113 protein-coding genes (1 of these 113 running past the window's edge) are annotated in these 113477 nt (G+C 45.9%); 70 read left to right on the plus strand and 43 right to left on the minus strand.

What is annotated here, in order from left to right; genetic code table 11:
• Positions 1 to 499, plus strand: the 3' portion of a protein-coding gene (locus Q3W13_RS07965; protein ID WP_302862718.1) for a CopD family protein. The gene continues 38 nt to the left of window position 1, outside the view; the window shows 499 of its 537 coding nt (coding positions 39–537); its start codon lies beyond the left edge, outside the window; the stop codon is at positions 497 to 499.
• 130 nt (positions 500 to 629) lie between these two features.
• On the opposite strand, the gene Q3W13_RS07970 is transcribed toward Q3W13_RS07965, so the two are convergent.
• From Q3W13_RS07970 to Q3W13_RS07985, 4 genes are all read right to left on the minus strand, one after another.
• Positions 630 to 1415 carry a DUF1835 domain-containing protein gene (locus tag Q3W13_RS07970; RefSeq protein WP_302862719.1) on the minus strand — a complete coding sequence of 262 codons (786 nt, stop codon included), beginning with the start codon at positions 1413 to 1415 and terminating at the stop codon, positions 630 to 632.
• Between the two features lie 399 nt (positions 1416 to 1814).
• Positions 1815 to 3431 carry an ATP-dependent DNA ligase gene (locus tag Q3W13_RS07975; protein ID WP_302862721.1) on the minus strand — a complete coding sequence of 539 codons (1617 nt, stop codon included), beginning with the start codon at positions 3429 to 3431 and terminating at the stop codon, positions 1815 to 1817.
• Positions 3428 to 4486 carry a ligase-associated DNA damage response exonuclease gene (locus tag Q3W13_RS07980; RefSeq protein WP_302862722.1) on the minus strand — a complete coding sequence of 353 codons (1059 nt, stop codon included), beginning with the start codon at positions 4484 to 4486 and terminating at the stop codon, positions 3428 to 3430. The genes Q3W13_RS07975 and Q3W13_RS07980 overlap by 4 nt, the downstream gene beginning before the upstream one ends.
• A 110-nt stretch (positions 4487 to 4596) precedes the next feature.
• A complete protein-coding gene (locus tag Q3W13_RS07985; RefSeq protein WP_302862723.1) occupies positions 4597 to 5694 on the minus strand; it encodes a mechanosensitive ion channel family protein in 1098 nt (365 codons plus the stop codon).
• Positions 5695 to 5835: 141 nt separating this feature from the next.
• Here Q3W13_RS07985 and Q3W13_RS07990 point away from each other — a divergent pair, with 141 nt between their 5' ends.
• Entirely contained in the window at positions 5836 to 6573 is a 738-nt protein-coding gene (locus Q3W13_RS07990) for a head GIN domain-containing protein (RefSeq protein ID WP_302862724.1), read from the plus strand.
• 134 nt (positions 6574 to 6707) lie between these two features.
• Here Q3W13_RS07990 and Q3W13_RS07995 read toward each other — a convergent pair whose 3' ends face one another.
• On the minus strand, positions 6708 to 8672 hold the full coding sequence (locus tag Q3W13_RS07995; protein ID WP_302862726.1) for a glycoside hydrolase family 97 protein: 1965 nt from the start codon (positions 8670 to 8672) through the stop codon (positions 6708 to 6710).
• Positions 8673 to 8861: 189 nt separating this feature from the next.
• The gene (locus Q3W13_RS08000; protein WP_302862727.1) at positions 8862 to 9842 is read right to left on the minus strand and encodes a S24 family peptidase; all 981 of its coding nucleotides are present in this window, start codon (positions 9840 to 9842) and stop codon (positions 8862 to 8864) included.
• A gap of 95 nt (positions 9843 to 9937) precedes the next feature.
• On the opposite strand from Q3W13_RS08000, the gene Q3W13_RS08005 reads away from it, so the two are divergent.
• From Q3W13_RS08005 to Q3W13_RS08105, 21 genes are all read left to right on the plus strand, one after another.
• The gene (locus tag Q3W13_RS08005; protein ID WP_302862728.1) at positions 9938 to 10180 is read left to right on the plus strand and encodes a hypothetical protein; all 243 of its coding nucleotides are present in this window, start codon (positions 9938 to 9940) and stop codon (positions 10178 to 10180) included.
• Positions 10181 to 10357: 177 nt separating this feature from the next.
• Positions 10358 to 10510: a hypothetical protein gene (locus Q3W13_RS08010; RefSeq protein WP_302862729.1), complete on the plus strand. Its 153-nt coding sequence runs from the start codon at positions 10358 to 10360 to the stop codon at positions 10508 to 10510.
• A 60-nt stretch (positions 10511 to 10570) separates the two neighbouring features.
• Positions 10571 to 12544: a hypothetical protein gene (locus Q3W13_RS08015; protein WP_302862731.1), complete on the plus strand. Its 1974-nt coding sequence runs from the start codon at positions 10571 to 10573 to the stop codon at positions 12542 to 12544.
• Positions 12545 to 12660: 116 nt separating this feature from the next.
• Positions 12661 to 13530: an ATP-binding protein gene (locus Q3W13_RS08020; RefSeq protein WP_302862733.1), complete on the plus strand. Its 870-nt coding sequence runs from the start codon at positions 12661 to 12663 to the stop codon at positions 13528 to 13530.
• Between the two features lie 4 nt (positions 13531 to 13534).
• Positions 13535 to 13945 carry a hypothetical protein gene (locus tag Q3W13_RS08025; protein WP_302862735.1) on the plus strand — a complete coding sequence of 137 codons (411 nt, stop codon included), beginning with the start codon at positions 13535 to 13537 and terminating at the stop codon, positions 13943 to 13945.
• Positions 13942 to 14232: a hypothetical protein gene (locus Q3W13_RS08030; RefSeq protein ID WP_302862737.1), complete on the plus strand. Its 291-nt coding sequence runs from the start codon at positions 13942 to 13944 to the stop codon at positions 14230 to 14232. The genes Q3W13_RS08025 and Q3W13_RS08030 overlap by 4 nt, the downstream gene beginning before the upstream one ends.
• On the plus strand, positions 14229 to 14615 hold the full coding sequence (locus Q3W13_RS08035; protein WP_302862739.1) for a helix-turn-helix domain-containing protein: 387 nt from the start codon (positions 14229 to 14231) through the stop codon (positions 14613 to 14615). The genes Q3W13_RS08030 and Q3W13_RS08035 overlap by 4 nt, the downstream gene beginning before the upstream one ends.
• A complete protein-coding gene (locus tag Q3W13_RS08040) occupies positions 14612 to 14959 on the plus strand; it encodes a hypothetical protein (RefSeq protein ID WP_302862741.1) in 348 nt (115 codons plus the stop codon). Before Q3W13_RS08035 ends, Q3W13_RS08040 begins: the two co-directional genes overlap by 4 nt.
• A gap of 1 nt (position 14960) precedes the next feature.
• Positions 14961 to 15599: a DUF3164 family protein gene (locus tag Q3W13_RS08045; RefSeq protein ID WP_302862742.1), complete on the plus strand. Its 639-nt coding sequence runs from the start codon at positions 14961 to 14963 to the stop codon at positions 15597 to 15599.
• A 7-nt stretch (positions 15600 to 15606) separates the two neighbouring features.
• Entirely contained in the window at positions 15607 to 15846 is a 240-nt protein-coding gene (locus Q3W13_RS08050) for a hypothetical protein (protein ID WP_302862744.1), read from the plus strand.
• A gap of 58 nt (positions 15847 to 15904) precedes the next feature.
• Entirely contained in the window at positions 15905 to 16294 is a 390-nt protein-coding gene (locus Q3W13_RS08055; RefSeq protein WP_302862746.1) for a hypothetical protein, read from the plus strand.
• 15 nt (positions 16295 to 16309) lie between these two features.
• Positions 16310 to 16924: a hypothetical protein gene (locus tag Q3W13_RS08060; protein WP_302862747.1), complete on the plus strand. Its 615-nt coding sequence runs from the start codon at positions 16310 to 16312 to the stop codon at positions 16922 to 16924.
• A 28-nt stretch (positions 16925 to 16952) separates the two neighbouring features.
• Complete coding sequence (locus tag Q3W13_RS08065) at positions 16953 to 17357, plus strand: DUF4406 domain-containing protein (protein ID WP_302862750.1); 405 nt, start codon at positions 16953 to 16955, stop codon at positions 17355 to 17357.
• 15 nt (positions 17358 to 17372) lie between these two features.
• Positions 17373 to 17903 (plus strand): hypothetical protein, encoded by a 531-nt coding sequence (locus Q3W13_RS08070; protein WP_302862752.1) that lies wholly within the window; start codon positions 17373 to 17375, stop codon positions 17901 to 17903.
• The gene (locus tag Q3W13_RS08075) at positions 17904 to 18656 is read left to right on the plus strand and encodes a hypothetical protein (RefSeq protein WP_302862754.1); all 753 of its coding nucleotides are present in this window, start codon (positions 17904 to 17906) and stop codon (positions 18654 to 18656) included. It begins immediately after the preceding gene.
• A gap of 117 nt (positions 18657 to 18773) precedes the next feature.
• The gene (locus Q3W13_RS08080) at positions 18774 to 19199 is read left to right on the plus strand and encodes a hypothetical protein (protein ID WP_302862756.1); all 426 of its coding nucleotides are present in this window, start codon (positions 18774 to 18776) and stop codon (positions 19197 to 19199) included.
• A gap of 199 nt (positions 19200 to 19398) precedes the next feature.
• On the plus strand, positions 19399 to 19797 hold the full coding sequence (locus tag Q3W13_RS08085; RefSeq protein WP_302862757.1) for a hypothetical protein: 399 nt from the start codon (positions 19399 to 19401) through the stop codon (positions 19795 to 19797).
• A 26-nt stretch (positions 19798 to 19823) separates the two neighbouring features.
• Positions 19824 to 20183, plus strand: a complete 360-nt coding sequence (locus Q3W13_RS08090; protein ID WP_302862759.1) for a hypothetical protein — start codon at positions 19824 to 19826, stop codon at positions 20181 to 20183.
• Between the two features lie 26 nt (positions 20184 to 20209).
• On the plus strand, positions 20210 to 20734 hold the full coding sequence (locus tag Q3W13_RS08095) for a hypothetical protein (RefSeq protein ID WP_302862763.1): 525 nt from the start codon (positions 20210 to 20212) through the stop codon (positions 20732 to 20734).
• A 1-nt stretch (position 20735) separates the two neighbouring features.
• The gene (locus Q3W13_RS08100) at positions 20736 to 20993 is read left to right on the plus strand and encodes a hypothetical protein (RefSeq protein ID WP_302862765.1); all 258 of its coding nucleotides are present in this window, start codon (positions 20736 to 20738) and stop codon (positions 20991 to 20993) included.
• A gap of 154 nt (positions 20994 to 21147) precedes the next feature.
• Positions 21148 to 21408, plus strand: a complete 261-nt coding sequence (locus tag Q3W13_RS08105) for a hypothetical protein (protein ID WP_302862767.1) — start codon at positions 21148 to 21150, stop codon at positions 21406 to 21408.
• 168 nt (positions 21409 to 21576) lie between these two features.
• Here the strand turns inward: Q3W13_RS08105 and Q3W13_RS08110 are convergent, their stop codons facing one another.
• From Q3W13_RS08110 to Q3W13_RS08135, 6 genes are all read right to left on the minus strand, one after another.
• Positions 21577 to 22008 carry a hypothetical protein gene (locus Q3W13_RS08110; RefSeq protein ID WP_302862769.1) on the minus strand — a complete coding sequence of 144 codons (432 nt, stop codon included), beginning with the start codon at positions 22006 to 22008 and terminating at the stop codon, positions 21577 to 21579.
• On the minus strand, positions 22005 to 22538 hold the full coding sequence (locus tag Q3W13_RS08115; RefSeq protein ID WP_302862771.1) for a phage virion morphogenesis protein: 534 nt from the start codon (positions 22536 to 22538) through the stop codon (positions 22005 to 22007). The genes Q3W13_RS08110 and Q3W13_RS08115 overlap by 4 nt, the downstream gene beginning before the upstream one ends.
• Positions 22539 to 22709: 171 nt before the next feature.
• Entirely contained in the window at positions 22710 to 25487 is a 2778-nt protein-coding gene (locus Q3W13_RS08120; protein ID WP_302862773.1) for a DUF935 family protein, read from the minus strand.
• Positions 25488 to 25507: 20 nt separating this feature from the next.
• Complete coding sequence (locus Q3W13_RS08125; RefSeq protein WP_302862775.1) at positions 25508 to 25930, minus strand: hypothetical protein; 423 nt, start codon at positions 25928 to 25930, stop codon at positions 25508 to 25510.
• Positions 25930 to 27471, minus strand: coding sequence for a hypothetical protein (locus tag Q3W13_RS08130; RefSeq protein ID WP_302862777.1), 1542 nt, complete (start codon positions 27469 to 27471; stop codon positions 25930 to 25932). The genes Q3W13_RS08125 and Q3W13_RS08130 overlap by 1 nt, the downstream gene beginning before the upstream one ends.
• Positions 27468 to 27926, minus strand: a complete 459-nt coding sequence (locus Q3W13_RS08135) for a helix-turn-helix domain-containing protein (protein WP_302862780.1) — start codon at positions 27924 to 27926, stop codon at positions 27468 to 27470. Before Q3W13_RS08135 ends, Q3W13_RS08130 begins: the two co-directional genes overlap by 4 nt.
• Before the next feature lie 193 nt (positions 27927 to 28119).
• On the opposite strand from Q3W13_RS08135, the gene Q3W13_RS08140 reads away from it, so the two are divergent.
• From Q3W13_RS08140 to Q3W13_RS08225, 18 genes are all read left to right on the plus strand, one after another.
• Positions 28120 to 29172 carry a hypothetical protein gene (locus tag Q3W13_RS08140; RefSeq protein WP_302862781.1) on the plus strand — a complete coding sequence of 351 codons (1053 nt, stop codon included), beginning with the start codon at positions 28120 to 28122 and terminating at the stop codon, positions 29170 to 29172.
• Positions 29173 to 29235: 63 nt separating this feature from the next.
• Positions 29236 to 30345: a hypothetical protein gene (locus Q3W13_RS08145; protein WP_302862782.1), complete on the plus strand. Its 1110-nt coding sequence runs from the start codon at positions 29236 to 29238 to the stop codon at positions 30343 to 30345.
• Between the two features lie 77 nt (positions 30346 to 30422).
• A complete protein-coding gene (locus Q3W13_RS08150; protein WP_302862784.1) occupies positions 30423 to 30935 on the plus strand; it encodes a phage holin family protein in 513 nt (170 codons plus the stop codon).
• Positions 30932 to 31462 carry a hypothetical protein gene (locus Q3W13_RS08155; RefSeq protein ID WP_302862786.1) on the plus strand — a complete coding sequence of 177 codons (531 nt, stop codon included), beginning with the start codon at positions 30932 to 30934 and terminating at the stop codon, positions 31460 to 31462. Before Q3W13_RS08150 ends, Q3W13_RS08155 begins: the two co-directional genes overlap by 4 nt.
• A 6-nt stretch (positions 31463 to 31468) precedes the next feature.
• Positions 31469 to 31906, plus strand: coding sequence for a hypothetical protein (locus tag Q3W13_RS08160; RefSeq protein ID WP_302862788.1), 438 nt, complete (start codon positions 31469 to 31471; stop codon positions 31904 to 31906).
• Between the two features lie 71 nt (positions 31907 to 31977).
• Complete coding sequence (locus tag Q3W13_RS08165; RefSeq protein WP_302862789.1) at positions 31978 to 32436, plus strand: hypothetical protein; 459 nt, start codon at positions 31978 to 31980, stop codon at positions 32434 to 32436.
• A gap of 69 nt (positions 32437 to 32505) precedes the next feature.
• The gene (locus tag Q3W13_RS08170; protein WP_302862790.1) at positions 32506 to 33279 is read left to right on the plus strand and encodes a hypothetical protein; all 774 of its coding nucleotides are present in this window, start codon (positions 32506 to 32508) and stop codon (positions 33277 to 33279) included.
• Positions 33280 to 33283: 4 nt separating this feature from the next.
• The gene (locus Q3W13_RS08175; RefSeq protein WP_302862792.1) at positions 33284 to 33751 is read left to right on the plus strand and encodes a hypothetical protein; all 468 of its coding nucleotides are present in this window, start codon (positions 33284 to 33286) and stop codon (positions 33749 to 33751) included.
• A gap of 20 nt (positions 33752 to 33771) precedes the next feature.
• The gene (locus Q3W13_RS08180) at positions 33772 to 33969 is read left to right on the plus strand and encodes a hypothetical protein (protein ID WP_302862794.1); all 198 of its coding nucleotides are present in this window, start codon (positions 33772 to 33774) and stop codon (positions 33967 to 33969) included.
• 2 nt (positions 33970 to 33971) lie between these two features.
• Entirely contained in the window at positions 33972 to 37802 is a 3831-nt protein-coding gene (locus tag Q3W13_RS08185) for a hypothetical protein (RefSeq protein WP_302862796.1), read from the plus strand.
• Between the two features lie 2 nt (positions 37803 to 37804).
• Positions 37805 to 38272 (plus strand): hypothetical protein, encoded by a 468-nt coding sequence (locus Q3W13_RS08190; RefSeq protein ID WP_302862798.1) that lies wholly within the window; start codon positions 37805 to 37807, stop codon positions 38270 to 38272.
• Positions 38269 to 39666: a hypothetical protein gene (locus Q3W13_RS08195; RefSeq protein WP_302862800.1), complete on the plus strand. Its 1398-nt coding sequence runs from the start codon at positions 38269 to 38271 to the stop codon at positions 39664 to 39666. The genes Q3W13_RS08190 and Q3W13_RS08195 overlap by 4 nt, the downstream gene beginning before the upstream one ends.
• A gap of 1 nt (position 39667) precedes the next feature.
• On the plus strand, positions 39668 to 40588 hold the full coding sequence (locus Q3W13_RS08200) for a hypothetical protein (protein WP_302862801.1): 921 nt from the start codon (positions 39668 to 39670) through the stop codon (positions 40586 to 40588).
• Between the two features lie 20 nt (positions 40589 to 40608).
• Complete coding sequence (locus tag Q3W13_RS08205) at positions 40609 to 43107, plus strand: hypothetical protein (RefSeq protein WP_302862803.1); 2499 nt, start codon at positions 40609 to 40611, stop codon at positions 43105 to 43107.
• Between the two features lies 1 nt (position 43108).
• Entirely contained in the window at positions 43109 to 43420 is a 312-nt protein-coding gene (locus tag Q3W13_RS08210) for a hypothetical protein (protein WP_302862805.1), read from the plus strand.
• Entirely contained in the window at positions 43417 to 43713 is a 297-nt protein-coding gene (locus Q3W13_RS08215) for a hypothetical protein (RefSeq protein ID WP_302862806.1), read from the plus strand. The genes Q3W13_RS08210 and Q3W13_RS08215 overlap by 4 nt, the downstream gene beginning before the upstream one ends.
• A 144-nt stretch (positions 43714 to 43857) precedes the next feature.
• On the plus strand, positions 43858 to 44091 hold the full coding sequence (locus Q3W13_RS08220) for a hypothetical protein (protein WP_302862808.1): 234 nt from the start codon (positions 43858 to 43860) through the stop codon (positions 44089 to 44091).
• Between the two features lies 1 nt (position 44092).
• Positions 44093 to 44677 carry a glycosyl hydrolase 108 family protein gene (locus tag Q3W13_RS08225; RefSeq protein ID WP_302862810.1) on the plus strand — a complete coding sequence of 195 codons (585 nt, stop codon included), beginning with the start codon at positions 44093 to 44095 and terminating at the stop codon, positions 44675 to 44677.
• 342 nt (positions 44678 to 45019) lie between these two features.
• Here the strand turns inward: Q3W13_RS08225 and Q3W13_RS08230 are convergent, their stop codons facing one another.
• The 7 genes from Q3W13_RS08230 to Q3W13_RS08260 all read right to left on the minus strand — a co-directional run bounded on the left by Q3W13_RS08230 (position 45020) and on the right by Q3W13_RS08260 (position 50274).
• Positions 45020 to 45724, minus strand: a complete 705-nt coding sequence (locus Q3W13_RS08230) for a peptidoglycan DD-metalloendopeptidase family protein (protein WP_302862812.1) — start codon at positions 45722 to 45724, stop codon at positions 45020 to 45022.
• Positions 45725 to 45726: 2 nt separating this feature from the next.
• The gene (gene rbfA / locus Q3W13_RS08235; RefSeq protein WP_302862813.1) at positions 45727 to 46092 is read right to left on the minus strand and encodes a 30S ribosome-binding factor RbfA; all 366 of its coding nucleotides are present in this window, start codon (positions 46090 to 46092) and stop codon (positions 45727 to 45729) included.
• Between the two features lie 85 nt (positions 46093 to 46177).
• Positions 46178 to 46537, minus strand: a complete 360-nt coding sequence (locus Q3W13_RS08240; RefSeq protein WP_302862815.1) for a hypothetical protein — start codon at positions 46535 to 46537, stop codon at positions 46178 to 46180.
• Between the two features lie 16 nt (positions 46538 to 46553).
• Positions 46554 to 47780 (minus strand): FtsX-like permease family protein, encoded by a 1227-nt coding sequence (locus Q3W13_RS08245; protein WP_302862816.1) that lies wholly within the window; start codon positions 47778 to 47780, stop codon positions 46554 to 46556.
• Positions 47781 to 47937: 157 nt separating this feature from the next.
• Positions 47938 to 48576, minus strand: a complete 639-nt coding sequence (locus Q3W13_RS08250) for an MBL fold metallo-hydrolase (protein WP_302862818.1) — start codon at positions 48574 to 48576, stop codon at positions 47938 to 47940.
• A 66-nt stretch (positions 48577 to 48642) separates the two neighbouring features.
• Positions 48643 to 49167: a Uma2 family endonuclease gene (locus Q3W13_RS08255; protein ID WP_302862820.1), complete on the minus strand. Its 525-nt coding sequence runs from the start codon at positions 49165 to 49167 to the stop codon at positions 48643 to 48645.
• 171 nt (positions 49168 to 49338) lie between these two features.
• Positions 49339 to 50274 (minus strand): hydrogen peroxide-inducible genes activator, encoded by a 936-nt coding sequence (locus tag Q3W13_RS08260; RefSeq protein WP_302862822.1) that lies wholly within the window; start codon positions 50272 to 50274, stop codon positions 49339 to 49341.
• A gap of 186 nt (positions 50275 to 50460) precedes the next feature.
• Between Q3W13_RS08260 and Q3W13_RS08265 the strand changes: the two genes are divergently transcribed.
• Positions 50461 to 51960, plus strand: a complete 1500-nt coding sequence (locus Q3W13_RS08265; protein ID WP_302862823.1) for a catalase — start codon at positions 50461 to 50463, stop codon at positions 51958 to 51960.
• Positions 51961 to 52082: 122 nt separating this feature from the next.
• On the opposite strand, the gene glmS is transcribed toward Q3W13_RS08265, so the two are convergent.
• From glmS to Q3W13_RS08280, 3 genes are all read right to left on the minus strand, one after another.
• Positions 52083 to 53918 carry a glutamine--fructose-6-phosphate transaminase (isomerizing) gene (gene glmS / locus Q3W13_RS08270; protein ID WP_302862824.1) on the minus strand — a complete coding sequence of 612 codons (1836 nt, stop codon included), beginning with the start codon at positions 53916 to 53918 and terminating at the stop codon, positions 52083 to 52085.
• 254 nt (positions 53919 to 54172) lie between these two features.
• The gene (locus Q3W13_RS08275) at positions 54173 to 55567 is read right to left on the minus strand and encodes a DUF4270 family protein (RefSeq protein WP_302862826.1); all 1395 of its coding nucleotides are present in this window, start codon (positions 55565 to 55567) and stop codon (positions 54173 to 54175) included.
• Positions 55568 to 55582: 15 nt separating this feature from the next.
• A complete protein-coding gene (locus tag Q3W13_RS08280) occupies positions 55583 to 56407 on the minus strand; it encodes a glycogen/starch synthase (RefSeq protein ID WP_302862829.1) in 825 nt (274 codons plus the stop codon).
• Between the two features lie 152 nt (positions 56408 to 56559).
• Here Q3W13_RS08280 and panC point away from each other — a divergent pair, with 152 nt between their 5' ends.
• Both panC and Q3W13_RS08290 read left to right on the plus strand, forming a co-directional pair.
• On the plus strand, positions 56560 to 57402 hold the full coding sequence (gene panC, locus Q3W13_RS08285) for a pantoate--beta-alanine ligase (protein WP_302862831.1): 843 nt from the start codon (positions 56560 to 56562) through the stop codon (positions 57400 to 57402).
• 448 nt (positions 57403 to 57850) lie between these two features.
• Complete coding sequence (locus Q3W13_RS08290; protein WP_302862834.1) at positions 57851 to 59290, plus strand: P-loop NTPase fold protein; 1440 nt, start codon at positions 57851 to 57853, stop codon at positions 59288 to 59290.
• A 212-nt stretch (positions 59291 to 59502) separates the two neighbouring features.
• On the opposite strand, the gene Q3W13_RS08295 is transcribed toward Q3W13_RS08290, so the two are convergent.
• The 3 genes from Q3W13_RS08295 to Q3W13_RS08305 form a co-directional block, all read right to left on the minus strand.
• Positions 59503 to 60564 (minus strand): DUF6371 domain-containing protein, encoded by a 1062-nt coding sequence (locus Q3W13_RS08295; protein ID WP_302862836.1) that lies wholly within the window; start codon positions 60562 to 60564, stop codon positions 59503 to 59505.
• Positions 60565 to 60817: 253 nt separating this feature from the next.
• Positions 60818 to 61891: an AAA family ATPase gene (locus Q3W13_RS08300; protein WP_302862837.1), complete on the minus strand. Its 1074-nt coding sequence runs from the start codon at positions 61889 to 61891 to the stop codon at positions 60818 to 60820.
• Positions 61892 to 62154: 263 nt separating this feature from the next.
• Positions 62155 to 63081 (minus strand): 2-hydroxyacid dehydrogenase, encoded by a 927-nt coding sequence (locus tag Q3W13_RS08305; RefSeq protein ID WP_302862840.1) that lies wholly within the window; start codon positions 63079 to 63081, stop codon positions 62155 to 62157.
• A 366-nt stretch (positions 63082 to 63447) separates the two neighbouring features.
• On the opposite strand from Q3W13_RS08305, the gene Q3W13_RS08310 reads away from it, so the two are divergent.
• Positions 63448 to 64005, plus strand: a complete 558-nt coding sequence (locus Q3W13_RS08310) for a hypothetical protein (protein ID WP_302862841.1) — start codon at positions 63448 to 63450, stop codon at positions 64003 to 64005.
• Here Q3W13_RS08310 and rsmA read toward each other — a convergent pair.
• Positions 64002 to 64790, minus strand: coding sequence for a 16S rRNA (adenine(1518)-N(6)/adenine(1519)-N(6))-dimethyltransferase RsmA (gene rsmA, locus Q3W13_RS08315; RefSeq protein ID WP_302862844.1), 789 nt, complete (start codon positions 64788 to 64790; stop codon positions 64002 to 64004). The two genes, Q3W13_RS08310 and rsmA, sit on opposite strands and share 4 nt — an antisense overlap.
• A 211-nt stretch (positions 64791 to 65001) precedes the next feature.
• On the opposite strand from rsmA, the gene pdxA reads away from it, so the two are divergent.
• The 5 genes from pdxA to Q3W13_RS08340 all read left to right on the plus strand — a co-directional run bounded on the left by pdxA (position 65002) and on the right by Q3W13_RS08340 (position 70593).
• A complete protein-coding gene (gene pdxA, locus Q3W13_RS08320; protein ID WP_302862846.1) occupies positions 65002 to 66063 on the plus strand; it encodes a 4-hydroxythreonine-4-phosphate dehydrogenase PdxA in 1062 nt (353 codons plus the stop codon).
• A gap of 209 nt (positions 66064 to 66272) precedes the next feature.
• On the plus strand, positions 66273 to 66674 hold the full coding sequence (locus tag Q3W13_RS08325) for a BlaI/MecI/CopY family transcriptional regulator (RefSeq protein WP_302862848.1): 402 nt from the start codon (positions 66273 to 66275) through the stop codon (positions 66672 to 66674).
• A gap of 22 nt (positions 66675 to 66696) precedes the next feature.
• Entirely contained in the window at positions 66697 to 68631 is a 1935-nt protein-coding gene (locus Q3W13_RS08330; protein ID WP_302862850.1) for a M56 family metallopeptidase, read from the plus strand.
• 257 nt (positions 68632 to 68888) lie between these two features.
• Positions 68889 to 70106 carry a HAMP domain-containing sensor histidine kinase gene (locus tag Q3W13_RS08335; protein ID WP_302862852.1) on the plus strand — a complete coding sequence of 406 codons (1218 nt, stop codon included), beginning with the start codon at positions 68889 to 68891 and terminating at the stop codon, positions 70104 to 70106.
• Positions 70081 to 70593: a DinB family protein gene (locus tag Q3W13_RS08340; protein ID WP_302862854.1), complete on the plus strand. Its 513-nt coding sequence runs from the start codon at positions 70081 to 70083 to the stop codon at positions 70591 to 70593. Before Q3W13_RS08335 ends, Q3W13_RS08340 begins: the two co-directional genes overlap by 26 nt.
• 160 nt (positions 70594 to 70753) lie before the next feature.
• Here Q3W13_RS08340 and Q3W13_RS08345 read toward each other — a convergent pair whose 3' ends face one another.
• Positions 70754 to 71146, minus strand: coding sequence for a DUF6249 domain-containing protein (locus Q3W13_RS08345; RefSeq protein WP_302862856.1), 393 nt, complete (start codon positions 71144 to 71146; stop codon positions 70754 to 70756).
• 286 nt (positions 71147 to 71432) lie between these two features.
• On the opposite strand from Q3W13_RS08345, the gene Q3W13_RS08350 reads away from it, so the two are divergent.
• The 3 genes from Q3W13_RS08350 (at position 71433) to Q3W13_RS08360 (ending at position 73558) form a co-directional block, all read left to right on the plus strand.
• Positions 71433 to 72071, plus strand: a complete 639-nt coding sequence (locus tag Q3W13_RS08350; RefSeq protein ID WP_302862857.1) for an O-methyltransferase — start codon at positions 71433 to 71435, stop codon at positions 72069 to 72071.
• Between the two features lie 3 nt (positions 72072 to 72074).
• On the plus strand, positions 72075 to 72626 hold the full coding sequence (locus tag Q3W13_RS08355; protein ID WP_302862859.1) for a glucosaminidase domain-containing protein: 552 nt from the start codon (positions 72075 to 72077) through the stop codon (positions 72624 to 72626).
• Positions 72627 to 72727: 101 nt separating this feature from the next.
• Positions 72728 to 73558 carry a glucosaminidase domain-containing protein gene (locus Q3W13_RS08360; RefSeq protein ID WP_302862861.1) on the plus strand — a complete coding sequence of 277 codons (831 nt, stop codon included), beginning with the start codon at positions 72728 to 72730 and terminating at the stop codon, positions 73556 to 73558.
• Positions 73559 to 73583: 25 nt separating this feature from the next.
• On the opposite strand, the gene Q3W13_RS08365 is transcribed toward Q3W13_RS08360, so the two are convergent.
• Positions 73584 to 74864 (minus strand): MFS transporter, encoded by a 1281-nt coding sequence (locus tag Q3W13_RS08365; protein ID WP_302862863.1) that lies wholly within the window; start codon positions 74862 to 74864, stop codon positions 73584 to 73586.
• An 83-nt stretch (positions 74865 to 74947) separates the two neighbouring features.
• Positions 74948 to 75382, minus strand: a complete 435-nt coding sequence (locus Q3W13_RS08370) for a MarR family winged helix-turn-helix transcriptional regulator (protein ID WP_302862865.1) — start codon at positions 75380 to 75382, stop codon at positions 74948 to 74950.
• A gap of 242 nt (positions 75383 to 75624) precedes the next feature.
• On the opposite strand from Q3W13_RS08370, the gene Q3W13_RS08375 reads away from it, so the two are divergent.
• The 6 genes from Q3W13_RS08375 to Q3W13_RS08400 all read left to right on the plus strand — a co-directional run bounded on the left by Q3W13_RS08375 (position 75625) and on the right by Q3W13_RS08400 (position 82609).
• The gene (locus Q3W13_RS08375; RefSeq protein ID WP_302862867.1) at positions 75625 to 78957 is read left to right on the plus strand and encodes a DUF4175 family protein; all 3333 of its coding nucleotides are present in this window, start codon (positions 75625 to 75627) and stop codon (positions 78955 to 78957) included.
• A gap of 1 nt (position 78958) precedes the next feature.
• Positions 78959 to 79381, plus strand: coding sequence for an ATP-binding protein (locus Q3W13_RS08380; protein WP_302862869.1), 423 nt, complete (start codon positions 78959 to 78961; stop codon positions 79379 to 79381).
• The gene (gene ybeY / locus Q3W13_RS08385) at positions 79381 to 79812 is read left to right on the plus strand and encodes an rRNA maturation RNase YbeY (RefSeq protein ID WP_302862872.1); all 432 of its coding nucleotides are present in this window, start codon (positions 79381 to 79383) and stop codon (positions 79810 to 79812) included. The genes Q3W13_RS08380 and ybeY overlap by 1 nt, the downstream gene beginning before the upstream one ends.
• Positions 79813 to 79891: 79 nt before the next feature.
• Positions 79892 to 80404 (plus strand): glutathione peroxidase, encoded by a 513-nt coding sequence (locus tag Q3W13_RS08390; RefSeq protein WP_302862875.1) that lies wholly within the window; start codon positions 79892 to 79894, stop codon positions 80402 to 80404.
• A gap of 224 nt (positions 80405 to 80628) precedes the next feature.
• Complete coding sequence (locus tag Q3W13_RS08395; RefSeq protein ID WP_302862878.1) at positions 80629 to 81381, plus strand: hypothetical protein; 753 nt, start codon at positions 80629 to 80631, stop codon at positions 81379 to 81381.
• A 79-nt stretch (positions 81382 to 81460) separates the two neighbouring features.
• Complete coding sequence (locus tag Q3W13_RS08400; protein WP_302862880.1) at positions 81461 to 82609, plus strand: NAD(P)/FAD-dependent oxidoreductase; 1149 nt, start codon at positions 81461 to 81463, stop codon at positions 82607 to 82609.
• Positions 82610 to 82633: 24 nt separating this feature from the next.
• Here Q3W13_RS08400 and Q3W13_RS08405 read toward each other — a convergent pair whose 3' ends face one another.
• Together Q3W13_RS08405 and fucP are read right to left on the minus strand one after the other, a co-directional pair.
• The gene (locus Q3W13_RS08405; protein ID WP_302862882.1) at positions 82634 to 83842 is read right to left on the minus strand and encodes an outer membrane beta-barrel protein; all 1209 of its coding nucleotides are present in this window, start codon (positions 83840 to 83842) and stop codon (positions 82634 to 82636) included.
• A 159-nt stretch (positions 83843 to 84001) separates the two neighbouring features.
• Positions 84002 to 85228 (minus strand): L-fucose:H+ symporter permease, encoded by a 1227-nt coding sequence (gene fucP / locus Q3W13_RS08410; protein ID WP_302862884.1) that lies wholly within the window; start codon positions 85226 to 85228, stop codon positions 84002 to 84004.
• A gap of 231 nt (positions 85229 to 85459) precedes the next feature.
• Here fucP and ffh point away from each other — a divergent pair, with 231 nt between their 5' ends.
• Positions 85460 to 86785, plus strand: coding sequence for a signal recognition particle protein (ffh, locus tag Q3W13_RS08415; protein WP_302862887.1), 1326 nt, complete (start codon positions 85460 to 85462; stop codon positions 86783 to 86785).
• 81 nt (positions 86786 to 86866) lie between these two features.
• On the opposite strand, the gene Q3W13_RS08420 is transcribed toward ffh, so the two are convergent.
• A complete protein-coding gene (locus Q3W13_RS08420; protein WP_302862889.1) occupies positions 86867 to 88066 on the minus strand; it encodes a DUF1501 domain-containing protein in 1200 nt (399 codons plus the stop codon).
• A gap of 85 nt (positions 88067 to 88151) precedes the next feature.
• The gene (locus tag Q3W13_RS08425; RefSeq protein WP_302862892.1) at positions 88152 to 89531 is read right to left on the minus strand and encodes a DUF1800 family protein; all 1380 of its coding nucleotides are present in this window, start codon (positions 89529 to 89531) and stop codon (positions 88152 to 88154) included.
• A gap of 124 nt (positions 89532 to 89655) precedes the next feature.
• Between Q3W13_RS08425 and Q3W13_RS08430 the strand changes: the two genes are divergently transcribed.
• The 5 genes from Q3W13_RS08430 to aat are packed head-to-tail and all read left to right on the plus strand — an operon-like array spanning position 89656 to position 98167.
• Positions 89656 to 91587: a DUF3857 domain-containing protein gene (locus Q3W13_RS08430; RefSeq protein WP_302862895.1), complete on the plus strand. Its 1932-nt coding sequence runs from the start codon at positions 89656 to 89658 to the stop codon at positions 91585 to 91587.
• 51 nt (positions 91588 to 91638) lie between these two features.
• A complete protein-coding gene (locus Q3W13_RS08435) occupies positions 91639 to 93627 on the plus strand; it encodes a DUF3857 domain-containing protein (protein WP_302862897.1) in 1989 nt (662 codons plus the stop codon).
• Between the two features lie 18 nt (positions 93628 to 93645).
• A complete protein-coding gene (locus Q3W13_RS08440) occupies positions 93646 to 95580 on the plus strand; it encodes a DUF3857 domain-containing protein (RefSeq protein ID WP_302862899.1) in 1935 nt (644 codons plus the stop codon).
• 6 nt (positions 95581 to 95586) lie between these two features.
• A complete protein-coding gene (locus tag Q3W13_RS08445) occupies positions 95587 to 97518 on the plus strand; it encodes a DUF3857 domain-containing protein (RefSeq protein WP_302862901.1) in 1932 nt (643 codons plus the stop codon).
• A gap of 10 nt (positions 97519 to 97528) precedes the next feature.
• Positions 97529 to 98167, plus strand: a complete 639-nt coding sequence (gene aat, locus Q3W13_RS08450; RefSeq protein ID WP_302862903.1) for a leucyl/phenylalanyl-tRNA--protein transferase — start codon at positions 97529 to 97531, stop codon at positions 98165 to 98167.
• Here the strand turns inward: aat and Q3W13_RS08455 are convergent.
• Together Q3W13_RS08455 and Q3W13_RS08460 are read right to left on the minus strand one after the other, a co-directional pair.
• On the minus strand, positions 98162 to 98626 hold the full coding sequence (locus Q3W13_RS08455) for a GNAT family N-acetyltransferase (RefSeq protein WP_302862905.1): 465 nt from the start codon (positions 98624 to 98626) through the stop codon (positions 98162 to 98164). The two genes, aat and Q3W13_RS08455, sit on opposite strands and share 6 nt — an antisense overlap.
• 10 nt (positions 98627 to 98636) lie before the next feature.
• On the minus strand, positions 98637 to 98957 hold the full coding sequence (locus Q3W13_RS08460) for a phosphoribosylpyrophosphate synthetase (protein WP_302862909.1): 321 nt from the start codon (positions 98955 to 98957) through the stop codon (positions 98637 to 98639).
• Between the two features lie 215 nt (positions 98958 to 99172).
• Between Q3W13_RS08460 and Q3W13_RS08465 the strand changes: the two genes are divergently transcribed.
• Entirely contained in the window at positions 99173 to 100462 is a 1290-nt protein-coding gene (locus Q3W13_RS08465) for a DUF885 domain-containing protein (protein ID WP_302862911.1), read from the plus strand.
• Positions 100463 to 100544: 82 nt separating this feature from the next.
• Here Q3W13_RS08465 and Q3W13_RS08470 read toward each other — a convergent pair whose 3' ends face one another.
• Positions 100545 to 101612, minus strand: a complete 1068-nt coding sequence (locus Q3W13_RS08470; protein WP_302862914.1) for a branched-chain amino acid aminotransferase — start codon at positions 101610 to 101612, stop codon at positions 100545 to 100547.
• A gap of 310 nt (positions 101613 to 101922) precedes the next feature.
• Here Q3W13_RS08470 and Q3W13_RS08475 point away from each other — a divergent pair, with 310 nt between their 5' ends.
• Both Q3W13_RS08475 and Q3W13_RS08480 read left to right on the plus strand, forming a co-directional pair.
• Positions 101923 to 102756: an SDR family NAD(P)-dependent oxidoreductase gene (locus Q3W13_RS08475; protein WP_302862915.1), complete on the plus strand. Its 834-nt coding sequence runs from the start codon at positions 101923 to 101925 to the stop codon at positions 102754 to 102756.
• A gap of 64 nt (positions 102757 to 102820) precedes the next feature.
• Positions 102821 to 103741, plus strand: coding sequence for an AraC family transcriptional regulator (locus Q3W13_RS08480; protein WP_302862916.1), 921 nt, complete (start codon positions 102821 to 102823; stop codon positions 103739 to 103741).
• Positions 103742 to 103844: 103 nt separating this feature from the next.
• On the opposite strand, the gene Q3W13_RS08485 is transcribed toward Q3W13_RS08480, so the two are convergent.
• From Q3W13_RS08485 to Q3W13_RS08515, 7 genes are all read right to left on the minus strand, one after another.
• The gene (locus Q3W13_RS08485) at positions 103845 to 104279 is read right to left on the minus strand and encodes a GNAT family N-acetyltransferase (protein ID WP_302862918.1); all 435 of its coding nucleotides are present in this window, start codon (positions 104277 to 104279) and stop codon (positions 103845 to 103847) included.
• A 12-nt stretch (positions 104280 to 104291) separates the two neighbouring features.
• The gene (locus tag Q3W13_RS08490) at positions 104292 to 105491 is read right to left on the minus strand and encodes a glycosyltransferase family 87 protein (protein ID WP_302862919.1); all 1200 of its coding nucleotides are present in this window, start codon (positions 105489 to 105491) and stop codon (positions 104292 to 104294) included.
• Positions 105492 to 105770: 279 nt separating this feature from the next.
• The gene (hemA, locus tag Q3W13_RS08495) at positions 105771 to 106994 is read right to left on the minus strand and encodes a glutamyl-tRNA reductase (protein WP_302862922.1); all 1224 of its coding nucleotides are present in this window, start codon (positions 106992 to 106994) and stop codon (positions 105771 to 105773) included.
• A 224-nt stretch (positions 106995 to 107218) separates the two neighbouring features.
• Positions 107219 to 109720, minus strand: coding sequence for a TonB-dependent receptor (locus tag Q3W13_RS08500; RefSeq protein WP_302862923.1), 2502 nt, complete (start codon positions 109718 to 109720; stop codon positions 107219 to 107221).
• Between the two features lie 131 nt (positions 109721 to 109851).
• Positions 109852 to 110178: a hypothetical protein gene (locus Q3W13_RS08505; protein ID WP_302862924.1), complete on the minus strand. Its 327-nt coding sequence runs from the start codon at positions 110176 to 110178 to the stop codon at positions 109852 to 109854.
• A gap of 156 nt (positions 110179 to 110334) precedes the next feature.
• Positions 110335 to 110805, minus strand: a complete 471-nt coding sequence (locus Q3W13_RS08510) for a nucleoside deaminase (protein WP_302862925.1) — start codon at positions 110803 to 110805, stop codon at positions 110335 to 110337.
• 135 nt (positions 110806 to 110940) lie between these two features.
• Complete coding sequence (locus Q3W13_RS08515; protein ID WP_302862927.1) at positions 110941 to 111276, minus strand: tRNA-binding protein; 336 nt, start codon at positions 111274 to 111276, stop codon at positions 110941 to 110943.
• A gap of 180 nt (positions 111277 to 111456) precedes the next feature.
• Between Q3W13_RS08515 and Q3W13_RS08520 the strand changes: the two genes are divergently transcribed.
• Complete coding sequence (locus Q3W13_RS08520; protein ID WP_302862929.1) at positions 111457 to 111993, plus strand: hypothetical protein; 537 nt, start codon at positions 111457 to 111459, stop codon at positions 111991 to 111993.
• A 99-nt stretch (positions 111994 to 112092) separates the two neighbouring features.
• A complete protein-coding gene (locus Q3W13_RS08525; protein WP_302862931.1) occupies positions 112093 to 113349 on the plus strand; it encodes a pyridoxal phosphate-dependent aminotransferase in 1257 nt (418 codons plus the stop codon).
• The last annotated feature ends 128 nt before the right edge of the window (positions 113350 to 113477 follow it).

Here is a 113477-nt window from a genome sequence, read left to right on the forward strand (position 1 = left end):
TGTCTGCTGGATGGCGGGACTGTTTTATATTGTGCGTTTATTTGTATACCACACTGAGGCACAAGACAAACCGGAACCGGAGCGCACTATCCTTTCGCAGCAGTTTGAGGTTATGGAGCGTCGGCTTTGGAACGTAATCTCCATACCTTCAATGATCATAACCATTGCAGCAGGAATTACTATGGTGTGCCTTAAACCGGTGTGGCTGCAAATGGGATGGCTGCAAATTAAGCTTGGCTTTGTGTTGGGTTTGGTAGCTTATCATCATATCTGTCAATCCAAAATAAAGCAAATGCGCAATGGCATCTTTAAGTGGACATCCACCCAATTGCGCTTGTGGAATGAAGTTGCTACCATTTTCCTGTTTGCAATAGTATTTCTTGCTGTAATGAAAAGTGCCATCAACTGGATATACGGCGTGCTTGGCCTGCTGGCATTGGCCGTTATTTTGACGATTGCGGTAAAGATTTATAAGCGTTATCGCACCGGAAAGCAGTAACCCTGCGTTAGCTGACAACAAAAACGATCTGTATCTGTACCCAGGCGCTGGTTATAAAAAACCTGCGCAGGCGAAAGACGTTATGCACCTCTTTACTTCTCTTGTATTTCCAAACAGTGGATAAAGATGTCTATTCAATCAACCCCTTATCCTTCAACCCTCTCAAATAAATGTCAATCTCCGCATCACCCATCCCGTAAACCTTTTCGGTTTTCCAAAACTCCAGGTAAACTTCCGGTTTGGTTCGGATGCCCCGGTTATAGTTGTCAAGCAGCAATTGTTCGATATGGTTCAGGCCGGCTTTATTTACCCGGAGACGCTTTAGTTCCGCTTCAAGCGCGGGTTTTAGAAAATGTAGGCTGCCCCAAAAATCGGTTTCTTTTATTAAGTGCTGTAAACGGGTCGCATCTTTTCCTGCAAAAACCTTCCAGGCCGTAGCGGCAATTGCAAAATCCTGTTCGGTCAATTGTTCGCGGATATTATCGTACAAGTATTCAAGTTCCTCTCCAGTTAATTCGCCCATGCCTCTGAAATCCGGCTTGCCCGGAAAATCGCCGGGACAAATCAAAAATATAGCGGGCGCCGATAAATCCGTTTTTTGCTCCAAATAAGCTATCATACCCAGCAGGTTGGCCTGGCAATGCAAATCAAACTCAAACCACAGGTTAATTTCATCGTATTGCTCACCCAGTTTGCTCAGCTCATCCAGTACCTTACGCTGGTAGCTTTCCGGTTTTTCGCCAAAGGTTTTGGCAAGCCATTCTTCCCGATTACGCCAAAAATGCGCTGATGAAATATCTTCTTCCAATGGGCCTTGCGAAAATACCTCGCGCCAAACCATAATATCGCCGTCAAGGCCGGTTTGTTGGAAGCCATTGAGCGTGGAATCGCCGTTGAGTACGTGAAGGATAGCCATATTTTTGAGCTTATAACAGGGTGCCTAAAATCAAAGCTAAGCTTTTGCCGATGAAATATTTTCGCCGAAACGATAAATATTTAATGCGATTGCAACGCTTGTCCGCCGGGGTTGCGCACCTACGGCGCGGAATTTCCTGCTGATTGTTTTTCTACCAATATTACCCCCCCGATGGGGGCAGAAGCGACTTGCGTCTCCCCGTTTTAAGTAGCATCATTAGGCGCATATTGGTATCAAAGGAATTCCTTGTTGATTGTTTCTATCAACACTAGCCCGCGACGGGGCGAAAGCAAACTTGCGTCTCCCGTTTTAGCAGCGCCGCTAGGCGTGTAATATTGGTAGGATAATAAATGGGATTAGCGCTCCGTTAGGTGCGCAACCTAATAGAGCGATTAAAACTCACTTCCCCAACAGAGCCCTCAAGCTTTCAATAGTATCCGCTTCCTCTTTTGGCTTATCGTGCCGCCATCTTAAAATTCGCGGAAACCGGAGCGCAATCCCCGACTTATGCCGGGTTGATTTATTTATTCCCTCAAAACCTATCTCAAAAACCAATTCGGGCTTTACCGTACGCACCGGGCCAAATTTTTCGAGGGTATTGCGTTTGACAAAATAATCCACCTTGTTTATTTCAGCATCGGTGAGGCCGCTGTATGCTTTGGCGAACGGCACCAGCTTGTCTCCGTCCCAAACGGCGAAGGTGTAATCGGTGTACAGGTCGGCACGGCGGCCGTGGCCTTTTTGCGCGTATATCATCACCGCATCGACAGACAGCGGATCGATTTTCCATTTCCACCAGTCGCCACGCTTGCGGCCAACCTGGTAAGTGGCGCTTTTGCGTTTCAGCATAATCCCCTCAGCAATCATCGCGCGCGACTGCTCCCTTGTCCTTCCCAATTCGTCCCAACTGGCAAATGGTATCAAAGCCGAAATGTTGAAAAAGTCAGGAAAAGGTGTCGCCGCCTGCAATTCTTCCAATATCTGCCGCCGTTCGCTTTGCGGTTTGTGCCGTATGTCCTCGCCCATGTGTTCCAGGCAATCATAGGCAATCACTGCCACCGGGCTCTCCTCCAATATTTTCCGGCTCAAATTTTTGCGCCCTATCCGGGTTTGCAGCACATTAAAGGGCATTGGCAGGCCGTTTTGAAAACTCAGCAGCTCACCGTCTAAAACAGTTCCGTCTGGCAAGGCCTGTAAAAAAGGATGCAGCTCCGGGAACTTTTCCGTAGCAAGATCTTCGCCACGGCTCCAGATAAATATTTCGCCGTTGCGTTTGATGAGCTGGGAGCGTATTCCATCCCATTTCCACTCTGCCTGCCAGTCGCGGGGCTCACCGAGCGCCATGCCCAGTTCATCCGCCGATTTTTGTTTTTCAGATGTTTCCTGTATAGGGTAGGCTAAAAAGAAGGGATAGGGCCGTGATATATCATCAGCCGGACTTTGTTCCTGCACCAGCTGTTCATAAGTATAATTTTCAGGCATCCAGCTGCCCATAATACGATGTGTAAGCACCGGCGGCTCAATCCCGGTGATATCAGACAGCGCCTTGATCACCAGGCTTTGCGACACGCCCACGCGAAAGCTGCCGGTAAGCAACTTGTTAAAGACAAAGCGCTCGCTGCTATCCAGCATTGCCCACGAGTCCATTAACCATAACTTTTTTTCCTCCTCGGTTTTATCACTGAGGTTATTTATTTCGGCAATCCATTCGGTAAGGGTTTTACTGCTGCTGCCCCTGTTTTGCGGCATCAATAACGACATGGTTTCCGCCAGGTCGCCAACCACATGATAGCTTTCCTCGAAAAGCCATGCCGGGATATTCGAAGCCTCTATAGCCCAGTTGCGCACCAGCGTGGAGTTAATCTGCCGCTTCGGCCTCCGGCCAGAAAACAGGGCCAGCATGTGCATCTTGTCTGTATCGGGCACCGTATTAAAATAATCCTTTAAAACCTTAATCTTTTCGTTGGTTTTGTTGGTTTCATCGAGAGACAGGAATAGCTGCGCGAAATTTTTCATGGGGTGACCTCCTTTTTCTCCGCAACATGTTTATCAGGTTCTTCCTCAGGCACGCTGGTCATGCCTTCATCGTCACCATACAGGGTGTGGACTTCTTTAGCATTAAAACCGATTTCATTCAGGTAGCGGGTAAATTGCGCCGTATAACCATGCGTTAGATACACGCATTCGCAGCCGGTAGCATCAATGGCGCTGATAAGACCGTCCCAGTCCGCATGATCCGACAGGACGAAGCCGCGGTCGGCCGCCCTTCTTCTTTTCGCCCCCCGAATCGCCATCCAGCCTGAACAATACCCAAAGCTATATGGATTAAACTTACGCATCCATGGCGTGCCTACAGATGAGGGCGGTGCAAGGACAATGCCTTTGCGCGCTTCCTCTTTTGAAGTTTCCTGCGTGATGCGTATGGTAGGATTAAGTTTTATGCCATTACGACGCAGGGCTTCATTGGTATTCTCAATCACTCCATGCGTATAAACATTCCCGATGGAAAGGTCGAGATTTTGCAGGATGCGCTGTGCTTTACCGAGCGAATAACCCACGATGACGGTAGCCAGGTTATGCTCCACATTGTAGCGCCACCAGTTATTTACCTCATTAAATATATCCGCCTGCGGCTTCCATTGATAAACCGGCATACCGAATGTACACTCTGAAATAAAATGATGGCAGCGAACCGGTTCGAACGGAGCGGAAACGCCGTCATCCTCCACCTTATAATCACCTGAAACCACCCACATCTGGCCTTTATATTCTACCCGTATTTGCGCCGAGCCGATTACATGCCCTGCCGGAAATAATGATATTTCCACGCCATTTTTCATCACCTTCTCACCATATTCAACAGTCTGCAAATTGATTTCGCCTAAACGGTATAGCAGCACTTCGCGGGAGTGATGATGAGCCAGATAGCGCTTATGCCCCCAATAGGCATGATCGGCATGAGCGTGGGTGATTACGGCATCATCCACCGGCTTCCATGGGTCGATATAAAATTTCCCTTCCGCGCAGTAAATACCTTTATCCGTAAACTCGAGCAATGGTTTTTCAGGCATAGTATAAATAACCTGAATATACGAATTTGGTTTTTATCCGGTTGTACAGCTTATAGCAAACCGGCATAAAGATCATTTCCGGACCGTTAAACACGGCAGTGAGATCTGATTTACGATTTACCTATCGCAGCAGCCTCCATACCGGCTGGCCCATTCATCATCAGACGGTTAAGCGGCAGGCTTTCCGGGTGATTATCTTTTATAAATTTAATCAGGTTTTCGCGGATATAGCAGCGCAGGTCGAACGCATGCGAGGAATTCCGCGCGCTAACCAGTACGCGTACTTCGATACAGTCGGGTTTGGCATCGGTTACCTGTATGCCCTTAACCCGTTTATCCCAAAGGCTGCTGCCGGTTACCAGCTTGTCGAACTCTGCCCGCAAGGCATCAACAGGTGTATTATAGTCCAGATATAAAAATACGGTACCCAATATTTCAGACGTCGTGCGTGTCCAGTTCTGAAAAGGTTTTTCTATAAAATAATTGATGGGCAATATCAGGCGGCGCTGATCCCATATATTTAACACAACGTAAGTAAGGGTAATGTCTTCTACGCGGCCCCATTCACCTTCCACAACCAGTACATCATCTATTCGTATGGGCTGCGTAAATGCTATCTGGAAACCAGCCAGTAAATTCCCAAGTGATTTTTGCGCCGCGAAGCCGATAATGATACCGCCAATCCCCACCCCTGTTAAAAGTCCCGCGCCCAGCTTACGTACATTATCAAAACTTAATAATATGATGGCTATGGTTATGAACACAACCAAGGTGCCTAATACCTTGCGTATAAATGCCACCTGCGTGCGTATTTTGCGCTCCTCCAGGTTATCTTCTTTGTTTAAGTCGTAAGTATGGTAAATATAATCTTCAAAAACATTGATGGTTTTCATTAGCAAAACGGCGAATGAAATAATCAGGCCGATCTGGATTCCACGGCTAAGCAAGGAATCGTACCGGGGGGAAAGTTCCATCATGGGCTCCATTAAGTTCAGTACCAGAAGAGGTACAAAATGGTTCAGCGGCGGACTAAGATGGGTGAGGATGCTGCGAAACAGCGAATAATTTGTATGCTGCTTTTTATAGTTTAGCACCGCTTTTATAATAAATTTAACCAGTAATCCTATAATAACCGCAACGGCGACAATAATTACATCCCATGCAAAGGGGTGTATGCGGCCGGCCCAGCTTTCAATCAAGTCCTTCATAATGCTCCTTTGATTTTACAACAGGACATGCTGGAAATTGTTGACATAAATCAGCCAGCGGTTGCGCAATGAAATTATTTCTTACTTTTATGCAACCTATCATTTTAAGTTGCGTCTTATTTAACAAAAGTGAAGAATACTATGAAATCTATAGCTAAATTTTTGCTGGCTGCACTGCTGGTAACAGGCGCCGGCAATACTTTTGCAAAGCCAGTTACTTCCGGAACCACGGTTACTATTGACATTGTCGACCGTCATCTGTCCGGCTTTAATGCAGTAAACGTGGCCGGACCGTTTGATGTATTTATCTCCCAGGGCCAAAACGAATCTGTTAAAGTTGAGGCTCCTGCAGACGTAATGGACCGCATATTAACCGAAGTGAACAATGGTGTATTAAAGGTTTACAGCAAGCACGATACCTTTAACTGGGGCAACTGGTGGGGCAATCATAAAAAAATTGCTGTTTACGTGGTGGCCAAAGATTTAAATGCTATCAGTATTTCCGGCTCTGGCGATGTTGCTTTTAAAGGGGGTATTACTACCAACTCTATAAAATTAAGAATCAGCGGATCCGGCGATATGATGGGCAGGATAGATTGCAAAAACCTGGAAAGCAGCATCAGCGGCTCTGGCGACATGAATTTGACCGGACATGCCGATAATTCCACAGTTAGCCTGGTGGGCTCAGGCGATTATACTGCGCGTAACCTTACTACAGCAAGCACAGCCATCCGCTTAACCGGCTCGGGCGATGCATATGTAAATGCCAGCGAAAGGATTGATGCTGCGCTGCATGGCTCCGGCGATATTCACTGCTCTGGCAACCCTAAAAACGTTTCCAAATCAACCAGTGGCAGCGGCGATATTTATGTACACTAATCCGCCCTATTCAATCTCAATCATATACATTAAAAAGCGCCGCCTGAATTAACGGGCGGCGCTTTAGTTTTACCAGGCACATTATAACTGTCTTGGCTTTCGCCGTTTCCGTTATGTCACCTGGTAGTTGCCTCTTATTCCTTTTCAAAGCGTGCTGCCCAGCCGCCGCCTGATGCCATTTTAATATTAAGCTTATCTTTTGCAGTCACGGTAATTGTTTTTGTAGTATAATCTGTCCCATCCTTACCGGCGTTTATGCCATCTTCAAATATAGTGGCCTTGTATTGCCCCTCACCTAAAAACGACAGATCTACCGTCAATTCGCGGGGGCTCCAGCTGGTCATTGCACCGGCATACCATGTGTTGCCCTTTTTGCGGGCGATGCTTACATATTCACCAACCTTGCCGTCAAGAGCAATAGTGGCATCAAATACGGTTGGTATGGCTGCTATAAAATCAGTACTTTCTTTCTCACGCATGTAAGCGGTAGGATTATCACTCAGCATCTGCAGCGGTGCTTCAAATATAGTATACATAGCCAATTGATGGGCTCGCGTGCCCTGGCTCATCGGATTTGAGTTTACCGGCCGAAAAGCCTCCTTTGTGGCATTGCGCATAGCGCCCGGCGTATAATCCATCGGACCGGCCATCATCCTGATGAACGGTATGCTCACATCGTAATCAGGTTGGTTGTCGGTACCCCATTTCATATTTTCCATGCCTTTAACCCCTTCACAGTTAATAACGTTAGGCCAGGTGCGCTGCATGCCCGACGGCTTATACATGCCGTGATAATCAATAAGCATGTGGTGCTTGGCACCTATAGCGGCTACCTCGTACAACGAGCGCACCATCTTCTGGTCGTCGCGGTCTATAAAGTCGATTTTAAAGCCTTTTACGCCCATCTTTTCGTACTTATCCATAAAGCCCTCGCAATCACGCGTCATGCCGTACCAGGTAGACCATAGTATAACGCCCACATTTTTCTGTTTGCCGTAATCAACAACTGCCTGCACATCCAGCTTGGTTTTGTTCAGGTCCCAATCGTCCGACCAGCCTTCATCTATAATGATATACTCCAGCTTATTGGCCGCAGCAAAATCAATGTAATACTTGTATGTGGGCACGTTGATGCCCGATTTAAAGCCGACGTGACTCACATTCCAATCATTCCACCAATCCCAGGCAACCTTGCCGGGTTTTATCCAGGAGTAATCGGTAATGTGCGATGGCTCCGCAAGGCGCTGCATCATATCATTATCGGCAAGCTGCTTGTCCTCAGTACTGATCACAAGCACCCTCCACGGGAAATTGCGGGTACCGGCAGTTTTGGCGATGTAATCCGCACGTTTTTTTACCACATAATTGATACGGAGTACAGCCTCCTCGGTCGGATATTTTGCAAATACCCCATGAAGGCTGTTGCCCTGTCCGGGGGTAAGGTACATGCCGGGATAATCCTGCAAATCTGCTTCCAGTATGGCTACTTTCTTCGGGCTGCCCACATCAACCAAAACCGGCAAAAACGCAAGAGTGTCTTTCTTTATTTTTGAAATATTGGTGTTATCGTAATGCGATTCGAACGAGGTGTTGAATTTGTCCTTATTCCGGTAGTCCTGCACAAATGGCAAAAACGCTTTATCGTCATCTTTAAAATTAAAGTTAGCGCCTTCGTTAATAATGGTCAGGTCACCCTTGCGCTGTGTGGCAAAACGGTAAGCAGCACCATCGTTATATACGCGGAAGATAAGGCTGTAATCGCCTTTAAAGGCAAGACTTAGCTGGTTATAATTATCCTGAACTGAGGATCTTTTATATATCGGCGTATTAATAACCGCATTGCCGGTAGTGTTCACTGCCTTTTTCACTATAACATTCTTGCCTAATACTTCTCCATTATTCAGGGTCATGGATATTTCTGAAGGCTTGATGATATCCGTGCCTTCATGCTCGACCGACCAGCTCACGGTGTTGCCAGTGGAAATATGGATACTGATTTTGCCATCCGGCGATTTTACCTGGTAAGTTTTTGCAGTTTGCGCAAATACAATGGATAGCGGCAGCATTAAGCATACCACCAACGATACTTTAAATTTCATCGGAATCAGGGTTATGGTTTATAATCTAAGGGGGTAAAAACGATATGTCTCAATTTAATATATAAAAATGTGCGAAATTTGTGCGAAAAAGGCACTTTTTGAAACTTTCATAAAAAACGACTTGTTCAATCAGGTTCAATTTATCTTCCATTTGGGCCTTAATTTTTAAAGCCTTTTAAAGGTTATCTTCTATTCCTTCAGCAAACCTGCTGTTTTGATTACACCCAATAGCTTATCAACTGTGCCTTGCAGGGCCACCAGGTCGGCTTCGTTGTTGTTTACGCGTTTCCACAGATCGGATGGTGACTGGAAATCAAAACCGCCGTGAAATACCGCATACCACAGTTCCTGTATCTCTTCGGGGTCTATCTCAAAGGTTTTGTACATCTGCCTGTCGTCGGTGGCATCGGACTTGCAAACTATCTTATTTCGCTCTTTAATGCGGTTTAAAAGCCTTTTTATAATAACGCCGCGTGTTTTATGCACTATAATATATACCCTGTCCTCTCTTATATATTCCAGTTTTTCAACCCATTTGCCTATTACCATCTGCCCATGCTTTAACGTGGGGTGCATGCTGTCGCCGTCGACTTCAAATGAACGGTAGGTGGCATCTGATAAGCCTGGGAGCCGGAACGAAGGTTGCCTTTCAAGGTATTCCCTATCCGCAAAGCCGCGCAAATAACCGGCTGCGGCCTTAGTAGATATATGCAAAATGTTTTCTTCGCCGTCCCTGTCAACCGTAATAAACTGCGGGGTAAGGTAAACTGCATTTACGCCATATTCAGAAGTTGGGGGGGCATTTGGGGGGGCATAATCGGGGGCAGTTGGGCTTGCAGTTGGGCTTGCAATTTTTTTAGAATTATCTGTATCTAAGGATTGGGGTAATTGCTTTTTACTACTGTCCGGCTCATTAAATGTGCTGGTAACATTGTGGGGTATGTGCTCGTATTTATGGATTAATCTAACCTCATCTCTCAAATCAAATAAGGAATTCATATCTATCCCCTTATCTGAAAGAAATAAAATATACTCATTCGGTATAAATTTTTTTGCGCCGCTTTCCATCATCGAAACGTCTTTCTGTTTCAACCCTGCACCTATAGCAGCATCTCCCTGGTTAATTCCAAGTAGTTTTCTCGCGATTTTAAGACGTTCAGAGATAGCCATTTATACTGAATAAGTATATTATTTATACTTTTTATGGATATTTTATTTTGAATTATACTTTTTTAGTATAATATTTGTGTTCGCAAAGGAACACTATGCAAAGTAAAGAAAAAAATCTAAAAACCATTTGTCCCGAAAATGAAACTGCGGAAATACCGCTTCCTGCCGAAAAAGTGGCCGAGATAACCGGCAAATCAACAAGCCTGGTTAAAAAGGTTCGCACAGGCAAGCGTAACCCAGACAGCGATGCCGGTAAGGCGATACAGGTAGTAGACGACCTGTGGGCTTACGGTTCAAACAAGTTAATCACCGAAATCAAACGAATAGTAAAACTCTAACACATGAAAATAACAACAAAACGACACGCCATTTTAGAAATAGGCGAATTAAACAACGAGATGATGAAATTAAGGGCAAACGGCTATCCGATTTCATCTACCCTTTTATTGTCAATGCGAGTGGCTACTCTCAAAAAAAGGTTCAAAATATAATCTCTAACTCTAACAGACAACACAATGAAAAAGCTAATCACCAAAATCCAATCCTTTACCTATCGCCTTATTTACGGCGAAGCCACCGCCATAGAAGCGTTAATGTTCGGCATAGTTCTGTTTGTGATACTGTTTTTCATACTCATTATCCTAAAGCCAGGCATCCAAAAATACTAATATCCCTATTGGCAACCATCCCCGGTTCGAGGCCGGGAAGGGAGCGACCCCTGATTGATTATGAAATTCAACGATCGTAAAATATTGTGTCTCACGTTTGACGAACTTGTACCTGACATTATGCCTAAAGGCACCTATGACAGCTTAAAAGCAAGGAAGCAAATAACTGTGTTCGGACGTAGCGCCTACGGTCGTGAGGTTCTTATCGAATTTGAAACATTACCCTTGAAATATAGGGATGCCATCACCAAACAATACGGCGACCCGTACCAATACATCGCCAAACAGCCATTAATCGACTACGTAAAAATCAATTGGGACGACGAGGCCGAACGCTTTTACAGCAAATACGTGCTGCCGAACAAAAGCAAGCTGCCCGAAACACACGTAGAGAAATATACCAAAGCCGCAACCTGGCTAAACGCTATTCAGCACTTTACAACCGACAAACGCGCCTTAAAACAGGCGCTAAACGTGAGCATTGAAGCTTTTTGGGAACTGGTTGGCGACCTGCTGCGCAGTAAAAAAGTTGCTGTACCGTACGCCTCAAAGCGCCTTAAAGAGGCTTTAAAAGCCTATAAAAAGGACGGTTACGCCTGTTTGGTAGAAGCATGGCGCTTCGGTAACAGCAATTCGGCCAAGATAAACGACGAAGTATCGGAAGCCCTGCTGGTGCAGCTGATCGCACACCCGCACAAGCACGACGACACCATCATCGCTGCAAAATACAACGAATGGGCCGTAAACAATAACCGCGCTGCAATTACCCCCGCTGCTGTAGGCTACTGGCGAAAGAAAACGGCCCTGTTAACTACACTTACCCGCGACGGTGCCGCCGTATCTTATAATAAATTCAGCAAGCGAATTGAGCGGGAACGGCCATCGGCACCTATGCTGCTCATCAACTCTGACGATAATATCTTAGACCTGTACTTTAAGGAAACTAAAGAAAATAAAAAGGGCAAAACCGTTGTCAGCGAGTTCTACCGGCCAGCGGTGTACGTGATTATCGATGCCTTTAACGACTACATTTTAGGCTATGCCATAGGCGAAGAGGTGACCATTGAACTTATAAAAGCCGCCTACCGCAACGCCATGAACCACGTAATGGAGTTAACCGGCGACAGCTACCTGTGGCATCAGATACAAACCGATCACTGGGCCATTGACAAGCAAAAAACAGGCCCACTGGCAACGTTTTTCAGCAACCAGGCACACTTTACACCGGCAGCGGTAAAGGTGGCCCAGGGTAAGTACATCGAACGCAGCTTTGGCATAACCTGGCACCAGGAATTAAAGATGTTCCCCAATTATGCCGGTTACAACATCACCGCGCAGGAAAAACGCAACCCGGATGCTATCCAATTGCTTAAAAAAGACTACCCCGATAAGGAATCAGCCCCGCAATATGTGGCAAAATTCATCGAAAACATGCGCCAAACGGTGAACCCGGCCAGCGGTTTACCACGGAAGGAAGAGTGGTTAAAAGCCTTTAAAAACTCTTTAAAAAGCCAAAAAAGGCAAATTACAGCCGAAAAACGCCTGCAACTGTTCGGCATTACTCATACGCACACTAACCGCATCACTGCTGCCGGTATCATCGCCGAAATCGGTAAGAAGAAATACAACTTCGAGATACCAAACGAACTGTATATGGAGCATGTAAACAAGCAGGTTCAGGTTACTTACGACCCGTACAACATGGATGAGGTACTCATCAGCGATGGGCGCGGCCTGCGCTTCGTGGCTAAGCAGTTCCAAAAGATGCCATCGGCACTGGCCGACTACCAGCCGGACGACCGCGAGCGGCTTAACAACCTGCTCGACTTCAAAAAGGAGATCAATACCCACATTATGCAGCAGCTGGAAGAGCGGAAGAAAACACTATCACGCTACGGGGTTGATGCGGCCAGCATTTTACAGGCCGGGGTAACAGATAAAGCTGTAAGTCACCAGGCACAGCGGCAGATAGCAGGACAGGTATTTGAAAACGAGGAACCGGCAGAGGTTTACGATTGGAGACAAGCATTATAAGCCCCCTTTAAATCTCCCCCGGCAGGGCAGACTTTTAAAAGGCTTTTAAAAATAAAAAAAGGGCAGCAGCTCTAACCCTGCGGCCCCTTAATAATCACCTTAATTAACCAGTAATTATGTTAGACAACACCACAAAGGAACAAATCAGGGAACAATTAAACAACTTTTGTTCTATTACCGGCAGCAACAACCTTGCCTTTAAAAAAGTAGCCCTAAACGGTGCGTACGGCAGCAACATCTTAAATCGCAAATGGGAATCCATCAGCGATGGCGCCTGGCGTAAGCTGGCCGCATCGCTTAACATGAAGCTTGATGAGCAGTGGCAGCATGCCGACACGATGCCGTATCAAACGCTAAGCGGCATTTTCGGAGATGCGCAAAGGTTCGCCAACGTATTCGGCGTGATCTGCATCCCTGGCAGCGGCAAAACTTATACCATGAACGAGTATAAAAAAGCCCACAAGGATGTAATTATCATTAAATGCCAGCGCCATACCACCGAGCGCGATTTTCTTAAACAGGCGCTAACAGGCTTAGGCTTTACCCATAATATCTTCACCATCACCGGCCTGCTTAACGAGGTATTTACCCGCACGGCAAAGATGACAGCGCCGCTGTTTATCGTCGACGAGATAGAGAAGGTTAAAAATGATGTGCTGTTTATGTTCATAGACTTTTACAACGAACTGCACAATAAGGCCGGTATCGTGCTGCTCGGCACGCCAAATCTTGCCACCCGGATATACAGGGGTGTAGAGAAAGGCAAGATATGCTACAACGAAATTTTGAGCCGCCTCGGCGGTAAGCTGCTGTCTATACCGGCCCCAACGCAAAAGGACGGTGCCGCCGTAGTACGCGCCAATGGCATAGCCGAACAGTTAGCCATCAACACCATTGTTAACGACAGCCTTGAAGGGCAAAACCAGGTAGACCTCCGCCGCGTGGAACGACTGGTGCATAAAACTAAGATCACCCAAAACGACTAAAACTATGAGCCACGTTAAAGCCATCAAAACCATACAGCAGGTAACCCGTGCAAAGGTAATGCAGCTGCTCGGCTGGAATGACCTGCAATACGGCGAGTTCCAGATGCAGCAGGCCGATGCCTACATCGCCCGTCAGATCGGCGACGATGTGTGGGGCGTGCAGCAGCTAAAGGAAGCGCCTGCTTTTTGGGCATGGTGGCGCAATCACTGGCACCGGCGCGACGAGCAGTTCATCGGCGAGGTTAAGAACCTTACACAGCCCGAAATGGTGATGCTTTATGAGATAACCCACGATGCCGAGGCCATTGAATACACCCCGCATTTTGTGGTGATGCAGCATGCCTTTCAGCGCCAGGTGATAGACGAGGTATGCAACGTGGCTAAGCAGAAAAAAGAAAGGAAAGTGAGTATATGACCGATATAGAAATTTTAACCACTGTAGAGCAGGAGACGGCCATAGATCGCCTTGAAATGCTTAACCGTGCGCCGTATAACTGCCTTTTTGCCCGATACGTGGCCATAGCTATGATGAACGAGGAAGGTATTGAAAATAAGGTAATAGCCAAATGGTTTTGCATGCACCCCACCAATGTGCCGTATGCGCTAAAAACCATCAGCGGCCTGCTTGAAACCAATAAGCAATTTAAAAAAATGTACATCGCCTGCGGTGAAAGGCGGGTGCAAATGGAGGAACAAGTATGATTTTCTGTAACCATACCATATTCAATATCAAGTCGGTAAGCTGCATGTTTCCGCTGTATTTGCCGAAACGTGAGACATCCAACTACGATGAAATTATCAAACTCATTGGGGACACATTTGGCATTAGCGCTGCCAATATAAAAGGTAAATCAAGGCAGGAAGATATAGTAGACGCGCGGTATATCGCCATTTACTTCATTAAGCGTAACAACAGGAATATCAGCCTAAAACAATTGGGGGCCATATTCAGCAAAAGAGACCACAGTACGATGATTTATGCACTTGATAAGTTTAATAACCTGTACGCAACTGACAGGCACTTTAAACGCAAAGTGCAGCTGATTGAATCCAGGTTAAACCGTAAAGACTGCGAAAGAATATGACGATAAAATTAACCCCGCAGGAAGCCGCAGCGCTATATAAGTTATTTAACAAAGTAGTATTAATCAACCGGCCTCAAAGCTTTGACGAAAGATTGATAACTGCGCTGATGATAGCCATATACAAAAAGTTCCGCAACAAGTGGGAAGGTGAGCCGCGCAAAAAATACGGCGTGAAGCTGAACGATGCGGAAGCGCTTGCCTACCGCATATATTGGCGGGATAACGGCCTTTTTGATATGCCATACGAATGGAATATGGTGTTAAAACATTGCACGCAGATAGAAGCTGAATTAACCGACCAAATAACTAACCAACATAATTTTTACAAATTTTTAAATGCATAAAATGACACTAACAGTAAAACAACAAAAACCGGCTGACGGCAGTTGGAACGACGAGGCAGGGCGCACCATACCCTATGCCCGTATTAAACAATCAGAGCGTCTTAACGAACGCGAATTATCGGGTATAGCCAAACAGGCACTGAACCTTAACAAAGCGCTCACAGCCTTTAAAGAGCATGTGTTTGCCAAAGCCGAACAGATGTACGACGCCTTCATAGCCGAGAATGGCGGCAAAAAGCCGGGCAAAGGCAAAGGCGGCATTACCCTGTACAATTTCGACCGCAGCATCAAAGCCACCGTGTCGGTAAGTGAGCAGATACAGTTCGACGACAACTATATCGACCTCGCCAAAGCAAAGCTGGACGAACTGCTGCAAGATGGCCTAAGCGCCGCCGCCGACTTTGTTAAACCCCTGGTGATGGATGCCTTTACCACCAGCGGCGGCAGACTCGACACCAAACGCGTTTTAGGCCTGCGCCGCTACGCCGACCGCATTAAAGACAGCCGTTACGCCGAGGCTATGGCCTTTATCGACAAAGCCATCCGCAAACCCAACAGCAAAGAATACTTCCAGGTGTGGATTAAGGACGACCGAGGCGAGTATGTGGATGTGCAACTGAATTTTTCATCGATAAAATAATAAAGCAATGTCAGAAACGAAGAGCGACATAGCCGTTTTAGAGCAAATGGTTACTCAAAATTTAGATATAAGGTCATCAACAAACCTTATTGAGATGAAAACGCATAATGCTGGCGGATTGGTTACTATGGGTGTGGACAGACGAAGTTTTAACGACTTGATGAGATCAGCAACTATCGGACAAACACATTACTGTGTAATGTATATCATTAACAAAAAGCAGTTTGATTCAATTAAAAAATCCTAACCCGGCAGGAAGCCACGCCCGGTTCAAGGCCGGGGCGGGTTCATAAAAAAATAGAAAAATGTTTGCACAAATATACACCGGCTGCAAATGCGGCGAAACATGGCGGGTAGGTCACATACAGGATTGCGATATCTCACGCGATAAAGTTTACACGGTATTGCAATGTAATGTATGCTTTGGAACCAACCTTAAACCAAAGGTTAGCGACGATGGTGTGCCTCATTATCATGCACTAACCGAAGAAGATATTTTTTGGGATATATACGCTGCTGATTTGGATGGCGACGACGACGATTGGGATAACCACAATTGGACTTGCTCAACCTGTGGCGGCGAGTTTTGGGACGGTGGCACCAGCTGCGATTGCGAAGATTGGGACGATGGCGATGTCATTACCCTGCGGCCTGATTTGGGCTATGATGAAGAGACCGACGATTTACCTTTTTAAAAACCCTTTAAAACCATGCTAACACCCGAACTAAAAAACAAGCTATCCAAAATATACGAACTCGTAAAACGCGGCGCTACCGATGGCGAAAAGGCCGCAGCGCAAAAGGCGCTGGATAAGATGATAGCCAAATACGACCTGGATGCTACAGACTTTGACGAAGCCGCTAAAAAGACATACATCTTTAAATACGCAACTGATATGGATGTATGGCTGTTTATTTTATTGTTGCGGCGCATGGTAGACGATAATAGCGCACGCGACGCACTTTACAAAGATACATGGCGTGGTAAACGCCTGGTTATAAAACTCACCTACGCCGATTGGGTGACGATGGACTGCGCGTACGGCTATTTTAAACCCCACATGAACCGGAAGTTTAAAAAGCTGTGCCTTGCCGAAGTTAAGAAGAAACGCAAAGCCAAAACCCGCAATGCCAGGCGAAAGGAACTGCAACACTTGTTTTTTGACAAGTACATCATCGCCAGCGACCTTGTAGATAAGCAGCATCTTATTTCAATTAACATGGATGAGTTATCGGATAAGGAAGTAGCCGACCTCATGCGGCTGCGCGGCATTGAAGGCGGCAGCTTCAACCGCCAAATGACCAACGGACTTTTACTAAACTGATTTTAAAAACCCTTTAAAAACTATTGATATGAGCGAAACAACACAGCAGATCAGCAAAACGCAGTTTTTACTGCGCCTTGCCAACCATTTGGCAAAATCAAAAAAGCCGGTGATATACGTTGCCGGTAAAGTGAGCGGACTTAAACCCGAAGATTACGAGGCCAAATTCAAAAAGGCCGAACAGCAGCTGGAAAGCCAGGGCTTTCACGTACTGAACCCCTGCGCCTTTATTTCTCCGGATTGCGACTGGAAATTCGCCATGCGCCTGGCGCTGACCCTGCTCAACATGGCCGACCACATTTACCTGCTGCCCGATTGGACAGATAGTCCCGGCGCACAGTGGGAATTTGAGCAATCCCTAAAATTAGGGCTGAACGCAATTTTTGAGGCTGAAATAACTAAGCCGGTACCGGCGCATAAGTTTTTAGACTAATCAAATTTCACCAAAATGACTTTAGGATTTTCAACAAAAATAAACGGTAAGCCTAATTACTTCCCGGAAAAAATAATATCTGCTTTGCAGTTAGAAGGAGTTATATCTATTGAAAAGGCGTGCGAATTATTACGGGATTATCCGCTGCTTGTTGATGAGCGTTTACGTTTTATTGATACTTACAGAACTGCTATTGAAAATTACAAGCCAAAGGGTCACACTATAAGACGCGATGAGCATAACCGCTGGCGAGCCGGAATGGATATTCACCCGGTAATAAATAACAGGACACGAAACCGCTTTCAATTTGCGCCTGTGATAAAGTGTGTAAGGGTTCAAGATTATAGAATAGGCTATTTTCCTGAAGAAAACTATCCCTGCCCTCTCAATAACATACATGTTTATATTGATGGAAATGTATTGAGTGATGCCGCCGTTAAGCAACTGGCCATAAATGACGGCTTTGATACAGTAGCTGATTTCTTCGCCTACTTCAATACCGACTTTACCGGCAAAATTATTCACTGGACAGATTTAAAGTACTAAATGAAAACAATAGGCGCATATCAAATGCTGCAAAAAACCTACGACACCATAAACGTTGGTGGCGAATGGGGCGAGTGTATACCAGAAATACCGAAGGGCGTACACATCACCTTTTTAGGAGATACAGGCGAAGGTAAAACAGAGGGGGCAATGCAGTTTGTAAAGCAGCTTTGTTCGCAGGGGGTATCTGTCGACTGGGTAAGCTATGAGCAGAGTCACGGACTGGATTTGCAGAAGGCAGTACGGAGAAACAATATGATTGACGTTGCCGAATACTTTCAAATATCCGACCCGCACGCTGATAAGGACGACGACATTTCCTATTTCGATGACTTCAAAAATAAGGTGTTAGCCCGTAACAGTCCCGACTTCTACGTCATCGACAGTACGCAGTTCAGCGAGTTCGACAAAAAGGACTTTGCCTTTCTGCTGACTAACAGGAAATGCAAAAAGAAGGGTTTTATATGGATAAGCCACAAAGAGCCGAGCGGCAAACTGCCTATGGGCATACTGGCGCAAACCATAGCAAGGCTGGGCCACATCACGCTGCTGGTAAAAAACTACATCGCCGAGCCAAAAAAGAACAGGTTTGGCGGCAATAGAAAGTACGTGATTTACGAGGAACGCGCCCGTGTACTGGAGCCTAAATTTTTTGAGGAACGCGATAAGGAGCGGTTAAAGGCAAAAAACGCCCTTAGCGTGGTTAAAAACGAGGTTTCAGACGAAAAAAAAGCCGCGAATGATGGGGGGTAAATGCATTTACCCCCTGTGCTTCAAGGCTGATTTTGTGCCAAAACAGCTATAAAAACGCGGTTTTTGCCCCGATTGAAAGCAGAAAAATCTTTTACCCCCTACATTAAAACAAACGATATGCAAAAATACATACTCACATCCCCCAGGTTCAAAGGCCAGGTAACCTTTGGGTACGACCACAACGGCGACATCGTTTTCTATAATAACGAGATAGCCGACGAGGTGGTAGTAAAGTGGATGAAGCGCTTTATACCCATCGATAAACACGAACTGGAGACATTCAAAACAAAGGTACAGGCCACCATCACCGAAGTACCCGAAGATTTAACCTTCGAAAGATTTTGGAATGCCTACGACAAAAAGCATAACCGCAAAAGAACCGAGCCGCTATATAATAAGCTAAGCGATGCCGAAAAGATGCAGGCCCTAATGCGCATTAAACAATACCAGGAATACTGCTACTTAAAAAGCCGCGGCATAGCAGACCCGGAAAAATATATAAGAGAAAGATATTTTGAAACTGATTGGATGAAATTGAAATGAAACATAATAAAAAACCTTACGAGGCAAGGCAAAAGCTTAAAAGTATTAGATACTGGCAATCAGTTGTTAACGGCCTTAATCAGGCTAAAAGGCCAATTGCATACTATAAGAACAAGCTGAAATTCTACAACCAAGATGATATTGATTACTTAGAAGAGGTATCAAAAACAAGTCTTGTGAAATCTAAGAAGGAAAAAGTATGACCCCCAAACAGATTGGTATGGTTCGCGGCCTGTTGGCCAAGGCCGGGCTAACACAGCACAAAGAGGATATGGTGTATGATTACACCAATGGCCGTACCGAGCATTTAAGCGAAATGACGCACGACGAAACCCAGGCGCTGGTAAAGTACCTGAATAGCTTTTTAGGGCAGACCGGCAACCCTGCCGAAAAGATGCGCCGGAAAATACTAAGCATGGCCCACGAAATGCACTGGGAACTGCCCGGCACCACCCGCGTGGATATGAAAAGGGTGAATAATTGGTGCATCCGGTTTTCGGGGCAAAATAAGCCCTTAGACGCGTTTAAATATTCGGAGTTACCTGCGCTTGTCTCGCAGTTCGAAATTGTTTACAGGGATTTTTTAAAAGGAATTTAAAAGAGATTTTTTAATATTGTATCATTATGATAGCCTATTCTGACAAACCTAACCCATTTGACCCCCAAAACTGCCGGGAAATCATCTACCATATTCGAAAAATGATTTCAATGATGAATCACTACAACTACTCAAATGGCCAGTTAGTAATAATGATGCAAAAATCTTTAGAAAACATTCTTAAATATTGGATTGCTGGCTATGACGCTACTTTGCCGCCAGAAGGCGATATGAAGATTATGGGAGTGAATGTACTGCCAGGTTATGAGCCGCATGTAATTATATACTGCCCTATGAATGCAGGGTATAGAAATTCTCCGATAATAGCGCTTGAAAATATTGGTACACCTCAAATGAAAATAGTTCAACGTGTTAAACCTAATTAATTTACCTTCATTAAAAATCAAACCTTATGAAATTACTTTTACTTCTATTCCTGCTGCCGGTTGTAACCTTTGCACAGGTTGGCACACGTGGTTATCTTGATGAGAAAAACGGATTTAAGGACATTCTTTTAGGCAGCGAAATAACTTCCATTAAGCATAAGATGGAAAATACAAGGGCAGATGGTAAGCCGGACAGGGACAGCTGTTATACCTACAGTGTTGAAGACACCAGTATGTTCCATATAGGCGATATTAAACTCAAAGCTATCGGCCTGTCTGTGTTTAGGAATAAGGTTGTAAGCATTATTTTGATTTTCGATAAGTCGCAGAACCTGGACATGTTTACCACCCTGACCAAGGCCTATGGTGTGCCGATACAGGAAAATAAGTATATAAGGGTGTATCAGTGGATTGGTAATAAAGTTGATCTGCAATTGAATACCAAAATACTGCAACCAACAGGCAACGCCGTTTTTACCTGCAAACCGTTGGATATAGAATTAGCCGAGTTCAGACAAAAGCAGGTCGCTAATACCGCTAAAGACTTGTAATATGTATATCGACAGGACACTCTTAACCGATTATGGCTTTTATCATTGGAACGGATATCTGATTAAAGATATAGGACACGCACGTATGTTTTTAGGGTTCTATGCTGGTGTCGGTGATAAGATGAGCCTTTTACAATTCAAGGTTGATGACGACACAGCAACGGAGATTCAATTCGGATTAAACCATCCTAACAATTTAACCCAGCTTAAAGCACTTTGGAAAGTATTATCAGGAAAGCCGCTGTCTAAAGTGCTTTAAAACCTTTCCGCTTTCGCCTTTTACCTTTCACCTTTCCCCCGTAATAAATCTCCTTTTGCAAACCCGCTTTGCCGCTTAGTATATTTGGGAACCCGATTAATTTATGCTGCGCGGTCAAAAAGCCTTAATGGCCATCGTTTCTAATGATTTAAACATGGCATCCGAAAAGCACCTGAAAGGCTGCTTTACGGATGACCGCGATGATGCGCTTGCCTGCCGCTTCTTTTACTGGGGCCACCTGGAAGGCAAACGCTACGATATTTGCCTCACACAGCTAAGCAAAGAATTTTTTATCAGCGAAACGGTGATCGGCCAGCGCCTGATGCAGCGGCAGGATTTTTTAAAGCAGCTGCGCCTGAAAAATACCACCCGTAAGGAATTGCAAAGGAAATACCCGTTTTTTAGCTGGAACTGATATATTTGGGGATGACAGAAATTGTTTATACCTGTCCGGAATGCGGCGGCAAGCTGCTGGCAGAAGTATTGCAACCCGAAAATATCACCGTTAAAAAATGCGCAGGGTGTACGGCAATCTATGAGGTAAACGATGCTTCGCTTTTGCCTTTCGCCTTTTACCTTTCGCCTAACTGGCCACCTCGTCAAATTCCGTCTCAAACGGCATCGCAATAACGGTCAGCTTATCGTTACGCCTTTCCTGTGTTTGGCTTACCCGGCTTAGCTGCTCTACTTCGTCATCCCAGTATGATTGCAGCTTGCTGTAAACCGATTCAACCGTATCTAAGCAGCTTAACGCAATATCAGCAGCATGGTCGCTGAAGTTGGACGATGTTCTGTCCATCGTTGTATTAAAGGCAATCCTGATGGTAATTACGGCCTTTACGCGCTGATCACCGTCCTGCGTGTCGCTGCATTTAACGTAAGCTATGGTGAACAGTGCGCAGGGGTATTGCACTGGCGGCATCTCCTGTTCCAGCTGCCCTAAATCCCAGGATACGTATTTGAGGTCGGCTACCTGCATCAGCAAGCCCCTTATTTTTAAAAATAGCTTTTTCATTTTTTAAACAGTGGTTTAATGCGTTGTATAAATCGTTTGCGTAACTCATAGCTGTAGCCCATAAACTGGCGGCGCGGCATGGTGTAATCCATTTTGCGGGTGTGTTCGCGCACCTCCACCGTGCCGCTTTTGCTGCGTTTGCCGCGCTTGCTTACCTTGTATTTATTGCGGGTGTAAGCGCCCACACGCGCAATGGTGTTCACCGTTAGCCCCTCGTTATGGATGCGGGCGTACGGAACCTTACTGCTGCCTGCGCTCACGATCACTTTACCGGCTTCCGGCTCGTTGTAGCGTATGCTGGCGAACAGCAGGCCGTTTAAGTAAAGTATTTTATCCTTATTTCGCTTCTTTGCTGCCAGGTAGCTTTTGCTCAAAGGTTGCCACGGCACACCGTCATAGCTGCCGGAAAGGATGTTTTCTTTAAACAGCTCTACCGCAGTTTCGCCGATGATGGGCGGCACTTTGGTTTGTATCTCCACCGGCAGCGCTGCAAAAAAACGGTGTATCTTATCTTTGTTGCTTAATGGCATCTTAGCCCCCTCTAAATCTCCCCCAGTAGGGGAGACTTTTAAAAAAAATGTTTTATCTTTGTTATGTTTTAAAAGGTGGCGGCACTGTGAGCGCCTTCGGGATGATGGGGACAGGGCCACTTTTAAAATGCTTTTAAAATCCCAATAAAGCCGTGTCTTATGGTCGCGGCTTTATTTATTTCCCCCGTACACCAACAATCCCCGGCGCATCTGCCCGATACTGAACCTGTTCTCCGACAACGGGAACCAGGTATTTACCTGCGTTACATTATTCTTATCCACTTCGGCAATAACTACTATCGTCTCGTCGGTAAAATACTTGATGTACAGCAGCTGGTTCAGCGTGGAAGGATTGTACCTGTCGCCGCTCACCCAAACTTCATCCGGCTTTTGCAGGGCTTGCATCATGGCTTCCAGGTACGCCTCGCGGTACTGCTTTTTGCCGGTGGTGTGAAAGTCGAACACCTTTTTAGCCAGCTGCAAAGGCCGGTCGTTATAATCCTTCACGGTCGCCACGCCGTCTTTCACCTGTGCGTCGTAAAAGTCTGCTGCGGTGCCTTCGTATTTCGGCATGGCTTCGGTAGCGGCCTTTTTTGCCTGGCTGTAGCCGGGCAGGTCAAAGTCGGCGCTGCCCAGTTTGTTGAGCATCTTACTGGCTTTGCCCTCAAATTTGCGCAGGTACTGCTGGTTTGCGGTAAACACTTCGCCGGTGTCGGCGCGGTTAACGCCCCATCCCTGTGCGCTGTCGGTTTTGAACTCGGCGGTATCGAAATACGCATCGGCCTTTTCCTGCATTGCCTTCAGGTCGATGTCTTTCACCTCGTCCTTAGTGCGGGCCACCACGTAGCACCGGCAGTTCCAGCCGTTTGGCGGGTACAGCTTTTTCCAGCGCGGGTCGTTTGCCGGTAGTATCAGTCCGTTGAGCGCAGCATGTGCAGGCCGTACGCGGTCGTCGCCAACGGTTTTGTATTCCCAGTACGGGAATAGCTGCACGTTTTTCATGAGCCTGGTATAGGTGGCTGACGCTTCGCCGGTAAAGTAGGCGGTATTGTACTGCGTTTGCAGCTGCGCGCGGTTATACACCTTTGTTACCTCGCTGGCCTTTTTGTAGAACTCATCAAAGCTTTTGCTTTCGCGGTAAAGCTTATTCAATACCTGCGCCTCTTCCAGTGTTTTGGCACCGGCAAACCTGAACAGGTTCATTTCAAAGGCCGTCAGCAGCGCCGGGTCGTCCACCCCATAAGTAAAGCCCAAATCGGCCAGCTGCACCATTGGTTTACCTGTCCATCCGCCATGCAGGCCATCCAGCAGCACCTGCGCCGTAAATGCGAATACCGAAGCGTAGAAATTGCTTTTGCCGCTGGCATCCCATACCGCGCGGATAAACGCATCGTTAGCCTTGTCCAAATCGGTTTTAGCCCCCTCTAAATCTCCCCCGGTTGGGGAGACTTTTTCTGTTAGCTGTATAAATCGTGCATCCACAGCCGGGTTGCTACCACAGCATGCCGTCATCGTCGCCCCGGTCGCCTTCAGCGCCGGGGCTTTGTGAAAAAAACTTACAAAATCATCCACAAGTTTTGCCAGCTTGCCTTTGGGCTTTTTACCGTTAGCCCCCTCTAAATTTCCACCGGTTGGCGTGACTTTGTTGTTTTTGTCCGGTTTAGCACCGGGGGTAGGTGCGTTTTCTGCGGGGTTATTTGGCTGCCCCTGCGCCTGATTTTGTGCCTTTACAGCCAATAGAGCGGCTTTTTGGGCCTCGTAGTCGTCCGGTTTTTCAGCGCCATATTTTTTATAGAAGAAATCGTCGTCGATCGGGATGTCCAGATCGCTTACCATCGACTTATGCACCTGGTACGATTCTGTTTTAGATAGCTGATCTTCGTTAGCCTGTACGCTGAATAAACCGCCTTTGGTGTCGATGCCGTTCGCTTCCAGTATGCGGATAAACCGGCTATTCAAAATCTTCCGCACTTTGGTTATGAGCGATGCTTTGCGCTCGTCCTCTACCTCTTTATGCGTTTTGCTTTGGGCGTAGCCGCTCGTCGCGCTGCTGTCGGTCGATTCGGTGGCGTGCAGTATGGCTTTGCTGATCTCAGCGTTAAGGGCGTCCTTCAGCTTTTCCTGCATTGCGCCATCGGCATTGGCCCGGCTTTCCAGCAGTTCAATTTTACTGCCTGATGGATGCGTCACGCTGCTGCCAGGCCCCATGTTCTTTAGCTTGTTCTCGAATTGTGCCCGCTGCCCTTCGTCGAATCCGTCCCATTCCGCCGATACGATAGGCTGACCGAAGGTTTGCACGAACGCGGCCCAATCGCTAAAGTCGCCGTCCTTTAAAATGGCGTACTGCGCCACTGAAAGCAAACGGCCTAAGTCGGTAGGGTTTCCGGCTTCCAATACAAAGTATGGGTAAATCCCTTCGCGGATGTTGATGCCGGTATCTCCGTACAGTTCTGTGGTGATGATCCCCGTATTTGGGCGCATGTAGCGGCGGTCGCATTGAAACACGCTCATCGCCTTGTTGCCGCGAAAATCGGTAAAGAAATCGCATTCAACCATGCTGTAACCCCAATCCTCGGATTTGGCTATCTCGGTAAGCAGGTCGTCAAATCCGAGGCTGTCGATAATGTTTTTTACCGCGTCCACCTCGTTGCCGTCCTTATCCAGGAATACCCAGTTAGCATTTGTAACGGCATCGTACAGCTTGCCGGTAACAGCTATCACGTGACCGTCGAGCATCACATCTGCATAGAGGTCGTACAGCAGCACGCGGCGCGGTATCATGCTTTCGGCGGCACGATGGGCGGCACGCCATTTCTTTATGTCCTGGCTTTGCCGGTTAACAGGCCGGACGTTAATATTTTGCAGTATGATGGGCTGCTGCGTTCCGTCTGCGGTTTTAGCCGCCAACGCCTGTCCAAAGCCGCCCACAGTAATTTTTTCAGTAGTCATATCAATAGGGGTATATGTAATTAACGATAGGTATCGCGCTTGCACTGGCTGCTGATCTCGATGGTGCCTGCCGGGTAATCCGTGTCGGTGACGGCACGCAGTTTCCAGCCGAGCGGCACATCAGTAGAGCCTTTTATAGCGGTGAGCGACTTAATAGCCTGCTGGTAACGTGACAGCGAATCCTCGTAATCGATGCCCGGATTTGAGAGGCCGATAAAATGCCAAATCGCAATATCTTTCAGCCATATCAATAAAATGGGGTCGCGGTCGTCGCCGGTTTTGCCGAACAGATCATCTAAGTCGAACTTTACCAAAAGCTTTTCCACTTCTGATATTGCGCCGCTGATGGCTGTCGGGAGCAGCGTGTCGTCGCCGTTGCTGATCGCGTCTATCTTTTCCTGGTAAACGCGGGTGTTAAAATCTTCGGAGGTTAAAAATGCCATTATCTTCGTGTGCTACGGGTTTCGGGTTTACTTACTGTGGTATTGGTTGCGTCGGCCTGCGTGCCGTGCTGAATGATGTACACGCCCCCTTCAAGGCAGTCCGGGCCGTCCATTGTTTCGGCATCAGGTGCCACGCCGAGCATTTGCGCCGCCATCTTTTCCATGTGCGGGTTACTTTTCAGGCTTTCATCGAAAACCAAATTTCCCATGCGGTCGATAGGCTCTAACGTACCCTCGACGCGGAAGTACTTTTCCGGCTTTTTGCGGGTGTCGGGCATGATCGGCGGCAGCGTTTCGCGCCCACGCTCTTTGGCTGTTTGCTTGATAAGCGGGATAAACACCTGCTCGTAAAATGGGGCCTGCAAAGTGTTATTCTCGATGTAGATTTTCTTTGGCTGACCGCAGTTAGCCATCATATAATTATCAGCCTCGAACAGCCAGCCTATAAACGTGGAGTTGTTTACCTGGTCGAGCCAAACGCGGTAAACGTAATAGGTAAAATCTTTGATGCCGATAACGAGAACGCTTTTAAAGCTGGTGCCTTTTTTCTTTTTATCGCTGTTGGATGTGGCGGGGTCGGCGTATGCTAACACTATACGGCATGTTCTCGGATGCGGCGCTTTTCCGTAGGTGATCTGCGTAAACACATCGCCTGCATCGTGCGGGTTGTTAAAGTATTCTTTTTGCCCCGATTCATAGCTGATAATGGAAAGGATGTAATCGATGTCTGCTTCACTGTTCTTTTCGGGCCAGGTGCTTTTACCGTTCTCATCCCGGATATTAACAATGTCCACATGCTTAGCCAGCGGCACCATTAGCGACACCGTGCATACCTTAGCTATCTTATTACCGCAAACGATAATGCGGTAGTCGCCCGACACTGATACGGTAGGAATAAGCGATTCCTGAATCCATTTAAACTTATCGCGTACACGCTTTTCATTGCGGCACTCTTCGTCCGTATCGATGTCGTCTATCAGGATGCAGTCGACACGGTAATTTTCGTTCCTGGTACCACGCGGCGACTGACCGGCACCCAGCGCCCTGAAGCTTACGCCGTCGCGGGTTACGAACTCGCTGTCTGTCCAGCTGCCCGGTTTTTCCTGTATGCCGTAATAGTACTGTATGCGCTGGTTGTTTTGCAGGTTAAGGCGGTAAGGGGTGAGCAGGCGCACGGCGTTATCAAAGGAGTTGGACACCAGCAGGATGTTTTTTAATTCCTTTGGTACCAAAGCCAGGTACATTACCACCATCATGGTGATGGTTGATTTTGCCAGTTCACGCGCCCACATCAGCACCTCGAACCAGCGCTTGTTTTTGATGAGCCGGTTAATGGCCCGGCGATGGAAACGCGCCAGCCTGCATTTAGCATAGTTCGGGAACATTTCAGCCATCCACTTTTCGGGGTCGGCTTCCAGGTCTTTCAGGGCCTTTTGCTTGTCTTCCTCGGTATCATGGCGCACTACAACGGTATCGCGCATCAGTTCCTGTACGTATTTGTCCCAGTCGACGACCGCCTTTTTGTCTAACGCTGCGCTCATCTTAAAAGGCTTTTAATTAATGCGTCACAATATTTGGAAAGCAGCTGCGCATCTTGCAGGTTAACCTTACGGATAAAATCTAAAAGGATTTTAAGGGCTGCAATAATTTCGGGCAGCGCAGCTTTGGTTTCCAGTTCCTTAATGTCCTTTACCAGCTTCCGGCGCACATCGCCGAGTTTGGCATCAGCAAACCTGAAACCCGCAGGAAGACTTTTAATGTACGCGTTGATCTCGTTCAACTCGTCGAGCATCATACCCATTTGTTCCTCACGGGTAAGGAGGAAGTTTTTTTGCAGCTTATCCCATCCGCCATCAACCACCCATTTGCCGATTGTCTTTTCTGACACACCTGTTTTTTCGGCGATTTCCTTTTGTGTAAGGCGCTCCCTGGTGTACAATACCTGCGCATTGTAACGGTCTCTTTCCAGTTGTGCCTTTGTTTTTCTTTCAGCCATATTCAGCGGTTTTCTATCCAAAAGTGCATCCTTTAAAAGCCCTAAAAAAAAGCGATTTCCGGATGATTGCAGTAACTGTAATCTTTTAATACGGGCTGTGTAATCACGCCAAAAGCCGGTTTTTTTTGGCGGAAATAGCGCCTTTACTTTGAGGCCACAAACAACACCAACGCATTAAAAAACACGGTAGCCCATGCTCAAAACAACAAAGCGATATGTGATTAATTCCAACGCGGTAAATAACTACGGCTACCGTGTTTTAAGCGAAGGCATAGACCAAAGCCAGTACAACAATAACCGCGTTATGCTGTGGCTGCACTACCGCCCCACCGGCGCACGTAAGGACGAGGTTTTAGCCCTGGGTTACATCGATGACATACAGATCGATAAGGACGGGGTAATGTCAGGACAGCCGTACTTTGATGACGGCGATACCTTTGCCAAAAGCGTGTACGACAAATACGAGAAGGGCATTTACAATATGTTCAGCCTTTGCGCACTGCCGATGGAAGTAAGCATGGAGCCGGAAGATATGCTGCAAGGCCAAACCGGCCCTACGATCACCAAATCACTGTTAAAGGAGATCAGCGCCGTTGACATCGGTGGCAATCCTGACGCGTACGGCATAGAACTGTGCGACGAAGCTGGAAAGCTGATTAAGCTGGCCGATGGCAAATTCCCCTTTGAAATACCGACAAAACCAAAAAACGCAGATATGAAAATAACAAGCATTGCAATAGCGCCGCTATTGCCCCTTATCAAGCTTAGCGACGACCCTACCGAAAAGGAAGTGCAGCAAAAGCTTATCGAACTTATCCAGCTGGCAGACACCAATAACAAGGAACTGATTAAGCTAAAGGATGAAAAGAAAATTTCTGACGACAAGGTGATCGAGTTGACAGCCGAGTTAAGCAAGGTTAGCGAAATAAAGCTGAAAGGATTGCACGATAGCGCGGTAACAGTTGACCGTAAGCTGACCGAAGAGCAGTGGAAAGCGGTGGTTAAGCTGTCCGACGGAAACGTAGAGAAGATTGAAGCCTACCTGGCTGCTATTCCTGCAAACCCCACTATCCGCGAACTGCACGGAAAAAACACTTTGCAGTTATCAGATGAGGTAGCCGGTTTGATGAAGCTGTCCTACCAGGAACTCGACCAGCAAAATAAGCTGGTGAAACTGAAAGACCTTGACATCAACGCCTTTAAAGCCAAGTACAAGGAACGTTTCGGAAAAGACTTTAAAGACTAATCCTGACGGATTTAAAACCTCATGTAAAAGTTTATAACCCCTATTAAAATAACAAAAAACGAGATGAAAAACATCCATTTTAAACCACTTAATTTACTTTACAACATCCTGGTTGCAATAGTAATTTCATTCATTTTTAGCGTACAAATCACCTATACCGTTGGCGCTTCATTGCTATTAGGTGTAGCGCTTGGCTTTCGCAATAAAAACCAACTTTTAGGCATAGTCCGCACAGGGGTAGCTGTAGAAATTTGGGAATCTGATATAGAAGAGGCGATTTTTAAAGATAACTCTTTTATTAACCAATCTAAGGACGTAAGCGGCGATGTATTAGGCGGCGCTGTAGTTCATCACCCGCAATCAGGCGGCCCCGGTAATGTGGTTAAAAACCGTTTAAGCGTTCCGGCTGATGTTCGCAAGCGTACTGATACGATTAATACCTACGCGCTGGATGAGTACACATCTGACCCGCTTTATATCCCCAACGCTGATACTGTACAGTTAAGCTATGATAAGCGTAACAGCGCGCTGGGTGAAGATAAATTAAAGCTTCAGCAGGAAGTTGCAGAAAACATGCTTTATAACTGGAGCAATGGCATGCCAGCAGGGCGCGTATTGCGCACGCTTGGCGTTAAAGAAGATGGCACCGATGACCTTGTAGCGGCTACCGCACCAGGTGCAACCGGTCAGCGTAAAGCGACAAGGGTAACAGATTTGCAGATCGGACGGACTTTCCTTGCCAACGAAAACCGCTTTTTCTCTATGGGCATGAATGCCCTTGTCCCTTCTAACCTGCTGGCGCAGATGTTCCCGGCAAATAACCTGGTAACCACTACCGCAATGGCATCAGTGACCGAACAGGAACGCCGGAACGGATTAATGTACAAAGCGCAGGGATTTGACATCCGCGAGCGCAGTACCGTTCTTATTGTAGACGTTAACGGCAATATCAAAGCACCTGGCGCAGCTTCAGACCCTACTGATAGCGAAGGTATATTGTTATGGTGGGGCATGGCCGTAGAGCGTGCGCTTGGCGATATTAAATTCTTTGAGAAACTGGGCGACCCGCAATTTTATGGCGACATCTATTCTTTCCTTGTACGTATGGGCGGAAGCGCATGCCGTACCAACAAAGAAGGCATAATGGTTTTAGCGCCTGGTTTGACAGCATAACCCCCGATAACCCCCTCAATCAACGATAGCAGCAACCGCACCCCGGCGCGCAGCCGGGGTGCAATACCGGAAACCCAATGAAACTATTTGCAGAACGGCTTTTAAAAACATACGACTGGCACAGCGCCGAAAGCTTTTTCCATAGCCTGGCACCCTCGTTTAAATACAATGTGCATATCGGCTTACTGATCGGCAGCGCAGTGTGGGTAGATGTAGATAAGGTGTTCGGACTGGATAATGTTGGATTTGTTGGACTGGTGGCCGTGTTCATTATGGAACTGGTTACCGGCATCAGCGCCGCTATCGTGAGAAAGGAAAGCATCAGCAGCGTGAAGCTGTCGCGCTTCGGGCTTAAGCTGGCCTGTTACCTGGTGCTGATCGGGGCCAGCTATGGCCTATCAAAAAGTTTCGAGGCCCATAAAAAAACAGTAGCCGCCTGGGCGTTCGACTGGCTCAACGTGTTCCTGATCGTGCAGATAGCACTGGAGAACATTATCAGCATTCTTGAAAACCTTGCCGTTATCAGCGGCAAGGATAAGACGGCATGGATAAACAAAATTCAAAACGTATTTAAATCAACAGAGGGATGAGAAAAGCTGCATTGATTATTATCGGGTTGGCAGGTGCCGGATGCGGAAGTGTAAAGCATACCATCAATACCGATACCAGCGTAACACAGGTAACCCTGCGGAAAGCCGACAGCAGTTCTGTTACCGAAACAATTACAAAATTTTACAGCGACAGCCTGCAAGGGCAGTCGTTCATACCGGCAGACAGCCTGACCAGCGATACAGCCGGGTACATAATACACGGCCAGTCTACAGGCCTGTCGTTCTTTGAAACCCTTACGCCGTTAAAAACGGCAGGTGGCAAACTGGCCGGGTTCAAGGCCAGCTATACTGCCATCGCAAAGCCTAAAGCAATAACCAGCACCACACAGACAGAGCAGGCCGATGTCCGCGAGACGATGCAAAAGGATTCCGCCGTAAAGGTGCAATCCGCCACTACAACAAAAGCAGGGCTTAGCGTACCCTGGTGGTGCTGGTTATTAGCCGGGTTAGCCACCGTTGGTGTGGCCTGGTATCTGTTTAAAAAGTATTCACCCATAAAACTATAACACACAATGAAAAAATTACTTTTCTTTTTTGGCATAGCCTTGTTTTCGTTCACGGCTGTAAATGCGCAGTCGGTAGTTAAGCCCCTCCAAAGCGATGTAACCGTTCACAAAGCCGGGCTGGACACGGTAACTAATGCCGCCTCGGTATCGCAGGTATTGCAGATACCCGGAAACCCGGCCATCATCACCATACAGGCGGCAGTTACCAAACTGACCGGCTCGCCTGGCGGCTCCGTAAAGCTGTACGGCTCGGTAGATGGCGTCAGGTACGACTTTGCCACCACCTCGACAGATACGCTGGCGGTGGCGAACGTGGCAGGCGCACAGGTCAAGACCTGGAAGCTTACGGGTAACGCCTTTCAGTATTACAAGGCCATCTATAAGAGTAACAACAGCAGCCAAACATCCACCGTCTCCAACGCCGCGTTGATTCGCGGCAAATAACAGATAAAGCAGCAGCCTGACCTTATCACTACAATTTAACAAACTAAAAAACCTTTTAAAATACTTTTAAAATGGAATTAAAAGAAAGAGCAAAAGAGATATTCGCCAATCACTCGGCGCATGATACGGTACACTTTACCAGCGATGGCCAGCCGTTTTTTAAGCACCATGATGCGTGGAACCATTCGCATTCGCTGAAGGATAAAACCATCACCCGGATTGAAAAAGACGACATGGACAAAGCCACCAACAACCACGACGACAAAGCCGCAGCAGTCAGAAAGCTTGAGTTTGTAATTATAGGTGCTAAAACTATCTATAATAAATATCTACAAGCACTGCCAGCCAAAAAGGAAGAACTGGATAAAGCCATAGCTGCAGCCGGTGCCGAAGGTGCCGACGATAAAGCGAAAAAAGCCTCGGAAAAACTGCAAAAGGCGTATGATGAGACTGTCGCCAAATCAAACGAAGCGTTAACCAAGTTGCAAACACTCGAAGCCGAACTGGCAAAGCTGCAAGGCGCTGAATAAATACGGTAAGCCTCCACGCAATTCGTATTTGTCTTGAAATTAGTTTTTAACCCCTATTAAAAATACACAATGTCAGAAAAAAGAACTTTCGGTATAAAGTCCGTTAAGCTGGGCGATATACCTGACGACGGCACGATGTCGACCGTGTTGGCACAGCTGGCACTAACCTATAAGGATAGCGCCAGCATAAAAGAAGCCGACCCCACCACTACCGACTTTTGGGCAGAGGAAGAGGACTTCCCTATAGAATCGATAAACGAGCAGGGCGATATTATGATCGCATGGTCGATAACCGATTTGACCGATGAAACACTGGAAACGCTGAAAGCGGGTACGGTAGTAGGCGGCGGATGGGAAATGTCCCGCGTTATCGTGAATATCGAAAAAGCATTACAGATCATCAGCAAGCGCGATATACTGTTCGAAGTACCCCGCGCTAAGATAACCGCTGTAATCAATATCGATCTCGGTAAAGCAAAGATCGGCCTGGTGGACATTAAAGCCAAGGTACTGCTGCCAAAGAACCCTGTGGTAAGCCCGTTGGGCATCAAAACTTACACCGCCCCCGTAGTTGACGCAGGCGACGCGCAATCGGTAGCGGTGGCCGTTCACATTGCTACGCTTACCGGCACCGCAACGCCGTTCCGCGGCACCGCAACTTACCAATGGACAGTAAAGAGCAAGCCAAACGGTGCCGATGCGCCGGTAATGGCAACGCCTGCCGCCCTGGTAAACAATGTTACCGGCTTAACCACCGTTGGCGACTACGTGTTCACCCTCACCGCTACCGACAGCAACGGCTATTCGGCCAGCGATGATGTAACCATCACCATAACCGCGTAAGGCTGTGAAAAACATCGAACTTAACGCAGCTGAAAGGCTGCTGGACAGAGGAATAAAGGTGCCGGTAACGGCGCCTTTATTATTCCGGCTGTTTGGTAAACGCAAAATAAACGTGGTGGTGCGCATGCCATACCTCGGCACGCTGTACCGCATCAGCGCCCTGTTTTTAAGCATGGGCATCAGCGATGACCGGCTAAAGGATATGACCGGCGAAAACATACACAACCTGTTTGCGAAGCACGGTAAGACGCTGACGAAGATCGTCGCACAGGCGCTGCTTAACGGCTGGCTTACCGGCTGGCTTTTTGCCCGGCCCGTTGCAGCCTGGCTTTACTGGAGGCTGAATAACGTACAGCTGCTAACCTTAGCCGACACGCTGGTGTCGCTTACCGGCAGCGACGCTTTTACCAATACTATCAGGTTGGTGCGGATGATGAAGAGGACAGCGCCCAATCAGAGCCAAACAGCTTAGGGGAGTTAACATGCCTCGGCATGAATAGCCCCTGGGGAATCGAGATAAATATTTTAAAGGAATTGCACTGGACGCGCCACTACCTGCTGTGGCGCATACCGTGGCCGCACGTGCAGCTGATGCTGGCGGATGCGCCCCGGTTTAAAACAGGGAAAACAGAGCCGAAAGGCAGGGAACTGGAAAGCCTGGAAGATTTTGAGGACTTTTTGAAACTGTAACAATGGACGAGGAATTAGGCCCGATTAGTATAGAGTTTGTTATCAATAACAACCTGCTGAAAGCCGACGCTGCACAGGCCGAAGCCACTTTGCAGGGCGTTACCTCGCGCGTGGAAGCCGGTGCCACCAGTGCAGCCGCTGCTATTCAAAAACTCGTAAACAAAGGCGGGTTTTCTGACAGCGCCGCCGAGGTGCAGGCTTACGCAGATTCGCTGCAAGCTGCTGGAGACACCGGGCGCGTAGCTTTGAGCGGTACAGATGAACTGATACGCGCCTTAAATGCCGATTTGGAAGCCGGGGTAATTACCGCTGCGCAGTTTCAAACAGAAGTTGAAGCCATCGCCGCCGCTGAAACTTATTGGGCCGAACAAACAGCCGTTACCAATGCTGAACAGGTAGAGCAGTTGGGACTGCTTGAAGAATTGAAAGTAACGTTAACACAGTTGCAGGCGCTGAAACTTACTGCACAATCACCGCAGGACTTAAAGCGAATAAATCTTGCCATACAGGAAACCGAAGCCGAGGTGACCAAATTCTCAAACCTCGGAAAAAAAGGCTTTGATGAGTTTGGCAATAAGGTAAAGCAAAGCGCCGGTTTTGTCAATACAGCGTGGGGTGGATTAAGGAAGCTTGCGCAAATACTGCCTGGCATTGGCATTGCTGGTATTATTGCTTTTGCCACCGGCCCGGTTATCGAATGGTTGTCGGCATTATTTAAAGGACGCGATGCACTTAACCAGGTTAAGCAAAATTTACAGGCGCTAATTGATGTACAGAAACAAGCAGCAGAAATAGCCGGGAGCGGCCTTGCCAGTCTCAAATTATACTACAAAGCTGCAACAGATGTAAATTCTGCTATGGCTGACAGAATAGCCGCCGCGAACGAACTTAAAAAGCTTTACCCTGACGAGTTTGCAAACGTCTCCGAATTGGAGATAGCAAACGGTAAACTTGCTGGTAGTTACGATATGGTTACCAAAAGCATACTGGCGCAGGCACAGGCGCAGGCATCGCTTAAAAAAATAACGGAGCTAACCAGCCAAATACAGGAAATAAATTTTCAGCAAGATCAGCGCCGCGCTAAGCTGATCGACGATATAAACTCGGCAAAGCGGCGCGGGAATATTCCATCCGGCACCGGTTCGCAATCATCCATATCTGGTGGGGGCGCATCTGTGATAAGTTCAGTTATAACACTTCAAGATCAAGTTACAGGGCTTAGTGAGTATGCCACAAAAGACATAAAAGCTTTAGAGGAACAAAAAGAAGTTTACCAAAAACAGGTTGACTACCTGCTAAATGCAGCCGGTGGTGCTGCCAAAATTGCGCAGCAATTGCTTAATGGCAATAAGCTGATTTCAGACCCTTTAAAGCAATTTGATGATATAATTAAGAACGCGAACGGCCCCGCTGTTTTAGAAGTTCTTAAAAAATCACTACAGGCTAAACTGGATGCGCTTGCACCAAACGATGCACAAATAAAGATTTACCAGGATAAAATACGCAAGGTAGAGGAATTGTTAAAAGCCTATTCCCCTAAAACGACAGATGGCAAATCTGCTGAAAACGCTGCCGCTGAAGCTTTAAAAAGGCAACAAAATTTGCTACAGCAGATATTTGATGTAAATGATAGCTACAGGCGTAAGGAACTGACTGCCGACCAAATGGCGATACAGGCAGTCGTTGATAAATATGACCAACTACGCGCAAAGATTACGGAATTTAATGCCAATCCTAAGAACGTTAATAAAATCGGCGATAGCATCCTCACCCGTATAGATGCCGCTGAAAACTCGGCTGTAGATACGCAGGAGGTTCGTAATCAAAACAAGCATATCGCCGAGGATATAGAGGTTAAAAAGAAAATGTATGCCGACTATGAGGCTTATAAGGCTAAAGTAGGCAGCGATTCTGCAAATATGGAGTATGCAGACTTGTTGAAGTCGGGAAAAGACTTTGGCGATTATTTGAATACTATTTATCAAAGTGCTGATAAACTTTACCATAGCTATGCAAGCGATGTGAGCGGCGCAGCCCAGGAACGCCGCGACCTGGTGCAAAAGCAGATCGACCAAAACCGGGAAGCGCAGAAAAAGGCGCTGCAAAACTTGCTGGAAGATACAGCAACCTATGAAGAGCAGCGGCAGGCGATCTTAGAAACCGGCGCTGATGCTGAAAAGAAACTGCTGGATGCCGGGCAAAACGAACGCGCCGCACAGGTAAGGAAAAATACGCAGGATGAACTGACCGCGCTGGATGAGGCACAGGTTAAAAAGCTGGATGCTTACAAGGAACTTTTTAGCGGTGTTTATACGCTTACCCAGTCGCAAACACGCCGGGATATAGCGGCTATCCAAACTTATATTGATACCGCATTGAAAGCCGGTAAAATAACAAAAGAGGCGTACGACAAGATAAACCATGAACTAAAAAATGCAACGAATTTAGCTGATAGCGACCTTCCGGAAAAGTTTATTGAGGTGGGCAGCGCCTTGCAGCAATGGGGCAGTGAGCTGTCGTATTTTGATGATACGCTCGGCCATGTGCTGGGAACGCTGGGAAGCGTAGTATCGGGCATCGGCAGCATAAAGGGCAATCTGAATACCCTGGGCAGCGACAGCGCCACCAGTCTTTCAAAATTAAGCGCCGGGTTAGGGATCGTCGGCACGGCCATAGGCGTGGTGACTACCGTTGTGGGTTTATTCAGCAACGCCAAACAAAAGGCCGAGCAGGAACAATATAACCTCGATCTGCAAATAAAAGCCATTGAGGCGGTAAACAAGGGGCTGCAACGTCAATTAGAGTTGACTAAGCAGATTTACGGCCCGGAACGGGTTAGCGGCTACCTGAAGGCGCTGGCCGATATAGCCGCTGCGCAGGAAAAGGCCTTTAATACTTTATCCGGCAAAATACAGCTGACCGGCGACAAGCTGACCGACGAGGCCATCGGCAAATACAACAGCGGTCAGGATATATCGAATTTTTGGAAAGAGGCCATCGAGAACGGCGAGAAAACCGGCAAGGTATTTACGCTGGCCGGTAAGTCGCTGGAAGACTTGCAAAAGCTGATGGACAGCGGTAAACTGGATGCCAGCACCCAGGCGATAATACAAAGCCTGATCGACTTACAGCAGCAGGCCATCGACACGCAAAACGCGATTAAATCGGAATTTACCGGCAGCACGTTCGACGACCTGGTATCGGGTATCAAAGATTTGCTTTTCAATGTAAACGCCACCGCGCAGGATTGGGGCAACGACTTTACTAAAATCATTCATAACTCCGTAGAAAAAGGCTTTGAAACGCAGTTCATCGAAAAGCAGATGCAGGCCTTTTACGATGATTTGGCGAAGTACACGCAGGCCGATGGCGGCATATTATCGAAAGACAGCATCGCCAAGCTGCAAGCCGAATACGACAAGATAAAAGGCGACCTGCAAACCGAATTGCAGCAGGTGCAGCAGGCTACAGGCATTACTTTGTCGCCCATTGATAACACCGGTAGCACAACCAGCAGTCCTTCGGCAATATCCGGGCAAATATCCGGCATCACCGAAACGCAGGCTAACGCGCTGGAAGGTATCGGGCGCGGCATGCAGCTGTCGCTGGTAAAAAGCAATGAACTGCTGGAGGCTGGCGTAGCCAACCAGGAAGCGCAGCTGGCTGAAATGAAAAAGCAGACGCTGCTGCAAATGCAGATCGCCGCAAACACCAAACGCACAGCGGATAATACCGACGTGCTGCCGACTATGGCCAGCAGCTTAACCAGCATCGACAAGAACACAAAAGACACCAGCGGCAACATTTTACGCGCTGCCGGTATAACCAAATAACCATGAGCCAGGCAACCATAAACGGAAACGAAATTTTTACCACCTATGGCCTAACCATTATGGCAGGCATGGAAACGTTTTTGGCCTACCCGAAACGTAAGGACAGCGTGAGCCACGATTGGCCGGAAGAGGAAGGCATAGACATCGACCTTTCGGAACCGCATTTTGAGGCCCGCGAGTTTACGCTGAAGGTGCTGCTGATGGGTGCCGACCGCGCCGACTTTAAAACCAAATACTATGGCCTTTTTGCCGAGTTGAGCAGCGCCAATAACATGGAGTTGTACTTTACTGACATCGACCAAACGTTCACGGTATATTTTAAGACGCAGCAGAATGTAAGCAAGGTAAAACGCAGGTTAGACACCCAAAACGTGGGCGTAACCTTCGACCTGGTATTCGGCGAAAGCGACCCGAACGATAATATAGATGTGTTCATAGTTACTGACCTGGACGAATTTATTATCGCATGAGCCAGCAGATCACCATATACAGGTACAATAACAACATCATTGTTGCGGTAGTTGACCCGGACGACCGCAGCGCCCAGGACATCGGTATTATGCGCGGTGATACCGTTACGCTTACGTTTACCAGCTATGAGTTCTTTGATTTCAAGATCGGCGATTACTGCACTATATACGGCAATAAATACCGGCTTAACCGCGATGCAGTGTGGTCAAGAAATTGGAAGCGCAGCTATAGCTATACGCTGACACTGGAAGGCCAGTATTTTCAGCTGGTTAGGGCGCAGTACCTGACCCTGAATGCCAATAACAATTTTACGGAAGGCAAATTTACACTGCGCGCCAAACCTGCTGATTTTTTGGATTTGGTGGTAAGGAACATGAACCGCGTTTTTCCGTCAGAGAACTGGCAGGCCGGTTTTGTGATAGATGCCGATTTTCAGCAATTGGACTTTGCCGGTGAGACCTGTTTACAGGCGCTCACCAAAATAGCCGAGGCCTTCGGTACCGAGTTTTTGATCAGCGGAAACAAGATCAGTCTGATAACCTTACAACCAGCCACTGGCGTAGTGCTGGAATATGGCAAAGGCAAAGCGCTGTACAATGTCACCAAAAACAACCAGGATAACTACACCGGCATAATTACCCGCCTGTACGCCTATGGCAGCAGCAAGAATTTGGGCGACAACTACCGAAGCGGCGCGCCGAGCCTGCGCATGGCCGACAGCCTGTACATTGAGCGCAGCATAGCGGCTTATGGCGTGTACGAAGGCACCATCTATTTTGATGGCAGCAACGGCACGCAGGAGATATACCCGCACCGCACCGGCGTAGTGAGCGCCGTTAGCGCCAATGATACGTTTATCGATTCGGCTATCGACTTTGATGTAAACACCCAGCTGATACCCGGCGTGACCGCAAAGCTAACCTTTAACACTGGCCTGCTTGCCGGAACGATTTTCGAGATACACAGCTTTGACAACGCAACAAAAACGTTTGTCATCAACCCGAACACCAGCAGCCAAACCATTACGCTGCCAAACGACGACCTGCGACCGGCTGTAGGCGACACCTATGTACTTACCGACATTATTATGCCTTTAAGCTACGTTACCGCCGCCGAAGCCGAATTGAAGCTGGCCGCGCAAAAGTACCTGGCTGCAAGGCCCGGCCCGGTATTTACCGTGGCCTGTAACCCGCGTTACTTTAAAGCCAACAACCCGCCGCTGCAATTGGGCGGCAGCCTGGTGCTTTTAATGGCCGATGCCAATATCAATCGCCCTATCAGGCTGATGGGTTATAACCGCAGCCTGCGTAATCCTTATTTGTTCAACTCGCTCACGCTGGCCGACACGGTAGTGCCGCAGGTGCCTGCTGTAAAGCTTTTAAATAGTATTTAAAATGGTTAAAAAACGCATCAACCAATTACCCGTTTTAGGCCGCGAACCGGCAGCTGGCGACCTTGTACATGTATGGGACGGACAGTTAGGAAAAAGCACGCAGGTTGATGTAACTGACCTGCCGGGCGGTGGCGGTGGTGGCGGCGGCTCATACGTGGCCGTGTCTGCCGTATTTATGGTAACCACCGGATTTGCCGGGCTTAGCTACGATGCAGGAACCGGCGCTACCACCATTAAGGACGAACGACTGCTGAATAAAACGGATTACCCGGTAAGTACCGACCAGTTCGGTGGGGGCGACTTTCATTTGTCGGCGTTGACCTATAACCCTGTTGACCCTGACGACGATACAAAAGGCAGCGTGGTGATTGCAGGGTTCCAGCTGGATGACGCAGCACACATCACGATCATTGTGAACGGCTCACGCGATGCGTCCGGCGACAGTGAATATAACCAGCTGCTGGCGGATGTGGCGCTGCTGAAGCTGGTTTGCGCGCCGTTGCTAACTACCGCGCTCGGCGCAAACGGCGGCAGGGTATGGTGGACAGGCGCTCTTGCCGACATACCAGCCGGATGGGCGCGCGACACAGATTGGCAGGGCGTAGTGCCAGTAGCCCTCGACCCTGACGACGACGACTTTAAAACAATGGGCGCTGCTGCGGGAAGTAAAACGCACACTAACACGCTGGAAGAAATGGTTCCGCATACGCATGATGTGGATATTCCGAGCCGTGATTTTGCAAACGCCGCTGATAACGGCCCCGACCTGACATCTGACCCGGCTATCATTGGAACTCACCGGACATTTACAAGTAATCCGACAGGCGGATATGACCCCGGCACAGGAAAAGTGGCGAAGCCTTACAGCATCATGAACCCCTACAAAGTAGGCTGCTGGATAAAATTTATTGGAATAGTTTAAAATTAATACCCCTATAAAAAATGAAACGATTAATTAATTTGATTTTACTGTGCTGCCTCACGATAACGGCATTTGCACAGCAGAAAGCGCCGGTCGACAGGTCGATAGCTAACCAGGTAGTCGCCGATCGGCAGCTATTAGCGCGTTATTTTTTTAATATACCGCGCGGTGATGCGCCTGGTTTTCCTTCGGATGTTCCCGATAGTTTAAAGAACGGCGCACTGTATAACAGAACAGGCAGCACAGCGCCGGGCCTTTATCGTTACAGTACATCATGCAGCTGCTGGACGTTGGTATCACCGCCACAGGGCGCAATTGCTTATGTTGACAGTTTGTTTAATCAATTATTTCACGGCAATAATGACTATTACGGCGTAAATAATTTTCACGCGCCTACTTACATAGTTGGATCTACACTCGGAATACAACCGGGGGCAAATTTGGGATTTTTATCTTCATTATCAACGACACATGGACATTGGCAATGGACATCAAGTGACATTTCACCAAATACAAGTAGTTTAGAGGCAACATTTTGGAATACATCTGGTACACCGCTTAGCGGGCTAAAATTTTTGCCGGATAATAATGGTAGTATAAAAGATTATGCGGGTATACGATTTGCAAAAATCACTGATTTAGATGCTGATAGTGCTTATAACGCAAGTACTTACATTAAAGTATCGCAAATAAACGTTCCGAACGGTGTTGCCCCTTTGGACGGTGGTGGTAAAGTACCGCTCGCTAATCTTCCGGCGAATATTTTAATTTATAAAGGGCAATGGAACCCAAACACTAATACGCCAACACTTGCGGACGGAGTTGGAACATCCGGGTGGGTGTATGAGGCTTCGGCTGACGGTAATATAAATTTAGGCAGCGGAACGCTTAGATTTTTACAGGGAGACTTCGTTATTTACAATGGCACTGCATGGCAACTTTCGGCTGGTACTAACAGAGTAACTTCTGTTAATGGACAACAAGGCATAGTGGCGTTGAACACAGATAACATTTCGGAAGGGACTACTAATTTATATTTTACGAACAGTAGGGCGCAGGCTGCTATAACCGCGGGTGCAGGGATTACAAAATCTGTCGGAACCTTATCAAATAACTTAAGCACTGGTATAGCATCAAGCAATCAAAATATCATAGGCAGCACGTTAGCGTCAGGAAGTTTAACATTGTCTACTACTTCAAATGCTACAAAAGGAAAAATATTCTTTGGAGCCAATTCGATTTTTAATGAGGCAACTACACACATGGGTATAGGGTTAGGGTCAGGTTCAGAACTAACTATATTAGACGGTTCTTTAGCTACAGTAAATACCCAAATACAAGCTACTCAAACATCTGGTACATCTGCCGTTATTGCCGGGGTTGCGGATGGAGTCATAAATCCTCGTATAGGCCTTATAGCTGATTTACCACACAATCTTGTAGGTATAACTTCAACTTACTCTACTGGTGGACACCCGAACTTTATAATAGCCAACAGCAATGGCGAGGGAATAAGGATGACAAATGCGTTAAGCTGGGGTATAGGCACTAAAAATCCAAACGCTAAACTTGAAATTACGAATTTAACCGAGCAGTTACGATTAGGTTCTGATAGTACTCATTTTGTTAAATTTTCAGTAGGCAGTTTGGGTAACTTAACACTTACGCCCATTGGCGGCAGTCTGAATCTTGTCGGAACAATGAATGTTTCAACCTTAACAGCTTCTAAGCCAGTATTCACGGACGGAAGTAAAAATTTAACATCTACAGGGCCTGGCCCATCGACTTCATTTATAAAAGCTGACGGAAGTTTTGATGCGACAAGCTACGTACCTACAATAAGAACAATATCAACAGGTTATGGATTAAATGGAGGCGGTAATCTTTCAAGCAATCTGACACTGACAGCAGATACAACTAAATTAGTAAGCCAAAGTAGATTAGCTACTAACTTAGGTGGCTACTTACCTGTTAATAACCCATCGGCATTAGGATTGCTAAAAGTTACAAGTACCACAGGTGATAATTTTAGACCGGGTTATGATGGAAGCAATTATCTGTCAGTATCTACAAATAACGTAGGATATACTTTGATTCGTCCTGTAGGAACTTCACCAGTTTTAGCCCTGGGCTCTTCTACCAGTGATATAATTATCGTTCCTACACTCGACGCGACAGTATATAATAATCAGGTAGCAAGTACAGCATATGTTTATTACGCATTAAAAAAAATAATAAATACTGCGACAGATGCTGATTATGGTATAACTGGCTCGTCTGTAAATTTATCTCAGTTCATAGAATTTCCAGCTATAACTGCTAACAGAAATATAACTATGCCGTCGACATCTGTATGGACAGGAGTAACTATTAGTTTGTGGAATAAAAACAGTTCAGGGTTCAGTTGGCTTTTTACTGGAGCTACAGTAAAAGACAAAACAGGTGCGACAGTAACGACGCTGCCTAATTCTACTATTTATCAGCTTATATATAACGGCTCTAATTGGATAGTTCAATAGCATGAAACAACTCATTATAACAGCAATGCTGGTAATAGTTACCGGCTTCGCATTTGGTCAAAAATCAGTTAACAAAAAGGAAGTAAAGGTTGACAGTACATGGAAGCATGTGACGTCGTCTACAAATAAATATTTATTAGTCGAAACGACTTTATATAAGCCGAAATACTTGATAGTAACTGGAGTACAGCCAACCCCAACCATGGAAATATCAGTAGCTGACAGCACTGGTACATACACAGTTAAATTCAAAAAATCAGCTGTTAAATTTATTAATGACAGCACGTTCACTTTTAAAATACCAAAACAATGAAATATATTATTTTAATTGCTCTTACCCTGACAGTCTCGGTATGTTTCGCCCAAGAATCAGTTAAAAAAGACACCGTAAAAAAACAGCCGGTAAAGTTACATTATGAATATTTTGTAAAGGTTCCTGCCAACATCTATTACCAAGTTGTTAATACCGTCCACAGTTACCGGGACATTTTGATTTATGACCCAAACACCGACAGCAACAGTAAGTTAAACAACCAGGCCGCTATTGATAAGGCTATGGTTCAGTTGCGGGCGCTACCTGTGGATAGTGCGGTTGTTAAAAAATAAGGCAACTATGAAAGCGCAAAAACTAACGCCTAACCAGGCGAAAATAATCGAGGAAATTAACCGGCTTATTGTCCTAAATGACAAAAAGCCAAAACGCAAAGCGGCCCTATATGCAGCGAGTGAAAACTTTTTAAAGCAAGTAAAATGAAACTATTAGATTTTATTCACAACACAAAAGCGCAGGCGGCCCTGGCTATTTTAATTGTAGTTGGCGGCGCTTTAATGGTCATTTTTGGCCATTTGAAAGAAGCCACTGAAACTAAGATATTAGATATAATATACTTGGTTCCGGCGTATTACTTTATATCCAGCAAGTCGAGCAATGACAAGGATAAAACGATTGCTAACCTTAGTCAGCCAACCCAATCAACCAATTAACATGGCAGACTTTCAAATCGCTTACAAAAGAACCGTCCTTGGCATCGAGGGCGGATATGACCCAGGCACCAATGAGGCCGAAACATACCGGGGCATAGACAGGAGCCAAAACCAGCATTGGCCGGGTTGGGCTGTAATTGATGCAGTAAAGGCCGGTAACCGCAGCTTAACGTTAGCGCAGTTAAACACTGTTTTAAACGGCAACAACCAGTTACAGGCAAACGTTCAGGCATTCTATAAAACAAATTATTGGGATGTGTTAAGCCCAGGAAGCTTGCTCGGTCTCGACCCAGTAATGAGCCAGGTAAAGGCAAACGCGCTATTTGACTGTTCGGTTAACCCTTGCATCATCGGCGTGGTAAAAGCCGCGCAGATCGCCTGCAATGTGGTTAAACCTAAAGCTTTGATAGTTGACGGCAAGTACGGCGCTAAAACGTTGGCCTGCATCAATTCAACTAATGATAAAGAGTTTGATTTAGCTTTCGCAGCAGTTAGGCAGGCTAATTACTACGAGCGTGTTCGCTTAACGCCACATGACGCAGATTGGCTGGCCAGCTGGTTGTACAGGAGCCAGCGACAGACATAACATCTAAAGCAAAAAGAAAGCCCTTTAAATAGATTTTTAAAGGGCTTTTAAAATTTCAACCGGCGATAAAAAAGGAACAAATCGTTTTATATTTTTGGTACAAATGGATTTTGCGATCTTAAATCAGCCTAAGCTAAATAAAATTGATGAAATAAAATGTATAGTTGACAATAAAAAACCGTCGTTTCCAGCCTTTATTGATGTGGTCGCCGACAAAACTCTAGTTTGTGATAATGATAAAGTTGCTAATCTGAGGGCTAGAAAGGACAATATGGGCATCCGGTACATGTTGGTGACAACACCAACAAGCGCGGGTAGTTGACAATAATAGCTAAAAAACAATTAGTCATTAACCGCTGCAGGGAACCTTAAAAGCAGCTGCGGATCCGGGATATTTTTTTGGTAAATAGCCTTTTCGGAAAATTTGCAAACGCCAGGATAATCGCCCCGCTTGCCTTGCATATCAAACATCAGTTGAAAATGCAGATGCGGCGGCCAATGACCATTTTCCTCCATATTTCCAAGCGTGGCAATTTGCTCGTTGTGATTGATGGGCTTGCCGATATACAACCCGTCAAGGCTTTTTAAACTTAAATGCCCGTACAGGCTGTATAGTGTTAACCCATCAAGGTTGTGTTCAAGAATAATAGCAGGGCCATAATCGCCAAAGTTATTGTTATTCTGAAAACTGTGAACTTTACCGGCCAGCGGCGAATAAACAGGTGTGCCGGCTGCGCTCCAGATATCCACGCCTAAATGCAGGCGGCGGGGCTCATCTTCCGTGTCAAAATGTTTGCTGCGGGCATAAATGGTTCGGTGCTCCATATAACCGCCTATACCGTACTTGCAATTATTATCGCTAAGTTTTTGGGTTATCCACCTGTCAAACTTCGTTGTATCCGAAAAAGTATCCGGATTGAGCTCCTTATTGGCAGCGGTAAAATCAAAATGGTACAGCTTATCAGCATAGGGGTTAAAATCAACTACCTTACCAATAATTTCAGGATGGGATTCAAGATAAATCGCCAACCGCGCAGCTGCATCCATAGCTATTCGGGTTGACGGTCTTCTTTACTTATCTTATCGAAGATCTTATCCATGCGCTCCACATATTCATTGGTGTCATCTACAAAAAATTCCAGCTGGGGGATAATCCTCACCTGGTCTTTTATGCGTGCACCCAATTTATAACGGATTTCGGAAGCATGCATCTTTACAGTTTGCAGGGCGGCCTGGGTGTTGGTATTATTAAAAAAGCTTAAAAATACGCGGGCGATAGCCAGGTCAGGTGTTACCCTTACCTTGGTTATGGTAACAAGGGTATTTGGCAAATAGTTCATCCCTTCGCGCTGAAATATAGCGGCGAGGTCCTGTTGTATTACTCCTGCAAATTTTTGCTGACGTTTTGATTCCATGTTTTTTGGCTGAAAAGTGTGGCCGGATGCCAATCACCTGTAAAATATATTATATCGCAAACCGCATTCAACTAATCTCTAATCCCTACCTGCACATATCCTGCGGAATCTCCTTTGTTATTTTTATCAATTTTTTCACCACCAGGGTGCTGTCGTATTCAGAGCCGAGGCCTTCCTTGTCTGAATGTATTTTCATGCCCTCTACTTCAACATAAACGGGCTCATAAGGTTTTTCGAAATTTAACTGCGAGTATTTTAATTCCAATTGTTTAGAGCTGTCGGTAACCCAGAATTCACGGCCATTGTCGCAGTCTTTAAATGATTTTACCTCGGGGCCAAAGCTGTATATGCCTTTAAAAACTACCGTATGGTCTTTATTCCCGGAGTTGTTACATGAGCAGGCAACCGTTATTACCAGCAATATCAAATATTTAATCCCCCTCAAAATGCTATCAATAAGTTTACAAATCCTGTTTTATGTCGTCGAGCCCCTTAATGCTCAAACGCGCGCTTATGCCAGACGCTATAACGGATATTATACCTACCGTTAAAAACACCAGTATAAAATCGCGAAACTTAAGGGCTACCGGATAAGCATCAATAATGGCCGTTTGCGCGCCCATCTTAACCAGCCCAAAACGTTGCTGCAATATACAAAATATCAACCCTAAAAAAATACCGGCTATACAGCCTATCACTGATATCATCATCCCCTCAAAAAAGAAAATCCCCTGTATCAATCTCCGGTTTGCTCCAAGGCTGGTTAAAATAGCTATGTCTTTGCGTTTGTCCATAACCAGCATGGTTAACGAACCGATGATATTAAATATTGCGATAATAAGCACAAATACCAGTATCATAAAAATAAACCAGCGTTCATAGTTAAGCGTTTTATACAGCTCTGTATTTTGCTGGCTGCGGTTTTTAACAATAAAATCCTTACCGGCTTTTTGCTGTACCTCGTCCTGCATGGCTGATATATCCACGCCCTTATTAAAGTTAAGTTCGAGCGAGGTAACATTTACCGGTTCGTTCAGCAAATCCCGGGCAAAATCAATCGGGGTTATCACCATGTCGTCAAACTCCTGTCCCAGGGTAAAAACCCCTGAAGGGGTTATGGCGCGCACATTAAATTCGTTTAAGGGATTAACCGCATTGCCGGCGTTGCGGTTGGGCGAATAAATTTCGATAGGTGTAAACTGATCCCGCACGCTTACGCCCAAACTATTTTGTACCGCAGACCCGATCACAGCAAAGTTGTTGCCGTCCTTTTTTAACGTAAAAGTTCCCGATTGGCAAATGCTGTCCATTCCGCCACGTTTCATAAACTGCGCACTTACGCCTTTAATTTCGCCGATGAAGGGCCGGTTGTCGTATTTTATCAATACTTTTTCCTGCAGTACTTCTATAAAGGAGAACACCTTCGGGTCTTTCCTTAACGCGTTAAAATAGGCCGTATTCGGGTTAAATGATTTGCCAAGCTTAGGCTCGATTTTCAGTTCCGCCGTAAAATTGCTGTACAGCGACAGGATCACTTCCTCAAAGCCGTTAAAAACCGACAGGATAATAATCAGCGCCGCACTGCCTATCAATACCCCCACCATAGAAATGCCTGAAATAATATTGATAGCGTGCATTTTTTTGCGCGAAAACAAATATCGTTTGGCTATGTAAATGGAAGTATTCAATTGGCAAATTAGCGATTTAGTGAATTAGTGATCAGGAAGACACTTACTCACGGCTTAAAGGTAACGGCTTTTTGATGAAGTTTGATATGAATAGGCGATTAGTGGTTAAACTCTTTACAACTTCTTTAACCAATGCAACATCTGCAACCTCTACAAATTAATTAAGAAACGGATTAGTCACCTTCTCATACCCAATAGTTGTATCCGGCCCATGACCGGGGTAAACCACGCAATCATCAGGCAATAAAAGTAATTTCTGTTCGATATTGTTTATCAGCTGGGTAAAATTGCCGCCAGGCAGGTCGCTGCGGCCAATGCTCCCGCGGAAGAGCACATCGCCCCCTATCAGCAGGTTGCCGGTTTTATCGTAAAAGCACAAATGCGCCGGCGAATGACCCGGGGCAAAAATTAAATGCAACGTGGTGTTACCGAATGTTACGGTACCGGTTTCCGGTAAGTATTCATCAGGCAGCGGCGATAATTCATAACGGATGCCCATCGACGGCGCGTAGGCGGCTACGGCTTCCAGCAAAGGCAGCTCACCTTCATGAAATTTGGGTTTCAGGCCATATTGGTCGAAGATGAATTTGTTGCCCAGCACATGGTCGATATGGCAATGGGTGTTAAGCAGCAACACCGGCTTTAAGTTATTTGCTTTGATGAAATTTACCACCGCATTTTGCTCGGCGCCGGTTTCCATGCCGGGATCAATGATGGCGCACTCGCCGGTTTCATCGTATAATATATAGGTGTTTTCCTGGTAAGGATTATTTTCGAAAGAATGAACTTGAGCCATAGGTAACGGATTCCGAATGTGCGGATATGCAAATGTGCGGATTTTTGGGCGAAGAGGGTGAACGATTTATATATCGAAGCTGGTAGCCAGTATGCCAGATGTTATTTTGCCGGGTCGTTCATAAACAATATCATATTTACCTGAAGCATTCAGCGCAAACATAACCACCATTTTACTGGAGGGGTCGATAACAAAATATTCCTTAACGCCGGCTTCCTCGTAAAGCGATTTCTTTTTTACCGTATCGTGGATGTGATTGCCTGAAAGGATTTCAAATATAATATCCGGCGCGCCATGAACGCCATCTTCATAGATTAGACTTCGGTTTTTCTCCATTATTACCATGATATCAGGTTGAACGACCGATTGGAGTTCCGTAAGATAAAGGTCAGTTGGAGCTTCCAGAATTATGCCTTTTTTCGTTTCTTCTAAATAAACAAAAAGCCTTGAGGATAGCTTTACCGATAAAAATTGGTGACTGGTATTAGGTGCAGGCGTCATGATAAGTTGATTATACAGCACCTCGCACCTGGTTCCTTCAGGCAAGCTCCGATAGATATCAATGGCCGTTGCAGGGATTGTGGTATGCATCACTGGTACTTTTATGCTAATTTACGCAAATTATAATGTTTCAGGATGAATTTTGTTTGATTTACTCCCCGCTGAATCTCTCCGGCCCGGCTGCAGAGACACTCGCCAATTTAGTAAGACATTCTTTTTGCCTTTTGGCTTTACTGACTTTTCGGTCTTTCCCGACTCCCCTCATATATCCATCACCTCTTTCTTTTTCTTGCTTTTCATCCGTTTAGGCAAAAAATCCAGTATTTCATTTTTTAGCGCCTCGATCATTCTTCGCTTCAAAAAATTGCGCTGGGTAACAATGCTTACTTCGCGGGCTGGCTCCGGCGACTTAAAGTAACGCACCTTATCCAATTGCTTGTCGGTAAGGTCGGCTAAGGCAAGCTCAGGCAGGATGGTAGCGCCGTCGTTTTGGTCTACCATGCGCTTCAGGGTTTCTACGCTGCCGGTGTTGTATTCAAAATGCTTAAATCCCTGGGTAGATTTACGCCGCTGGCAGATGTTCAGCACCTGCTCGCGCATGCAATGGCCTTCGTTCAATATCCATATCTCCTCCATGTCGATATCATCCGGAGCAATGTTTTTCTTTTTTGAAAGCTTGCTGTTTTTAGAAACATACGCCACAAAGTTTTCATAAAAAACAGGCAGTTCGGTAAGCGTACTTTCGCGCAGCGGAGTGGAAAGTATGCCGCAATCAATTACGCCGAGTTTAAGCTGCGAGACTATCTGCTCGGTTGTCAGCTCCCATACCACCAGCTTTACCTGTGGGTATTTTGCAATAAAGCCATGCAATATTTTCGGCAGGATATACGGAGCGATAGTAGGGATAATGCCAACCTTCAGCTCGCCGGATAGCTCTTTCTGCCTGTCAGTAATAATTTCTCTGATCTTCTCACTCTCAGACAACAATACACGTGCCTGCGCTATAATTTCGGTACCGATCTCGGTTGGCGTTACCGGCTGTTTGCTGCGGTCGAATATTTTAACGCCGAGGGTATCTTCCAGCTTTTGCACCTGCATGCTCAACGTAGGCTGGGTAACAAAACATTTATCGGCTGCGGCCACAAAGCTGCGGTAGGTGTCAACGGCTACTATATATTCAAGCTGGGTAATGGTCATCGGATGGATATGCTTATCTGAAGGAAACCTAAAATTAAATGCACCCGGTTTGCAGCTCCTTTCTGACTTCCGGTCTTTACTGGTTTTTTTCGAACTATAAATAGATTCCCTCTATCCAAATATAGTATTTATTGATTTTTTCTATTGAATTATTATCATGAAGTTTGAATATTAAATCGCACTGCCATGGAACTGAACAAAAAGAAACTAACCACAGCATCAGGCATTCCTTACGCCGAAAACGAAAACTCGATGACTGTTGGCCCGCGTGGCCCTATATTATTGCAAGACTTTATCCTGCACGAAAAAATGGCGCATTTTAACCGCGAACGTATACCAGAACGCGTAGTGCATGCCAAAGGCTCGGGCGCTTACGGAACGTTTACGGTGATGCGCGACATCCGCAAATATACCCGCGCGAAGCTTTTTGAAAGAGTGGGTAAGCAAACTAAAGTATTTGTGCGTTTTTCCACCGTAGGCGGCGAGAAGGGCTCGGCAGATACTGAACGCGACCCACGCGGCTTTGCCGTTAAATTTTACACCGAGGAAGGAAACTGGGACCTGGTAGGCAACAATACCCCGGTGTTTTTTGTGAAGGATCCTAAAAAATTCAGCGACTTTATTCACACCCAAAAACGCGACCCATACACCAATTGCAAAAGCGCAACCATGATGTGGGACTTCTGGTCGTTAAACCCCGAAAGCCTGCACCAGGTAATGATTGTGATGAGCGACCGCGGTACGCCTTACGGATACCGCCACATGCACGGATTCGGCAGCCATACCTTTTCGATGATAAACGACAAGAATGAGCGTGTTTGGGTGAAATTCCACTTTAAAACCAGGCAGGGTATTAAAAACTTTACCGACGCCGAAGCAGGTGAGATGCGCGGCAAGAACCCCGACTTTGCCCAGCACGACCTCCTCACCAATATCGATGCCGGCAACTTTCCAAGCTGGGACATGAAAATACAGGTGATGACCGGCGAGGAAGCGAAGACCTATCGCTGGAATCCGTTTGACCTTACTAAAGTATGGCCGCATAGCGACTTTCCGCTGATAGACGTTGGCATACTGGAATTGAACAAAAACCCGGACAACTATTTTGCGCATGTTGAGCAATCTGCTTTTGCCCCTGCACATGTGGTTGACGGCATTGGTTACTCCCCGGATAAGATGCTGCAGGGGCGGCTGCTTTCCTACCCTGATGCACACCGCCACCGTTTAGGCGGCAATTATGAGCAGATCCCGGTTAACCGTTGTCCCTTCGCCGTAAATAATTATGAGCGGGATGGCTTTATGCGTGTGGATGGCAACGGCGGTTCAGCCCCTAACTATTTCCCGAACAGTTTTGACGATATCGCCGCCGATGCTGCTTACAAAGAACCGGCATGGGACTTAGGTACAGGCGTGGCCGACTGGTACGACCGCAATGCCGAAGGCGAAAATGACCATTACACGCAACCCGGCAACCTATACCGCCTGATGGACGACCAGGCCAAACGTGACCTGATCGACAATATTGTTAATTCCATGAGCGGTATTGAAGGGCCTAAAAAAGACCTCATCATCAACCGGCAGCTTTGTCACTGGTTCAGGGCTGATATTGGCCTCGGTATGGCTATTGCCAAAGGCCTGCAGCTGGATATGGATGCCGCCATGAGCTCGATGGCAGCGCACATGTGAGATTAGTTTATAGCCAATAGACCATGGACCATAGTAAAAGCCGGACCCAGCAATGAATCCGGCTTAATTCTTCACTATGGACTATGGTCTATGGACTATGGACTATCGTCTATGGACCTATTCTACTCCACCGTTACCGATTTTGCCAGGTTACGTGGCTGATCGACGTTGCAGCCGCGCATTACGGCTATATGGTAGGCAAGCAGCTGTAAAGGTATGGTTGCCAGCAGGGGCACAAACGCCTCGCCGGTTTGCGGTATTTCAATTACGTAATCCGCCATGCTCCTCACTTCGGTATCGCCTTCGGTTACAATGGCAATTACATGGCCTTTGCGGGCTTTTACTTCCTGTATATTGCTCACTACTTTTCCGTACGACGAATCTTTGGTTGCGATGAATACCACCGGCATATCGTTATCGATCAACGCGATAGGGCCGTGCTTCATTTCTGCTGCGGGATAGCCTTCGGCGTGTATGTATGATATTTCCTTCAGCTTCAAAGCCCCCTCCAATGCAACCGGGAACGAGCTGCCACGGCCTAAGAACAGGCAGTTGGCCGAATCTTTAAACTCAAAGGCGATTTCTTTGATATGATCGTTCAGCTTTAAACACTGCTCAACCAGTTCAGGTATTTCGTCAAGCTCGGTTAAGTATTCCACCAGCTTGCTTTCGGTGATCTTGCCCCTTTGCTGTGCGATGTAGAATGCCATCAGCGTAAGCACGGTAACCTGTGCAGTAAATGCTTTGGTTGATGCCACGCCAATTTCCGGTCCTGCGTGGGTATAAACACCGGCATGCGTAGTGCGCGGTATGGAAGCGCCTACCACGTTGCAGATACCGAAAATAGTAGCGCCTTTTTCTTTGGCTAATTCTATAGCGGCCATGGTATCGGCGGTCTCGCCTGATTGCGAAATGGCAATTACCAGGTCCTTCTCTGTAATGATCGGGTTGCGGTAACGGAATTCAGAAGCGTACTCAACTTCTACAGGTACGCGGGCATACTCTTCAATCAGGTATTCGCCTACCAGGCCGGCATGCCATGAGGTACCGCAGGCAACTATAATTATCCTGTCGATATTTTTTAGCTTCTCGGTATATTCTTTTAATCCGCCTAACTGCACGATGCCTTTATCCGGGTAGATACGGCCACGCATACAATCGCGTATGGAACGGGGCTGCTCGTATATTTCCTTGATCATAAAGTGGTCGAAACCGCCTTTTTCAAGGGCGTCCAGCTTCAGGTCGAGCTCCTGGATATAGGGGGTTTGTACCGTATTGTCGATGTTCTTGATCAGCAGGTCTTCACGGCGCAGGTAAGCAATTTCGTTATCGTTCAGGTAAATTACGTTCTTGGTATACTCCACTATCGGCGTAGCGTCCGAAGCCACAAAGTATTCGCCTTTGCCCACGCCAATTACCATCGGGCTGCCTTTACGTGCTGCAATCAGCAGGTCGGGCTCATCAGCGCTCATAATAACAATAGCATAAGCGCCAACCACCCTGTTTAATGCCACGCGTACCGCTTCGCGCAAATCAAGGCCGGTCACTTCAATTATTTCCTCAATTAAGTGGATCAGCACTTCGGTATCCGTATCGCTGTTAAAGGTATGGCCTTTGCTCAGCAGGGTTTGCTTTATGGTACCGTAGTTTTCAATAATACCGTTGTGGATGATCGTCAGCTTGCTGTCGCCTGATGTATGGGGATGCGAGTTCCTGTCGCTAGGCGCGCCGTGTGTAGCCCAGCGGGTATGGCCCATACCAACAGTGCCGGTAACATCGCTTTCTCCTACAAAATCTTCCAGCTCGCTAACTTTGCCGGCTTTTTTATATATTTTTAAATCATGGTTCAACAGCGAAACACCTGCGCTGTCGTATCCCCGGTACTCCAGCCTGTGGAGCCCTTTTATTACGATGGGATATGCTTCCCTAAAACCAATATAACCTACAATTCCGCACATAAATAGATAGTTTAGTAAAATGTTTTCGGCGCAAAAATAAAAAGATTAACCGTTAATGGGTTAAATTTAAGCCGCCTTTATGATATTAAATTATTTTAAAAAGTTTATTAACTTATTGGTTTTTAGAGGCTAATGGTTAGTTATTACAGATTGGCATTAAATATTAAAGCCTGAAAAACATATCGTAATATATTTTCCAGGCTTGTTCTTTTCCGGTTGGTATTAAATAATCACTGATCAGCCAATCGCCAACGCTACTTGGCTATCTTGGTATAAATGATGTTTAACTTTATACGTGTGGCCGACGACTTATCGGTACCGGTGGCTACCGTACGCGCGGCAATTGACGGTGTCGGGGTAATCTCGACGCTTGTTTTGTTCAGGGTGTCAACCGGGGCAATGTACGTGCCGTAATCAACCGACTTTTTAAGCAGCAGATCTTGTATGTAAGCCGTAATTATAAAATGATAGCTGTTTGTTTTAGAGCTGTAAAATCCGCCGAAAACACCTGCACCCAGGGCCCTCGGATCGCTTACCGAACCATCCTGCACAAAAATGCGCTGTTTGGCAATATCCAGCTGGTACATGGTTAAACGCGGCAAAGCCCGGTACGGAATGGCAGAGCCGGGGCTTGGCGTAATTACCAGCTCGGCACGGTTCAGCACAATGTCGCTGTCTCTTTTCAACAGGTCGTTGCGTACGTTGGCCAGTACGTTAGGGAACCTAATCTTCGTCCGTAAGCCCGAAAGCCCCTGCAAATAGATCATGTTGCGCGAGGTAGTGGTATTGGCCAGCTCCTCGTTAATGGTTGTTGAGTAGGTATGCGTAATAGAGGCAGCAACCTTGGTTACCGGCAGTTTTATGGTAGTGGTATCGATAGATCCGTTATTGGCGATTTTGCAGAAAACAGCCAGTGTATCGGCATTTGAAAGCATGAAGATACCGCCTGCGCCAACTGTCTGTGCCTTATCAAGCGTTAAATACAAACCTTTAAATGCGCTTTGAAATAAGCTGTTTGATGCCAGTGTTGAGCTGCTTGCATTAAAAAAGTTCTGTATGATAAAGTTTTTGTCGACCGGTATCCGCAATTGTGCCGGAACTTTTATAAGCGAATCGGGCTTGCCTTTAATGATGTTGTTGATCTGTATCGAATCGTGCGTACGGGCTTTAAATGTAATTGAGCCCAGCAGGTTTGAATTTACCTGCCACTGCTTGCTCTGGTAGTAACCGCTGTTCTCGCTAAAAAGTTCCTTAAGCTGGTAAAGGTTTGCCTTGTAGGCCGATGTAATTGAATCGCCATAAAAACCATCCACAAACTTCATGATCAGCCTTGCCGAATCGATGCTGATGGTACCCGAAGGCAGCTTGTAGCCGCTGGTTGACGGCAGGGTTACGCTAAGCGCCAGGTTTGATTCTGTTTCGCCGAAAACCGGGTCGTGAAAGTAAGCCAGCGGCGCTTTGGTGATGCCCGAGGTAACCAGCGAGTCGTCTTTAACAGTATTTACAATTATGGTAGAGGTATCCACCAGCACGCCATTGATCTGGTTTGATGCATCAACGCCCAGCCCTATGGTATCCTGATTTTTACAACTGCTTAAAATAAAAAGACTTATTAACAGGGTCAATAAGTCTAAACGGAAAAATTTCATATATAATCGCAAAGCTTATACAACATGTGCCAATTCTTCACTGGCAATTTCGTCGTAAAAATTGTAATAATTTTCGAAATCCAGCGTCGATTCGAAATCTAAAACGGATTTATGGCTGTTTTTAACATTATTTAACACATCTTCGTCGATATCCTCATCGCCCAGAACAATAGCGTCGCTATATTGAATTGCGCCTGCGTACAGGGCCGAATTGTCGCCCGGCTTGTACACCTCGGTGTGGCTTTCGCTCATATCGCCCATCACGGCTTTTTGAGCAAAGTCGGCATCCATCTGTCCTTTAAAGTCGTTTTTGTAAATCGAGTAAACAACCTTTGAGTTTTTAAACGTAGGGTCGTCTTTGTAGGTGGTTTTTAAGTATGCAGGCACCAGTGCGCTCATCCAGCCGTGGCAATGGATCACATCAGGGGCCCAGCCTAATTTCTTAACAGTTTCAAGCGCGCCCTTGCAAAAGAAGATCATGCGCTCATCGTTATCGGCGTAAAACTTGCCGTCTTTGTCGGTAAATACATGCTTGCGCTGAAAATACTCCTCGTTATCTAAAAAGTAAACCTGCATGCGTGCGGCCGGAATCGAGGCTACTTTAATAATCAGCGGATTATCATTATCGTTTATGATAATATTCATCCCTGATAAACGTATCACTTCATGCAACCTGTTCCTGCGCTCGTTAATGTTGCCGAAACGGGGCATAAGGATACGGATTTCGTAACCTTTGTCCTGCATTGCCTGCGGAAGCTGGCGTGTAATTTCAGCAATTTTTGAGATTTCGAGGAACGGAGACATTTCGTGAGTTATAAACAAAAGCTTAGATTTACCCATCACTATATCAGTATTAAATTTATAAAGAAGAACAAAAAAATTGAGTTTGCAAATATAAGCATTATTATATAAAATGGCAACCGCTTATGCAAGTTAGTTTTGGTAAATAAAAATCAATTGCTCACCTTTGCCGGATTTTTAATAACTGGGTATTGAAAACATTTACAACCAAACAGCCCGTACATCAATATCTCCTTCAGCTTAAGGCAACGGGCAAAAGTATTGGTTTTGTGGCCACTATGGGCGCGCTGCACCAGGGGCACCTCTCGCTCATCCAACTGGCTAAACAGCAGAATGATATTGTTGTTTGCAGCATTTTTGTAAACCCCACCCAGTTTAACGACCCCAAAGACCTGGAGAAATACCCCCGCACACTGGATGCCGACAGCCGTTTGCTTGAAGGCGCAGGATGCGATGTTTTGTTTGCGCCCGGGGTAAACCAGATGTATGATGATAATGAACAATGGCATTTAAACATCGGCGAAACCGAGCACCTGCTGGAAGGCGAGTTTCGCCCGGGGCATTACCAGGGCGTTACGCAGGTAGTGTATAAGCTGTTCAATATCATTCCTGCCGGCAGGGCTTACTTCGGCCAGAAGGATTACCAGCAGTTTTTAATCATCAGCAAAATGGTGCAGATGCTGAAGCTGCCCGTTGAACTGGTGATGTGCCCCATTATGCGCGAACCCGGCGGACTGGCCATGAGCTCGCGCAACGTACATCTTTCCGCAGACGACCGGCAGCATGCTTTGGTACTATCAGGAACGCTGAACCACATTAAAGATAAATTTACCCCCGATAATATTGCCGCTTTAAAGCAGGAAGCCGCCCAACTGATTAATGCCGAACCCGGCGTAGCGCTGGAATACTTTGAAATTGCCGACGGCGAAACGCTGCATGAAGCTACCCCTCAAAGCAAAACCATTGTAGCCCTGGTAGCCGCAAAAGTGGGTAACACCAGGCTGATTGATAATGTGGTTTTGGCGGGTGGTTGAATGGGGAGTGGTTGAGTTGGCTAATAAATTAGCTGTTTGTTCCGTTCGCTGATTGTTCGAAACATTCCGTACAAGGTGAAACAGCAATGGGTACTTCGCTAAACGTGTTTCAGGTTGTTTCAGTGTGTTCGGCACAGGGAGAGAACGGAACAGGATTAAATAGCCGGGACTGTTTTACCGTTTGTATTGATTTCAATTTAATACTGTAAAGACCTGACCTCCCGCCCGAAATAGTTTCTCAATATAATTCCTGTATTGTTTGTTCCGTTCGCTGATTGTTCGAAACATTGCGGACAAGGTGAAACAGCAATGGGTACTTCGCTAAACGTGTTTCAGGTTGTTTCAGCGTGTTCGGCACAGGGAGAGAACGGAACAAGATTATGGCCGTTTTTGACTGTTTGCTTATATTAGACAGTTAATTGTTATATTAGATACCTAAACCGAGCAAATGGAGCACATTGATATATCAGATCAACTTGAGCTTTTCAAAGAGCACATTGAAAATAGCAAAAACTTAAGAATAATTGTATCGGGGCCATTTGGAAGTGGCAAAACATACTTTCTGGACAAGTTTTTCGATAATAATACGGCATATAATTTAATTAAGCTATATCCTGTTAACTACTCAGTTGCAAGCAATGAGGATATTTTTCAGCTGATTAAATTCGACGTTTTATTTGAGCTACTGTGTAATCCTGGGGTTGAATTCAACAAAGAATATTTTGATAATTTTTTAACCGGTCAGCTGTTTGTTCAACAAAATGCATTTGACATAATAAAGCCGTTGATTGAAAAAATTCCTAAAATTGGAAAAGCTACAGCAACGGCTGCTGATACCTTGATTAAGTTTAGTGAAAAATATGAAGAATTTCATAAAGATGTACAAGTTGACGATTTTAAAAAAGCTACAGATTTTATAAAAAAAATAAAAAATGCTATAGCTTCGGTCGAAGAAGACTCAATCACAGAATTAATTAGAGCATCTATACAATCCTTATCCGTAGAAAATAAAGAGACAGTTTTATTAATTGACGACCTTGACCGTATAGACCCGGAACACATTTTTAGGATTTTAAATGTTTTTTCATCTCATTTTGACAGCCATACAAACGGGAATAAATTCTTTTTCGACAAAATCATCCTGGTTTGCGACGTTGAAAACATCAGGACAATCTTTCATAACCGATATGGTTCAAATATTGACTTTTCCGGATATATTGATAAGTTTTATTCGAGAAACATTTTCAGGTTCAATAATAATTTGAACATAGAGCAATTCATAGAACGGAGTATTCAATTAATTGATGGAAATGATGTTTTTAACCATGCATTAGGCATACGTGAAGGCTCAAGTCAATACTTTTTTTTAGTTTGTATTTTAAAGGATTTGCTAGCTCGCCATTATATCAACTTGCGAAAGCTACGCGGACTGGAAAAAATGCCGTTTGCCAAAGTAAATAGTATAAGTGCATCTTTACCCGGAGGAAACCGCCTTTCCAGAACCGAACATCCAATCATTGTAATTATCGAGTTATTAATAGACATTCTGGGGAGCAAAAAAGTATTATTAGAAGCCGTAAACGATTTGCAAAACTTTAATGCGTCTGTTGAATCACAATCTAAGATATTCGCGGGCTTAATGCTCCCACTTTTAGGCATAAAGGAAAACAGGTTAGATTCCGGCCAGATATGTAGTTTTTTTAATCCCGAAAAAAACAAGCCTTTTAAGTATAGATTATGGGAAACTCGAGATAAAGTATTTTATGCAGATTTTAACCTGCAAGATCACGGTTATGAACCAAGCCTGGATTTTGATACACATCAAATCAACGTATTAAATCTTTTTTTACAATTGATACAGCAACTTGATAAATATAAAGTGATTTAATTGCTGTTTATCGGTATCAGTATTAGATATACTAAGCCATCACCCATGATGAGACTGTAACCGTAGATATTTGTTCCGTTCGCTAATTGTGCGAAACATTCCGAACAGGGTGAAACAGCAATGGGTATTTCGCTAAAGTTGTTTCAGGTTGTTTCAGTGTGTCCGGCACAACAAGAGAACGGAACAAGAGGCATCGTCTTAATCCTTTGTCATCAAAATGGCGGTTCGGTGGGATAGCTGCCCTTTGGCGGGATGATGTAGTGTTTGGTTTCTTTCAGCACATCGGCAATGTCCAGCCCGTTAACCTTATCAAATGCGCTGGCTTTCTTTTCCAGCAGCGATGATACGCTGATCTGCATGCCCGGAAATTCCTTTTTAATGGCATCTGCTTTAATCTTCCAAAAATCATAAGCATTTACATCCGGAAACAGCATTACACTGCGCTTTTTAAGTATGCTTAACCTTTGCGGCGTAAGGTTGCTTAATCCGCCGGTTGCCAGCCACAAATAGTCGGGGCAGTAGTGCGATGCAATGATGGCAGTTTTCTCGCTTTCAACCACCGCCACCGATTTACCGGGGAACTGCGCCAGCAGGTGCTCACCGAAAAGGCATTGCTTCAATACAAAGTTTCTGGGCGGCAGCTGGGCAAGCTTAAATACATCAGTGGCCTTGTGTACGCAAAATAAACCTTCGCATTGGCATAGTTTACTCCTTTCCTTCAGCAGCAGGCTGTGCATCCAGGTTACATGGTTGTAGGGCTCTTTTACCCTTTTGCCGGTAACAGCATCATACAGCATTACCTTGCCGGTACGTACCAGGTTGCGTGTATCGATATACCAGAAAACGGTTGCGCCGTCCCAATGGTCTGATGTGCCGATGCAATACATCTGCTTTAGCCGCTGACTTTCGTCGTACCCGAACTTTTTGTACAGGTAAGCGGTAAAGTTATCGGGGTCGCTTTCAATAGTGCGGGCAAGCCAGCGGGGGTCAATGGTACAGCGTTCATCGGGTATGGGCGGGGGTGGTGCAGGCCTGTTTTTAAATGTTGAAATAAATGCCCTGCTGTTATTGCTGCCGTGCTGCATAAAATAGTCTTTTGGTTTATAGTGATAGCCGCAGTTAAGCTCCCGGTCGCAGCGGCCAACGTCTTCGTGCAGGTATTCGCCGGTTTCGGTATCAATATAACGGGTAAAAGTTTTGTTGCGGTGCTGGCACTCCGGGCATTTAAAACGGCTGTGCGGCCCGCTGTAGGGTTGTAGTGTGTAACGGTACATGGGGGTGTGGGTTTGGTAGTTAGTCTAGTCCATAGACCATGGTTAGTAATTAGTCCATGGTCCATAGACCATAGTCCATGGTTAGGATTGATTTTAAATTAGGATGGTAGCTTTTTGACTATGGACTATCGTCTATGGTTAGAATTGATTTTTAAATTAGGATGGTAGCTTTTTGACTATGAGCTATCGTCTATGGACTATGGTCTATCGACTATGGACTATGGACTATGGACTATGGACTATGGACTATCGACTATGATCTATCGTCCATGGATTTTAACAGCCGGTTTACTTTACTGAACGATATGCCCAGTTGGTAGCCTATCTGGCGCAGGGTGAGTCCTTGTTTGCGCAGTTCGGCTGCATCGGCGGCTAACTGATTGCGTTCGTTATCGTCCTTTGCGCGCAGGTGTTCGTTTTCGCTGCTGTAACCTTTAAAGGCATAATGTAAAAAGTTATCAGGCTTATGCAGGTCGAACACGCATACATTTTTATCGCCATAAACCTGTTCGGTATTGCGTTGCTTTATTTGTTTAATGTAGCGGGTATCGGGGCTGTTGTTGCTGTCGCCAATGGCAAACGAGCTGTCGCAAAAGTTCATCAGCATTTTACTTCCCTGCAAATCATTACTGGTAATAGGCCTGCTTTTATCGCGCTTGGGGGTATGGGCCAGCGCCAGTATGCTCAGGTTATATTTATTTTTTAACGATTTTAGCTGCTTCATTAATGGCAGGGCGTCTCTTGCCTGCTCGGTTTCGCTGCGCATGTAGGTAATGTTATCAATTATCAGTATGCGGGTATCATATTGTATAATGGCCTCTTCCAATGCCCGGTACAGGTAAACCTCCAGTTCGTTTTCGTTATAGCTGGCGGATGGGTCGGGGTTGAGGTCGGCACGGTAAAAGTGCTCTTCAAAACGGTAATGCTTTTGCCAGTCGTGCGTGTAGCGGGCTTCCAGCTGCTTGTCATTCAGCTCAAAATCGCAGTAAAGCACCGGCTGTTTGTCGCCCTCGTAGGTAAACGGTTCAATGCTGGTGCCTGTACTGATGCTGTTACCGATTTGAATAGCCAGTACCGATTTACCCAGGTTACTGTCAGCAAATAAAATACAAAGCTCGCCTTCGTACCAAAACTTGCCGAAAAGCATTTGAGGGACCGGCCGGCTGGCGGCCTCTTCAATACAGTTATTAAATGTGCGGATACGCAGCATGCCATCGGTGCGGGGTTGCTGCATCTGGGTTTCAAGGCGGCTGCACTCTGCTTTAAGCTCCTCGGGGGCTACCATCAGCTTTCGCCAGTCGTAGGGTTGTTCGTTTAAGTTTTCCATTTATTTTTTATTAAGATTTTTGCTTGTTTCATCCTGTTTCAGGTTGTCCGGAACGCAAAGCGAACGGAACAAGGCAGCGCGGGGAGCACTGTAAATTTGATACCAGGAAATAAAGGGTTACCGGTTAATTACCCGTAGCCTATCAGACCTTACAAATGTAAAGAAATATCTGTAATAAAAAAGAAATGTATGTATTTTTTTTGTTCCGTTCTCTTTTTGTCCGGCACAAGGTGAAACAAGGCGGAACAAAACGGGCTAAACTATCAACTATACGCCGCCAGCTTTTCGCCCATAACCTCGCTGATCTTGCGGTACGATTCAAACGTCCAGCCGGCTACGTGAGGGGTGAGCAGCACTTTGCCGCAGTGAATTAATTCATCAAACCACTCCTGTTCGGCAAGCGCCGGGAATTTCTCTACTTCAAGCACATCCAGAGCGGCCCCTAATATTTTGCCTTGCTTAATGGCGTTCAGCACCGCCCTCACCTGTGCAGTTTTTCCGCGTGAAGTGTTGATGAAGAACACCGGCTTTTTAAAATGAAAGAGGTATTCCTCGCTTACCAGCGCTTCGGTTTCTTTGGTGAGCGGCACATGCAGGCTTAACACATCGCTGTGCTTTACTATCTCCTCCATGCTTACCTCGCGGGCATAAGCATCGCTGAAACCGGTTTTATATTTATCGTAGGCAATAACATTTACCTCAAACCCCGAAAGCTTTTTAGCGAAGCTGCGGCCCATAAAACCATAACCAATTATGCCAACGGTTTTGCCTTTCAGCTCGTAACCACGGTTGGCTTCGCGCTGCCAGCTGCCGGAGCGGATCTGCCGGTCGGCGGCGTTAAAATTGTTCATTAACGAAAGCAGCATGCCAACAGCATGTTCGCCCACAGCGTCCATATTGCCTTCGGGAGCATTGATCAGGGCGATGTTCTTCTCGGCGGCATAGGCTTCGTCAATATTATCCATACCTGCGCCTGCACGGCAAACAAAACGCAGATTAGCGGCAGCGTCAATCACCTTCCTGTCGACGTTAAATTTGGAGCGGATGACCAAACCGGCATAATCGCCGATAATTTCTAAAGCTTCAGCAGCGGTTATGGTAGGCCGGTAATCGCACACGTAGCCTTTGGCTTCGGCCATTTCAATAAATACGGGGTGTATATCGTCGGCAATGAGGATGTTGTTTTTCAAATGAGTATTTTTAAAGGGGCAAATTTATTAATAATTATTACAGGACATTAGCCCCCTCTAAATCTTCCCCGGTTGGGGAGACTTTAGCTTAGGGATATATTAAGCCCTTCCTTCCGGGGAGGGTTTGGGTGGGGCTAAAACCAGCATATTTATATTTTTTAGACAGCTTCGGAAGAGATTAAAGGGATGGATTTTGCGCAATTTTCTGACTATCTGCAAAAAAGCAAAGCTAAATTGGTTGCCAAACCATAGGCAAGCTGCTTAACCATTAGATCACTAAACGCCGAAATATACTATTTTAAAACAGCCGCGTTAATAGTACTGTTATAGTTACCGAAGGTTAAACCTTCCAGATATTCGATCAAGATGAGATTAAGAAGATTACGTTCCGGTGTGAAGATACAGGCCAGCAGGCTGTCGGAACAGGGATTCAGGCAGATATTCGACCGCATTAACCAACTCAGTATAAAAAACGGCGTTGATAAATTAGGCCTCGATAAGTTTATAGAGCAATGCGCATACCTGGCGGCAGGCTCCGGGGCCATATCCGGCACGGGCGGCGTGGTCACCATGATTGTTGGCGTCCCGCTTGACTTTGTGAACCTGATCACCCAGCAGTTCCGCGTTACCATGGCCATAATGTATGCGGCACGCGGGCATTACCAGGTAAACTTTGAGGAATTTATGCAGTTTATTGCCACCTCGCTAAAGGTTGAGGCAGGCGTTACGCTTACCAAAAGCATGCTGGAGCGCGTTGCCGAAAAGCTGCTGATGATACTGGGCACGCGCACCGCCGAGCGGCTTATACCCATAGTAGGTGCGGCAATAGGCGGCGCTGCCAATTATATGTTCATCAAACGCATGGCGCAATCGGTTAAAGAGATGGAGAATTTTATTGAACCGGTGGTGGTAGAGGTTTCTTAAGCTATCTGCCTGCTTTCCGCAATCTTGTTCGTCAGGTTCACAAAATCAGCAACACTCAGCCTTTCGGCTCTCAGATCGAGCAGGGGCTCATCAGCCATTTTCTCTTTATTGATCAATGAGGACACCGCATTGCGAAGGGTTTTGCGCCGCTGGTTAAACCCGGCCTTTACCACCTGCCAGAAAAGCTTTTCGTCGCATCCGAGCGTTTTCACATCATTTCTGGTCAGCCTGATCACTGCCGATAACACCTTTGGCGGCGGGTTAAATACGCCCGCTTTAACGGTAAACAGGTACTCAACCTTATAATAAGCCTGCAAAAACACGCTCAGTATGCCATACTCCTTGCTGCCGGGCTTTGCATTGCAGCGTTCGGCTACTTCTTTCTGAAACATGCCGACCACCTCAACCACCTGCTGCCGGTTATCGAGCACTTTAAATAATATCTGGGAGGATATGTTGTACGGGAAGTTCCCGATAATACCCATCGGCCCGCTAAAATGGGCTGCGAAATCCAGTTCTAAAAAGTCGGCGTTAATCAGGCGCTCACCCAGCAACGGGTATTTCTTTTGAAGATACTCGTAAGATTCGGTGTCGATATCGATCAGCGAAACCTCTAAATCTTTCTTTTGCAGCAAAAAATCAGACAAGATGCCCATCCCGGGGCCTACTTCCAATACCTGGCTGTAGCCCAGCGCCGGCCGCAGACTGTCTACAATTTTTGCAGCTATGTTTTTATCAGTAAGAAAATGCTGACCGAGATGTTTTTTTGCTCTTACCAATGACATTATTACTCAAATATTTGAGCAAATTAAGGCATATTTGTGCTTTAATAAGAAAGTTATCTTTTAATTTGCGGTGTTGAAGCAGAAGGCGCAAAGCAAAAAGCTGAAAGCAAAACAATAGATTAAGCAAAATATCCGCCGTAAAAATCAAAGAAATCACCCCAATCAATCGGTGAAATCATTTTCAAATCGGTGTTATCACATATAAAATAATATGGGCGAGAAAATAAAAATAGGTATCAGCATAGGCGATGTAAACGGGATAGGTCTTGAAATTATAATTAAAGCCCTGGCTGATAGCCGCATTTACGATTATTGCACCCCTGTTGTTTATGGCCATACCAAGGTGGCATCGTTTTACCGCCGTACAACTACTATTGAAGATCTTAATTTTTTTGTGATCAACAGTCCGGCCGACACCCGGAAAGAACACCGCAAGCCCAATATGATTAATTGCTGGGACGAGGATGTAAAGATTGAGCCCGGCGTGGCGAACAGCGAGGTGGGTAAATATGCCTTTAAATCCTTAGAGCGTGCTACGGCAGATTTAATTGCAGGCCATATTGACGCACTGGTTACGGCCCCCATTAATAAAGATACCATTCAAAGCGAGCAGTTTAATTTCCCCGGTCATACCGAATATTTGCAGGAACGCTGCGGCGCCGCCGACTCATTGATGTTTTTGGTGAGCGACACGCTGAAAGTAGGCGTTGTAACGGGGCATATCCCACTGGCAAAGGTTGCTGAAAGCATTACCATCCCCAAAATTGTGGCCAAACTTAAGCTGATGGATGCCAGTTTAAAAACCGATTTTTGGATACGCAAGCCCAAGATTGCCGTGCTTGGCCTTAACCCCCATGCCGGAGACAATGGTTTAATAGGAACCGAAGAACAAACGATAATTACGCCTGCCATTGAGGAAGCCCGGAACAATAACATTCTGGCTTTCGGCCCTTATGCCGCCGATGGCTTTTTTGCCAATGGTACCTACCTTCAGTTCGACGCAGTGTTGGCCATGTACCACGATCAGGGACTTATACCATTCAAGCATATCGCGTTTGAATCGGGCGTTAATTTTACCGCAGGGTTAAACTTTGTACGCACCTCGCCAGACCATGGCACTGCTTATGATATAGCCGGAAAAAACCAGGCATCAGAAGTCTCTTTCCGCGAGGCTATGTTTACCGCCATGCACATTGTAAAACGCCGCCGCGAAGGTCTTGAGCTGCAGGAAAACCCGCTGGCATTTACCAAGCTAAGCCGCGACAGGGACTAATAGCTCATTACGCCAATTAATATTACAAATATCCGCAGGCCGGTCAGGTTTGTGTTAACTGCCGGTTTAAGTTATAAAAGCCAGGGATCCGCTAAGATTTCTGGCTTTTTTGTTTCATCCGGTTTTCCCGGCAATAGGTGAAAATCACTTTCCCGAAAAAAAATTAAGGTTAGTATTGTTTCGTACGAAAAATTTCCTACGTTTGTATTATGAATTCAGAACAGGAAAAAAACAGCCGCAAATTCGATCCGACAAAATCAGAGCTGGAGATATTGCAGGTGCTTTGGGAATACGGCCCGTCTACAGTGCGCTTTGTGAATGATAAGCTGAATGAGCAAAAGGACGTGAATTACACCTCTACTTTAAAGCTGATGCAGATTATGGTGGATAAGGAGATACTTAAGCGTGATGAAAGCCAGATGAAACATGTTTATCACGTGATTGAGGACGAGCAAAAAACCAAAAATCACCTGCTGAATAAGTTTGTAGAGTCGATGTATAAAGGCTCATCAGGCAATTTGGTGATGCAGATCCTGGGCAACAACACCCCGTCGAAAGAGGACCTGCGGGCCATAAAGGAATTATTAAACAAGCTGGATAAAGACCAGTAGAAAACTCATAAATAAACCAAAGATGGAACTAACAGCAACAGGCGGCATATCAGGCGGTCAGCTCATAAAAGCGTTAGGCAACACATTAATGCATTCGTTATGGCAGGGCGTATTGCTGGCTATAGCCGCGGGCTTAATCATCAGCCTTACGCGAAAACAAACGGCAGCACTCAGGTATAACCTGTTGCTTACAGCCCTGCTGTTATTTACCGGTGGGGTTATCATTACCTTTTTATGGCAGCTGCAACCGGCATCCGGCGCGCACGAGGTAACAAACATAACTGCGGCATCGCCTGCTCTTAACGGCGCAGCTAATGCGCAACCGGTGATTGTATATAATGAAGCAAAACCTGTTTTAACAGCTATGTTGCTGACGTATTTTAACCGGTATTGCAATATGATTGTAATGGTTTGGTTTTTAATTATTTGTATTAAAAGCATTAAACTGGCGGCCGGTGTGTACGAAGTTTACCAGTTAAGGCGTATTAAAATTACCCCCGTAAGCAAGTATTGGGAAGATAAATTAGCGCAGCTATCCGCGCAGCTTAAAATAAAACAAGTTATTGATATTGCAGAGTCTGGCATGGCGAAAGTGCCGATGGTGATTGGCCACCTTAAGCCTTTGATCCTTATCCCGGTGGGCTTTATTAACGCCCTTACTACGGATGAAGTAGAGGCGATACTGGCGCACGAACTGGCCCATATCCGCCGCCGCGATTACCTGGTAAATCTGCTGCAAAGCTTTATGGAGATCGTATTCTTTTTCAACCCGGCCGTTTTGTGGATCTCTGAACTGATTAAAGCCGAACGCGAAAACTGCTGCGACGACATAGCGATAGCCTGCACCAATAGCAAATACGGCTACATACAGGCGCTGTTAAGCTGCCAGGAATATCAGCCTTCCCCCGGCCTCGGTATGGCTATGGCCGGACAAAAAAGCAACCTGCTCGACAGGGTGAAACGAATAGTAAACAATAACAACCAATCATTAAACATCATGGAAAAAACACTGCTTACCATAGGTTTGGTAGCTGCCGGTATATGTACAGTTGCATTTTCATCGGCAAAAAAAGAGATTAAGGCTGATCCTATCCACCAAATCGCCGCTAAAAAGCTAACCAGACCGGCCGTTATAGCCGCCGCTCAACCGATGCTATCAAAAACCGCGGTCAGGGCCGCCCTTTCTGCCGGCAAAAATGCTGTGAATGTATCCGCTGCCAGCCAGGCGCAACCGGCAGCCGGATTAAACCCATATACACAGCCAAAAGAAGCAGAAGCGCCTGCCGATACCGTAAGAGGCGGGACTTACCTGTACAAACCGTCGGATTTTGTTGATGGTACTACGATGAAGGTTATGGCAAGCAAGGACGGCAAAAAACAAACGGCTTACCTTTTTAAACGGGATGGCATTTTATACCAGTTTTTTATGAAAGGAACCCATGCCACGGCCGTATACGTTAATGGCGAACAAAAACCGGTGAGCCAGTATCAGTCTAAAATTGATGAATTAATAGAAGAGTATGACGATATTGCCGCAGCGCCTGTACCCCCGGTTCCGCCGGTAAATGCAATGGAAGCCTTGCAGCCGCCAAAACCTGCGAAAATGGTTCCGCCAGTGTTGGCAATGCAGCCGCCTGCACCCTTAAAGCCAATGACGGCCGCTTTGGCTATGGCAAAACCAATGCCTCCGATGAAACCGATGCCGCCAATGGCAATGATAGCTCCAATGAAACCGCTGCCACCGGTTAAAATGGACACCATGTTTACCATAATTACCCAATCGCTTATAAAACAGGGCGTAATTAAAGACAAAAACGATTATGACTTAGACATCAATAACAAGTATCTGTCGGTTGACGGGGTTAAGCAACCGGAAGAATTACACAAGCAGGTGCTTGATAAGCTAAAGATAAAGCCGGGCGATAAAGTGAACTGGCATTTCAGCAAGCATGAGTAAAATAACGTCAAAATAAAAGCATCCACGGGGCCGGGCAATTAAGCCTGGCCTTTGTTTTAACAGATTAAATCCGTTGCGTCACGGTATCGCTCTTATACAACAGTTGATAGCGGGGCTACTGCCGCAGCAGCAACCAGAGATACGGCCGCCTGCGTTCCATAATTTTCCGTATTTTGGGCCGTTTTAGGAAAGCTGTCTTCCGGATTCTCCGTCTTTCGGACTTTACGGGCTTGCGGGCTTTTCGGACTTCTTCAAACATGAATCCATACCAACAAAAAAAACGCTGGAAATATTTGTTACTGGTCTTCGCGGTAGTTATTGCCAGCGGCTCCCTGCTTTATACCAGCCACCTGGCACGTAACATTGCACGGTCTGAGCGGACACGCGCAGAGGTATGGGCGCTGAGCATGAAGCAGCTTTTACAGTCGGATGATGACGATTTTTTAAGCTATACTTATGCTGTTCGGGATAGCCTGAGCGTACCGGCCATTGTTACCAACAGTAAGGGCGAGGTTCAGTTTACCCGTGGACTCGACCCAACTAAAACCCATATTAAGCTGGAGGCCGAAACCAACAAGGCAAAAACATACGACCCTGAATACTTTAAACGCGAGCTGGCGTATATGAAAGAACAGCATTCGCCAATAAAATATAAAGTTTACGGAGAGCAGTGGCTGGTTTATTATAAAGACTCGGCCTTGCTTACACAGCTTAAATTCTTCCCGTATATACAGCTTTCGGTGATCGCCATCTTTTTGCTGATGGCTTATACGGCATTCAGCTCCTCGCGCAAATCGGAGCAGAACCAGGTTTGGGTAGGCCTGGCCAAGGAAACCGCCCACCAGCTTGGCACGCCAATATCATCGTTAATGGCATGGATCGAACTGATGAAGGAAAAATTCAACGCTACCGACGATGCCCTTATTGCCGAGATGGAGAACGATGTAAAACGCCTCGAAATAGTAGCCGACCGCTTCTCGAAAATAGGCTCGACGCCTAAATTGGAGGAGCACAAGGTTTACGAGGTAGTAAAGGATTTTGTGGATTATTTTAAAGTGCGGGTAAGCAAAAACATCAGCTTTGAGCTTAGCGGCAACCCCCATTTACAGGCCGGCCTTAATGTGCCGTTGTTTGATTGGGTACTTGAGAATCTGTTAAAAAACGCGGTAAACGCCATTGAAGGCAAGGGAAGCATTAAGGTTGATGTTTCGGGCAATAAGATAAAAAAACAGGTTTTTATTGATGTAACCGACACAGGCAAGGGCATCCCGCGCTCCAAGTTCGATACGGTTTTTCAGCCGGGTTATACCACACGCAAGCGGGGCTGGGGCCTGGGCCTCTCGTTAACCAAAAGAATGATAGAGAGCTACCACGGCGGGCAGATATTTGTAAAGGATTCGGAGGTTGGGAAAGGCACAACATTTAGGATTATCTTAAAAAATATACGACATGATAAACAGACCAAACGCCGATGAGTACTCGGAGTATGCAGCACGCTACATTAGCCTGGTAGGCAGCGGGCAGATAGTGGACATTCTTGAACAACAAAAAGAAGAAAGCTACAGGCTATTTACGGGTATAGGCGAGGAAAAATCGAAATATGCCTATGCCGAAGGTAAATGGACGATTAAACAGATGATTGGCCACATGGCAGATACCGAGCGGATATTTGCTTACCGTGCGCTTGTTTTTTCGCATGAGTCTGTTACTCTTCCGGGGTTCGACCAGGACGTTTACATGCAAAAGGCCACTTTTAACGACCGGCCGCTTGAAGATTTGGTAAATGAATTTAAAACAGTACGCGAGGCCAGCATTTACCTGTTTAAGTGGATGACCGATGAACAATCCAAACAGAAAGGAATCGCCAGCGGGAGCCCGTTTTCACCGAGAGCTTATGCTTACATGATAGCCGGTCATGAGCTGTATCATTGGAATGTGCTTAAGGAACGGTATGGGATATAGCTTTTTGAGTTGATTGAGTTGGATTAAGTTATCACGGAGAGCGGGATCGCCTTAGCCGGTAACAGCGAAACGTTTCAGACGCCCCGCTGCTACACTTAAATCATTCGTTGGGTTTACTTTAACTTAATCAACCTAATCCAACTTAATCAACCGCTACAAATTACTCTTCCAGTTTATTCCCGCCATTTTTATCCGACTCTTTCTTTTCCATCAGGAAAGAAACGAACAGGCCTGCGCCGCCAAATATGGCTATCAGGGCAAAGTAGATGGCAACATTGCCGTCGTTATCGAAGTCGTTAGCCATGTGCTTGAATACTGTATGGTCTAACAAGTAGGAGAAGAACAGTCCAGCGCCTGCACCTATCAATAAAAGGCCCCATTTTAACGTTTGAAAAGGCGCCGATTGCGGCTTATACCGGCGTGGGTCCATTCCGCGCTCGATCATCGCCATTCTTTCTCTTTTGGCCAAATAAACTATGCCAAAAATCATTGCAAAAAGGGCGGTTGGAATTATTATGCCTGCCATTACCCCAAGTTCTCCGGTTCTGTCCATGATGTTTTATGTTTTAAGTTAATAAAGTGCTTATTTATTTCACCGTCCATCGGTGTATTTGTAGGTTATGACCACATTTTTTTTGAGGAGGTTACAGTTAATTTGAAAAAAGTTGTAATAGTTGTAATCGTTGCAGTGATCCGGTTGCCTGCAACGGTTGTATAGTTTTGGATATTGTAGTTATTGTGCTGATTAAGAATCTTTTACAACGACTAGCCGGTAACGGCAAACAGCCGGCTAAAGGGTAAGATTTGGCCTTAATGAAAAAATTCCTACCTTTGCCGCCATGGAAATTTTGGATGCTACACTCCAAACGTACCTGGATGCCCACTGTGAACCCGAGCCCGAAGCGCTTCAGTTCATCAACCGGGAAACCTACTTAAAGGTGCTGCGGCCGCATATGCTGTCGGGGCATTACCAGGGGCGGGTGCTTAGTTTCCTCAGCAAGATGGTGCAGCCCAAGCACATCCTGGAGGTGGGCACCTTTACCGGTTATGCCACCATCTGCCTGGCCGAAGGCTTAACCGAAGACGGCGAAATCCATACCATAGAAGTGAACCGCGAGCTGGAAGAGATGCTCAATTCACATTTTAAGCTAACAAGTGTTGGCAAAAAAATAAAACAGCATTTTGGCGATGCTACAGCTATAATTCCGGTTTTACCGGTTGATAGCTGGGATTTGGTGTTTATTGATGCTGATAAAAAGAATAATTATACCTATTTTCAACTCGTAATAGATAAAGTAAGACCAGGAGGTTTAATAATAATTGACAACGTGTTGTGGAAAGGCAAGGTGTATGGCGACGAAAAAGATGCCGACACGGAGCTTATCCGGCAACTAAATGACCAAATTTCCGTAGACAGCCGCGTAGAAAAAATGATTTTGCCCGTGCGTGATGGATTGCTGGTCATCAGAAAAAAGTAGATTATGAAAAAACTCGTACTAATTACAGCGTTGCTGGGCACAGCATTAATGGCTGCTGCACAAAAGAACACCCCAAAATCATACGTAGAACAGCATAAGGATGATGCGATCCGCATTATGCACCAAACCGGTGTGCCTGCAAGCATAGTATTGGGTGTGGCTATGCATGAGTCGGGTTGCGGTAACAGCAAGCTGGCGCAAAAACTGAATAACCAGTTTGGCGTTAAAGGCGGCGGCGGAGCTGTTTACTACGATAAACACAACAAGCCTGTAAAAACCAAATACAAACGTTATGAGTCCGTACTGGAGTCGTTCCAGGATTTTGCCCGCATCATGACAGAGCGCAGCGAATTCCGCGGCCTTGCAGATAAGTTCAGCCATTTTGATTACATGGGCTGGGCAAAAGGCATCCAGAAACGCGGCTATTGCAGCAGCCATACCTGGGCATCGCAGGTAATGGGTATCATCAAAAAATATCAGCTTTATAATTTCGATGAAAATCCGGCCACTGCCGAAAACGAGCCAAACCAGGCCGAGATTGCACAAAATCGTTAAAAATCAGCATAAAGCGAAACCTGCTTATCTACAATTGCGTTATAAGTCACTAATTGCAGCCGGGGCAAACCGGGCTGGTTGATATTGATTTATTATTGAAGATGAGGAAGATCATATACGTATGGATGGGGTTGCTTTTGATAACGGCATGCTCGGCACGCAAAGGGGCAACCAAAGATAAAATTGCGCGAAAGAATAACCGCAGCATTCAGCAATTGCGCGGCGATGCGGCCAACTACACCCCCATAACTTCGTTACAGTATATTGAACGCTATAAGGACATTGCCATAAAGGAAATGAACCTGTATGGCATACCTGCAAGCATAACCCTTGCCCAGGGCCTGTTTGAAAGCGGCAGCGGCAATGGCGACCTGGCCCGTTATGCCAATAATCATTTCGGCATAAAAACGTCGCCAGCATGGACGGGCAAAGTGTATTATAAAGACGATGATAACCACAACGACAGCTTCCGCGTTTACGACAGGCCGGAAGATTCGTTCCGCGACCATTCCCTTTTCCTCCAAAAGAAAAATTACGCACACCTTTTCGAGCTTGATAAAAATGATTACAAAGGCTGGGCCTACGGATTAAAAAAAGGCGGTTATGCCACTAACCCCAAATATCCGCAGCTGCTGATCGGCATTATTGAAAAATATAACCTCGACAGGTTTGACAGCCCGGAAGGCAGCGAGGTAGCCAAAATAAAACGTGTAGACAAAGTATTTACTACGATAGATAAAAAGGAAGATAAAGCAATAAACGATTCAATACAAAACCCGCCTGTCGCTGCAAAATTTTATACCATTAAGCGCGGCGACACTTTGTACAATATTTCCAAACGCTTTAATGTTGATATTGACAGCCTGAAAGCGATGAACAACCTTGACGGCAATAATATTAAGATAGGGCAAAAGATAATGCTGACGAAATAGCGTAATATTAATACACTTTTTGGCCTTACACCGCCTGTAAAGGATGCTCCTGATCCTTTAAGATCATATCCTGTTCCTTCTTCAGTTTCTCCCGGCGCAGGTAACGCCAGTGCAGGCCGCCTATTGCTAAAGCAGCAACTCCCTCGAACAATAAGGTATCGGATGCGCCGATAAAGTGCGACACAAAGCCTACGAGTAAACCGCCCAGTGGCTGCATACCAAAAAAGGCCATGGCATAAAAGCTGATGACCCGGCCGCGCATATCGGGCGCTACGGTAGTTTGTATCAGCGTATTGCTTACCGTAATCTGCGACATCATGCCAAAACCGGCTATGGTTGCAAAAGCCAGGGCCAGCCCATAATGATGCTCGTGAGAGAATAATATAAGCCCTGCACCAAATACCAGCGTGTTGATAAACAGGATTTTTTTAAGATTTGCGCCAGCCTTTTGCGATGCCAGGAATATGGCGCCCAAAAAGGCACCCAACCCTATAAAACTGTCGATAACGCCAAATGTAGAGGCTGTTCCGTTAAAAACGTCTTTGGCATAATAGGCTATCAGTGTGTTAAACGGTAAAACCATCAGGCTGATCAAGCCGAGCATCATTAATATAAATGCGATCGACGGCGTACGTTTGAGATAAGATAAGCCTTCTTTCAATTCGCCGAATACGTTTTTGGGATGTTCTTTCCGTTGATAGGCGGGCAGCTTCATCATGAGCAATGAGCAAATTACCGCCACAAAGCTTAATGCGTTAAACAAAAAGCAAACGCCATCGCCCAGGGCTTCCAGCACCAGTCCCGCCAATGCGGGCCCCACAATACGCGAAAGGTTTACCATCGATGAATTTAGAGCCAGCGCATTCGGCAGATCGTTCTTATCGTTCACCATCTCATAAACCAGCGCCTGCCGTGCCGGCACATCGAAAGCATTGATTATACCGAGCATAACGCTTAAGCCTAATATCTCCCAGACCTGGTAATGATTGAACAATATCAGTATCGCCAGCAACCCTGCCTGTACCAGCGAGGCGATCTGTGTAATGAGCAACACCTTATAGCGGTTGTACCTGTCGGACACTACGCCGCCAATAAGCGAAAATAAAAAAGAGGGGAATAAACTTGCAAAGAGTGTTACCCCGAGCATCAGGGTAGAATGTGTTAAAGAATAAATCACCCAGCTTACTGCCGTCTTCTGCATCCAGGTACCGATAAGCGATACAGATTGCCCGGCAAAATATAACCTGTAATTGCGGCTTTTAAAGGCAGCGAATGTTCTGAATGATTTAATAGTTTGTGTTGTCATTTATTCCTTCCCTCGTATCGTTTCATTAAAAAGAACCGTAGGTTCAATATGATTGGAGCGCCTGATGTAAATCTGCATTTGTATCAAGCCGCAATAATCTTACCTAATGGCGCCAGCATTTTTCTTAATAAATCCTGCTCTTCCGGCGTACATGCCCTGGTTATAGCGTTTGCCAGCCACTCATCACGCTCATGCCTGAACTGCAGCAATGTTTGTTCACCAAGTTCCGACAGCGATATATTTACTTTCCGGCCGTCCGTCTCTGAAGCTGTGCGGGTAACGTACCCTAATTCAGACAAATGGTTTAACACCTGTGACATGGATTGGTTGGTGATCATCTCGTTAGCGGCCAGTTCGCTCGGCAGCATGGCCTTGTTTTGATAAAGCTGCGACATGGTCGACCGCTCTGTCAGCGAAAGTTGCCGCCCGGTAGGCGATTCCTTGCGGAGCTTTTTTACCAGCCGCGTGATAGCACTCCGGAGATCTGAAGCCAATTGAATGTCAATACCGGTTTCCATATTTATTAAGTTAAACTAATAAGTTTACCTTACAAATATCGTTAACTTGATAAACATGACCGTCATTCAATTGTAAGTGTTTCGCCGGACTAACGGCCCCAGTAATCCCGCCCTGTTTAGAGTGCCTGTTTAAACAAACCGGTAGGCTGCCGCTTATTTTCAGTCGCAAAATTTTCCTAATTTCCCGCTGTATTAATTTGCGCATCTTTACGTTAAATATGCTGCAGATTTTGCGCTGAAATATGAACGCTACCGATAATTATCAGCTCTTAATTGATAAGATAAACATCTTTATCCGGAAATATTATTTCAATAATTTTCTGCGCGGACTGATATTTTTGGGTGCGGGCTTATTCTCGGCTTACGTGGTTATTACCGTCAGCGAGTATTTCGGCAATTTCAATACGCTTTTCCGTACACTGCTCTTTTACCTGTTTATCCTGCTCAACCTTAGTTTGGTCATCTGGCTGATCATGCCTCCGCTGCTGGCCTGGATGAAGCTGGGCAAATCGTTAACCCATGACGAAGCTGCCGAAATTATAGGCAGGCATTTTAGCGATGTGCATGATAAATTGTTAAACACATTGCAGCTAAAAAAACAGGCCGGGCAGGATGCGCGCCATGCCGCGTTGATAGAGGCAAGCATCAACCAGAAAATTGAGGCATTGAAGCCGGTGAGTTTTCCATCGGCCATAAACATCCGGGAGAACCGCAAATATTTAAAATGGCTGCTGCTGCCTGCAGGGGTGATCTGCATTATAGCCTTTGCAGCCCCGTCGATATTAACAGAAAGCACCAAAAGGCTTATCCGCCATAACGAATATTTTGCACCGGTTGCGCCTTTTAATTTCGTTGTACAAAATAAAACCTTGTCGGCCGTGCAGGGCGATGATCTGAAGCTCGACCTTAAATTGACGGGCGATAAACTCCCCGCAGATGTTTACGTAGAAGCAGGCAGTAATTCATTTAAGCTGGATAAAGAGAACCTTACCCGCTTTCACTACCTGTTTACTAACCTGCAGCAGAATACCACTTTCAGGCTGACAGCCAATGGTTTTACGTCTCAGCCTTACGAGATAAAGGTCAACCTGCGCCCGGCCCTGCTGCATTTTGACGTGGCGCTCAATTATCCTGCTTACCTGCACAAAAAGAATGAGACCGTAAAAAATGCAGGAGACCTTACCATTCCCGCCGGTACAGTGGTCACCTGGCAACTGCATACGCAGAACGCCTCGTCGCTGATATTCAGCATGAACGGTAGCGGCGGAAGCGTTAGCCCTCAGCAGCCAGACCTCTTTGAACACAGAGAGCGCATCGTAAAAAACAGCGTTTACAAAATAACCCCGCTTAACGGGAATGTTAACCATGCCGACTCGGCTAACTACCGGGTAAATGTTATTGCTGACGAAATGCCTGCCATCACTGTGGAGGAAAAGCAGGACTCGGTGAGTATGAAGACGCTCTATTTTAACGGGCGAATACAGGACGATCATGGTTTTTCATCGCTTAACTTTCATTATGTGGTGGGCCCGCCGGGAGATAAAACCAATGTTAAAAGTTATAGCAAACCCGTTAAAGCTGAGTTGAATGCGCCACAATCGGACTTTTTTTATTTGTGGAACCTGAAGGACATGGGCATAAAGCCGGGAGATCAGGTTACTTATTATTTCGAGGTAGCTGATAACGACGGAGTTAACGGACCTAAAAAGGTGCGTTCGCCGGAGCGTACCATCAACATTCCTGATGCGAAGGAACTCAATAATCAACTGAACGCCGGTACGCAGGTGGTGAAGCAAAAAATGGAATCGGCTATTAAACTTGCCGGGCAGATTGAAAAAGATCAGCAGAAGATCAATCAGCTGCTGCTGAACAAAAACAACCTTACCTTCGACGAAAAAAAGCAGGTGCAGGATTTGTTGCAGAAGCGAAAAGACCTGGAAGACCTGGTAAAAGAAATACATGAAGATAACAGAAAAAACCTTTATAACCGGCAGGAAAGCCAGCAGCAAACCGAGGAGCTGAATGAAAAACAACAGCAGATGGATAAGCTGCTGAAAGACCTGCTCGACCCAAAAACACAGGAGATGCTGCAGCGCTTGCAGGAGATGCTGGACCAGGAACAGAAAGAAAGCGCCCGAAATGAGCTGCAAAAAATGCAGATGGATAATAAATCGCTGAAGAAAGAGCTCGACCGCATGCTGGAGCTTTATAAAAAGCTGGAGTTTGAACAGAAACTCAACCAAAATGCAGATCAGTTAAACAAACTTTCAGAACAACAGCAGCAATTATCAGAACAGGCCAAACAGCCCAACGCGGACCAGCAAAGCCTGCAGCAGCAACAGCAAAAGCTGAATAACGATTTCCAGGACATTAAAAAATCGCTGGATGAGCTGAAGAAGGCAAACGACCAGGCCGAACACAAGCAAAACTTTGACGACCCCAAAAAGGACGAGGAAAGTATAGAGCAGCAGATGCAAAAAAGCAGCGATGCGCTGAATAAAAAAGATAATAAAAAAGCATCAGAATCCCAGAAGCAGGCCGCTAAGGAAATGAAGCAGTTAGCCGGCAAGATGCAGCAAAAAGAAGCCGAAGGCGAGGAAAGCGAAAACAGTGTTGACGCACAGCAGTTGCGCGAGTTGTTGAAAAACCTGGTGAACAGCTCATTTCAGCAGGAAAAGGTGATGCAGACACTGAAGACCACCAATCCGTCGGACCCGAATTACACCAAGCTGGCGCAAACCCAAAAGGATATAAAAGATAATCTTAAAACCGCCGAAGACAGCCTTTATTCGCTGAGCAGACGCGTTCCGCAGATACAGTCGACCGTGAATACGGAGATCACCAGCATTAACAGCCATATCAGCGATGCGCTGGATAACCTTGGAGACAGGCGCACTGCCGAGGCTACACGCCACCAGCAATACGCCATGACAAGCATGAACAACCTGGCGCTGTTATTGAGCGAAGCATTAGCGCAAATGCAAAATTCGCCCAAAAGCGGCAAAGGGAAAGGTAAACAGCAAACGGTATCGCAACTGGCCCGGATGCAGGAGCAATTGAATAAAAACATGGAAAAAGCCCGGCAGCAAATGCAGCAGCAGGGCCAGAAGGGCAACCAGGGAAAAAATCAGAGCGGTGATGGTAATTTAAGTGAACAATTAGCTAAATTAGCGCGGCAACAACAGCAGATTCGTGAGGCATTACAGCAAATAAACCGGCAGGAAAACAAGGACGGCAAGGGCGGATTGGGCGATTTGGATAAAATTTCGAAAGAAATGGAACAAACCGAGCGCGATCTCGTAAACAGGCGAATAACGGAAGATGCAATCAAGCGTCAGCAGCAAATTCAAACCCGTTTACTGGAAGCCGAAAAAGCTGAACAGGAACGGGAGCAAGACCAGCAGCGTGAAAGCAATGCAGGAAAAGATATGCCGCCGGGATATATAAAGGCATTGCAGGAATACCAGCAGGCCAAACAAAAACAAACGGAGCAGATACGGACGGTACCGGCTGCACTTAATTTTTATTATAAATCAAAAATAAAAACATACTTTGATCTACTCAACGCTAAATGATATGGACCAATCAAATATTCAGGCAGGTGAACTTTACACATTGCAGCTTCCTTCAAAACGAGAGAGCATAGCTTTGCTGGAAAATTTGGTGGAAGAAATTGCAGACAGGCACCATGTAGGCGAAGATACGTTCGCCAATATGATGACCTGCCTTAGCGAAGTTGGCAATAATGCCATTGTGCACGGAAATAAGCTTGATGAAAGCAAAAAGGTTATTGTAAATGCTGAAGTTGACGGAAAGCGCATTATCTGGACTGTTACCGACGAGGGCGAAGGCTTTGATTACAACAACCTGCCTGACCCAACCGCTCCGGAAAACCTGGAAAGCCTTACAGGCCGCGGCGTGTTTATTATTAAACACCTGGCAGACCAGTGCATATTCAACGCCAAAGGCAACGAAGTTGAACTTCACTTTAAGATATAATGCCCGCCATCAACTTTTTTGAAGAAGACATCGCCTATAAGTTAAAACAAAAAACAGCTGTACGCAACTGGGTAACCGAGACCATACAAGCGGAAGGCTTTAAGCTAAAGGAACTCAACTACATCTTTTGCTCAGACAATTATCTGCTGCAGATCAACCAGCAATATCTGGATCACGATACTTATACTGATATTGTAACATTCGATAATTCCGATATCGCCCAAACCATTACAGGCGATATTTTTATTTCGATAGACCGCATTCGTGAAAATGCCGCAAAATTCGGGGTGACTGAAGCCAATGAGCTGCACCGTGTAATCATCCACGGAGCGCTCCACTTGCTGGGTTATAAAGATAAATCGCCCGCCGATAAAAAAAAAATGACATTAAAAGAGGATTTCTATTTGAACAAAAGAAGCTTTATTAGCTAATTTTACATTCGATATGCGGGCAACCATCTCGTTTCTTTACCCGTATTGCTAAGGCACAGAAACCAATTTATTTACAACAATGAAAATATTAGCATTAATTATCGCGCTTGCTTTCGTAACCGCGCCATCGTCAGTTTATGACTTTAAACTGAAATCAATCGAAGGGAAACCATTCTCGCTCGCCCAGTACAAAGGCAAAAAAGTACTGGTGGTAAACACTGCATCAAAATGCGGCTTTACTCCGCAATACGCCGACCTGCAGAAACTGGCTGAAACATATAAAGACAAGCTGGTGGTTGTTGGCTTCCCTGCCAATAACTTCGGTCAGCAGGAGCCGGGCGCTAACAGCGAGATAAAAAGCTTTTGCAAAGACCGTTATGGCGTAACTTTCCCGCTTAGCCAGAAGGTTAGCGTAAAAGGTGCAGATATCGACCCGCTGTTCAAATATTTAACTGAAGCGCCTAACCCTGATTTTACCGGCGAAATTCAATGGAATTTCGAAAAATTCCTGATCGATGAAAACGGAAAGCTGATCCACCGATTCCGCTCAAAAGTTACGCCGATGTCTGAAGAGATAACAAAATACTTATAAAATTCTTCACATTTAAAAGTAAAGGGCTTCCGGTAGCGGGGGCCCTTTACTTTTATACCAGCACCCGGACCGGTAACGATTTATCTCCGCCAATATCTGCTTTATCTGGCAATTGCGATTTAACCGGGCGATACTTTAACACGCGCATATTTCCGTTATCGGTGTTAATTTTTGTTAAATAGTAGGGATTAGATTAAGCGAAAGCCGTAGTTTTAACATTGCAAATGACACGGGGTTTAATTTTTTGTTTTCTGTTGATTGCCGGGAGATGTTTTTCGCAGGATAAAACGGTCGACGGTATCGTTTTTGACAAGGAAAGTAAAGACCGGATTGCTACCGTAATTGTTCATAATATTACAGCAGGCACATCTGTATTTAACAACTTAAAAGGCGAGTTTGCTATTGCCGCCCAAAAGGGTGATGTACTGGTTTTTTCGCGCCCCGAATATCATTCTGACACCTTAAAAGTTAAAGACGATTTTCATTTAGCAGTTTATATGGCCCCGCTCGCTATCCGGTTAAAAGAAGTTACGGTTCATGATACGGCGCTTACGCCAGCCAAACGCCTTGCGGCTACCAGGCAGGAATTCAGCAAAGCTTACGGCCCTTTGGCCTATAACGATTACCTGAGCAGCTCGCCGGGCAGTGGCGCAGGGCTTAGTATCGATGCTATTTATAACTCACTGAGCAAAAGCGGCCGCAATGCCGCACGCCTGCGCGAAATTATACAGGGCGATTATGAACAAAACGCCATCGACTTTAGGTTTAACCGTACCTACGTAGGTAAAATAACCGGGCTTACAGGCGAAAAGCTTACTGCTTTTATGCAGCGTTACAGGCCCGGGTATTACACTGTGTCCACTGCAAACGAATACGAGTTTGTAACAATGATCCGCAACAACCTGCGCAGATTTATGCGTAACCAGCGATTATATTCTCTCCCCGAGCTGGTGACCCCGCCTGTTACTAACAATTAGGTTACACCGGTTTATTCGCAATTTAATCATATATCTTAAAATTATTTCCTGGTCTGTTCGTCATCTGAATATCAACGATATGATGAACAGACTGATAAAAGATAAAGAAATAGCAATAGTAGGCGGTGGGCCCGGTGGTTTGACGCTTGCACGTCTGCTGCAAATGAACGGCGCTGAAGTAAAGGTTTATGAGCGGGATGCAAGCCCGGTAGCCCGCACGCAGGGTGCAACACTTGATCTGCATGAGGAGTCGGGACTGGCGGCGCTGCAAGCGGCTGGTTTGATGGACGAATTCAGAGCCAATTACCGTCCGGGCGCTGACAAAGTGCGGCTTGTTAATAAAATGGGGCAAATTATTATGGAAGATAGCGCCAACGCAACCGATGTAAGAAACCGCCCCGAGATTGACCGTGGCCCGCTGCAGAAAATACTGCACGCTTCGTTAAAACCGGGAACTGTGGTTTGGGACAGCCATTTCGTATCCATGTCGGAGCAGCATAATACATGGAGACTTGAATTTAAAAATGGCGACACCGCATTTGCAGATATTGTGATTGCTGCCGATGGCGCCAACTCAAAAATACGCCCTTATATTACTGACATTAAACCGTTTTGGATGGGCTATACCGCGATTGAAGGCGCTGTGTACAATTCGGCTGCAGCGTGTCCAAATATGCACCGGTTGTTAGATGGCGGTAAATTATTTGCCATGGGCGACAATAAAACGCTGATTGTTAGCTCAAAGGGCGATGGCAGCCTGGTTTTTTACCCGGGCTTTAAAAGCGCCGAAAACTGGGTGGACGAATGCGGAATAAACTTCGGCGATAAAGCGCAGGTGCTGGCCTGGTTTAAATCTGAATTCGCTGCCTGGGACAGCGTGTGGCATGAACTATTTGAAAACGCTAGTATAGGTTTCATCCCCCGGCCTCAATACTGCATGCCGCTCAACCAAATGTGGGAAGCTCTGCCCAATTTAACCATTATCGGCGATGCAGCCCACCTGATGCCGCCCTATGCCGGCGAGGGCGTAAACATGGCGATGCTGGACGCACTGGAATTAAGCCAATGCCTGATGAGTGATAATTTTGAAGACCTGGAACACGCCATTGCAGCCTTTGAAAAACAAATGCGTAAGCGGGCAGCTGAAGCCGCCCGGCAAAGCCTGGAATCGACGAAATTGCTGCATTCTGCGGAAGCGATTGAGTTTATGTCGCAGATGATTAGCTAAGTATACGATAATATTCCATTCAAATTAAAACCTATAATTTATCCCAACCTGAAAGGAACTTGTATTTATAATAAACACAGGATCATCGGTAACCGGGGTCTGAAAAATGTAAGCTGCGTTTATATCGAACTTTTTACCGACTACCACACCGCCTTTAATAACCGCCGGGATACGCCATCTTCTAAATGAAAAAGGGTCGGCCTGGGTTGGCGCATTAGAACCATCGGCAGTATTTTTATATACCTTATCAGAATATGATGAATTTCCTATTTGCGCGCCACCACCTGCATAAACCGACAACGCGTCGGACTTATAGAAGTTGTATATCAGCAAAGGCGTAATCGAAATTGTCAGCGTTTGATAGCTATAGTCGATATTTATTTTCGGCGTAACCTGTTGGTCATAATTTACGCTATATTTACTTAAAGCAGCCACAGCCTCAACGCCTAACTCAACACGTTGTGTATTGGGATTTAAAAATATGCGAAAGCCAGCCCTAAAAGCAGGCATAACCGAAGATGCATCTTTTCCGCCGGCGCGGTCATAACCGGTATTTACCTGATGTGTGGTGCTTGCAAAGTTAGCCGCAATGCCACCATAAAAATAGGTATTCTTACCTTCGGCACTCGCAGCTTTATACTCTTCGGCACTGAGTTTGTTTATTTTACCCACTATTTGCATCAAAGCGGACTTTTCATAGTCAGCTTTGATTAGTCTGTTAGTGAGGGCATCATTTAGCGCCCCAAATTTTAATGCCAGCGTATTAAGCTGTCTCAAATAGGTTTGATCTGTTTTCGTACGTAACGTTCCATTCTCATCATTCACCTGGTAAATGCCAAACCTTAGTTCCACGGGCATTGGCGCAGATGTTTCTGCTATAAAATACCGTGTTTTCAAATAATCAGCATAACTATACAAAATAACGTTGCGGCCTTTTTGCAGAACCTGCAAAAAAGCATCGGCTATTCTGAATGAGGTATCTCTCGCGGTGCCAATACGGTTGACGTCGGTAACATTGGTGCTTATCGGCCCGGAATAACTTATGAAGCTATAAACGCCGGTAGAGAATGCTTTAGTGGTTGCAGGCGTGTAGCGTTCCGGCCTGTCTGCCAGGCTTCGTTTGAATGCTATTTCCTCCGGATTGCTATTCCATTCCCGCACGCCTATATATCCACGCACGGTATCGTTATTTTTTAGTACTACATACCCGGGCTGAAAACTAGCCTGGGCCATTGAAAATAAAGGGCAAAAAAAAGCAAGGAAGATTAAGGTTTTAAAAGGTTTCATCAATAATAAGGATTAATTAGTCCTTAAACATAAACATTTTACTGATTGAAATCCTGTAAAAATTAAATATTTAGTTTGATGTGCCTGCAGACACTCAGGCTGCCTTCAACCCTTCACCTTATATAACTTATACCCAAACATAAATATCACGGCATAACATATAATGGGCAAATAGTAAGCGGAAGCAACATTGTGGTTGGCGATCAGTCCCATCACGAAAGGAAAAAAAGCGCCGCCTACCACGCCCATAGATATAAAGGATGAGGCCTGCTGCGTGTGCGCACCAAGATTTTTTAGTCCGAGGCTGAATATTGTAGGGAACATAATGCTGAAGAAAAAATTGATCATCAGCAAGGCGATATAGGAAGCCCACCCTAAGCCCTGCGCTGCCAAAATGCAGCTGACAATGCTGCCCATGGCAAATGCGGCCAGCAGTTTATTGGGGGCAATAACACGCATTAACGCGGTGCCAACAATCCGGCCCAAAGCCATCATCGCCATAAAGAGCATCATGTATTCGCCTGCGGTATCTTTGCTAAAATGCATTACCTCCTGGCCATAGTTAATAAAGAATGCCCAGGTGCCGCCCTGCGCTGCAACATTGAAAAATTGAGCAACTACGGCCCAAACAAAATGTTTATGACTGAATAAAGGTTTCGCCGGCTCAGTGTCCACATTTGCAGCTCCGGGTTCTTCGGCTTCCGCATGCGTTAGCGCCAGCCGGGGAATTTTTAAAAACAGGAACGCTATAGCAATAACAACCAGTACACAAGCTATGCCGGTATAAAGCGTCTTGACGGAAGATAAATCCCCGGATTCGCCGCCGGTTGCCCGCAACAGAAAATATGTGCCTATGCCCGGGCCTATAATTGTACCGATTGCATTAAAGGTTTGCGCAAAATTAATGCGCTGGTCGCTGGTGCGCTGGTCGCCCAGGGCAGCCGCGAAAGGATGGGCAACCGTCTCGAGCGTAGCCATGCCACAGCCCATAATAAACAAGGCTATCCTGAAAAAATTAAATGATGCCGCGTTTGCCGCAGGAACAAATAAAAACAGGCCGCCGGCAAATAAGGTCAGTCCAAGTATAACGCCTGGCTTATACCCAAACCGTTTAAGGAATGCCCCGGCCGGGATACTCATTACAAAGTAGGCGCCGAAAACCGAAAATTGTATCAAACCCGATTTGGATTTGGATAGATTTAAAACATCCTGAAAATGCTTATTCAGCACATCGCTCATGGCGTGCAGCACGCCCCACATCAGGAACAATGAGGTAACAAAAATAAAGGTTACTATAAATCGCTTTTCGGTAAAAGGTGCTTTTTGCTCCATGTTTTTGGGTTTACGGTTTGTTCGCAGCCACTAAAATTAGAAAATTTATCCGGGTTTGCGCAATCCATAAGGATTTGAAAGGTACCGCAGATGATAGTAAAACGGCAGGATGGACAACGGACCGTTGCGATACAAACGATTAAAATCAGTGCGGAAGCGGATTAATCCTAAAAGCTTTCAATCTTACAAATCTTAGTTTACCTTTGTATCCTCAAAATCAGCTGATAAATAATGTTTGAAAATCTTTCGGATAAGCTCGACAGGGCCTTTAAAGTACTAAAAGGCCAGGGAACCATTACTGAAATAAACGTGGCCGAAACCATGAAGGAAATCCGCAAGGCCCTTCTTGACGCCGACGTTAACTATAAAACTGCCAAAACTTTTACGGACGAGGTTAAGCAAAAAGCCCTCGGCCAAAACGTATTAACCGCTATTTCGCCGGGTCAGTTACTCACCAAGATAATGAACGACGAGCTGGCCGCACTGATGGGTGGTACAACTTCGGACATTAGCCTTTCAGCGAACCCAACTATTATATTAATTGCGGGCTTAAACGGTGCGGGTAAAACCACCTTCACAGGCAAGCTGGCCAATTACTTAAAGACACAGAAGAACAAAAAGGTATTACTGGTTGCCGATGACGTTTACCGCCCGGCGGCTATTGAGCAGCTACAGGTATTAGGCAAGCAGATTGATGTGCCGGTATACGCCAACCTTGAATCAAAAGACCCGATTGCCATTGCCCGCGAAGGCATTGCCCAGGCAAAGCAAAACCATAACAACGTAGTAATTATAGATACCGCGGGCCGGCTGTCGATAGACGAGGCCATGATGGTGGAGATTGAAAACGTAAAGGCCGCAGTTAACCCGCACGAGATTTTGTTTGTGGTTGATGCCATGACCGGCCAGGATGCCGTGAATACCGCCAAGGTATTTAACGACCGCCTTGACTTTACCGGCGTTGTGCTTACCAAATTAGATGGCGACACCCGCGGTGGTGCGGCACTGTCTATCAAATCGGTAGTTAATAAGCCGATAAAATTCATTGGTACCGGCGAGAAAATGGAAGCGCTCGACGTTTTCCACCCCGACCGTATGGCATCGCGTATCCTGGGCATGGGCGACGTAATATCGCTGGTGGAGCGTGCTCAACAGCAATTTGATGAAAAGGAAGCTGCGGAGCTGCAAAAAAAGATACGCAAAAATAAATTCGACTTTAACGACTTCTACAGCCAGATACAACAAATAAAGAAAATGGGTAACATGAAAGACCTGATGGGCATGATACCCGGCGTTGGCAAAATGATGAAAGATGTGGAGGTTGACGACAATGCATTTAAAGCGATCGAGGCCATTATCCAATCGATGACCCCCTACGAAAAGAGCAACCCCGACAGCATCAATCAGAGCCGCCGTACACGTATAGCAAATGGCTCGGGCACCAACCTTACCGAGGTTAACCGCCTGATCAAGCAATTTGAGGACATGCGCAAGGTGATGAAGCAGATGAGCAACCCGGCTGCTATGGCCAGCCTGATGCGCAGGTTGCCCCGTTGATTAGGAAAGCAGCAGTTTCGATTTCGGAATTTAAAATATGCAGAGGCGCAAAATTTGCGTCTCTGCATATTTTGTTATGGCTTATATAAATTTCATGCGCCCAAACTCTTTGCCTAAAACAACGCTATTACTCACATCCAGCCATTTATCCAGCAGGGTAGCGTATACATCCCTAAAGTCGACAGTGTATTTCAAGTCTCCGTTATCCAGCTGTACCAAATCCGGCGCGTCGTTATAAATGCCTGCCTTTTTTAGCTTTCCACCGAACAAAAGGATATTATTAGCTGTGCCGTGGTCGGTGCCATTGCTGGCGTTCTGCTCAACGCGGCGGCCAAATTCACTGAAGGTCATCACCAGGGTATCATCCAGCTTGCCGGTTTGTTTAAGATCTTTAATGAACGCTGCTACGGCATCTCCATAAATTTTCAGCTGCCGCCCTTGCTGTGGCTGTTGTGCTACATGGGTGTCAAAGCCACTCAGTGAAACATAGTAGACATGTGTTTCGAGTCCAGAATTGATAAACTTGGACACAGTTTTAAGTTGATTGGCAAATGGCGTTGCCGGATAATCCCCTTTTACGGTGTACGTCTTCGATGTCTGTTGAATGTATTCTGCCGATGAATAGGTTTCTGCCATGGTTTTATATAAATAACCGAGGTTATCTTCATTCAGATTGGCATCATTATGGTTATGCACCAGCTCCTTAAAAAAAGGCTCGCGGGTGGTTTGAAATAGCTTATCCGGATCTTCAACAGCAATGCCCTTCATCTTTGCGCCTTTCATCGCCAGCGAAAGCGTGTCATCCACTTCAATAGCGGTATAAGGATTTTTACAGACGGCACAATTTGAGTCAAGATAACGGCCGATCCATCCCGTAGTTAAAAACTGGTTGGATTCACTAGCGGTTTGCCAGATATCCATCGAGCGGAAGTGCGAGCGGTCGGGATTGGGGTAGCCTACTGAATTGATAATGCCCATCCATCCCTGGTCGTAAATTTCTTTGAGAGCAGATAAATTGGGATTAAGCCCCTGCATATCATCCAATTTCACAACATCGTTTTTGCCGACAGCAATGGTGGTACGTTTTTGATAATAGATGTCGTTTCCATACGGAACAATCGTATTCAACCCGTCATTGCCGCCGGATAGCTGGATAATCACTAAATTCTTATGGCCACCCAATTCGGCAGAAGCCATCGCCTCGAAAGGTTTTAAAAAAGCCGGTATCATCATTGCCCCTGTGGCAATGGCTGAATTCTTAAAAAAGTTTCTTCTATTCATAAGCCCCCCAAACCTCCGCAACTGCGGAAGAGTTAATGTTTATATTTTATAACCCACGACAGCTCCCCTTTAGGGGCTGAGGGCCCTAACACAGTTGATATTCCGGTGTCGAAACGCTTTGTATTAATGCTGTTTTAATATCCGCAGCCCTGCCAAGTTCTGTAGCGAGCACTTTGCTGACTGGCGGCTGCAGAATAAATGCCGCAATGTTGTTTTTTGATGTGCCCGGGGGTATAGATTTTAACAATTTGTCCCAATCGGCTTGCGCCTGTATGCGGGCGTTTACAAATTGCTGCTGGTTATGCGAAGCCGCTATGTAGGCCTCCTCCTCGGGGTCGGCTTTGCCTTTAAAATCTATTACGCCACCGTTTAATATTATCGACGGTATCTTTAGCCGGTACATTAATGACGAGCTGTCGATCCAGTTGCGTCCGCCCGGCCAGCCCGCCACATTGGGCGGATAAAATAATACCTGCCCAAGCACTTTCTGGAATTGCAGCATAATCTCCGGCCGTTGATAGTTTACATAAAATTGCCGGTTCAATCCCACCAAAAGCTCAACAGGCGACTTAACTATATTGCCCACATTTTGCTCTCCGTAAAACCAGGGAGCGGTAAAAACAAATTGAAGCAGGGGTTTTATTTCATAATTATTTCGATAAAACACATCTGCCATGGCGGCGATGTGCCCGGCGTCGGGCGTTTCATTAACCAAATATTTGTAGAGTTTTGTACTGATGAATACCGCTGTTTGTTTTTGCCCGAGCAGACGGTCGATAATATCTTCGCCGGTTAAGTTACCGGTTTTGCCAAGGAACCTTTTTTCGCCGTCATCATGCAGGAAAGATCGCATGGCAAACTTGCCATCCTTATTAAATCCCCAGCCGGTAAATGCCCGGGCCGACTCCTTTACATCTTGTTCGGTATAGTTTCCGCGGCCAATAGTAAAGAGCTCCATCAGCTCGCGTGCAAAATTCTCATTGGGATGTCCTTTACGGTTTTGCTGATTATTTAAAAATTGCAGCATAGCGGGCGACCTGGACACCTCAAGTACCAGCTCCCGGAAGTTACCCAGGGCATGTTCCCGCTGAATATTGTTCAACTGCTGTGCAAATTGCGCTTGCCGGGTGCGGCAGGCAAAATGATTGTGCCAAAAAAGGGTCATTTTCTCGCGCAGCACGGCATCGGTATTGCTCATGCGCTCCATCCAGGCTTCGTTCAGGCTTCTTTCCTGCCGGCGCTGCAGCTGCATAAATTGCTTCCTTTCGGCTTTGTCGCCTCTTAACATCGTGGTATAGCCCGCATCGCCCGTGATAATATCAAGAGGTTGATAGTTTTCGGATGATTTGAACAACCCGGTAAGCGCCTGGCTTATATCAAGATTTCGGGCGGCATTAATTTCATCAAACCTTAAACCGAAGCCCGCGCGCGCATACAAGTGTTTTATCTGCCTGAGATTATCCATAATAAGGGTATTGTGGGTTTAAGACTGATGCCCGCGGCAAAAGGTTTAATATCAGTACTGCACGCTAATAAATTATTTTACTAATTAAAATAATTTATATATTCGATGTATTAAACCCTATTAATTGAAACGACTATTCGTGCTCTTGTTGCAGTGCTGTGCAATAACCTTTGTGCAAGGGCAAACTCAACACCTTGGACAGATTGATACTGCCGACCTTAAGCTAACATCGTGCGACTTTGAAAAAGGAGCCAATGCAATGGTTTTATTTGATAAGACCGAGGTTAATGCCCTTACTGATGTTACTATAATAACACGCCATCGCCGGGTTAAGATATTGAACAAAAAAGGACTTGAACAAGCGGATGTTACAATAGAATATACCAGCAAAGACCATTTTGAGAAAATAACCGATGTCGAAGCCCATACCGTGTATCTTGAAAACGGCGTTATTAAAACCATCCCGGTAGATAAAACGCTCATTTACAAACAAACTGAGGACAAAAGCACTAAAACATTAAAGTTTAGCTTTCCAGCTGTGAGGCCGGGGGCAATTGTAGAGTTTACCTATACCCGGACGGTTGATTTTCCGGGCGATGTGCCGGACTGGAATTGCCAGGAATCGCTTCCGGTAAGGTACAGTTTGTTCGATAAAAAAATAACTACCGGCTATAGCTATAAAATATTATCGAGGGTTTATCAGGGATACGATAAAAACGTAAGAGAAGCCATCCGGAACAGCTCGAACGACTCTACAGGGGTGCACTATTTATGGGCCATAAAAGATGTGGAGTCGTTTACCGACGAGCCTTTCACTACCACCCCTGAAGATAATATCCAGAATACCCGCTTTTTTTTATTACAAACGCCCTATAACGATATGAAGCTTCGCCCAAGGGTTCATACCTGGCCGCCCGTAACCGGTTTGCTGCTGAACGACCCATATCTGCGCGACGAATTGACTAAAAATTTAAAGGACGATAGCACGTTAGCCGCCGCCAAACTGCTTAATACTGATGAAGAAAAAATAGGGCTTTTATTTAACCGTGTAAAAAATAAGATGAAGTGGAACAATCGTTACGGTACGGAAACTAATGACGGTATAAAGAAAGCATGGGAAAATAAGCGAGGCAACAGCGCGGAGATAAACCTGGTGCTTTATAATTTTTTAAGGATGGCAGGTATTAAAAGTAACCTAACCTTTATCAGCACACGGTCTAACGGGCGGATAGAGCTGGATTTACCGGATGTACGAGACTTCAATACGATGGTATTAAGCGTTACTGCAAACAAGAAAACTTATATTCTGGATGCTACCAGCCCATACAACACCTACAATTCCATACCTTTTGAACTGCTGAACTGTTACTCGCTCACCATTGATCCGGCAGCAAAAAATTATGACCTAAAGGTTGTTAAAGACACTATACCGGTTAGAAAAGCCATTTTTGTTAATGCGCAGATAAAGGCAGACGGAAAGTTGGAGGGAACAGCACATATATCCAGCTACGGGTGCCTCAAAACAAATCACCTGGCTGCTTATGCCGAAGATGGTGAATCTAAATTCAAAGAATCATTAACCGCGGGCGATAATAATCTGAAAATACTTTCGCTGAAGAGAGAAAATATGGAGGCTGACTCCTTGCCACTGATTGAAAGCGTTGGCTTTAAACTTGACCTTACCAGCTCGGATGAGAATTACATCTATGTTACTCCGACCGTATTAACATCATTCAGAAATAACCCTTTTATCAACGAGAAGCGACAGGCCGATATCGACTTTGGCTATATAGGCAGTTATTCGATAAGAAGCCTGTATAAAATGCCTGCAGGGTATAAGGCAGATGCCCTGCCGCAGGGCGTATCAATGACAATGCCGAACAAAAGCATTAGCTTTAAACGTATTGTATCTGAACAAGACGGACAGATATTGATCCGTTTTAGCATAGATTTTTCCAAATCAGTTTTTTCTGTGGATGAATACCCCGCCATCCATGATTTTTATAAAAAGATGTTCGAAATGCTGAATGAGCAGATAGTGCTTAAGAAGACATGAGCGAATACCTTTATATCAGTTAGCTATTATTTATCAACCAAATTATATCACATGAATAAATTTTTACCCTTATTAGCCGCAGCGATGTTATGCCTGTCGGCAAACGCACAAAAAGCTACGTATTCCGGCCCGGCAACTCAGCCTTTCGGAACAATAGATAATGCAGACCTGGATATGAAAGCCTGCGATTTTGAAAAAGATGCCAATGCCGAGGTGCTTTTCGATAAAGCAAACGTTTATTTCGGCACTGATCTTTTAACTATTACTACCGAAATGCACCGCCGCATTAAGATTTTTAATGATAACGGGAAAAAGGAGGCCGACATACATATTAAGTTTTTTAGCGGCGATCGCCTGGAATATATTACCGGCCTGCAGGCACAAACTATTAATATTGTTAACGGCAAACCAGAAATTACAAAGCTGGACAAGAAGCTGATTTATACTAAAAACATTGATAAATACTGGAGCGAAGTAACGTTCAGTTTTCCAAACGTAAAACCAGGCAGTGTAATTGAATATAAATACAACTTAGGCGCTAATTCACCTACGGATTTTCCTGACTGGTTTTTCCAGGATAAAATACCTGTCCGCTACAGCGAGCTTAAAACTTCTATTCCTGAAATATTTTACTTTAGGGCAAATACCAATATCTGGCAGCCATTGGTAAAACAAGAACGTACAACAGACAGCCGCAGCCTGATGGAGGGCGGCCAGGCATACCCGTATACCCTTACTAACGAACTGCATGCCATGGCAAATGTTCCTTCTCTGCCCGATGAGCCCTATATGTCATCTTTTAAAGATAATGTCCAGTCAATCACCTTTCAGCTGGTGTCCTTTCAGCCTCTTGGGGGTTTTGTTACTAATCTCTCAGATACATGGGGCAAAGTAGGTGGCCGGCTTATAGATAATGAAGATTTCGGCGGCCAGTTAAAGCGGAAAATAACCGGCGAGGAAACTATTATTTCAAAAGCAAAGCAAATTACATCGATAGACCAGCGGATAGCCTACGTTTTTAACGAAGTGAAAAACGCCATGAAATGGAACGGACATGATGATTGGCATACGGAGGACGGCACCTATCGCGCATGGGAGCGTAAAACGGGTAACTCTACCGAGATAAACCTGATATTGTACCATTTGCTAAAGCAATCGGGGATTGACGCGGCATTGCCAATGGTGGTAAGTACGCGCGATCATGGCCGCGTTAAGCCGTTTTACACATCAACAGCACAGTTTAACCGGGGCGTCGTTTATGTTCCGATAGATTCTGCCAGGCAATATATTCTGGACGCGACCGGCAAATACAACCTGTATAACGTAACGCCGGCCGAGCTGCTCAACTCATCGGGGCTTTGGGTAGATAAGGCGAAAGACAAATATGATATTGTCCTGCTAAGAAAAGATGAGCCTGTTCGGGAGTCGGTATTTGTAAGTGCGGAAATAAAAGCAGGCGGAAAAGTAGAGGGCAATGTGCAGATTAGCAGTGCGAGCTATGGGAAGATTGATGCTATAGACCGTTATAAAACCGACGGTGAAAAAAAGTACACCGACTACTTGCGGCGCGACGATAACAACATAAAAATCACGGGCCTTAAGCTGGAAAATATGGAGGTAGATACCCTGCCGTTAATGCAAAAATTTGATTTCACGCTCGACCTGCCAGGCTCTGACGACAATTATATTTACCTGAACCCCAATATGTTTTCCGCATTAAAAAAGAATGAGTTTTTAAATGAAAACCGGATGACGAACCTGGACTTTGGTTATGGCCGTAGCTACTCTATTAACGGCGTGTATAAAATCCCTGCCGGTTATAAAGCGGATGCCTTGCCCAAGAGCGTTACTATGTCGATGCCTGACAAAAGCTTCACATTTAGGCGTGTAGTAGCCGAGCAGAACGGAACCGTGGTGGTGCGTTACAATGTAAGTTATAATGTACCGGAGTATTCAAAGGATAACTATCCGGATTTTTTTGCCTTCTTTAAAAAAATGCATGAGTTACTGAACGAACAGATCGTATTGAAAAAAGGGTAATCATCAAACTTAAACACAATGAAAATTTTTTTATTACTGTTAGCAATGGGGACACTGTGCCTTTCGGCAAGTGCTCAGAAAACCACATTCACAGCAGCTAACATACAAAAACCACCTGCAACCATGCCATTTGGCAAAGTGGGCAGGGAAGATCTGGAAATGAAGGTATGTGATTTTGAGCCTGAAGCTAATGCCGAGATATTATTTGATAAAGGCGAAGTGAGCTTTAGTTCGGGCCTGATATTTGAAAGACATGTGCGGATAAAAATATTTAACGATAAAGGCAAAAACTACGGCAATTTCAAAATTGAATACCTCGGCGTCAGCGAGATTCAGAAGATAACATCGGTTGACGCTGAAACTATAAACCTGAACGGAGACAAGCAGGAAGTTTTTAAAGCAGACAAAAAAGACTTTTATAAACAGCATGCCGACAGAGACTATTATACCCTGACGTTTTCACTGCCCAATGTTCAGGCCGGTTCAGTGCTGGATATCCGGTATACCCTTTTTTCCCAATCGCTTTATGCGTTTCCCAACTGGTATTTTCAGACAGACATACCTACGCGCTACAGCGAATTCAGGGCGTCTGTACCGAATTATTTTTATTTTAAACATCTGGAGCATGTAACTCAACCTTACCTGGTAAATACCGATGATATTAAGGCCCTTGGGAATGTACCTTCCCTGCATGATGAGCCCTACATGGGAGCGAAAAAAGATAATTTACAACACATACAATACTTACCCGCCAGTCGCCTTGACAATACCGGCGGTACAGTTGAGTTTGGCAATACCTGGAACCAGCTGGCCATAAAGGCAAGGAATAGCACAGACTTCGGCTCGCAATTAAACAGACACCTGTCAGGAGAAGGTGAAATACTCGACCAGGCAAAGAAAATTAAAACTACTGAAGGGAAAATCGCCTACCTATTTGACATTGTGAAAAACACGATGAAATGGAATGAGATAGATAGAAATTATACGATTGATGGCACCTCAGAAGCATGGGATAAAAAAGCAGGCAACTCCACCGAAATAAATCTCATTTTGTATCACCTGCTGCGCAAGGCTGGTATAAACGCTATTCCAATGATGGTTAGCACCCGTGAAAATGGCAAAGTAAACCCGGCATACCCCAACATATTTATCTTTAACCGTACTGTTGCCTATGTACCACTTGACGGCGACCAGCACTATATACTTGATGCGACCAATAAATACAATGTGTATAACCAGATACCCGCCAGCCTTTTAAACGGCATGGGCTTCTATTTGGATGAAGACAATAACAAATATGATGTGCTGTTTTTGCAAAACACCGAGCCGGTGCGGCAAATGGTATCAATAAACGCCGAAATAAAACCCGATGCCAAAATGATAGGTTCGGCACATATAAACAGCTATGGTTATAATCGTAAAGGCGCCGTTGAAAGATATAAGACGGATGGTGAAAAGAAATATACAGAATACCTGCAGGATCATGACAACAGCTTGCACATATCAAAACTGGCATTTGAGAACATGGAAACAGATACCCTGCCACTATTGCAGGTTGTTGATTTTGACCTCAATTTAACAGGGTCCGATGATAATTATATTTACTTTAATGCAAACCGTTTTGCAGGCCTTGGGAAAAATGAGTTTTTAGCCGAAAACCGCCAGACAGATATCGATTTCGGATACAATAACACCTACATCATAAACGGTATATTTAAAATGCCTGCCGGTTATAAAATGGATGTATTACCAAAAAGCGTAACCATGAGCATGCCTGATAACAGTATAGTATTTAAACGAATAACGGCTGAAGAGGAAGGTATGATCAGCCTGCGATATTCAATCGTATTTAAGAAGTCGTTGTATTTTAAAGAGAATTACCCGGAGTTTCACGACTTTTTTAAGAAAATGTTTGAAATGCTGAATGAACAAGTTGTTTTGAAAAAATCCTAACCCAAGATGAAAAAAAGTTTTTTTTATGGCCTGTTAACGACCGTATGCTTAATTGGCGCAGATGCTCGTGCGCAGAATAATAAAATCGATCCGTCATTATACCAGTCGTCAACCATCCCCGATTCGCTTAAGACCGACGCTAATGTGGTTGTCCGCTATTCTTCACGCGATATTGTTGTAAAGGGCCCCGGGAAAATGGTGCTCACCGTCCATAAAATTGTAACGGTGCTGAACGAAAAGGGCGACTATGAAGCTCAAATGGTTTTGGGTTACAACAAGAAGTACGATAATTTTAGCGACATTGTAATGCGCGTTTATAATGATAAGGGCGCCGTTATTAAAAAATATCACAAAGGTGATATGTATGACGGTGCAGCGAACGGCGGCGAATTAGTTACCGATGAGCGTTTTTTAGGTGTAAGGCATAGTATAGCATCTTACCCTGCCACCATCGAAAAGGAATATGAAGAGAATGTAACCAGTTCGCTGGATATTGGAAAATGGGCGATACAAGGGGAACAAGAGGCCGTACAGAACGCAAACTGTCATATCCGGATCGATAATAATGCCGGTTTCAGGTACCTGAATAAAAATACCGCTGTAAAACCCATTGTCAGCCCCAATACTGATGGTGTTACCACAGACTATTATTGGGCTGTAAAGAACCTTAAAGCTTTTAAAATTGAAGAAGGAGCTGTAGCCTGGCATGTTTTGCCTGGTATAGAGTTCGCGGCTAACAATTTTGAATTTTATGGTGTAAAGGGCAGTTTAAGTACATGGAACGATTTTGGCAAATTCATAAAGGGCCTTAATGCAGATGTAAACTCATTGCCGCCACAGCGGGAGGCCGAAATACGCCAAATGACCGATTCTATCAAATCTGATAAAAAGAAAGCCGAGTTTTTGTATAACTATATGCAGAAAAACATGCGCTATGTAAGCGTTCAGCTGGGCATAGGCGGATTGAAGCCGTTTTCGGCATCATTTGTAGACCAGCAAAAATATGGAGACTGTAAGGCATTATCAAACTACATGAGCGCCCTGTTAAAGGCTGTAAATATCCCGTCGTGTTATGCAGTTGTAAACGCAGAACCCAACAAAGAGCCGGCCGACTTTTCTTTTCCGTTCAACAGCTTTAATCACGTTATTTTGTGTATTCCCTTTAAAGGTGATACTACCTGGCTCGAATGCACAAGCAGCATAAACAAGTTTGGGCAATTGGGCCCGTTTACCGAGAATCGCACCGCTTTATTGATCACCGAAGATGGCGGCAAATTGGTTAACACCCCGCGAAGCAGGATAACCGATAATCAGTTTAACAGCGAGGCCCATATAGTACTTGCCGAAGATGGCAGCGCAAAAACACAGGTAAAGATTTTAGCCAGCGGCGAATATCGCTTTGACTATATAAACTATGCCGCCCTGAAACAGGATGAACAAAAGGAGCTATACTTGCGTATGCTTAATATTAAGCAGCCAAGTATGTTTAACATCAGCCCGGGCAAGGATTTTGACGGGGTTAAAGAAGTGGATATGGAAATAGAGTATGACCGGTTTTGCGATGTAATGGCCGGCGATAAACAGTTTTACCGCCCCCGGGTGTTTGACCTGTGTGCTTTTAGTGTACCTATTGAGGAAAACCGGAAAACAGACTATTATTTTGAACATCCGCTGCAAAAGTCGTGCGTTACTACGATCGACCTGCCTTCGGGCTACGAGGTAGAAGCACTTCCCGCAAACCAGTCGCTTAAATTTTCGTATGGAAATTATGATGTAAAATATGTTTACGATGCTGCTAAAAACCAGGTAGTAAGCACGGCAAAATTTAATCTCACCAACCATATTATTCCTGCAGCCAAATACACCGAGTTGCAGCAATATCTGGATGCCGTCGCCAAAGCACAAAATAAAAAGCTGGTGATAAAGCGCAAGGCGTAAATTTGCCCTGATGATATTCAGGCTCGATGAACGATTGCTTTTCCCCAACCCTGCCCTGGCTGAAGAAGATGGGCTGCTGGCTGTTGGCGGCGATTTAAGTACAGAGCGCTTATTGCTGGCCTATCGAAACGGCATCTTTCCCTGGTATAGCGAGGACGAACCCATCCTGTGGTTTTCGCCGCATGAGCGGTTCGTTCTTTACCCGGATGAGCTTATAATATCCAAATCGATGCGGAAGGTATTAACGTCCGGGCAAATTAAAATAACATTTAACCAGTGCTTTTCCGAAGTAATTGCAGCCTGCGCCAAAGCACCCCGGACGGGGCAGAATGGTACCTGGATAACTGCCGAAATGCGGGAGGCTTATATTGCCTTGCATAAAAAAGGATACGCGCATTCAGTTGAGGTTTGGATGCAGGACGAGCTGGCGGGCGGCTTGTATGGGGTTGCGGTTGGGAAGGTATTTTGCGGGGAGAGTATGTTCAGCCGGGTAAGCAACGCATCAAAAGCTGCACTAATTCATCTGTGCAATTCTGGCGGGTATAAGTTGATAGATTGCCAGGTATACACCCCGCATTTGCAATCGATGGGAGCGAGAATGATCAGCCGGGAAGAATACACGGCAATACTAAAGGAACACTTATTATAGTTCTTTTTCCATGTAAATTGTACCGCTAAGCGGGTTAAAACGGTATGCCGGAATCTCATAAAACCCGAAAGACCTGTATAGCTGTTGTGCTTTAGCCATATCTTCAAGCGTATCAAGCCTTAGCTTGCTGTAGCCGAGCTGTTTAGCCAGCCCTATAGCGAGCTGCAACAGCTTTACACCGATTTTGTGCCCCCGGTATTCATCTTTTACAAACATGCGTTTAAGCTCCGCAGTTTCATCATCAAACTTGCGTACTCCCGCACAGCCAGCTGGCAATCCATCAAAAAAAGCGAGATATAATCCTCCTGACGGAAGGTTGTATTGTTCTGCTATTGTTTTAAGCTCATTCGAAAAATTCTGGAAACGTAAGTCGACACTAAGCGATTGCGCATATTCCCGGAATAGTGCCTTGCCTGTTTCAAAATCCTTTTCGTTTCTGGCGATAAAATAATTAACCATTGGTAGTGTGCTATGCCTGGCTTTGCTGGTACTTATAATGCAGCTGCTTTAAGATTTCGCCGGACAGATCGTCGGTTGAAACGCCATAACCGGTAACCAATGTTCCTTTCACCCCCGCTGCCGACGAAAGCGCGTAAACAACAGCTTCGTCGCCTGGGTCTGAGGCGCCTTCGTAGCGGTAAAGATCGGTGATCTCAAAATCTTCTGCCGGATATTCCTTATCGCCGGTAACAAAATGATCTTGCTTCAGGCTGAATTCGAGTGTATAGCCCTGGTTTTTTAATTGGTCGATGGCCTCGCTTACGGTGGCGTAATGGAATTTTTGTTTCATGGCAGCTGAATTGAATGTTGTGCAAATTTAGCTATAATTTGCTTTCGCATTTGCAGACATCAAGAAACATATAAAATACCATTTCATGATGATTTTACCCCGGGGTGTGGGTCGATTATTCCATACAATTCCGGATTCTGCTAAATAATTCACGATCAGGGAGTAACAACCGGCGTTTCCGGCACTCCAATAATAAATGTTCATTCCTTAATGATATGATGCTTAAGACCACTTGTTTAATCGCTCCCCTGCTGTTTATTTCTTCTTTTAAGCCACAACCCTCATTCAAGCAGTTTACCGGTAATTTTGTAAAAGGATATTCGTCGCTAAAAATACCGGCGATGGACATGAGCTACGTATCCAATCTGAAAGGAATTGGTAATGCAGCTGATATTAAAAAGCAAACAGCTTTTTTTGAATCGGTAAAGTCATCACTTAAAAGTTTTTCGCCGAAAGACTTGACCGAAGTGCAGCGGACGGATTATGAACTGATTGCTTATGAAACTGCGCTTAACCTGGAGCGATTGGCACTTGAAAAACAATGGGCCGCTAATCCACCCAAAAGAATATCAGACGCAGGTATCTATACCGTTCCTAATGGTAAAGCCTGGTATGCATATTTTTTGAAAAACTGGCTGAGCGCCGATGTTACGCCTGATGAAATCTACAAATTCGGCCTGAGCGAAGTGGACAGGGTTAAAGACCATATAGAGGCGATTCGTAAACAAAGCGGTTTAACAGAGGCAGAGTTCTACAAGCATCTTAACGACAGATCGTTTTTTATAAATGACCCGGCGGATGTGATGAAAGCCTTTGAGCATACAAAGTCGGTGATTTACAGCAACCTGAATAATGTGTTTAACACGCACAAAATTGAATCCTTAAAAATTGAACAGGGCGCCAACCAGCAGCTGGCTCAAACGCCCGGCTATTACGACCGGAATGTTTTTTACTATAACCAGTTTGGCAAGCCTTACAATAAGCGACAGGTCGACTGGCTTTTTATACATGAGGCCGTGCCGGGGCATCATTATAAGTCGTGCATTAATGCGGCTGTAAAGCAGACAGATGTGCAGCGGCTGTTTTACTTTTTAGGACTTGAAGAAGGCTGGGGCGCTTATGTTGAAGAATTGGGTAAAGACCTTGGCGTATATAAGACACCATACGATGAACTGGGGAAATGGGAGTGGGATATTGTTCGCTCCGTGCGCGTGCCTATGGATATTGGCTTAAATTATTACGGCTGGACGGATGAGCAGGCGCTCGCTTTCTGGAAGAAAAATATTAAAAACCAGGATGATATTGCCCTGCGCGAAATTGCCCGCGTAAAACGCTGGCCGGCACAATGTATTACCTATAAATATGGAGCCGGACAGATCATGCAATGGAAAGCGCAGGTAACGAAACAGGAAGGGGCTAAGTTCGATATCAGAAATTTTCACGACCGGATATTAAATCTCGGGTCGCTGCCGGTATTTATGGTTGGCGAAAGGGTGATTAAATAATCCGGAATTACCAGATTTATTGATAAATTGATAGCCTAAAGCACAAACCGGAAAATTAGAATCCTTTTGAGTAAACGGCGTCTTAAACCATGTAATTCCACCCATGTTTGTCAGGCACAACGCCATACCTGATATCGTTTAGTGCCTTAAGCGCCCTGGCGGAAAATTCGCGTGCCGCCGGATCCTTCAGAAAATACTCTTCGCCATTATAGCTGAACGACGCAATTGGCGCTATGGTAAATGCTGTTCCGGCGCCAAAGGCATCGGTAAGCTTGCCGTTTTTCGTGCCTTCAACCAGTTCTGTAATAGCTATAGGCCGCTCTTCAACCTCATACCCCATATCACGGGCCAGTGTGAGTATCGTATCACGGGTAACGCCTTTTAATATTGTATTCTTATCAATAGAGGGGGTTACCAACTTGCCATCCATAACGAACATTGCATTGGCCGCACCCATCTCTTCAATGTATTTATGCTCTTTAGCATCTGTCCAGATCAGTTGGTCAAAACCTTCTTCAACTGCCTTGCGGGCAGGCAGCATGGCGCCTCCGTAATTACCGGCTGCCTTTGCATAGCCATAGCCACCCTCGGCAGCACGGGTATAATTGGTTTCAATCTTTACCCGGAGCGGTTTTGAAAAGTACGGACCAACCGGACAAGTAAGCACCATATATTTATAGGTTTTTGAGGGTGTTACGCCAAGGTATGCCTCAGTAGCAAACATAAACGGCCTGATATATAAAGAGTGATTAGCTTTTGCAGGCACCCAATCGCGGTCGACGTCCACAAGGGCCGCAATGCTTTTCATAAACAGTTCTTCGGGCAACTGCGGCATACAGAGGCGGTCGGCAGAATGGTTAAAGCGTTCAGCATTTTTATTCATCCTGAAAATAGAGACGCTCCCGTCAGCGTGTTTGTACGCCTTCAGTCCTTCGAAGAAGGCCTGGCCGTAATGCAGCGTAGTGCACGCAGGGCTTAATGTAATATCCCCATAAGGAACAATCTGCAGGTCTTTCCATTCTCCATCGGCGTAGTCGACCATAAACATATGGTCGGAAAAGATCGTGCCGAATTGCAGGTTGTTAAAGTCTGTTTCTGCCAGGCGAGATCGAACTGCTTTGGTTATCTTTATTTCGGGAGATGCTGTCATAGCGTGAAAATAGAAAAAGGAATTGACACATGCTGCATCCATTCCTTAATTACCCTTCACTAATCGTACCTGCCGAAAGAAAAATTTGGTTTTACTAATTATACAGCGGTATTTGCTAAACAGATGTAAAGATGAGTTCACACCGGAATTACCGGTCATACGGCTTATACCCAAGTTTCAAGCGCGCCCGGCGCGGTTAGGTTATTTGAGCAGAAATTCACCGTTAACCGCGATAAGGCTACAATTATCCGTAATAAGGCTACAAGCAGGAGGGCAGGACTGATGAACTTTGTTGTGTAAAAACAAGATTATGACACAACAGAATAATAAAGTATGGTTTATTACCGGCGCCTCGCGCGGGTTTGGCCGTGTTTGGACGGAAGCCGCCTTAGAACGGGGCGACAAGGTAGCAGCTACAGCGCGTAACCCCGAAAGCATTGCTGATCTTAAAACAAAATATGGCAATCAGGTACTTACGCTGGAACTTGATGTAACCAAGCCCGGGCAGGTAAAAGAGGCCGTGACCAAAGCGCATGAACACTTCGGCAGGCTTGATATTGTTTTGAACAATGCAGGCTATTCATTGGTTGGCACAATAGAGGAAGCAAGTGCAGAAGAAGTGCGTGCTATGTATGAAACAAATGTGTTTGGGCCCGTTTCTGTGATCCAGGCTGCGTTACCCCTTTTGCGGCAGCAGGGCCACGGCCATATATTGGGGACGTCCAGTAACCTCGGTCATGTCACTTTGCCGGTAATTGGCTACTACTGCTCTTCTAAATGGGCATTTGAAGCGATACATGAGAGCCTGGCAGCAGAAATAAAGCAATTTGGCATCAAAGTAACCATTGTTGAGCCCGGCGCCTATGCTACTGAATTCGGCAGCCCGGAATCGTTAAAGTTTGCACAGGGAATGGGTATTTATTCTGATTTTAAGACTGAATTTTTTGCAGGTTTGCAAAGTATGGAGCGGGGCAACCCGGCTGCTACGCCGCAGGCGCTTTTTAAGATTGTAGATGCAGAAAATCCGCCGTTGCGCTTTAACCTGGGCAGCCATAATCTTGCCTGGACACGCAGCGCTTATGCCGAACGGCTTGCCACCTGGGAAGCATGGGACGAAATATCGTGTTCTGCACAGGGTAACTAAAAATAAATAAAGATACCCGGTCGTTGAGTCAGGACGACCGGGTATTTAAGCACCAGGATAACAGATGAAAAAGGAAGATAACACCCTGCACAGGTTTGAGTCGCTTTCTGAGGCACACCGGGCCTTTGGATTACCGCAGCCCGTGCATCCGCTTATCAGTTTTATTAACGGCGAACATTACAAGATAGAGCCGGACAGAATCCTCCAGCGGCATGTGCTGGGTTTTTATAAGATTTCTTTTAAGCCAAAGCTTAGCGGAAAGCTAAAATATGGCCAGGGTTATTATGATTTTAATGAAGGCGGCCTCCTGTTCGCCTCGCCGGGGCAGATCATCGGCGGGACGGAAAACGAAGGTGCCGTATGTTCGCAATATACCTTGCTTATCCATCCGGACTTCCTCCTGGGCTACCCGCTGGCAAAAAAGATCAGGCAGTATGGTTTTTTCTCTTATTCTGCGAATGAAACACTGCATCTCTCCGAAGAAGAAAAGGAAACGGTACTTTCTATTTTTCGCTTTGTAGAAACTGAATTAAACAGCCGCATCGACGATTTTAGCCAGGATGTTTTGATCTCACAAATTGAACTGCTGCTGAGCTATGCCAACCGTTTTTATAAGCGACAGTTCCTCACACGCAAAGCGGCCAGCAGCGGTCTCCTGCAAAGAATGGAGGAACTGCTGGAAGCTTACTTTAATGACGAAATAACCCTGAGCCGGGGCATACCGACAGTGAGCTATCTTGCCAATAATCTGAATATTACGCCCAGCTACCTGAGCGATATGCTGCGGACCCTGACGGGCCAAAGTGCCCAGCAGCACATACACGATAAGCTGATTGATAAAGCGAAAGAAAAGCTTTCGGCAACCCGTTTATCGGTTAGTGAAGTGGCTTATGCCTTGGGATTTGAGCACGCCCAGTCATTCAATAAATTGTTCAAAGCCAAAACCAACGTTTCGCCCCTCGAATTCCGGCGATCATTTAATTGATTACGTGTAAATCCAAATATTGGACACACTTATTGATATCCCCTGCGAAATGCTCTTTCGAATAAAGCCGCCTAAAAGCGCTTTTAATATTTGCAGGGGTTAACTACACCGCCAGCAGCATTTCGATATGCGGGATATCGTCTTCCAAATACATCTCGCCCTGCTGTATAAAACCAAGCGAGCCGTAAAAATCCTTTAAATAAAGTTGCGCGCCAATACGTATGGGTTGCTTACCGAAAAGCTCATAACAAGCTTCTATAGACTGCTGCATAATTTTACGGGCAAGGCCGCGGCCGCGAAAAGCCTGGTTGGTAATCACCCTGCCGATAGATACCTCTTTGAACGACAATCCGGCGGGCAATAGGCGGGTGTAGGCTGCCAGCTGGTTATCTTCAAATATCATCAGGTGGTAACATTGCTGGTCTTTGTCATCCATGTCCTGGTAAAGGCATTGCTGCTCGAGCACAAAGATTGCGCTGCGGAGCTTTAATATTTGATATAGCTGGTAAACGGTAAGTTCGTCGAATGTTTTTAACATAGCTTATGGAAGTTAAACAGCAGCAAAAATAGCATTATTGCTATTCCCGTTGTCTGGACTTGCAATATCGAACTTTTTAAACCATAGCTCCCACGAAATAATCAGCCAGGCTATAATGCAGGGCCACGCTTTCATACCGTACATCCCGATATAATCATGTCGAACAGGCCGCGGCATCACATCGCTCAATCCCAGGCCGGTAAGTATCAGTAAAAATATAATAAGTACAATGCGGGCAGCCGTAAAGGGCCTGGCTTTCATCAGCAGCCACAAAAACACGCCGGTTACCGGCAATATGTAGGTAGGGCTTTCGCCACCTGAACTGAAGATGACGACCATAATCAACAGCGCAGCCAACACCTGCATCCGGAATTGCAATGATTTATACTGGCTAAAACGCAGCATCGGTACTGCAAAAACGACCATGCCGAAGATGTAAAAAGGCAAATCAGAGATGTTGGGGTTCCGCGTAAAATCGCGTACAATACCCATAATGCATATATCCTGCGAGCGTGATTCCAGCCGGTGGTTCAAGATGTTTTTGTGCGCAACTGCCGGCAGCCAGCGGTGATAAGCATCGATGAGGAAATCCGCCCCGCAAAACAATACAGGCAGCACCAGCAAAACAGCGGTCCATGCCACTGTGCTTGCCAGGAACTTTAATTTGTGCCTGGAAAACATAAAAAACGCCAACCCAACAATGGGATAAAGTTTCATCATTGCGCCAGCTACAATCAGCAGCGTGGCCCAGAGGTACTTCTCCTTTTCTACCAAAATAAATGCTCCCATTATAAACGCGACCATCATCGGGTTAAACTGTTCGGAAAAAGCAGAGTTGGCAAATTCAATGACACAAAAAAGCAGCAGCATTTTCTTGCGGTTGATATTCAGCGGCAGATAATTAACAGCAATGAGATAAGCAGCAGCATTGGCCAGCTCCCACAGCAGCAGGCCAATGGCTTTGGGCAGCAGTGCAAAGGGCGCAAAAAACACCGGGAACAACGGGCCGTAGTAAAACATATCGTCATGCTCGGCGGGGTATGCAGCATATAAATTTAAATGGTGAACGAGATGATAGTACGACGCCCGGAATATCAGGAAGTTGTTTTGGTTATGGCCTGTTATTTTCAGCAGCCAGCAGGCCAGTGCAGCAAAAAGGTATAATATCCAGATCCGTTTGTCGCCGGTTAACCAGGTGAATTTACCGCTCATGATAATAGCATTAAGGTTGATGGTTGAGCGGCTAACCGGTGCATCATTGGTATCATACAGGTGTAAAGGTACAAATATTAAAAATCAGGGGGCAGGTGCACACATGATATTTATAAAATTGACGACCACGCGGCGACCTGCCATAGAAACCGGCGTTGCAAAAATACAATGAAAGTAATTGGTGCGGGGAAAAACCTGTAATAAACGAAGATGAATTGAAAATGCGGCGCAGATGTCTTATATCCGCTCCGGGCCTCCCGGATCCGTTTATGGCGGTGTTTAGTGATTGATTAATATATCCTTGGCCATGATCATCGGCACGCTGATATATTTTTTCTCCATGTAGTTGATCACCTTTTCCAGTACTTCGCGGCTGGCGTCGTCCAGGCCTTGTACTTCATCGGCAAATACGGAGTTGAGGGCGGTGTTGCGAATCTCCTTGATCTTCTCGGGTACCTGGCGCATAGCCAGCTCAATGCGGCGCTGCTTCAGCTCCAATAAAAATCCGTTAATGTTTTCTTCAATAATTGCTTCGGCGTGGGTAAGTTCTTCGTAACGTTCCTGCAGGTTCTTTTTGGCGACCTCATTCAGCGAATGCACCTCGATAAAATTGATAGGAAACTGCAGCAGCACATCCGGGTGGGTGTCGTTCGGCACGGCCAGGTCCACAATGGTTTTGCGGCCGGTTTCTCCATTCAGTAAGCTTTTGTAAATTTCGGGGGTGATGATAGGTTCGGTAGAGGAGGTGCAGGTTATGATGGCATCAAAGCCTTTGTTATATGTTTTTAACGCTTCCAGGTTAAAGGCTTCGCCGCTTAAATCGCGGGCCAACAGGGCTGCCTTGTCAACGGTGCGGTTAAAAACCGTGAAATTTGAGAACTTATGTTTTTGAAGATATTTTGAGAGGTTCCGGTTGGTTTCGCCTGCGCCGATGATGAGTACGCGGGCGTTTGAGCAGAGTTTCAGCTCTTTTAATTTTCGATAGGCAAGCGAGACGACCGAAATAGGGTTCTTAGAGATATTTGTATGCGTATAAACTTCCTTCGCCGTTTTTACGATGCAATTCATAAACATGCGCAAACCGTCGCCTGTAAGGCCGGCCTCGCGGCAATCTTCGTAAGCCTTGCGTACCTGGGCTAATATCTCCTTTTCCCCTACTACCAGGCTCTCGAGCGAGCATGATGTACGCAACAAATGTTCAAGGGCCTCGCGGTCTTCATAAATTGCCGCCGAGTCAAGAAAAGTACCGGTCGACACCGGGCAAAGCCCCATGTCAATGGCATCCATAAATTGCTTGGCAAAAGCTTTATCCACCACATGCTGAGTAAGCAATACAAACTCAACGCGGTTGCAGGTAGCCAGGTAAAACAGTTCCGAAATATCAAACTGCTTTTTCACCCGATGAAGTTTCTCGGTGAGGTTCTCCTGGCAAATCACCAGTCGTCCCAACTCCTTCAACTCAATCTGTTTATGCGTAAAAGCGATTACCTTTAGATACTTCAAAGCTATTTTAAATTTGAACCCAACAAAAGTAACAGGTTTCGCATATTGCAATGTCAATCCTTTGTCATACAGGCCTATTTAGAATGTTTATAAATAAAGCGTGTTTTATTGACACTTAAAACTTCGTTATTGAATAGGGTGAGCGCAACAGTAAATCAGGCAGACCGTGCCAAAGCAAAAAATCCCGCTTTTCGGCGGGACTTTCAATTTAACTAACTGATATATTATGATTTTGGATGGGGCGATAAATCAAATGGCACAACAACCTTAAAACTGATATTGCGGCCCATATTGAAGATACCCGGCTGAACGCCTGCCGGTACGTTTGCATTGTCGAAGTATTTTAAGCGGCTCATGTTGCTCTGGTAATTTATATTGCCCAGGTTAGTGCCTTCAATAAATATTTTTACAATTGGTTTTCCGGCGGCGTCAACTACATCTGTACCGATACCTGCGCTTAACAGGTTGTATCCGGCTGTATAGGTTTCAGTACCATAAGCTGCAAAAAACCGGTTTTGTGCGCTGTAGTGGTCCAGTCCCACAAAAGCATAAACGTTCTTAAAATTGCCAAACCCGGCATTGAAATTACCGCGCAGTTCGGAATGCGTATGCAGCGGTGGTATAAATGGCAGGTATTTTAAGCTATCGGCAACCGGGCCGCCTGTCCCCAGGTTCTGGCCATAGGTTAACGCCATTGAGTTTTCAAAATGCAGCCATTTCAAAGGGTGTATGTCGATGCTGAATTCACCGCCATTTATCCTTGCTTTGCTTTGTACATAGGTAAACGTATTATACCCGCCGGTGATGACAGGCGAACCATCGGGGTTCAGCTCCTGTTGCTGGAAAATATAGTTGCTGATCTTATTATTAAACAACTCAACGCTGAATGAGACATTAGGCAGTGTAACGAATGCGCCAACATCTACCTGGGTACTAAACTCAGGCTTGAAACTGGCATTGCCTACATGGTATATCTGTGAGCCGGGATCGGGGCCGTTTGCAGAAAGCTCGGCAATGCTGGGCGCCCTGAAGCCGCGAGCAATATTAGCCTTCAGCAAAAATTGATTCGAGAAATTGTAAGCTGCCCCAAAACTTCCGTTGAAGCCCGAAAATGTTTTATTTAAGGCTGCGAACTGCTGGACAACATTTGGCGCAACTTCAGGGTCGGCGCCGGTGTATAGCTGCGGGTACTTGCCTGCCAGGGTATCAATATAAGCTGCCTTTCCGCTAAAGGAGCGGCTGTCGAACCTGGCCCCGCCTGACAGGTCCAGTTTACCGAAACTCTTTTTCATAATCAGGAACGGACCTATATCAAACTGGTGGTAGGCCGGTATCGGGAATTCTGTCGCATCGCCGATGGTGTTATTTTGATATTGACCGTTTATACCGGCAGTAGTTTCGTAACCATTACCCATGTTAAAGTTGTACTTAAAATCATAGGTATAAGTTGTGAGGTGGAGATTCAGGCCGGCAACATCGGCGTCTTCGGGGTGGGTATATTCCCGGCGGTGGCTGAACTGGTAGCCAAGGTTAACGATCAGGTTGCCATTGCCCAGGTTAAAGTTGCTGTTATTGTAAATACGGTACAGCTGCACATGCTGGTGCAATACCGGCAATTTGTATGAGGTCAGTTCTGATTCGGGCACAATGGTGCGCGATGCATCATCTTCGGTAGTTTGTTTGGTAAACCGCCGGGTCAGCGAGTCGCGGCTGCCATCAGGAATAGCCTGTTGGTCGTCGAATAGTGAAAAATTGAAATACGATGTTCCCCAATTTTTATTCAGTCCTACCATAAAACGGGCGTCTTTCTCTTTAAAGTTAGTGGCATAAACTCGGCCGTCATGCTGGTTCTGATAGTCCTTAGCTTCTTTTGCGGAAAGAATGGTTCCCCATACCAAACCATTCTGGTTGCCATACAGCCGGAATGAGCCATTCAGCAGGTTGTTATTGGTGCCGTATGTGCCCTGAACAGAGCCCAATATTTTGCCGTTGGCAACCGGCGATGGCGTAATTAAGTTTACCACACCGCCAATAGCATCAGACCCATACGATAAACTTGCAGGACCTTTTATCACTTCCACTCTTTCAACCGAGTTTTGGTCGACCTCTACGCCATGTTCATCGCCCCATTGCTGCCCTTCCTGGCGTATACCATCCTGCAGGGTAACTACGCGGTTATAGCCGAGCCCGTGTATAAATGGTTTAGATACATTTGGCCCGGTAGTTACAGCGCTTACACCGGGTATGGTAGCGATCATATCGATAGCGTTACCGGCCGCCGAATGCTGATCTATATAAGTTTTCCCGACAGCTACCATCGGTACCGGGTTGCGTTTTATCTCGGTTGCCTTGCTTACCCCGGTAATTACAACCTCGCCGGTTTCGATAGAAGACACCTGGAGCTGAACATCAAGCGTGGTGATCTTTGAAAAATCGACACGCTGGTTAAATGAGGCGTAGCCTACATAAGTAACCTGCACCAGGTAAATACCTTTAGGTAAATTGTCTAATGTATAATGGCCATTAACATCGGTTATAGAGCCGCGCCTTAAGTCGGGAATACTTACGGTGGCGCCAATAATGGGTTTCCCATCGGCCTTATCGGTTACTGTGCCGGATATGGTCCCCGCGTCGTCGTGCTTATTGTTTACGGCCGTTGCGAGTGCTATTGCCGTGTTTAGTAAAAGCAGGGATATAATACTTAATATTTTTATCTTGAATTTCATTTAATGTAGTGATTGAATTTGCGACCGGCCTTATGGCTGATAAATGATTACAGTGGTTTAGCCGGAAATAATTATCAAAGCAAAAAGGTGTTTTTTAACAACGCTTTAAAAGTGATTGGGTTTGGGACAGATCACCCCATTACCGGCGGCGCACGGCCCCCCGCAAGTATAAGCGATAAGCTTGTGAAGTTGTAAACAGGCGATACATACGTTATATCTTCGGCAGGCAGTAAGGTAAGTGCTGCATGATTGTCGCTAACCGCATTGTAATGATGCATAGCATCGCAAAGCTTACACTTTTCGGTGACAGTTTGCCCGGGCTGATGCTTACTTACCACATGCGCCGGCTTTAATCCCTGGTTTAATTTATGCTGATGTGCATACACCATATACTGCCCTGCTATAAAGCAAAGCAATAACACCCAGGCATGGATAATATGGCGTTTGTATTTTTTCAAAATATGCGCACCGGTTGATTGGCGGCAAAATTAAGTATTAAAACTATTAGTGAAGGTAACATTTTTGTATAAATGCAACAAAATTGCGATGCCGTTGTTCGCTGATAACTTCTAAATTGGCAGTATAGCTTATGCTTTTATGATGCCCGGCACAAATTATTTCCTTTTGCTCCTGAAAAAGCCCCTAACCAGTTCTGCACATTCATTTTCGCGGATGCCGCCGGTGATGATGGTTTTGGGGTGGGTGATTTTTTGGTTTAAACGCCCAAAGCCAAGCTTAGTATCGTACGCTCCGTAAACAATCCGGCTTAGCTGAAACCAGTAGCATGCACCGGCACACATAACGCAAGGCTCCATGGTTACATATAAGGTGCAGTCGCGGAGGTATTTACCGCCCATTGAATTAGCGGCGGCGGTCAAGGCTTGCATTTCGGCGTGGGCCGATACATCGTTGAGCCGCTCAGTTAGGTTGTGCCCGCGGCCAATAATGCGCCCGTTGCAAACCACAATAGCGCCAATCGGAATTTCGTCGGCAGCCAGGGCAGCCTGCGCTTCTTTTAGCGCCTCGCCCATAAAAAACTCATCGGGCGATATGGTTGGCTCATCGCCAAAAGTAACGTACCTCATTTTGATTTCGGAATTCGGATTTACGATTTCGGATTTGTTTTTTTATGGTTTTTTTCGCTCTTGCCTGTTTTTACCGGCGCTCAGGGGGCACCGCCATTCACCGGTTTAAGGACGATTTAACTGATTATTATTGAACTAAATTAATTTACTTCCATTGGGGACAGGCTTTTCTATTGCAGCCAAAACTATATCGCCGTTTTCATCGGCAAAGCCGGTTACCAGGAACTCCGACATAAAGTTTGCGATCTGCTTTTTGGGAAAGTTGATGACGCCGATAATCTGTCGGCCCGGCAGCTCTTCCCGGGTATAATGCTTAGTGATCTGCGCACTTGACCAGCGGATACCAAACGGACCAAAATCAACCCTCAATTTATAGGCAGTTTTACGCGCTTCGGGAAATTCTTCAACTTCCAGAATTGTGCCTGCACGCAGTTCCACTTTTTCAAAATCGTGCCATGTAATGGTTTCCATGCTGCAAAGGTATAAACCTGCCGTCAATCCGCAGCCGCCTGCATTTTTATTTTGATCGCAGATGCTTTAAATAGCTTTCGGACATCAAATCCTTTTTTTTATATTCGAACAATAATAACCGTATCGCCAGCTTGTATTATCCCCCCTGGGAGATAAGCCGACGGCCATTAACGCACCGCAATGACAAAAAAGCTACTTCCCTGCTTATTTTTTTTGTTCGCCGCAGCAGGCGGATCCGCTGCAACCGGCCGTTATTTGCCTGGTTTCCGGGATATCGGCCAAGCCCACAGGGTAACAGACACCATCCCGGTGCCGGACGTTGTTGCCGTGGTGAAGGTCGTGATCAATGCATCAAGCAGTTTTAACGACCAGGCCGTAGCCAACCTGTATACGCCGAATGCTGTTGTAGCAGACGACGAAGCCCCTTACTCGTGGAACGGACTTACGGCGGGTGTGCAATGGATAAACTCCGTAGAGAGAGCCGTGAAAATTAATCATATCAGCAAATTTAAAGCCCGCATTGACCCTATAAATGTGTACCAGCAAAATGTAGAGAATGTTTACCTCATAGTGCCCGTAACCTATACCGGGGAATTACCCGGGCGCAACAGTTTTAAGGCGAAAGGGGCGTTTGCGTTTGTATTGAGGCATATCGATGACAGGTGGCTCATTAAAACCCAGGTATGGATGCCCGAAAAAGGGTTGAATAACGATTAGCACTGCCTGCAAAGCTAACACGCTTATTTAAAAACAGGTTTTCACTTCCTGCTTTCAGCTTTTACCTTAACTTTGCGCATTCATAATTCTCACATTACCATGAGTGTTTCTTTATTGGCCCAAAATCTGCACGGATCTGAAATTATTAAAATAGCCGGCGAAATAAACGAGCTTAAACGACAGGGACAAAATATTGCCAATCTTACGATAGGTGATTTTGACTCAAACATTTACCCCATCCCCGCCGAATTAAAGCAAGGCATAGTTGATGCCTATGGGCATAACCAAACCAATTACCCGCCAGCCGACGGTATCCTTGATTTGCGCCAAAGCGTTTCGGCCTTTTTAAAAAGCCGCTTCGGACTGGAATATGCAGCTAACCAGATACTGATCTCGGGCGGTTCACGTCCGCTGATCTATTCAACTTACCTGGCCGTTGTTGACCCGGGCGATAAAGTGGTTTTTCCTGCACCGTCATGGAATAACAACCATTATTGCGACTTAACCGGCGCTGAGGCGGTGATTATACCTGCCACGCCCGAAAACAACTTTATGCCTACGGCTGCCGAAATAGCGCCGCATATTAAAGGGGCAACGCTGCTGGCCCTATGCTCGCCGCTTAACCCCACGGGCACCATGTTCACCAAAAAAGACCTGGAAGAGATATGCGACCTGGTAATTGCCGAAAATAAAACCCGCTTAGCCGGCGAAAAACCGCTTTACCTGCTGTATGACCAGATTTATTCGCAGCTTACCTTTGGTCGGCATGAACACTTTAACCCGGTAACTTTACGCCCGGAACTGAAGGACGTTACCATATTTATTGACGGCGCTTCTAAATGTTTTGCCGCTACGGGCGTACGCGTTGGCTGGGGCTTTGGCCCGGCGCATGTTATCAACCACATGAAAGCCATTGTAGGCCATATGGGCGCCTGGGCGCCAAAAGCTGAGCAGGTTGCCATGGCTGCTTACCTGAAGCAGGATGATTTGGTTAACGGCTATTTAAGCGAGCTGAAAGGGAATATACAAAGCAGCCTGAACACCCTTTACCAGGGCTTTAAAGACTTAAAATCGGAAGGCTTTAACGTAGACGCTATAGAGCCGATGGGCGCCATCTATCTTACCATAAAAATAGATTATATAGGTAAAACCACGCCTGAAGGCGCATTATTAAAAACATCGGCGGATATTAATTTTTACCTGATAAAAGCTGCCGGTGTGGCTTTCGTTCCATTCTCGGCCTTTGGCACAGCGGATGAAGTGCCGTGGTTCCGTGTGTCGGTTGGCGCAAGTACGCTGCAGGATATACAGCAGATATTGCCCCGGATAAAAGACGCCCTGTTTAAACTGAAGTAATCAACCACAGTTAATATGAAGAGCCAACCGAAGACGAGTTGGCTCTTTTATTTGGTGCGCCCGGCAGGGCGCATTTACTTGGCGGTGCAAGTCCGCTATGGGCCCGTTAAGGGGAACCATTAGCCGAG

Source organism: Mucilaginibacter sp. L3T2-6 (assembly GCF_030519355.1).
Lineage (GTDB): Bacteria > Bacteroidota > Bacteroidia > Sphingobacteriales > Sphingobacteriaceae > Mucilaginibacter.

Excerpts from the sequence above, each read along its gene's own strand:
- Q3W13_RS07970 (WP_302862719.1), bottom strand. The coding sequence starts at position 1,415 with ATGGCTATCCTTCACGTACTCAACGGCGATTCCACGCTCAATGGCTTC.
- Q3W13_RS07975 (WP_302862721.1), bottom strand. The coding sequence starts at position 3,431 with ATGAAAAATTTCGCGCAGCTATTCCTGTCTCTCGATGAAACCAACAAA.
- Q3W13_RS07980 (WP_302862722.1), bottom strand. The coding sequence starts at position 4,486 with ATGCCTGAAAAACCATTGCTCGAGTTTACGGATAAAGGTATTTACTGC.
- Q3W13_RS07985 (WP_302862723.1), bottom strand. The coding sequence starts at position 5,694 with ATGAAGGACTTGATTGAAAGCTGGGCCGGCCGCATACACCCCTTTGCA.
- Q3W13_RS07990 (WP_302862724.1), top strand. The coding sequence starts at position 5,836 with ATGAAATCTATAGCTAAATTTTTGCTGGCTGCACTGCTGGTAACAGGC.
- Q3W13_RS07995 (WP_302862726.1), bottom strand. The coding sequence starts at position 8,672 with ATGAAATTTAAAGTATCGTTGGTGGTATGCTTAATGCTGCCGCTATCC.
- Q3W13_RS08000 (WP_302862727.1), bottom strand. The coding sequence starts at position 9,842 with ATGGCTATCTCTGAACGTCTTAAAATCGCGAGAAAACTACTTGGAATT.
- Q3W13_RS08005 (WP_302862728.1), top strand. The coding sequence starts at position 9,938 with ATGCAAAGTAAAGAAAAAAATCTAAAAACCATTTGTCCCGAAAATGAA.
- Q3W13_RS08010 (WP_302862729.1), top strand. The coding sequence starts at position 10,358 with ATGAAAAAGCTAATCACCAAAATCCAATCCTTTACCTATCGCCTTATT.
- Q3W13_RS08015 (WP_302862731.1), top strand. The coding sequence starts at position 10,571 with ATGAAATTCAACGATCGTAAAATATTGTGTCTCACGTTTGACGAACTT.
- Q3W13_RS08020 (WP_302862733.1), top strand. The coding sequence starts at position 12,661 with ATGTTAGACAACACCACAAAGGAACAAATCAGGGAACAATTAAACAAC.
- Q3W13_RS08025 (WP_302862735.1), top strand. The coding sequence starts at position 13,535 with ATGAGCCACGTTAAAGCCATCAAAACCATACAGCAGGTAACCCGTGCA.
- Q3W13_RS08030 (WP_302862737.1), top strand. The coding sequence starts at position 13,942 with ATGACCGATATAGAAATTTTAACCACTGTAGAGCAGGAGACGGCCATA.
- Q3W13_RS08035 (WP_302862739.1), top strand. The coding sequence starts at position 14,229 with ATGATTTTCTGTAACCATACCATATTCAATATCAAGTCGGTAAGCTGC.
- Q3W13_RS08040 (WP_302862741.1), top strand. The coding sequence starts at position 14,612 with ATGACGATAAAATTAACCCCGCAGGAAGCCGCAGCGCTATATAAGTTA.
- Q3W13_RS08045 (WP_302862742.1), top strand. The coding sequence starts at position 14,961 with ATGACACTAACAGTAAAACAACAAAAACCGGCTGACGGCAGTTGGAAC.
- Q3W13_RS08050 (WP_302862744.1), top strand. The coding sequence starts at position 15,607 with ATGTCAGAAACGAAGAGCGACATAGCCGTTTTAGAGCAAATGGTTACT.
- Q3W13_RS08055 (WP_302862746.1), top strand. The coding sequence starts at position 15,905 with ATGTTTGCACAAATATACACCGGCTGCAAATGCGGCGAAACATGGCGG.
- Q3W13_RS08060 (WP_302862747.1), top strand. The coding sequence starts at position 16,310 with ATGCTAACACCCGAACTAAAAAACAAGCTATCCAAAATATACGAACTC.
- Q3W13_RS08065 (WP_302862750.1), top strand. The coding sequence starts at position 16,953 with ATGAGCGAAACAACACAGCAGATCAGCAAAACGCAGTTTTTACTGCGC.
- Q3W13_RS08070 (WP_302862752.1), top strand. The coding sequence starts at position 17,373 with ATGACTTTAGGATTTTCAACAAAAATAAACGGTAAGCCTAATTACTTC.
- Q3W13_RS08075 (WP_302862754.1), top strand. The coding sequence starts at position 17,904 with ATGAAAACAATAGGCGCATATCAAATGCTGCAAAAAACCTACGACACC.
- Q3W13_RS08080 (WP_302862756.1), top strand. The coding sequence starts at position 18,774 with ATGCAAAAATACATACTCACATCCCCCAGGTTCAAAGGCCAGGTAACC.
- Q3W13_RS08085 (WP_302862757.1), top strand. The coding sequence starts at position 19,399 with ATGACCCCCAAACAGATTGGTATGGTTCGCGGCCTGTTGGCCAAGGCC.
- Q3W13_RS08090 (WP_302862759.1), top strand. The coding sequence starts at position 19,824 with ATGATAGCCTATTCTGACAAACCTAACCCATTTGACCCCCAAAACTGC.
- Q3W13_RS08095 (WP_302862763.1), top strand. The coding sequence starts at position 20,210 with ATGAAATTACTTTTACTTCTATTCCTGCTGCCGGTTGTAACCTTTGCA.
- Q3W13_RS08100 (WP_302862765.1), top strand. The coding sequence starts at position 20,736 with ATGTATATCGACAGGACACTCTTAACCGATTATGGCTTTTATCATTGG.
- Q3W13_RS08105 (WP_302862767.1), top strand. The coding sequence starts at position 21,148 with ATGGCATCCGAAAAGCACCTGAAAGGCTGCTTTACGGATGACCGCGAT.
- Q3W13_RS08110 (WP_302862769.1), bottom strand. The coding sequence starts at position 22,008 with ATGAAAAAGCTATTTTTAAAAATAAGGGGCTTGCTGATGCAGGTAGCC.
- Q3W13_RS08115 (WP_302862771.1), bottom strand. The coding sequence starts at position 22,538 with ATGCCATTAAGCAACAAAGATAAGATACACCGTTTTTTTGCAGCGCTG.
- Q3W13_RS08120 (WP_302862773.1), bottom strand. The coding sequence starts at position 25,487 with ATGACTACTGAAAAAATTACTGTGGGCGGCTTTGGACAGGCGTTGGCG.
- Q3W13_RS08125 (WP_302862775.1), bottom strand. The coding sequence starts at position 25,930 with ATGGCATTTTTAACCTCCGAAGATTTTAACACCCGCGTTTACCAGGAA.
- Q3W13_RS08130 (WP_302862777.1), bottom strand. The coding sequence starts at position 27,471 with ATGAGCGCAGCGTTAGACAAAAAGGCGGTCGTCGACTGGGACAAATAC.
- Q3W13_RS08135 (WP_302862780.1), bottom strand. The coding sequence starts at position 27,926 with ATGGCTGAAAGAAAAACAAAGGCACAACTGGAAAGAGACCGTTACAAT.
- Q3W13_RS08140 (WP_302862781.1), top strand. The coding sequence starts at position 28,120 with ATGCTCAAAACAACAAAGCGATATGTGATTAATTCCAACGCGGTAAAT.
- Q3W13_RS08145 (WP_302862782.1), top strand. The coding sequence starts at position 29,236 with ATGAAAAACATCCATTTTAAACCACTTAATTTACTTTACAACATCCTG.
- Q3W13_RS08150 (WP_302862784.1), top strand. The coding sequence starts at position 30,423 with ATGAAACTATTTGCAGAACGGCTTTTAAAAACATACGACTGGCACAGC.
- Q3W13_RS08155 (WP_302862786.1), top strand. The coding sequence starts at position 30,932 with ATGAGAAAAGCTGCATTGATTATTATCGGGTTGGCAGGTGCCGGATGC.
- Q3W13_RS08160 (WP_302862788.1), top strand. The coding sequence starts at position 31,469 with ATGAAAAAATTACTTTTCTTTTTTGGCATAGCCTTGTTTTCGTTCACG.
- Q3W13_RS08165 (WP_302862789.1), top strand. The coding sequence starts at position 31,978 with ATGGAATTAAAAGAAAGAGCAAAAGAGATATTCGCCAATCACTCGGCG.
- Q3W13_RS08170 (WP_302862790.1), top strand. The coding sequence starts at position 32,506 with ATGTCAGAAAAAAGAACTTTCGGTATAAAGTCCGTTAAGCTGGGCGAT.
- Q3W13_RS08180 (WP_302862794.1), top strand. The coding sequence starts at position 33,772 with ATGAATAGCCCCTGGGGAATCGAGATAAATATTTTAAAGGAATTGCAC.
- Q3W13_RS08185 (WP_302862796.1), top strand. The coding sequence starts at position 33,972 with ATGGACGAGGAATTAGGCCCGATTAGTATAGAGTTTGTTATCAATAAC.
- Q3W13_RS08190 (WP_302862798.1), top strand. The coding sequence starts at position 37,805 with ATGAGCCAGGCAACCATAAACGGAAACGAAATTTTTACCACCTATGGC.
- Q3W13_RS08195 (WP_302862800.1), top strand. The coding sequence starts at position 38,269 with ATGAGCCAGCAGATCACCATATACAGGTACAATAACAACATCATTGTT.
- Q3W13_RS08200 (WP_302862801.1), top strand. The coding sequence starts at position 39,668 with ATGGTTAAAAAACGCATCAACCAATTACCCGTTTTAGGCCGCGAACCG.
- Q3W13_RS08205 (WP_302862803.1), top strand. The coding sequence starts at position 40,609 with ATGAAACGATTAATTAATTTGATTTTACTGTGCTGCCTCACGATAACG.
- Q3W13_RS08210 (WP_302862805.1), top strand. The coding sequence starts at position 43,109 with ATGAAACAACTCATTATAACAGCAATGCTGGTAATAGTTACCGGCTTC.
- Q3W13_RS08215 (WP_302862806.1), top strand. The coding sequence starts at position 43,417 with ATGAAATATATTATTTTAATTGCTCTTACCCTGACAGTCTCGGTATGT.
- Q3W13_RS08220 (WP_302862808.1), top strand. The coding sequence starts at position 43,858 with ATGAAACTATTAGATTTTATTCACAACACAAAAGCGCAGGCGGCCCTG.
- Q3W13_RS08225 (WP_302862810.1), top strand. The coding sequence starts at position 44,093 with ATGGCAGACTTTCAAATCGCTTACAAAAGAACCGTCCTTGGCATCGAG.
- Q3W13_RS08230 (WP_302862812.1), bottom strand. The coding sequence starts at position 45,724 with ATGGATGCAGCTGCGCGGTTGGCGATTTATCTTGAATCCCATCCTGAA.
- rbfA (WP_302862813.1), bottom strand. The coding sequence starts at position 46,092 with ATGGAATCAAAACGTCAGCAAAAATTTGCAGGAGTAATACAACAGGAC.
- Q3W13_RS08250 (WP_302862818.1), bottom strand. The coding sequence starts at position 48,576 with ATGGCTCAAGTTCATTCTTTCGAAAATAATCCTTACCAGGAAAACACC.
- Q3W13_RS08255 (WP_302862820.1), bottom strand. The coding sequence starts at position 49,167 with ATGCATACCACAATCCCTGCAACGGCCATTGATATCTATCGGAGCTTG.
- Q3W13_RS08260 (WP_302862822.1), bottom strand. The coding sequence starts at position 50,274 with ATGACCATTACCCAGCTTGAATATATAGTAGCCGTTGACACCTACCGC.
- Q3W13_RS08265 (WP_302862823.1), top strand. The coding sequence starts at position 50,461 with ATGGAACTGAACAAAAAGAAACTAACCACAGCATCAGGCATTCCTTAC.
- glmS (WP_302862824.1), bottom strand. The coding sequence starts at position 53,918 with ATGTGCGGAATTGTAGGTTATATTGGTTTTAGGGAAGCATATCCCATC.
- Q3W13_RS08275 (WP_302862826.1), bottom strand. The coding sequence starts at position 55,567 with ATGAAATTTTTCCGTTTAGACTTATTGACCCTGTTAATAAGTCTTTTT.
- Q3W13_RS08280 (WP_302862829.1), bottom strand. The coding sequence starts at position 56,407 with ATGGGTAAATCTAAGCTTTTGTTTATAACTCACGAAATGTCTCCGTTC.
- Q3W13_RS08290 (WP_302862834.1), top strand. The coding sequence starts at position 57,851 with ATGGAGCACATTGATATATCAGATCAACTTGAGCTTTTCAAAGAGCAC.
- Q3W13_RS08295 (WP_302862836.1), bottom strand. The coding sequence starts at position 60,564 with ATGTACCGTTACACACTACAACCCTACAGCGGGCCGCACAGCCGTTTT.
- Q3W13_RS08300 (WP_302862837.1), bottom strand. The coding sequence starts at position 61,891 with ATGGAAAACTTAAACGAACAACCCTACGACTGGCGAAAGCTGATGGTA.
- Q3W13_RS08310 (WP_302862841.1), top strand. The coding sequence starts at position 63,448 with ATGAGATTAAGAAGATTACGTTCCGGTGTGAAGATACAGGCCAGCAGG.
- rsmA (WP_302862844.1), bottom strand. The coding sequence starts at position 64,790 with ATGTCATTGGTAAGAGCAAAAAAACATCTCGGTCAGCATTTTCTTACT.
- pdxA (WP_302862846.1), top strand. The coding sequence starts at position 65,002 with ATGGGCGAGAAAATAAAAATAGGTATCAGCATAGGCGATGTAAACGGG.
- Q3W13_RS08325 (WP_302862848.1), top strand. The coding sequence starts at position 66,273 with ATGAATTCAGAACAGGAAAAAAACAGCCGCAAATTCGATCCGACAAAA.
- Q3W13_RS08330 (WP_302862850.1), top strand. The coding sequence starts at position 66,697 with ATGGAACTAACAGCAACAGGCGGCATATCAGGCGGTCAGCTCATAAAA.
- Q3W13_RS08335 (WP_302862852.1), top strand. The coding sequence starts at position 68,889 with ATGAATCCATACCAACAAAAAAAACGCTGGAAATATTTGTTACTGGTC.
- Q3W13_RS08340 (WP_302862854.1), top strand. The coding sequence starts at position 70,081 with ATGATAAACAGACCAAACGCCGATGAGTACTCGGAGTATGCAGCACGC.
- Q3W13_RS08345 (WP_302862856.1), bottom strand. The coding sequence starts at position 71,146 with ATGGACAGAACCGGAGAACTTGGGGTAATGGCAGGCATAATAATTCCA.
- Q3W13_RS08350 (WP_302862857.1), top strand. The coding sequence starts at position 71,433 with ATGGAAATTTTGGATGCTACACTCCAAACGTACCTGGATGCCCACTGT.
- Q3W13_RS08355 (WP_302862859.1), top strand. The coding sequence starts at position 72,075 with ATGAAAAAACTCGTACTAATTACAGCGTTGCTGGGCACAGCATTAATG.
- Q3W13_RS08360 (WP_302862861.1), top strand. The coding sequence starts at position 72,728 with ATGAGGAAGATCATATACGTATGGATGGGGTTGCTTTTGATAACGGCA.
- Q3W13_RS08365 (WP_302862863.1), bottom strand. The coding sequence starts at position 74,864 with ATGACAACACAAACTATTAAATCATTCAGAACATTCGCTGCCTTTAAA.
- Q3W13_RS08370 (WP_302862865.1), bottom strand. The coding sequence starts at position 75,382 with ATGGAAACCGGTATTGACATTCAATTGGCTTCAGATCTCCGGAGTGCT.
- Q3W13_RS08375 (WP_302862867.1), top strand. The coding sequence starts at position 75,625 with ATGAACGCTACCGATAATTATCAGCTCTTAATTGATAAGATAAACATC.
- Q3W13_RS08380 (WP_302862869.1), top strand. The coding sequence starts at position 78,959 with ATGGACCAATCAAATATTCAGGCAGGTGAACTTTACACATTGCAGCTT.
- ybeY (WP_302862872.1), top strand. The coding sequence starts at position 79,381 with ATGCCCGCCATCAACTTTTTTGAAGAAGACATCGCCTATAAGTTAAAA.
- Q3W13_RS08390 (WP_302862875.1), top strand. The coding sequence starts at position 79,892 with ATGAAAATATTAGCATTAATTATCGCGCTTGCTTTCGTAACCGCGCCA.
- Q3W13_RS08395 (WP_302862878.1), top strand. The coding sequence starts at position 80,629 with ATGACACGGGGTTTAATTTTTTGTTTTCTGTTGATTGCCGGGAGATGT.
- Q3W13_RS08400 (WP_302862880.1), top strand. The coding sequence starts at position 81,461 with ATGATGAACAGACTGATAAAAGATAAAGAAATAGCAATAGTAGGCGGT.
- Q3W13_RS08405 (WP_302862882.1), bottom strand. The coding sequence starts at position 83,842 with ATGGCCCAGGCTAGTTTTCAGCCCGGGTATGTAGTACTAAAAAATAAC.
- fucP (WP_302862884.1), bottom strand. The coding sequence starts at position 85,228 with ATGGAGCAAAAAGCACCTTTTACCGAAAAGCGATTTATAGTAACCTTT.
- ffh (WP_302862887.1), top strand. The coding sequence starts at position 85,460 with ATGTTTGAAAATCTTTCGGATAAGCTCGACAGGGCCTTTAAAGTACTA.
- Q3W13_RS08420 (WP_302862889.1), bottom strand. The coding sequence starts at position 88,066 with ATGAATAGAAGAAACTTTTTTAAGAATTCAGCCATTGCCACAGGGGCA.
- Q3W13_RS08425 (WP_302862892.1), bottom strand. The coding sequence starts at position 89,531 with ATGGATAATCTCAGGCAGATAAAACACTTGTATGCGCGCGCGGGCTTC.
- Q3W13_RS08435 (WP_302862897.1), top strand. The coding sequence starts at position 91,639 with ATGAATAAATTTTTACCCTTATTAGCCGCAGCGATGTTATGCCTGTCG.
- Q3W13_RS08440 (WP_302862899.1), top strand. The coding sequence starts at position 93,646 with ATGAAAATTTTTTTATTACTGTTAGCAATGGGGACACTGTGCCTTTCG.
- Q3W13_RS08445 (WP_302862901.1), top strand. The coding sequence starts at position 95,587 with ATGAAAAAAAGTTTTTTTTATGGCCTGTTAACGACCGTATGCTTAATT.
- aat (WP_302862903.1), top strand. The coding sequence starts at position 97,529 with ATGATATTCAGGCTCGATGAACGATTGCTTTTCCCCAACCCTGCCCTG.
- Q3W13_RS08455 (WP_302862905.1), bottom strand. The coding sequence starts at position 98,626 with ATGGTTAATTATTTTATCGCCAGAAACGAAAAGGATTTTGAAACAGGC.
- Q3W13_RS08460 (WP_302862909.1), bottom strand. The coding sequence starts at position 98,957 with ATGAAACAAAAATTCCATTACGCCACCGTAAGCGAGGCCATCGACCAA.
- Q3W13_RS08465 (WP_302862911.1), top strand. The coding sequence starts at position 99,173 with ATGATGCTTAAGACCACTTGTTTAATCGCTCCCCTGCTGTTTATTTCT.
- Q3W13_RS08470 (WP_302862914.1), bottom strand. The coding sequence starts at position 101,612 with ATGACAGCATCTCCCGAAATAAAGATAACCAAAGCAGTTCGATCTCGC.
- Q3W13_RS08475 (WP_302862915.1), top strand. The coding sequence starts at position 101,923 with ATGACACAACAGAATAATAAAGTATGGTTTATTACCGGCGCCTCGCGC.
- Q3W13_RS08480 (WP_302862916.1), top strand. The coding sequence starts at position 102,821 with ATGAAAAAGGAAGATAACACCCTGCACAGGTTTGAGTCGCTTTCTGAG.
- Q3W13_RS08485 (WP_302862918.1), bottom strand. The coding sequence starts at position 104,279 with ATGTTAAAAACATTCGACGAACTTACCGTTTACCAGCTATATCAAATA.
- Q3W13_RS08490 (WP_302862919.1), bottom strand. The coding sequence starts at position 105,491 with ATGAGCGGTAAATTCACCTGGTTAACCGGCGACAAACGGATCTGGATA.
- Q3W13_RS08500 (WP_302862923.1), bottom strand. The coding sequence starts at position 109,720 with ATGAAATTCAAGATAAAAATATTAAGTATTATATCCCTGCTTTTACTA.
- Q3W13_RS08510 (WP_302862925.1), bottom strand. The coding sequence starts at position 110,805 with ATGAGGTACGTTACTTTTGGCGATGAGCCAACCATATCGCCCGATGAG.
- Q3W13_RS08515 (WP_302862927.1), bottom strand. The coding sequence starts at position 111,276 with ATGGAAACCATTACATGGCACGATTTTGAAAAAGTGGAACTGCGTGCA.
- Q3W13_RS08520 (WP_302862929.1), top strand. The coding sequence starts at position 111,457 with ATGACAAAAAAGCTACTTCCCTGCTTATTTTTTTTGTTCGCCGCAGCA.
- Q3W13_RS08525 (WP_302862931.1), top strand. The coding sequence starts at position 112,093 with ATGAGTGTTTCTTTATTGGCCCAAAATCTGCACGGATCTGAAATTATT.